This window comes from Cupriavidus sp. 30B13, assembly GCF_049059565.2.
GTDB lineage: Bacteria > Pseudomonadota > Gammaproteobacteria > Burkholderiales > Burkholderiaceae > Cupriavidus.
Genome location: NZ_CP188224.1, coordinates 3,169,746 through 3,285,088, shown reverse-complemented (window position 1 = coordinate 3,285,088; position 115,343 = coordinate 3,169,746). Strand labels below are relative to the sequence as shown.

General features: G+C 66.7%; 98 protein-coding genes and 4 pseudogenes (2 of these 102 cut by a window edge). 73 read left to right on the top strand and 29 right to left on the bottom strand.

What is annotated here, in order from left to right; genetic code table 11:
* The 6 genes from ACKI2N_RS33720 to ACKI2N_RS33695 all read left to right on the top strand — a co-directional run.
* A protein-coding gene (locus ACKI2N_RS33720; RefSeq protein WP_420998143.1) for an AAA family ATPase crosses the window boundary here: on the top strand, nucleotides 1-2,299 show its 3' portion. Its footprint begins 803 nt before the window's first position; only the last 2,299 of its 3,102 coding nucleotides appear in the window; its start codon lies beyond the left edge, outside the window; its stop codon occupies nucleotides 2,297-2,299.
* Nucleotides 2,300-2,662: 363 nt separating this feature from the next.
* Nucleotides 2,663-3,343 carry a 3-oxoacid CoA-transferase subunit A gene (locus ACKI2N_RS33715; protein WP_420998144.1) on the top strand — a complete coding sequence of 227 codons (681 nt, stop codon included), beginning with the start codon at nucleotides 2,663-2,665 and terminating at the stop codon, nucleotides 3,341-3,343.
* A 20-nt stretch (nucleotides 3,344-3,363) separates the two neighbouring features.
* Nucleotides 3,364-4,005: a 3-oxoacid CoA-transferase subunit B gene (locus tag ACKI2N_RS33710; protein ID WP_420998145.1), complete on the top strand. Its 642-nt coding sequence runs from the start codon at nucleotides 3,364-3,366 to the stop codon at nucleotides 4,003-4,005.
* Nucleotides 4,006-4,085: 80 nt separating this feature from the next.
* The gene (gene pcaF, locus ACKI2N_RS33705) at nucleotides 4,086-5,288 is read left to right on the top strand and encodes a 3-oxoadipyl-CoA thiolase (RefSeq protein ID WP_420998146.1); all 1,203 of its coding nucleotides are present in this window, start codon (nucleotides 4,086-4,088) and stop codon (nucleotides 5,286-5,288) included.
* A 230-nt stretch (nucleotides 5,289-5,518) separates the two neighbouring features.
* The gene (locus tag ACKI2N_RS33700; protein WP_420998147.1) at nucleotides 5,519-6,250 is read left to right on the top strand and encodes an SDR family NAD(P)-dependent oxidoreductase; all 732 of its coding nucleotides are present in this window, start codon (nucleotides 5,519-5,521) and stop codon (nucleotides 6,248-6,250) included.
* Between the two features lie 126 nt (nucleotides 6,251-6,376).
* Nucleotides 6,377-7,396 (top strand): Bug family tripartite tricarboxylate transporter substrate binding protein, encoded by a 1,020-nt coding sequence (locus tag ACKI2N_RS33695; RefSeq protein WP_420998148.1) that lies wholly within the window; start codon nucleotides 6,377-6,379, stop codon nucleotides 7,394-7,396.
* A gap of 216 nt (nucleotides 7,397-7,612) precedes the next feature.
* Here ACKI2N_RS33695 and ACKI2N_RS33690 read toward each other — a convergent pair whose 3' ends face one another.
* Nucleotides 7,613-7,834: a hypothetical protein gene (locus ACKI2N_RS33690; protein ID WP_420998149.1), complete on the bottom strand. Its 222-nt coding sequence runs from the start codon at nucleotides 7,832-7,834 to the stop codon at nucleotides 7,613-7,615.
* Between the two features lie 346 nt (nucleotides 7,835-8,180).
* Between ACKI2N_RS33690 and ACKI2N_RS33685 the strand changes: the two genes are divergently transcribed.
* The gene (locus ACKI2N_RS33685) at nucleotides 8,181-8,726 is read left to right on the top strand and encodes a PadR family transcriptional regulator (protein WP_420998150.1); all 546 of its coding nucleotides are present in this window, start codon (nucleotides 8,181-8,183) and stop codon (nucleotides 8,724-8,726) included.
* A 54-nt stretch (nucleotides 8,727-8,780) separates the two neighbouring features.
* Here the strand turns inward: ACKI2N_RS33685 and ACKI2N_RS33680 are convergent, their stop codons facing one another.
* Both ACKI2N_RS33680 and ACKI2N_RS33675 read right to left on the bottom strand, forming a co-directional pair.
* Nucleotides 8,781-9,776, bottom strand: a complete 996-nt coding sequence (locus ACKI2N_RS33680; RefSeq protein ID WP_420998151.1) for an NAD(P)H-dependent flavin oxidoreductase — start codon at nucleotides 9,774-9,776, stop codon at nucleotides 8,781-8,783.
* Nucleotides 9,777-9,865: 89 nt separating this feature from the next.
* On the bottom strand, nucleotides 9,866-10,240 hold the full coding sequence (locus ACKI2N_RS33675) for a nuclear transport factor 2 family protein (protein ID WP_420998157.1): 375 nt from the start codon (nucleotides 10,238-10,240) through the stop codon (nucleotides 9,866-9,868).
* A 325-nt stretch (nucleotides 10,241-10,565) separates the two neighbouring features.
* Between ACKI2N_RS33675 and ACKI2N_RS33670 the strand changes: the two genes are divergently transcribed.
* Together ACKI2N_RS33670 and galE are read left to right on the top strand one after the other, a co-directional pair.
* Nucleotides 10,566-11,603 carry a tyrosine-type recombinase/integrase gene (locus tag ACKI2N_RS33670; protein ID WP_420998152.1) on the top strand — a complete coding sequence of 346 codons (1,038 nt, stop codon included), beginning with the start codon at nucleotides 10,566-10,568 and terminating at the stop codon, nucleotides 11,601-11,603.
* 151 nt (nucleotides 11,604-11,754) lie between these two features.
* Nucleotides 11,755-12,774 carry a UDP-glucose 4-epimerase GalE gene (gene galE, locus ACKI2N_RS33665; RefSeq protein ID WP_420998153.1) on the top strand — a complete coding sequence of 340 codons (1,020 nt, stop codon included), beginning with the start codon at nucleotides 11,755-11,757 and terminating at the stop codon, nucleotides 12,772-12,774.
* 82 nt (nucleotides 12,775-12,856) lie between these two features.
* Here galE and ACKI2N_RS33660 read toward each other — a convergent pair whose 3' ends face one another.
* Nucleotides 12,857-13,159 carry an H-NS family nucleoid-associated regulatory protein gene (locus tag ACKI2N_RS33660; protein ID WP_420998158.1) on the bottom strand — a complete coding sequence of 101 codons (303 nt, stop codon included), beginning with the start codon at nucleotides 13,157-13,159 and terminating at the stop codon, nucleotides 12,857-12,859.
* 342 nt (nucleotides 13,160-13,501) lie between these two features.
* Here ACKI2N_RS33660 and ACKI2N_RS33655 point away from each other — a divergent pair, with 342 nt between their 5' ends.
* The 3 genes from ACKI2N_RS33655 (at nucleotide 13,502) to ACKI2N_RS33645 (ending at nucleotide 18,131) form a co-directional block, all read left to right on the top strand.
* Entirely contained in the window at nucleotides 13,502-14,122 is a 621-nt protein-coding gene (locus ACKI2N_RS33655) for a flavin reductase family protein (protein ID WP_420998154.1), read from the top strand.
* 163 nt (nucleotides 14,123-14,285) lie between these two features.
* Entirely contained in the window at nucleotides 14,286-16,040 is a 1,755-nt protein-coding gene (locus ACKI2N_RS33650; protein ID WP_426990910.1) for a methyl-accepting chemotaxis protein, read from the top strand.
* 144 nt (nucleotides 16,041-16,184) lie between these two features.
* Nucleotides 16,185-18,131, top strand: coding sequence for a putative bifunctional diguanylate cyclase/phosphodiesterase (locus tag ACKI2N_RS33645; RefSeq protein ID WP_420998489.1), 1,947 nt, complete (start codon nucleotides 16,185-16,187; stop codon nucleotides 18,129-18,131).
* 17 nt (nucleotides 18,132-18,148) lie between these two features.
* On the opposite strand, the gene ACKI2N_RS33640 is transcribed toward ACKI2N_RS33645, so the two are convergent.
* On the bottom strand, nucleotides 18,149-18,901 hold the full coding sequence (locus ACKI2N_RS33640; RefSeq protein ID WP_420998488.1) for a hypothetical protein: 753 nt from the start codon (nucleotides 18,899-18,901) through the stop codon (nucleotides 18,149-18,151).
* A gap of 538 nt (nucleotides 18,902-19,439) precedes the next feature.
* Here ACKI2N_RS33640 and ACKI2N_RS33635 point away from each other — a divergent pair.
* From ACKI2N_RS33635 to ACKI2N_RS33530, 22 genes are all read left to right on the top strand, one after another.
* Nucleotides 19,440-19,823, top strand: a complete 384-nt coding sequence (locus ACKI2N_RS33635; protein ID WP_420998487.1) for a response regulator — start codon at nucleotides 19,440-19,442, stop codon at nucleotides 19,821-19,823.
* 167 nt (nucleotides 19,824-19,990) lie between these two features.
* A complete protein-coding gene (locus tag ACKI2N_RS33630) occupies nucleotides 19,991-20,467 on the top strand; it encodes a chemotaxis protein CheW (RefSeq protein WP_420998486.1) in 477 nt (158 codons plus the stop codon).
* A gap of 46 nt (nucleotides 20,468-20,513) precedes the next feature.
* Complete coding sequence (locus tag ACKI2N_RS33625; RefSeq protein WP_420998485.1) at nucleotides 20,514-22,163, top strand: methyl-accepting chemotaxis protein; 1,650 nt, start codon at nucleotides 20,514-20,516, stop codon at nucleotides 22,161-22,163.
* Nucleotides 22,164-22,417: 254 nt separating this feature from the next.
* Nucleotides 22,418-24,217 carry a methyl-accepting chemotaxis protein gene (locus tag ACKI2N_RS33620; RefSeq protein ID WP_420998484.1) on the top strand — a complete coding sequence of 600 codons (1,800 nt, stop codon included), beginning with the start codon at nucleotides 22,418-22,420 and terminating at the stop codon, nucleotides 24,215-24,217.
* Between the two features lie 123 nt (nucleotides 24,218-24,340).
* Nucleotides 24,341-25,075, top strand: coding sequence for a DUF4088 family protein (locus ACKI2N_RS33615; protein ID WP_420998483.1), 735 nt, complete (start codon nucleotides 24,341-24,343; stop codon nucleotides 25,073-25,075).
* Between the two features lie 430 nt (nucleotides 25,076-25,505).
* Nucleotides 25,506-25,823 (top strand): flagellar transcriptional regulator FlhD, encoded by a 318-nt coding sequence (gene flhD, locus ACKI2N_RS33610; RefSeq protein ID WP_006162633.1) that lies wholly within the window; start codon nucleotides 25,506-25,508, stop codon nucleotides 25,821-25,823.
* Entirely contained in the window at nucleotides 25,820-26,425 is a 606-nt protein-coding gene (gene flhC / locus ACKI2N_RS33605) for a flagellar transcriptional regulator FlhC (protein ID WP_420998482.1), read from the top strand. The genes flhD and flhC overlap by 4 nt, the downstream gene beginning before the upstream one ends.
* Nucleotides 26,426-26,553: 128 nt before the next feature.
* Nucleotides 26,554-27,417, top strand: a complete 864-nt coding sequence (gene motA / locus ACKI2N_RS33600; RefSeq protein ID WP_420998481.1) for a flagellar motor stator protein MotA — start codon at nucleotides 26,554-26,556, stop codon at nucleotides 27,415-27,417.
* 18 nt (nucleotides 27,418-27,435) lie between these two features.
* A complete protein-coding gene (motB, locus tag ACKI2N_RS33595) occupies nucleotides 27,436-28,449 on the top strand; it encodes a flagellar motor protein MotB (protein WP_420998480.1) in 1,014 nt (337 codons plus the stop codon).
* Nucleotides 28,450-28,508: 59 nt separating this feature from the next.
* A complete protein-coding gene (cheA, locus tag ACKI2N_RS33590) occupies nucleotides 28,509-30,542 on the top strand; it encodes a chemotaxis protein CheA (protein ID WP_426990905.1) in 2,034 nt (677 codons plus the stop codon).
* A gap of 41 nt (nucleotides 30,543-30,583) precedes the next feature.
* Nucleotides 30,584-31,078, top strand: coding sequence for a chemotaxis protein CheW (gene cheW, locus ACKI2N_RS33585; RefSeq protein WP_020205571.1), 495 nt, complete (start codon nucleotides 30,584-30,586; stop codon nucleotides 31,076-31,078).
* Nucleotides 31,079-31,130: 52 nt separating this feature from the next.
* Nucleotides 31,131-32,033 (top strand): CheR family methyltransferase, encoded by a 903-nt coding sequence (locus tag ACKI2N_RS33580; protein ID WP_420997222.1) that lies wholly within the window; start codon nucleotides 31,131-31,133, stop codon nucleotides 32,031-32,033.
* Nucleotides 32,033-32,680, top strand: a complete 648-nt coding sequence (gene cheD, locus ACKI2N_RS33575; RefSeq protein ID WP_420997223.1) for a chemoreceptor glutamine deamidase CheD — start codon at nucleotides 32,033-32,035, stop codon at nucleotides 32,678-32,680. The genes ACKI2N_RS33580 and cheD overlap by 1 nt, the downstream gene beginning before the upstream one ends.
* 23 nt (nucleotides 32,681-32,703) lie before the next feature.
* Complete coding sequence (locus ACKI2N_RS33570) at nucleotides 32,704-33,783, top strand: protein-glutamate methylesterase/protein-glutamine glutaminase (protein WP_420997224.1); 1,080 nt, start codon at nucleotides 32,704-32,706, stop codon at nucleotides 33,781-33,783.
* A 100-nt stretch (nucleotides 33,784-33,883) separates the two neighbouring features.
* Complete coding sequence (cheY, locus tag ACKI2N_RS33565; RefSeq protein WP_420997225.1) at nucleotides 33,884-34,279, top strand: chemotaxis response regulator CheY; 396 nt, start codon at nucleotides 33,884-33,886, stop codon at nucleotides 34,277-34,279.
* Nucleotides 34,280-34,289: 10 nt separating this feature from the next.
* Nucleotides 34,290-34,925 carry a protein phosphatase CheZ gene (gene cheZ, locus ACKI2N_RS33560; protein WP_420997226.1) on the top strand — a complete coding sequence of 212 codons (636 nt, stop codon included), beginning with the start codon at nucleotides 34,290-34,292 and terminating at the stop codon, nucleotides 34,923-34,925.
* A gap of 202 nt (nucleotides 34,926-35,127) precedes the next feature.
* Nucleotides 35,128-36,270, top strand: a complete 1,143-nt coding sequence (gene flhB / locus ACKI2N_RS33555) for a flagellar biosynthesis protein FlhB (protein ID WP_420997227.1) — start codon at nucleotides 35,128-35,130, stop codon at nucleotides 36,268-36,270.
* Nucleotides 36,267-38,357 (top strand): flagellar biosynthesis protein FlhA, encoded by a 2,091-nt coding sequence (gene flhA, locus ACKI2N_RS33550; RefSeq protein ID WP_420997228.1) that lies wholly within the window; start codon nucleotides 36,267-36,269, stop codon nucleotides 38,355-38,357. The genes flhB and flhA overlap by 4 nt, the downstream gene beginning before the upstream one ends.
* A 13-nt stretch (nucleotides 38,358-38,370) precedes the next feature.
* Nucleotides 38,371-40,827 carry a flagellar biosynthesis protein FlhF gene (flhF, locus tag ACKI2N_RS33545; protein ID WP_420997229.1) on the top strand — a complete coding sequence of 819 codons (2,457 nt, stop codon included), beginning with the start codon at nucleotides 38,371-38,373 and terminating at the stop codon, nucleotides 40,825-40,827.
* A gap of 3 nt (nucleotides 40,828-40,830) precedes the next feature.
* Nucleotides 40,831-41,661, top strand: coding sequence for a MinD/ParA family ATP-binding protein (locus ACKI2N_RS33540; RefSeq protein WP_420997230.1), 831 nt, complete (start codon nucleotides 40,831-40,833; stop codon nucleotides 41,659-41,661).
* Nucleotides 41,662-41,700: 39 nt separating this feature from the next.
* Nucleotides 41,701-42,417, top strand: a complete 717-nt coding sequence (locus tag ACKI2N_RS33535) for an RNA polymerase sigma factor FliA (RefSeq protein WP_420997231.1) — start codon at nucleotides 41,701-41,703, stop codon at nucleotides 42,415-42,417.
* A complete protein-coding gene (locus ACKI2N_RS33530) occupies nucleotides 42,414-42,845 on the top strand; it encodes a flagellar protein FlhE (protein WP_420997232.1) in 432 nt (143 codons plus the stop codon). Before ACKI2N_RS33535 ends, ACKI2N_RS33530 begins: the two co-directional genes overlap by 4 nt.
* Before the next feature lie 220 nt (nucleotides 42,846-43,065).
* Here ACKI2N_RS33530 and tssE read toward each other — a convergent pair whose 3' ends face one another.
* The 8 genes and pseudogenes from tssE to tssB form a co-directional block, all read right to left on the bottom strand.
* Nucleotides 43,066-43,497, bottom strand: a complete 432-nt coding sequence (tssE, locus tag ACKI2N_RS33525) for a type VI secretion system baseplate subunit TssE (RefSeq protein ID WP_420997322.1) — start codon at nucleotides 43,495-43,497, stop codon at nucleotides 43,066-43,068.
* Entirely contained in the window at nucleotides 43,497-46,223 is a 2,727-nt protein-coding gene (tssH, locus tag ACKI2N_RS33520; RefSeq protein ID WP_420997323.1) for a type VI secretion system ATPase TssH, read from the bottom strand. Before tssH ends, tssE begins: the two co-directional genes overlap by 1 nt.
* A 104-nt stretch (nucleotides 46,224-46,327) precedes the next feature.
* Nucleotides 46,328-46,813 (bottom strand): Hcp family type VI secretion system effector, encoded by a 486-nt coding sequence (locus ACKI2N_RS33515; protein ID WP_420997234.1) that lies wholly within the window; start codon nucleotides 46,811-46,813, stop codon nucleotides 46,328-46,330.
* Between the two features lie 6 nt (nucleotides 46,814-46,819).
* Entirely contained in the window at nucleotides 46,820-48,556 is a 1,737-nt protein-coding gene (locus ACKI2N_RS33510) for an OmpA family protein (protein WP_420997235.1), read from the bottom strand.
* Between the two features lie 10 nt (nucleotides 48,557-48,566).
* Nucleotides 48,567-49,217: a DotU family type IV/VI secretion system protein gene (locus tag ACKI2N_RS33505; protein WP_420997325.1), complete on the bottom strand. Its 651-nt coding sequence runs from the start codon at nucleotides 49,215-49,217 to the stop codon at nucleotides 48,567-48,569.
* Between the two features lie 11 nt (nucleotides 49,218-49,228).
* Nucleotides 49,229-50,573 (bottom strand): annotated as a pseudogene (tssK, locus tag ACKI2N_RS33500) (type VI secretion system baseplate subunit TssK).
* 130 nt (nucleotides 50,574-50,703) lie between these two features.
* Nucleotides 50,704-52,251, bottom strand: a pseudogene (gene tssC, locus ACKI2N_RS33495) (type VI secretion system contractile sheath large subunit).
* 24 nt (nucleotides 52,252-52,275) lie between these two features.
* Nucleotides 52,276-52,791: a type VI secretion system contractile sheath small subunit gene (gene tssB, locus ACKI2N_RS33490; RefSeq protein WP_420997236.1), complete on the bottom strand. Its 516-nt coding sequence runs from the start codon at nucleotides 52,789-52,791 to the stop codon at nucleotides 52,276-52,278.
* A gap of 285 nt (nucleotides 52,792-53,076) precedes the next feature.
* Here tssB and ACKI2N_RS33485 point away from each other — a divergent pair, with 285 nt between their 5' ends.
* The 13 genes and pseudogenes from ACKI2N_RS33485 to tssJ all read left to right on the top strand — a co-directional run bounded on the left by ACKI2N_RS33485 (nucleotide 53,077) and on the right by tssJ (nucleotide 72,799).
* Complete coding sequence (locus tag ACKI2N_RS33485; protein WP_420997237.1) at nucleotides 53,077-55,728, top strand: type VI secretion system Vgr family protein; 2,652 nt, start codon at nucleotides 53,077-53,079, stop codon at nucleotides 55,726-55,728.
* Nucleotides 55,725-57,692: a phospholipase D-like domain-containing protein gene (locus ACKI2N_RS33480; RefSeq protein ID WP_420997238.1), complete on the top strand. Its 1,968-nt coding sequence runs from the start codon at nucleotides 55,725-55,727 to the stop codon at nucleotides 57,690-57,692. Before ACKI2N_RS33485 ends, ACKI2N_RS33480 begins: the two co-directional genes overlap by 4 nt.
* Nucleotides 57,693-57,695: 3 nt before the next feature.
* A complete protein-coding gene (locus tag ACKI2N_RS33475) occupies nucleotides 57,696-58,997 on the top strand; it encodes a sel1 repeat family protein (RefSeq protein WP_420997239.1) in 1,302 nt (433 codons plus the stop codon).
* Nucleotides 58,998-59,023: 26 nt separating this feature from the next.
* Nucleotides 59,024-60,325 carry a sel1 repeat family protein gene (locus tag ACKI2N_RS33470; protein ID WP_420997240.1) on the top strand — a complete coding sequence of 434 codons (1,302 nt, stop codon included), beginning with the start codon at nucleotides 59,024-59,026 and terminating at the stop codon, nucleotides 60,323-60,325.
* Between the two features lie 26 nt (nucleotides 60,326-60,351).
* A complete protein-coding gene (locus tag ACKI2N_RS33465; RefSeq protein ID WP_420997241.1) occupies nucleotides 60,352-61,653 on the top strand; it encodes a sel1 repeat family protein in 1,302 nt (433 codons plus the stop codon).
* A gap of 26 nt (nucleotides 61,654-61,679) precedes the next feature.
* Nucleotides 61,680-62,663: pseudogene (locus ACKI2N_RS33460) on the top strand (SEL1-like repeat protein); the annotation flags it as partial.
* Between the two features lie 40 nt (nucleotides 62,664-62,703).
* Nucleotides 62,704-62,955: a PAAR domain-containing protein gene (locus tag ACKI2N_RS33455; protein ID WP_420997242.1), complete on the top strand. Its 252-nt coding sequence runs from the start codon at nucleotides 62,704-62,706 to the stop codon at nucleotides 62,953-62,955.
* Nucleotides 62,956-63,024: 69 nt separating this feature from the next.
* Nucleotides 63,025-64,200: a hypothetical protein gene (locus ACKI2N_RS33450; protein WP_420997243.1), complete on the top strand. Its 1,176-nt coding sequence runs from the start codon at nucleotides 63,025-63,027 to the stop codon at nucleotides 64,198-64,200.
* Nucleotides 64,200-67,670, top strand: coding sequence for an ImcF-related family protein (locus tag ACKI2N_RS33445; protein WP_420997244.1), 3,471 nt, complete (start codon nucleotides 64,200-64,202; stop codon nucleotides 67,668-67,670). Before ACKI2N_RS33450 ends, ACKI2N_RS33445 begins: the two co-directional genes overlap by 1 nt.
* Nucleotides 67,671-67,684: 14 nt before the next feature.
* Nucleotides 67,685-69,265, top strand: coding sequence for a type VI secretion system protein TssA (gene tssA, locus ACKI2N_RS33440; RefSeq protein WP_420997245.1), 1,581 nt, complete (start codon nucleotides 67,685-67,687; stop codon nucleotides 69,263-69,265).
* 21 nt (nucleotides 69,266-69,286) lie between these two features.
* Complete coding sequence (gene tssF, locus ACKI2N_RS33435; RefSeq protein ID WP_420997246.1) at nucleotides 69,287-71,110, top strand: type VI secretion system baseplate subunit TssF; 1,824 nt, start codon at nucleotides 69,287-69,289, stop codon at nucleotides 71,108-71,110.
* A 2-nt stretch (nucleotides 71,111-71,112) separates the two neighbouring features.
* Nucleotides 71,113-72,171, top strand: coding sequence for a type VI secretion system baseplate subunit TssG (gene tssG, locus ACKI2N_RS33430; RefSeq protein WP_420997247.1), 1,059 nt, complete (start codon nucleotides 71,113-71,115; stop codon nucleotides 72,169-72,171).
* Between the two features lie 76 nt (nucleotides 72,172-72,247).
* Nucleotides 72,248-72,799, top strand: a complete 552-nt coding sequence (gene tssJ / locus ACKI2N_RS33425) for a type VI secretion system lipoprotein TssJ (RefSeq protein WP_420997248.1) — start codon at nucleotides 72,248-72,250, stop codon at nucleotides 72,797-72,799.
* Between the two features lie 207 nt (nucleotides 72,800-73,006).
* Here tssJ and ACKI2N_RS33420 read toward each other — a convergent pair whose 3' ends face one another.
* The 3 genes from ACKI2N_RS33420 to flgA all read right to left on the bottom strand — a co-directional run bounded on the left by ACKI2N_RS33420 (nucleotide 73,007) and on the right by flgA (nucleotide 74,745).
* Complete coding sequence (locus tag ACKI2N_RS33420) at nucleotides 73,007-73,465, bottom strand: flagella synthesis protein FlgN (RefSeq protein WP_420997249.1); 459 nt, start codon at nucleotides 73,463-73,465, stop codon at nucleotides 73,007-73,009.
* Between the two features lie 48 nt (nucleotides 73,466-73,513).
* Nucleotides 73,514-73,819, bottom strand: coding sequence for a flagellar biosynthesis anti-sigma factor FlgM (gene flgM / locus ACKI2N_RS33415; protein ID WP_420997250.1), 306 nt, complete (start codon nucleotides 73,817-73,819; stop codon nucleotides 73,514-73,516).
* Between the two features lie 182 nt (nucleotides 73,820-74,001).
* Entirely contained in the window at nucleotides 74,002-74,745 is a 744-nt protein-coding gene (flgA, locus tag ACKI2N_RS33410; RefSeq protein ID WP_420997251.1) for a flagellar basal body P-ring formation chaperone FlgA, read from the bottom strand.
* 220 nt (nucleotides 74,746-74,965) lie between these two features.
* Between flgA and flgB the strand changes: the two genes are divergently transcribed.
* The 19 genes and pseudogenes from flgB to ACKI2N_RS33315 all read left to right on the top strand — a co-directional run bounded on the left by flgB (nucleotide 74,966) and on the right by ACKI2N_RS33315 (nucleotide 95,105).
* Nucleotides 74,966-75,373 carry a flagellar basal body rod protein FlgB gene (gene flgB / locus ACKI2N_RS33405; RefSeq protein WP_420997252.1) on the top strand — a complete coding sequence of 136 codons (408 nt, stop codon included), beginning with the start codon at nucleotides 74,966-74,968 and terminating at the stop codon, nucleotides 75,371-75,373.
* A gap of 7 nt (nucleotides 75,374-75,380) precedes the next feature.
* Nucleotides 75,381-75,788, top strand: a complete 408-nt coding sequence (gene flgC, locus ACKI2N_RS33400; RefSeq protein WP_420997253.1) for a flagellar basal body rod protein FlgC — start codon at nucleotides 75,381-75,383, stop codon at nucleotides 75,786-75,788.
* 22 nt (nucleotides 75,789-75,810) lie between these two features.
* Nucleotides 75,811-76,476, top strand: coding sequence for a flagellar hook assembly protein FlgD (flgD, locus tag ACKI2N_RS33395; RefSeq protein ID WP_420997254.1), 666 nt, complete (start codon nucleotides 75,811-75,813; stop codon nucleotides 76,474-76,476).
* Between the two features lie 44 nt (nucleotides 76,477-76,520).
* Entirely contained in the window at nucleotides 76,521-77,786 is a 1,266-nt protein-coding gene (gene flgE / locus ACKI2N_RS33390; RefSeq protein WP_420997256.1) for a flagellar hook protein FlgE, read from the top strand.
* A gap of 53 nt (nucleotides 77,787-77,839) precedes the next feature.
* Nucleotides 77,840-78,583 (top strand): flagellar basal-body rod protein FlgF, encoded by a 744-nt coding sequence (flgF, locus tag ACKI2N_RS33385; RefSeq protein ID WP_420997257.1) that lies wholly within the window; start codon nucleotides 77,840-77,842, stop codon nucleotides 78,581-78,583.
* A gap of 53 nt (nucleotides 78,584-78,636) precedes the next feature.
* Nucleotides 78,637-79,422, top strand: coding sequence for a flagellar basal-body rod protein FlgG (flgG, locus tag ACKI2N_RS33380; RefSeq protein ID WP_420997258.1), 786 nt, complete (start codon nucleotides 78,637-78,639; stop codon nucleotides 79,420-79,422).
* Nucleotides 79,419-80,102, top strand: coding sequence for a flagellar basal body L-ring protein FlgH (flgH, locus tag ACKI2N_RS33375; RefSeq protein ID WP_420997259.1), 684 nt, complete (start codon nucleotides 79,419-79,421; stop codon nucleotides 80,100-80,102). The genes flgG and flgH overlap by 4 nt, the downstream gene beginning before the upstream one ends.
* A gap of 14 nt (nucleotides 80,103-80,116) precedes the next feature.
* Nucleotides 80,117-81,250, top strand: a complete 1,134-nt coding sequence (locus tag ACKI2N_RS33370; RefSeq protein ID WP_420997260.1) for a flagellar basal body P-ring protein FlgI — start codon at nucleotides 80,117-80,119, stop codon at nucleotides 81,248-81,250.
* Nucleotide 81,251: 1 nt separating this feature from the next.
* The gene (gene flgJ, locus ACKI2N_RS33365; protein ID WP_420997261.1) at nucleotides 81,252-82,304 is read left to right on the top strand and encodes a flagellar assembly peptidoglycan hydrolase FlgJ; all 1,053 of its coding nucleotides are present in this window, start codon (nucleotides 81,252-81,254) and stop codon (nucleotides 82,302-82,304) included.
* Nucleotides 82,305-82,522: 218 nt separating this feature from the next.
* On the top strand, nucleotides 82,523-84,442 hold the full coding sequence (gene flgK / locus ACKI2N_RS33360) for a flagellar hook-associated protein FlgK (RefSeq protein ID WP_420997262.1): 1,920 nt from the start codon (nucleotides 82,523-82,525) through the stop codon (nucleotides 84,440-84,442).
* 46 nt (nucleotides 84,443-84,488) lie between these two features.
* The gene (gene flgL, locus ACKI2N_RS33355; protein WP_420997263.1) at nucleotides 84,489-85,718 is read left to right on the top strand and encodes a flagellar hook-associated protein FlgL; all 1,230 of its coding nucleotides are present in this window, start codon (nucleotides 84,489-84,491) and stop codon (nucleotides 85,716-85,718) included.
* A gap of 376 nt (nucleotides 85,719-86,094) precedes the next feature.
* A pseudogene (locus ACKI2N_RS33350) lies at nucleotides 86,095-86,443 on the top strand (transposase); the annotation flags it as partial.
* A 340-nt stretch (nucleotides 86,444-86,783) separates the two neighbouring features.
* Nucleotides 86,784-87,533 (top strand): hypothetical protein, encoded by a 750-nt coding sequence (locus tag ACKI2N_RS33345; RefSeq protein ID WP_420997264.1) that lies wholly within the window; start codon nucleotides 86,784-86,786, stop codon nucleotides 87,531-87,533.
* Nucleotides 87,534-87,626: 93 nt separating this feature from the next.
* Nucleotides 87,627-88,961 (top strand): caspase family protein, encoded by a 1,335-nt coding sequence (locus ACKI2N_RS33340; protein WP_420997266.1) that lies wholly within the window; start codon nucleotides 87,627-87,629, stop codon nucleotides 88,959-88,961.
* A gap of 70 nt (nucleotides 88,962-89,031) precedes the next feature.
* Nucleotides 89,032-89,916, top strand: a complete 885-nt coding sequence (locus ACKI2N_RS33335; RefSeq protein ID WP_420997267.1) for a DUF4384 domain-containing protein — start codon at nucleotides 89,032-89,034, stop codon at nucleotides 89,914-89,916.
* A gap of 82 nt (nucleotides 89,917-89,998) precedes the next feature.
* Complete coding sequence (locus ACKI2N_RS33330; RefSeq protein WP_420997269.1) at nucleotides 89,999-93,007, top strand: tubulin-like doman-containing protein; 3,009 nt, start codon at nucleotides 89,999-90,001, stop codon at nucleotides 93,005-93,007.
* A gap of 88 nt (nucleotides 93,008-93,095) precedes the next feature.
* Nucleotides 93,096-93,833, top strand: a complete 738-nt coding sequence (locus ACKI2N_RS33325; RefSeq protein WP_420997270.1) for a tetratricopeptide repeat protein — start codon at nucleotides 93,096-93,098, stop codon at nucleotides 93,831-93,833.
* Nucleotides 93,830-94,573, top strand: coding sequence for a hypothetical protein (locus ACKI2N_RS33320; RefSeq protein WP_420997271.1), 744 nt, complete (start codon nucleotides 93,830-93,832; stop codon nucleotides 94,571-94,573). The genes ACKI2N_RS33325 and ACKI2N_RS33320 overlap by 4 nt, the downstream gene beginning before the upstream one ends.
* Nucleotides 94,574-94,625: 52 nt before the next feature.
* A complete protein-coding gene (locus ACKI2N_RS33315) occupies nucleotides 94,626-95,105 on the top strand; it encodes a hypothetical protein (RefSeq protein WP_420997273.1) in 480 nt (159 codons plus the stop codon).
* Nucleotides 95,106-95,621: 516 nt separating this feature from the next.
* Here ACKI2N_RS33315 and ACKI2N_RS33310 read toward each other — a convergent pair.
* Nucleotides 95,622-96,377: an SDR family oxidoreductase gene (locus tag ACKI2N_RS33310; protein WP_420997275.1), complete on the bottom strand. Its 756-nt coding sequence runs from the start codon at nucleotides 96,375-96,377 to the stop codon at nucleotides 95,622-95,624.
* 359 nt (nucleotides 96,378-96,736) lie between these two features.
* A complete protein-coding gene (locus tag ACKI2N_RS33305) occupies nucleotides 96,737-97,381 on the bottom strand; it encodes a TetR family transcriptional regulator (RefSeq protein WP_420997276.1) in 645 nt (214 codons plus the stop codon).
* 503 nt (nucleotides 97,382-97,884) lie between these two features.
* Between ACKI2N_RS33305 and ACKI2N_RS33300 the strand changes: the two genes are divergently transcribed.
* The 5 genes from ACKI2N_RS33300 (at nucleotide 97,885) to ACKI2N_RS33280 (ending at nucleotide 102,751) form a co-directional block, all read left to right on the top strand.
* A complete protein-coding gene (locus ACKI2N_RS33300; RefSeq protein WP_420997277.1) occupies nucleotides 97,885-98,544 on the top strand; it encodes an O-methyltransferase in 660 nt (219 codons plus the stop codon).
* Between the two features lie 258 nt (nucleotides 98,545-98,802).
* Nucleotides 98,803-99,489, top strand: a complete 687-nt coding sequence (locus ACKI2N_RS33295) for a heavy metal response regulator transcription factor (RefSeq protein ID WP_420997278.1) — start codon at nucleotides 98,803-98,805, stop codon at nucleotides 99,487-99,489.
* Complete coding sequence (locus tag ACKI2N_RS33290; RefSeq protein ID WP_420997280.1) at nucleotides 99,486-100,931, top strand: heavy metal sensor histidine kinase; 1,446 nt, start codon at nucleotides 99,486-99,488, stop codon at nucleotides 100,929-100,931. Before ACKI2N_RS33295 ends, ACKI2N_RS33290 begins: the two co-directional genes overlap by 4 nt.
* Nucleotides 100,932-100,968: 37 nt before the next feature.
* Nucleotides 100,969-101,904 (top strand): sterol desaturase family protein, encoded by a 936-nt coding sequence (locus tag ACKI2N_RS33285; RefSeq protein WP_420997282.1) that lies wholly within the window; start codon nucleotides 100,969-100,971, stop codon nucleotides 101,902-101,904.
* Between the two features lie 40 nt (nucleotides 101,905-101,944).
* A complete protein-coding gene (locus tag ACKI2N_RS33280; protein ID WP_420997283.1) occupies nucleotides 101,945-102,751 on the top strand; it encodes a YqcI/YcgG family protein in 807 nt (268 codons plus the stop codon).
* Between the two features lie 98 nt (nucleotides 102,752-102,849).
* Here the strand turns inward: ACKI2N_RS33280 and ACKI2N_RS33275 are convergent, their stop codons facing one another.
* The 3 genes from ACKI2N_RS33275 to ACKI2N_RS33265 are packed head-to-tail and all read right to left on the bottom strand — an operon-like array spanning nucleotide 102,850 to nucleotide 106,782.
* Entirely contained in the window at nucleotides 102,850-105,081 is a 2,232-nt protein-coding gene (locus ACKI2N_RS33275; RefSeq protein WP_420997284.1) for a xanthine dehydrogenase family protein molybdopterin-binding subunit, read from the bottom strand.
* A gap of 49 nt (nucleotides 105,082-105,130) precedes the next feature.
* A complete protein-coding gene (locus ACKI2N_RS33270) occupies nucleotides 105,131-106,114 on the bottom strand; it encodes an FAD binding domain-containing protein (protein ID WP_420997285.1) in 984 nt (327 codons plus the stop codon).
* A complete protein-coding gene (locus ACKI2N_RS33265; RefSeq protein ID WP_420997286.1) occupies nucleotides 106,114-106,782 on the bottom strand; it encodes a (2Fe-2S)-binding protein in 669 nt (222 codons plus the stop codon). Before ACKI2N_RS33265 ends, ACKI2N_RS33270 begins: the two co-directional genes overlap by 1 nt.
* Before the next feature lie 578 nt (nucleotides 106,783-107,360).
* Between ACKI2N_RS33265 and ACKI2N_RS33260 the strand changes: the two genes are divergently transcribed.
* Nucleotides 107,361-108,473: a catalase family peroxidase gene (locus tag ACKI2N_RS33260; RefSeq protein ID WP_420997287.1), complete on the top strand. Its 1,113-nt coding sequence runs from the start codon at nucleotides 107,361-107,363 to the stop codon at nucleotides 108,471-108,473.
* Nucleotides 108,470-109,015, top strand: a complete 546-nt coding sequence (locus tag ACKI2N_RS33255; RefSeq protein WP_420997289.1) for a cytochrome b — start codon at nucleotides 108,470-108,472, stop codon at nucleotides 109,013-109,015. The genes ACKI2N_RS33260 and ACKI2N_RS33255 overlap by 4 nt, the downstream gene beginning before the upstream one ends.
* Before the next feature lie 44 nt (nucleotides 109,016-109,059).
* Here the strand turns inward: ACKI2N_RS33255 and ACKI2N_RS33250 are convergent, their stop codons facing one another.
* The 8 genes from ACKI2N_RS33250 to ACKI2N_RS33215 all read right to left on the bottom strand — a co-directional run.
* Nucleotides 109,060-109,500 carry a hypothetical protein gene (locus tag ACKI2N_RS33250; protein WP_420997290.1) on the bottom strand — a complete coding sequence of 147 codons (441 nt, stop codon included), beginning with the start codon at nucleotides 109,498-109,500 and terminating at the stop codon, nucleotides 109,060-109,062.
* 56 nt (nucleotides 109,501-109,556) lie between these two features.
* Nucleotides 109,557-110,207 (bottom strand): ANTAR domain-containing response regulator, encoded by a 651-nt coding sequence (locus tag ACKI2N_RS33245; protein WP_420997291.1) that lies wholly within the window; start codon nucleotides 110,205-110,207, stop codon nucleotides 109,557-109,559.
* Between the two features lies 1 nt (nucleotide 110,208).
* On the bottom strand, nucleotides 110,209-111,363 hold the full coding sequence (locus ACKI2N_RS33240; protein ID WP_420997292.1) for a transporter substrate-binding domain-containing protein: 1,155 nt from the start codon (nucleotides 111,361-111,363) through the stop codon (nucleotides 110,209-110,211).
* A 74-nt stretch (nucleotides 111,364-111,437) separates the two neighbouring features.
* Nucleotides 111,438-112,424: an acetamidase/formamidase family protein gene (locus tag ACKI2N_RS33235; protein WP_420997294.1), complete on the bottom strand. Its 987-nt coding sequence runs from the start codon at nucleotides 112,422-112,424 to the stop codon at nucleotides 111,438-111,440.
* A 13-nt stretch (nucleotides 112,425-112,437) separates the two neighbouring features.
* Nucleotides 112,438-113,145, bottom strand: a complete 708-nt coding sequence (locus tag ACKI2N_RS33230; protein WP_420997295.1) for an ABC transporter ATP-binding protein — start codon at nucleotides 113,143-113,145, stop codon at nucleotides 112,438-112,440.
* On the bottom strand, nucleotides 113,142-113,852 hold the full coding sequence (locus tag ACKI2N_RS33225; protein ID WP_420997297.1) for an ABC transporter ATP-binding protein: 711 nt from the start codon (nucleotides 113,850-113,852) through the stop codon (nucleotides 113,142-113,144). Before ACKI2N_RS33225 ends, ACKI2N_RS33230 begins: the two co-directional genes overlap by 4 nt.
* The gene (locus tag ACKI2N_RS33220; protein ID WP_420997327.1) at nucleotides 113,849-114,976 is read right to left on the bottom strand and encodes an ABC transporter permease subunit; all 1,128 of its coding nucleotides are present in this window, start codon (nucleotides 114,974-114,976) and stop codon (nucleotides 113,849-113,851) included. The genes ACKI2N_RS33225 and ACKI2N_RS33220 overlap by 4 nt, the downstream gene beginning before the upstream one ends.
* 18 nt (nucleotides 114,977-114,994) lie before the next feature.
* Nucleotides 114,995-115,343, bottom strand: partial view of an ABC transporter permease subunit gene (locus ACKI2N_RS33215; protein ID WP_420997298.1) — the final stretch only. Its footprint extends 521 nt past the window's final position; only the last 349 of its 870 coding nucleotides appear in the window; its start codon lies off the right edge, out of view; it ends in the stop codon at nucleotides 114,995-114,997.

Here is a 115,343-nt window from a genome sequence, read left to right as displayed (position 1 = left end):
CGAGCAGCGCGAAGCCGACGCGGCCCATGCCGCGCTGACGGCGCAGCAGGCCGAGGTGGAAGCCTTGCGCCAGCGCTTGCAGGCTGCACGCCGCGCGGCGCAGGCGCAGCCGTTCGAGCAGCACCTGCGGCAGGCCGCGCAGGACCACCGCCAGGCGCAGCAGGCGCTGGCAAGCGCGGGCGAGCGGGCAAATGCCTGCGCCGCGGTTTCGGCGCGCGCGGCCGCCGCGCTTGCCGCGCAGGCCGAGCGTGCCGGCGAGCGCCAGCAGATGCAGAAACAGGTGGCCGAGCTGGAAGCCATGCTGCCGCGCGCGCAGGGCCTCGGCGCCTTGCAGGCCGAGCTGGAGCGCGCCGCCGCGGAGCAGGCCGGCGCGGCGGCGGCGCATGCGGCTGCCGCACGCGCGCAGGAGCGGGCGTCCGTGGCGATGCGGCAGGCCGAAGCCGGGCTGGCCCAGGCCGAAACCGGCGCGCGCGGGCTGGAGGCGATCCGGCTCCGGCAGGCTGAGCTGGCGCGCCAGGCCACGATGCTGGACAAATACGCCGCCGCGCTGGCGCAGGCGGCGCAGGGACGCACGCAGGCCGAAGCCGCGCAAGACGCCGCGCGGCAAGCCACCGCGCGCCAGTCGGCCGCCGCCGCGCACCTGCGCGAGACCGAGCGGGCCTGGCGCGCCGGGCAGGCGGCGCGGCTCGCGGCCGGCCTGCGTGCCGGCGAGGCATGCCCGGTGTGCGGCAGTGCCGCCCATCCGCAGCGCGCCTTGCAGTTCGACGCGCCGGTACCCGACGAGATCCTCGACCAGGCGCGCGAAGATGCACGGCTGGCGGACCAGGCCGCGCACGAAGCCGCGGCCGCGGCGCAGTCGGCGCAGTCCGCGCTGGCGCTGCGCCAGAACCAGCTGGAAGAACTGCGGGAAGAACTGCGGGAAGAACTGCGCGCGGCGGTGGCCGAGGCGGACATGCCCGGCAATGCCGTGGCGGATATCGGGGCCGCGCGCCAGGCTCTGGCCGAAGGTGGCCAGGCGTTGCACGCGCAGCAGCAGGCCGCCGAAGCGGCCGAGGCACGGCGCCAGCCGCTGGCCGCCGAACTCGAGCGCCAGCGCGCCGCGCTGGCCGCGGCCGAAGCCGGCATCCGCAGCGCCGAGGCGGTCGCGCAGGGCGCCGCGCAGCGCCACGCCAGGCTGCAAGGCGAATGGGAAGCCGCCAGCGCGCAGGTGCCGCCGGCGCACCGCGATCCCGGGCAGCTGGCACGCGCGCTGGCGCAGGCGCGCCAGGCCCTGGCCGCATCCGAGGCCGCGCTGGGGCGGGCCCAGGCCGCCGACAAGCAAGCCGGCGCGGACCTTGCCGCGGCACAAGCCGCGCAAGCCGCGGCGCAGGCAACCATGGCCGGCAGCGCGCAGCGCGAGCAGCAGGCCCAGGCGGCGTTCGACGGCGCGCTCGCGCAGGCCGGGTTTGCCACGCCGCAGGCCTATGCCGAGGCGCGCTTGCCCGAGACCGAGTCCGCGCAGCTCGAAACCCGCATCCAGCGCTTCGACCGCGACCTTGCCGCCGCCGCGGACCGCCGCGAGCGCGCCGCCGTCGCCGCGCGCGACCTCGCGGCGCCCGATCTCGACGCGCTGCGCCAGGCGCAGGCCGCCGCGGCCGGTGCCCTGGAGACACTGGTCCGCCAGCACGCCGACCTGCACCGCAGCCGCGAGAACCTGCTGCAATGCCAGCTGCGCCTGGACCGGCTCGCCGCCGACGGCGCCGACATCGAGCGCAGCTATGCCGTGCTCGGGCGCCTGGCCGAGGTGGCCAACGGCAACAACCCGCGCCGCATCACCTTCCAGCGCTTCGTGCTGGCCACGCTGCTCGACGAGGTGCTGGAAGCCGCCTCGCTGCGCCTGATGCGCATGAGCCGCAGCCGCTACGAGCTGCAGCGCGTGCGCCAGCAGGGCGACCTGCGCGCCGCCGGCGGGCTCGACCTGGAAGTGTTCGACCACAACTCGGGCGTGGCGCGTCCGGCCAATACGCTCTCGGGCGGCGAAGGCTTCCTGGCCTCGCTCTCGCTGGCGCTGGGGCTGGCCGACGTGGTGCAGTCGCGCGCGGGCGGCATTCAGCTCGATACGCTGTTCGTCGACGAAGGTTTCGGCACGCTGGACCCGGAGAGCCTGGATTTCGCCATCCATACGCTGATCGACCTGCAGCAGGCGGGCCGTCTGGTGGGCATCATTTCGCACGTGGCGGAACTGCGCGAACGCATCGACGTACGGCTGGAGATCCGGCCCGGCGCCGCCGGCAGCACGGCGGAAATGCAGCTGCCGTGAGCCCGCCCGGGGCACGCCGGAAAAGCGTAAGCTCTCCCCCGTGCCGCGCGGCACGGGCCGGTGTCCGGCTAACGCACAAGCGATTTGCCGCTGCCTTGACCGTGCCCGGACCGCAGGTATAATCTGTTCATACTGCGAATTGAAGTTCGTAATTAGAACAAACCAGAATAATAAGAAAAACCAAAGTCTGTTGGATTCGTGTCCGGCGGCACGTCCCCGCACCAGCGGCGGGACGGGCAGGCCGGATGGCTCTTCCGGCAGGACTGTCCGGAGACAGCGTTTCTCGCGCCGCCTGATGTACTCCCTCGTGGCTTGGCGGCCGGTTCCGGGTAGTTCGTCCGGGCTTTCGGAACTGGAACGCAAGTGATCAACAAGCTATTCGACTCGGTGGAAGCGGCCATGGCCGACATCCACGACGGCGCCACTATCCTGATCGGCGGGTTTGGCATGGCCGGCATGCCGGCGCAGCTCATCGACGCCCTCATCTCCCAGGGCGCGCGCGACCTCACCATCGTCAACAACAACGCCGGCAACGGCGAGACAGGCCTGGCCGCGCTGCTCAAGGCCCGGCGCGTGCGCAAGATCATCTGCTCGTTCCCGCGCCAGGCCGATTCCTACGTGTTCGATTCGCTCTACCACGCCGGCGAGATCGAGCTGGAACTGGTGCCGCAGGGCAACCTGGCCGAGCGCATCCGCGCCGCCGGCGCCGGCATCGGCGGCTTCTTCACCCGCACCGCCTACGGCACGCCGCTGGCCGAGGGCAAGGAAACCCGCATCATCGACGGCCAGGGCTATGTGTTCGAAAAGCCCATCCACGCCGACTTTGCCCTCATCAAGGCACAGCGCGCCGACCGCTGGGGCAACCTGACCTACCGCAAGACCGCGCGCAACTTCGGCCCGATCATGGCGATGGCCGCCAAGTGCCCCATCGTCCAGGTCAGCGAGATCTTCGAGCTCGGCGAGCTGGATCCGGAGCACATCGTGACCCCGGGCCTGTTCGTCAAGCGCGTCGTGCGCATCGACGCCGGCAAGACCCCCGTCTGAGCGACAAGGAGATTCACAACATGCAACGCCTGACCCGCGATCAGATGGCCGCCCGCGTGGCCAAAGACATTCCCGACGGTGCCGTGGTCAACCTCGGCATCGGCCTGCCCACCCTGGTCGGCAACCACCTGCCGGCCGACCGCGAAATCCTGCTGCACAGCGAGAACGGCCTGCTCGGCATGGGCAAGGCGCCGCCCGCCGGCGAGGAAGACGGCGACCTGATCAACGCCGGCAAGCAGCCGGTCACGATCAAGCCGGGCGGCTCGTATTTCCACCACGCCGATTCGTTCGCGATGATGCGCGGCGGCCACCTCGACTTCTGCGTGCTGGGCGCCTTCCAGGTCTCCGAGAAGGGCGACCTGGCCAACTGGCACACCGGCGCGCCGGGCGCGATTCCCGCCGTGGGCGGCGCCATGGACCTGGCCATCGGCGCCAAGCAGGTGTTCGTGATGATGGAGCACCAGACCAAGCAGGGCGAGAGCAAGATCGTGCCGCAATGCACGTATCCGCTCACCGGCATGAACTGCGTCACGCGCATCTACACCGACCTGGCCACCATCGACGTCACGCCCGAAGGGCTGGTGGCGCGCGACCTGGTCGAAGGCCTGTCCTTCGAGGAACTGCAGCGCGTGACCGGCGTGCCGCTCAGGCAAGCTGCCTGATCCCGCGGGCGCCTTGCGGGTGCCCGATCCGCTTCACGATTCCACGTACAAGCTTCACGTACAAGCAAGAGAGAGACAACATGACCGAAGCCTTTATCTGCGACGCCATCCGCACCCCCATCGGCCGCTACGGCGGCAGCCTGTCCGCGGTGCGCGCGGATGACCTGGGCGCGGTGCCGCTCAAGGCGCTGATGGCGCGCAACCCGAACCTGGACTGGTCCGCCATCGATGACGTGATCTACGGCAACGCCAACCAGGCCGGCGAAGACAACCGCAATGTGGCGCGCATGTCGCTGCTGCTGGCTGGCCTGCCGCAGAGCGTGCCGGGCGCCACCATCAACCGCCTGTGCGGCTCGGGCATGGATGCCACCGGCACCGCCGCGCGCGCCATCAAGGCCGGCGAGGCGGGCCTGATGCTGGCCGGCGGCGTGGAAAGCATGAGCCGCGCCCCGTTCGTGATGGGCAAGGCCACCAGCGCCTTCTCGCGCGACGCGCAGATCTTCGACACCACCATCGGCTGGCGCTTCATCAACCCGGCCATGCGCGCGGCCTACGGCGTGGACTCGATGCCCGAGACCGCCGAGAACGTCGCCACCGACTACAAGATCAGCCGCGAAGACCAAGACCTGATGGCGCTGCGCAGCCAGGAAAAGGCCTCGCGCGCGCAGGCCGACGGCACGCTGGCGCAGGAAATCACCGCGGTCACCATTCCGCAGAAGAAGGGCGAGGCCATCGTGGTGGAGCGCGACGAACACCCGCGCGCCACCAGCATGGAAGCGCTGGCCAAGCTGCGCGGCGTGGTGCGCGCCGACGGCACCGTGACCGCCGGCAACGCCTCGGGCGTGAACGATGGCGCCTGCGCCATCCTGCTGGCCAGCGAAGCCGCCGCGAAGCAGCACGGCCTGACCCCCAAGGCACGCATCGTCGGCATGGCTACCGCCGGCGTGGCGCCGCGCGTGATGGGCATCGGCCCGGCGCCGGCTACCCAGAAGCTGCTCAAGCAGCTCGGCATGACCATCGACCAGATCGACGTGATCGAGCTCAACGAGGCCTTCGCCGCGCAAGGCCTGGCCGTGCTGCGCGAACTGGGCGTGGCGGACAACGACGAGCGCGTCAACCCCAACGGCGGCGCGATCGCGCTGGGCCACCCGCTCGGCATGAGCGGCGCGCGCCTGGTGACCACCGCCATGTACCAGCTGCACCGCACCGGCGGCCGCTTCGCGCTGTGCACGATGTGCATCGGCGTGGGCCAGGGCATCGCCATGGTGATCGAGCGCGTCTGACGCGCCGCGGCTGGCCGCGCCCCCGCGGGCTCCGGTCCGCGGGGGCGCGCCGTCGGAAAATAGCCGCTAAAGAATAGCGTTTCGCCGCCGTTAGCCTGTCATGGATGTGCAGGCTGATTGAAGTTTCCCCCAACGCAAGAAGCAGTGCGACCGGGCCGACTGGCTCGCCGGCCCCGGCCGCATCTCTTCGAGCATGACCCGGCGCAGCCATGCGCCGGTCGGAGTAAACGATGTCCCTTCCCGTTGCCACGCTCGTCACCGGCGCAAGTTCCGGTATCGGGCGCGCCATCAGCGAGATGCTGCTGGCCGATGGCGTGACCCAGGTGGTCAATGTCGACTACGCCGCCCCCGCCTGGACGCACCCCAACATGACCTTCTTCCAGGCCGACCTGACCGACGCCGCGGCGACGCGCGCGGTGGCCGAGCAGGTGGTCTCGCGCTTCGCCGTCACGCGGCTGGTCAACAACGCCGGCGCCACGCGCCCCGGCACGGCCGATACCGCACGCGTCGAAGACCTGGACTACGTGGTGGGCCTGCACCTGCAGGCCACCATGCTGCTGACCCAGGCCTGCCTGCCCGCGATGCGCGCCGCGCACTTCGGCCGCATCGTCAACATGGCCTCGCGCGCCGCGCTGGGCAAGCCCGAGCGCGTGGTGTATTCCGCCACCAAGGCCGGCCTGATCGGCATGACCCGCACGCTGGCCATGGAGCTCGGCGGCGACGGCATCACCGTCAACGCGGTGGCGCCCGGCCCGATCGCCACGGAGCTGTTCCGCAAGAGCAACCCCGAGGGCAGCGAGCAGACCAAGCGTATCCTGGCCAGCATCGCGGTCAAGCGCATGGGCACGCCCGAAGACGTGGCGCGCGCGTCGATGTTCTTCCTCTCGCCGGAAAACGGTTTCGTGACCGGCCAGGTGCTCTACGTGTGCGGCGGCACCACGCTCGGCGTCGCCCCCGTGTAAGTCCGTGGCGTGGGCGCGGCCAACGTGCCGCGGCGTCATCACGCCGAAGCAATCCGTCAGTAGATAACTAAAAAGACGGCCCGCGCCACGAGCGCGGGCTGATAGCGATTCACCCTGGAGCAAACAATGAAAACCGATTTCCAAGCACGCACCCTGCACGCCAACACGCGCCGGCGCCTGCTGGCTGCCGGCGTGGCCCTGGCAGCGGCCTTCGCCGGCGTGGCCGGCACCGCTCATGCCCAAGGCACCTACCCGACCAAGCCGATCACCATGATCGTGCCGTTCTCGGCCGGCGGCACCACCGACATCCTGGCGCGCATCGTCGGCCTGCAACTGGGCAAGGCGCTCGGCCAGCCCGTGGTGATCGACAACCGTCCGGGCGCGGGCGGCAACATCGGCGCCGCGCTGGCGGCCAAGGCTCCGGGCGACGGCTACACGCTGTTCATGGGCACCATCGGCACCCACTCCATCAACCAGTCGCTGTACTCCCGGCTGCCGTACGACCCGGTCAAGGATTTCGCGCCGATCACGCGCGTGGCCATGGTGCCGAACCTGGTGGTGGTCAACCCCAAGGTGCCGGTCAACAACATCAAGGAACTGATCGCCTACGTCAAGGCCAACCCGGACAAGCTGTCCTACGGCTCGTCGGGCAGCGGCTCGTCGATGCACCTGTCGGGCGAGCTGTTCAACTCGATGACCGGCCTGCACATCCAGCACATCCCGTACAAGGGCAGCGCCCCCGCGGTGAATGACCTGCTGGGCAACCAGATCGGCCTGATGTTCGACAACCTGCCGTCGTCGTACCCGCACGTGAAGGCCGGCAAGCTGCGCGCCATCGCCGTGACCTCGGCCAAGCGCTCGCCGGCGCTGCCGAACGTGCCGACCGTGGCCGAAGCCGGCGTGCCCGGCTACGAAGCCACCTCGTGGTTCGCGCTGTACGCCACCGGCGGCACGCCGCAGCCCATCGTCGACCGCATCAACGCGGAAGTGGTGAAGATCCTGGCCATGCCGGACGTGCAGAAGCAGATGGCCGACCAGGGCGCGGAAGCGCATCCGGAAAAGCCGGCGCAACTGGCTGCCTTCATGAAGACCGAGGCCGTCAAGTGGGCCAAGGTGGTGAAGGCCTCGGGCGCGACCGTGGACTGATCGTTTAGTCCTTTCGCTGTCACCCGTCGGTCCGGCCGCGGTCCGGGACACCCGTCCCGGCCGCGGTTTTGTTTTTCCGGAGTGGCGCCGGCAGGCCGCGCGGCAGCGCGGCGGACGAAAAAAAGCCCACGGCATTCGCGGGCTCAATCCCGGCCCGCTTACAGGGCGGGAGGAGACAAGAAAGCGTCACGGACGCATTTCTTCAACGTCGGGCCTTCAGGAAAGGCTGTACTTGACGACCTGTTCCTCGACGCCGACAAAGCGCACCAGCTGGCGCAGGCCGTTGGCGTATTCCTTGATGTGGTGGCCTTCCGGCGTATCCGGCAGGCGGTAGTACACCGGCATCGGGGCGGCCTGCGCGGGCGGTGCCGCAGGTCCGTCGCCGTCGGCTTCCCACGGGACATCCCGGTCTTCGGCGAAATCTGCTTGTCCTTGCATGGACCACTCCTGATCGATGGATTTGCATGTCCCGCGCCGCGGCCGAACGCAGGCGCGAGCCATGAAAAAATGGCTATGTCTGCAAATGTATGGCAGCGGGACGGAAAATGCCATTTCGCTTTTTTTAACTCTGGCTCCGGCCGACGCTTCAATTTGTCATATATCGCGCAATGATTCAGTTGCGCGCGCCGCATCGAGGCGCCCCCGGGGCAGCTCCCGGCCGGCAGGCCGCGCCCTGTGCGCGGACGGCTTTGCGCTACCATAGGCGGTTGCCATCCAGGCTACCCAAGCCATGCGGCCCGCGGGATTCGCCCGCCGGACCGCCTTCACGCCACCGCCTTCTTGCATGTCCGTCCAGCACGCCCTCCTGACTTCCCTGTTGGAAAAGCCCTCGTCCGGCTATGAACTGGCACGCCGCTTCGACCGCTCGATCGGCTATTTCTGGCACGCCACGCACCAGCAGATCTACCGGGAGCTGGGCCGCATGGCGCAAAGCGGCTGGATCGCCGCGCAGGAGAGCGAAGGCGACGCGCGTAACCGCAAGAAGGTGTATTTCGTGCTGCCGGCGGGCCGCGACGAACTGGCGCGCTGGGTGCTGGAGCCCGCCACCGGGCTGGATGCGCGCGACGAGATCCTGGTCCGGCTGCGTGCCGACGCGGTCATCGGCCCGCTCGGCCTGGCGCCGGAAATGGCGCGCCTGATCGGGATGCACCGCGAGCGGCTGGAGACTTACCGCGAGATCGAGGCGCGCGACTTCGCCGCGGCCGAGCCGACGCGCGCGCAGCAATTGCAGCATGCGCTGCTCAGGCGGGGCATCCGCTATGAAGAGGACTGGGTGGCGTGGGCCGAGGATCTGCTGCCGCTGCTGGGAGAGCCGGCCAGCGCGGCCTGAGAGGGGTGGCGCGGCCCGGCGCGCAAGGCGCCGGGGCCGCGCGGGCCTGCGAGGTCAGGCCAGGTCGGCCGCGGCCGTGGCGGACGCCGCTTGCGCAGCCAGCCCGAGGCGGCGGCGCGCCAGCGCGTATTCCTCGGCGAAGCGGCGCACCAGCTCGGCCGCCGGCACCACGCGCTTGATCGCGCCCACGCCCTGGCCGGCGCCCCAGATGTCCTTCCACGCCTTGGCGCTGCCCGAGCCGAAGTTCATCTTGGACGGATCGGACTGCGGCAGGTCTTCCGGATCGAGTCCGGCATTGACGATGCTCTGGCGCAGGTAGTTGCCGTGCACGCCGGTAAACAGGTTGGAGTAGACGATGTCGGACGCGTTGCTGTCCACGATCATCTGCTTGTAGCCGGATTGCGCGTTGGCTTCCTCGGTGGCGATGAAGGCCGAGCCCACGTAGGCGAGGTCCGCGCCGGCGGCCTGCGCGGCGAGGATGCCGTCGCCGCTGGCGATGGCGCCCGACAGCAGCAGCGGGCCGTCGAACCACTCGCGGATCTCGTGCAGCAGCGCGAACGGCGACAACACGCCGGCATGGCCGCCGGCACCGGCCGCTACCGCGATCAGGCCGTCCGCGCCTTTCTCGATGGCCTTGCGCGCGAAGGCATTGTTGATGATGTCGTGCAGCACGATGCCACCGTAGGAGTGCACCGCGTCGTTGACTTCCTTGCGCGCGCCCAGCGAGGTGATGACGATGGGCACCTTGTAGCGCACGCACAGTTCCAGGTCGTGGTCCAGGCGGTCGTTGGACTTGTGCACGATCTGGTTGACCGCGAACGGCGCGGCGGGGCGGTCCGGGTGGCGGGCGTCGTGCTCGGCCAGTTCGGTGGTGATGCGGTCCAGCCAGTCGTTCAGCACCGGGCCCGGGCGCGCGTTCAGCGCGGGGAACGAGCCCACCACGCCGGCCTTGCACTGGGCAATGACGAGGTCGGGGTTGGAGATGATGAACAGCGGCGAGCACACCACCGGCAGGGAAAGGCGGTTCTGGAGGATGGCGGGGAGAGACATGGCGTTTATATGGCGCTAGGGCAAGGTTAGGTCCGGTGACCGGATCGGGAACGGGGGGCGGGAATGATGAGCGGGAATGAGGTGAGGGATCAGGCGCCCTGCAGGACGGATTTCTGGCTGGCGAGCCGCGCGCCCATGGCGGCCGCCAGCGCATCCAGGCCGCTCTTGGGGCGCACCATGACTTCGAAGTCGTCGATCTTGCCGTCGGCGTCGAAGCGGATCATGTCGATGGCCTTGACGGACTTGCCGTCCACCCGGGCGCTGAACTCCAGCACCACGCTGCGGCCGTCGTCGCCGACGAAGCAGCGGTGGTAGCGGAAATCCTGGAACACCTGGTTGACGGTCTCCAGCACCATGCGCAGCGCGACGCGGCCCGGGTAGGGCGTGTGCGCCACCGGCGAGTGGAAGACGACATCGTCGGCGACGATGCTGTCCAGCCCGGCCATCGAATGGGTGGCGATCATGCGGTGCCAGGTGGCCAGCGAAGCCTGGGCCGCTGGCGACAAGGATGCTTGGGTCAAGATGTCTTCTCCGGGTTGGCCGGGGGCAGGCAGGCCGCCCCGGCATCGTTCTTCGCATCGTTCGGTATCGCGCTTCTGCAATGTTATGCAACCAGTTGCATGAGCGATAAGCCTAAAGGTAGCAGCCCGCGCCTGCGATTGCAACTGGCTGCATGCCCGATGCGGGGCGCGCTGGCGTGGTGCGCGTTCCCATATTCCGCAGGGTTCGGTCTTTTGTGGCGACTTGTCTACAATACGGCCATTGCCGCAAACCAAAGCAGGAGCGCGAGTGAACACCAACATAAGCGCCGACGGGCCGGCCCCGGCCCTGTTCGATGCGGACCTGGCCGCCTGGCGCGCCCAGCCCGAGCGCGCTTTCGACGGCTGGCTGGCGCGCCACGGTTTTCGCCATGGCACCGCGGTGGTCTACCGCGCGATGTGGGGCAAGCTGCTGCGCTGGTCCGGCGAGCGCGGCGTGGCGCCGCTGGCGTGGTCGGCCGAGCAGATCGGCGCGTTCCTCGACGAGCAGGACCTGCACAAGCACCATCGCTACCGTTATGCGCGCCTGATCGAGCGCGTGTTCCATCATCTGTCGCAATTGCAGGACGGCCTGCACAATCCGGCCAGCCAGGCGGTCCGCGCGCATCTCGCCGAGGGCGAGAACGATCCGACCGCTTTCCTGCTGCCCGCCGAGCGCGACATCCTCGTCGCCCGCGTGCTGGAAGCGCCGCCGCCATCCGCGCAGGATGGCAAGGACGCCGGCGCGCCATCGCCGACCCAGTGGAAACGCGCGCGCGACACCGCACTGGTGGCGGTGCTGCTGGGTGCCGGCCTCAAGGTGGGCGAAGCCCGCAATCTGCGCACCGAGAGCATCGCCGCGGATGCCTCGGCCCTGCGCCTGGTGCGCGCCGACAACGGCCGTGCCTACGAGGCGCCGGTCTTTGCCTTCGCCCGCGCCGCGCTGCTGGCGTGGCTGGAAACCCGCGCGGCCTCCGACACGCTTGGCGGGCTGGTCTTTCCCGCCACCCCGGGCGGGCGCCCGTTGCATGCGGCCTCGCTGTACCGCCGGGTCGAAATCCTGCTCGACGAAGCCGGCGTGCTGGCGGGGCGCAGCGAGCGCGCTTCGCCGCAGACGCTGCGCAATACTTGCTGCGCGCTGCACTTCGAAGCCGGCGCGAGCCCGGCCGAGGTGGCGCTGCGCCTGGGCATGCGCGATCTGGAGTCCGGCTGGCGCCTGCGGGCCGCTTTCGAAGCGTGGCTGGCCCGCTCGGGCCAGCTGCCGCCGCAAAATAACGCCGCCGTCACGGGCGCGGCGGACGCGGCCTGATATGCTTGTGCGCCATTTCCCCGCTATCGGCGCGGCCTGCCGCAATGGGCACAGGCCGGAGACGGCCGCCTGCGGGCCGCTTGCGGTGCGCAGCGCCGGGGCCGTTGCGGTGCCCGTTTCGCCTCTTTCCTCAACTTACCGATGAATCGCCATGTCTGAAACTCTGCTGCTCACGGGAGCCACCGGTTATATCGCCTCGCACACCTGGGTGGCCCTGCTCGAAGCCGGCTATCGCGTGATCGGCCTGGATAATCTCTGCAATAGCAACCGCGTGGTGGTGGAGCGGCTGGCGCAGATAACCGGGCAGCGCCCGGATTTTGTCGAAGGCGACGTGCGCGACCGGGCCTTGCTGGACCGCCTGTTCGCCGAGCACCGCATCACCGGGGCGATTCATTTCGCCGCGCTCAAGGCGGTGGGCGAATCGGTCGCCAAGCCGCTCGATTATTACGGCAATAATCTCGGCGGCCTGCTCACGCTGTGCTCGGCAATGAACGCGGCCGGCGTGAAGCAACTGGTGTTCAGTTCGTCGGCCACGGTTTATGGCAATCCGCATACCGTGCCCATCCTCGAGGACTTTCCGCTGTCGGCCACCAACCCCTACGGCCAGACCAAGCTGATGGGCGAGCAGATCCTGCGCGACCTGGAGCATTCGGACCCGTCGTGGCGCATTGCCTACCTGCGTTATTTCAATCCGGTGGGCGCGCACGAAAGCGGCCTGATCGGCGAGGACCCGGGCGGCGTGCCCAATAACCTGATGCCCTACGTGGCGCAGGTCGCCGGCGGCCGGCGCGAGAAACTGATGGTGTACGGCGGCGACTATCCGACCGTGGACGGCACCGGCGTGCGCGACTATATCCACGTGTGCGACCTGGCCAACGGCCACCTCGATGCGCTGGTTTACCTGCGCGACAAGCAGCAGTGCCTGACCGTGAATCTCGGCACCGGCCGCGGCTACAGCGTGCTGGAAGTGGTGGCGGCTTACCAGCGCGCCAGCGGCAGGCCGGTGCCGTACGAGATCGTGGCGCGCCGCCCCGGCGACATCGCCTCGTGCTATGCCGATCCGGCGCTGGCGCAGTCGCTGATCGGCTGGCGGGCAAAGCACGACATCGACCGCATGTGCGAGGATTCCTGGCGCTGGCAGTCCATGAACCCGCTCGGCTTCGGCGGCTGAGCCGCCGGGCCTGCGGCAGGCCGGAACGAGAAACGGCCGGGCGCTGGCCCGGCCGTTTTCACGCCTGCGGCGAAAACCCGGTTCAGATCAGGAAGTCGTCGATGCTCTTGCCGGAGGCCAGGGCCTGGGTCAGCCAGCCCGGACGCTTGCCGCGGCCGGTCCAGGTATTGCCCGCGCTGTCGCGGTAGCGCACCGGCACCTTGCGGGTGGCCTTCTTGCTGGCCGCCGGCTTGGTGCCGAAGCCGAGGTCGTCGGCGGTGAGGCCATATTGCTCGATTTTCTCGCGAATATCGGCAATGACGGTCGCCTGTTCGCGTGCCTTGATTTCCTCGGCCTGCTTCTGGAGTTCGCTGATTTTCTGAACAATTTCCTGATAAGTCGCCATTACGAGCCTCGATTTACTGGGTGAGCGGGTGAGAGTGGGACGATTATAACGGCACGCGGCGATCCTGCATATGCCCATGCCGGCGGAAAAGAGAATTCTGATAAATCGGGCCCGGCGCCAAATTAATGAACTTCCGCGGCAATCGCAGGTCCACCCCGGCGCGGCATTTTCCACACCCGCGCGAGGGGCCACGAAAATGAGACACCGCTCATTTGCACGCTTTGTCGCGATGGTGCGGGGGAAATACCCCTCCAGGGTATTGGTCATCGCCGTCGGGTGCGTTTGCTGCAACAATGGCGGCCTGCTCGCCATTCCACCCGTATTCCTTGCCACTACGCTGCCATGCCATCCGATCTCATTAACACTGCGGCGGCCGCCGCCGGTATCCCCGCCGGGGTCATTCCCGTGGAACTGGCCAAGGCCTATCGCCTGCTCAATCACGGGCCGGTGACGCTGGTCACCAGCGCGCACGGCGGCCGGCGCAATGTCATGGCCGCCTCCTGGGCCATGCCGCTGGATTTCAAGCCGGCCAAGGTGGTGGTCGTCATCGATGCCAGCACGCTCACGCGCGAACTGGTGGAGGCGTCCGGCGAGTTCGCGCTGAACATCCCGGCCCGCTCCCAGGCCTCCGCCACGCTCGCGGTCGGCTCGCGCTCCGGGCGCGAGACCGACAAATTCGCCGCCGCGGGTTTGTCCACGTTCCCGGCGCGGGAAATCGGCGCGCCGCTGCTGGCGGGATGCCTGGGCTGGCTGGAATGCCGGGTGATTCCCGAGCCGCAGAATGCCGCGCGCCATGACCTGTTTATCGCCGAAGTGGTGGCCGCGTGGGCCGATTCCGCCGCGTTTTCGGCCGGCCGCTGGCATTTTCCCGACAGCGAGCGCCGCTCGATGCACTATCTGGCCGGCGGCGCGTTTTTTGCCACCGGCGAGGCGTTCGAGGTCGAAACGGAAGGGGACGCATAAGCCACCACATAAGCGGCCGCATAAGCCGCGTGGCGGTCACCGCACCTTCTCAAGGATTCTCGGGCGCTCGCCGTTATTTGCCATGAGCGGGCCGCAGGGGTGTCGGTCCGCCGGGCCGGGGCCGGAGGAGGTTCCGCGCGTTTCTTACCGTATCAGGTGCTTTATGTCGTTCCATAACAATATCCAGATCAAGACCTTGCTGCGTGGAGCGATGGCCTTGTTGTCCGCCTTGCTCGTGCTGGTCGGCGCGGCCGGACTGCACGGCATATCGCGCAGCAACGAAGCGCTCCAGGAGACTTATGGCAACCAGCTCGCCTCGGCCCAGGCGCTGAGCGAGACCATGCTCGGCACCACCCGCATGCGCCTGGCGCTGGACCGTGGCGTGATGCCCGGCGGCGGCACCGACGGCAAGGCGGTGGTGGCCCGCTCGACGACCTTCGTCGACAGCGCGGAGGCGGCATGGAAGCGCTACGCGGCGCTGCCGCAGAGCGCCGAGGAAAAGGCCCTGGCCGACGAAGTGGACCGCAAGCGCCGCGATTTCATGGACAAGGGCATCAAGCCGCTGCAGAAGGCGCTGCTGGAGAACGACGCCGAACAGGCGCTGACCCTCGCCAAGAACGGCCTGCCCGACCTGCAGCGCAGCCTGGCGACCGCCTACGAGGCCCTGCAGGGCTACCAGTTCCGCGCCGGCGAGGAAAACTTCAGTGCCGCGCAGGCCGGCTACCAGCGCGTGCGCATGCTGTCGTTTGCGCTGATCGTGCTCGGCCTGCTGGTGGCGGCGTTCTCCACGCTGGCCCTGCACCGGGCCATCGTGCGGCCGGTGGAAGAGGCCCTGGCGGTGTTCGAGCGCATCGCCGCCGGCGACCTGACCTCGCGCATCGTCAACGTGTCGCGCAATGAGATCGGGCGCATGATGCAGGCGCTCGGCGCCATGCAGGACAGCCTGTCGAACATCGTCGCGCAGGTGCGCGGCGGCACCGATTCCATCGCCTCGGCCACCGCGCAGATCGCCACCGGCAACCTCGACTTGTCCCAGCGCACCGAAGAGCAGGCATCCTCGCTCGAGCAGACCGCCGCCAGCATGGAAGAGCTGACCACGGTGGTGCGCCAGAACGCCGACAACGCACGCCAGGCCGGCAAGCTGGCCGGCGACGCCTCGCAGATCGCCCTCAAGGGCGGCGACGTGGTGGGCCGCGTGGTCGATACCATGAACGAGATCAACGGTTCGTCGCGCAAGGTGGTGGAGATCATCGGCGTGATCGAAGGCATTGCCTTCCAGACCAATATCCTGGCGCTCAACGCGGCGGTGGAAGCCGCGCGCGCCGGCGAGCAGGGCCGCGGCTTCGCGGTGGTGGCCGGCGAGGTGCGCAGCCTGGCCCAGCGCTCGGCCGCCGCCGCCAAGGAAATCGAGGCGCTCATCAGCGAGTCCGGCCAGCGCGTGGAAAGCGGCACGCGGCTGGTGGCGGAGGCCGGCCAGACCATGGGCGAGATCGTCGGTGCGGTCAAGCGCGTGACCGACATCATGAACGAGATCGGCGCGGCCACCCAGGAGCAGACCAGCGGCATCGAGCAGGTCAACCAGGCGGTCACGCAGATGGACCAGGCCACGCAGCAGAACGCCGCGCTGGTGGAGGAAGCCGCCGCCGCGGCGGGCGCGCTGGAAGAACAGGCGCAGAAGCTTAACGGCGTGGTGTCGGTGTTCCGGCTCGCCGGCGGCCACGCGGGCGCCGGCGCGGACGGTCTCGCCAAGGCGCCGGCGGCCGCGCCCCGACGTGTCGCCAGGCCCGCCGCCGCGGCACCGGTGCGCAAGCCCGCCGCGCCCGCGCGGCCGCGCAAGCCGGCTGCGGCCGTGGCGCCGGCGCTGCGCGCGCCGGTGCTCGCGGCCGGCGCCGGCGGCGACGACTGGAGCGCCTTCTGACCCATGCCGGCGCGCCCGCAGCCGTTTTCCTTTTCGGGGAAGCCTGCGTGATGCGATGATGCGGGTCTCGCGCCCGCATCGACCGCATCGACCGCATCGTCGCGCCATCATCGCTCTCAATTTTTGCGCAGCTTCCTTATTGACATGAGTGCTAGCCTTCTGCTGCTCGCTGCTCTCTTTGGCCTCGCGGTCGGGTTGGGCATACGCGCAGCCAAGCCGGACCGGGAGCTGGCACGCGGCCCCGCCAGGTCGCTGCAATGGGCGTTCCTGCTGCTTTCGCCGGCCTCGGTCGGCCTGCCGCTGTGGGTCGTGGTGGGCTCGGGCAGCCTGCGGCTCTCGCGCGGGGTGCTACAGACCACGGCCGCCCTGGCCGTGACCGCCGCGGTGGCGCTGGCCATTCCCTGGCTGCGCCGCAAGGCGCCGGTGCTGCGCGGCGGCGTGCTGCTGGCCACGCTGGCCGGCGCCGGCGTGGTGGTGGCCGCGGGCGCCCGCCTGAGCACGCTGTGCGGCGACGGTTCGCGCCTGTCGGCGCTGTGCGCCGAGCCGGCCGGCTTCGTGCAGCCGGCGTGGCTGGCCGCGGGCGCGCTGGTGGCGCTGCCGCTGGGCTTTTTCTGGCTGCGCCGCGCCAACCCGCACGGCTGGCACCTCGCCACCGCCTCCGGCTACGGCGGCGCCGACGCCGGCGGGCTGGACGAACTGCCGGACGAGCTGCCGGCCGGCCCGGCCGCCGGCACCCAGCCGGTGCGCCGGCGCGGCCGCATTCCCGGCCGCCTGACGGTGCGTACCGGCGCGCGCGGCCAGGGCACGGTCGGCGAGTACAGCGTGAGCACCGACCTGCCCGACCGCGGCGCCTTCGCGCGCTGGCTCGACCAGTCGATCGCGCAGGCGCGGCTGGCCGAGACCGGCTGCGCCGTGCTGCTGGTGCATATCGCCGACTTCCGCGAGGTCGACGAAGTCTTCGAGGTGCGGGCCGACGACATCCTGGCCCAGGACGCCGGCGCGCTGGCCCAGGCCGCGCTGGAGCCGCACGATTTCCTCGCCCGCCTGGCGCGCGACGAGTTCGCCGTTGGCGTGCCCGAGCTGGTGCAGCAAGGCCGCGCCAACGAGCTGGGCTCGCGCCTGCTGGGCTCGCTGGCGGAGTTCGTGGCCGCGCGCGGGCTGCAGATGCAGATCGGGGTGAACATCGGCATCGCCATCTACCCACGCGATGCCCAGACCTCCGAAGCGCTGATGCAGGCCGCGCGCGTGAGCCTGACCGAGGCGCGCGAAAGCGGCTCCAACCAGGTCCGCGTGTTCAATTCCGCGGCCGGCGAGCGCGCGCGGCGCATGCGCGTGATCCGGCGCGACCTCTGGCTGGCCATCCAGGACGACGGCCTCTCGCTGCAGTTCCAGCCCAAGTTCGACGTGCGCCAGCGCACCGTGGTGGGCGCCGAGGCGCTGTGCCGCTGGCGCCATCCCACGCTGGGCGCGGTCAATCCGGCCGAGTTCATCACCGTGGCGGAGCAGTCCGGGCAGATCGACAAGCTCGACGACTGGGTCATCGCCACGGTCTGCCGGCAGATCCGCCAGTGGCAGGACGCCGGCATCCCGACCGTGCCGGTGGCCATCAACGTCTCCGGGCTGCGTTTTGCCAGCCGCGATTTCCCGCAGTACCTGCTCGAGCAGATCCACCAGCACGACATCCCGCCGTCGGCGGTCACGCTGGAGATCACCGAGACCGCGGCGATGAAGGACATCGCGCAGTCGCTCGAGACCCTGGTCGAGCTGCAGGCGCTCGGCATCCACGTGGCGCTCGACGATTTCGGCAGCGGCTACTCCAGCCTCGGCTACCTCAAGCGGCTGCGCGTGGGCACCCTGAAGATCGACCGCACCCTGATCGGCGGGCTCGACGTCGACGCGCAAGGGCGTGCCATCGTCGGCTCGATGGTGGCGCTGGCGCACGAGCTGCGCATGCGCGTGGTGGCCGAAGGGGTGGAGTCGAACTCGCAGCTGGACATCCTCGCCGCCATGGGCTGCGACGAAGTACAGGGCTACCTGTTGTCGCTGCCGCTCGACGCCGGCGCCTTCGCGGAACTGATGTCGGCCGCCTGAACGCCCGGCCGGCGCCTTCAGCGCCGCGGCGTGAACGGCTCCGGCAGCGCACCGCCCGGCGGGAACAGGGCCAGCAGGCGGGTGAAGTGCCCGCTCTCGGGCGCCAGCAGGGCAAAGCGGGTCTCGCAATGGTGCCCCGTCACCGCGCCCAGGCGCCGCAGCTGCTGGCTGCACGCCACCAGCGACGGCAGTCCGCGCGGCAGGTAGATGCTGGCCAGCAGCGCTTCCGGCTCGATGCGCGTGCGCCCGTGGAAGCGCACCAGCTGCATCAGCAGCTCATCGGCCATGCAGGACTCCCCGGCGGTATCCAGGTGCAGCGCGAGGCCGACGGCGTCGCGGCTTGCCACCGCGTGCACGTCCTGCCACGACAGCGGCATGGGGCCGTCTTCCAGCACCGGCGCGAACAGCACCGAAGCCAGCAGCTGCAGGGTCCGCGGCAGCGCCTCGGCGGCGGTGGGCACGACCGGCCCGCAGCCGGCCGCCGCCGCCACGGTGCCGTCCACCAGCACCGTGAGCACCAGCCGCTCCGGATGGCGCAGCGAGCGCAGGCGCTGCGCCTGCGTGGCGCCGATCTGCCGCTCGACGATGACGATCTGCGCGTCGGCTGGCTGCCGCGGGCGCCGCGACAGCCACTGCAGCCGGCCGCCGAAATCCGGCAGCAGCGTCAGCAAGGCATCGGGCGCGCCCTGGACGAACACCGTGAGCCTGTCGGGGCGGCGCGCTGGCGGCACCTCGCGCTGGTTCCACGGCGGGCCTGGCAAATTCGACATGATGACGTTCCGATGAGGTCGCGGCCCGCTTCCCGGGCGGCGCGGACCTTGTGCCATCGCGCGGCAAGCGCGGGGCGCATCCTGCTGCGGGCGACGTAGTATGCCGACCCGCCGCGGCCTGCTGCACCCCATGCAGGTAGGGTAAGCGGATTTCCGGCGATCGGTTATCCGCGGCGCTCGCCGGGACATCGCCGGCGCATCGCCGGGACATCGCCGGGGCGGCGGGCGGTCCGCCGCGGGAGTCCGGGGCGCGCAGCGGATAGCGGCGCCGCGTCACATTCGCGCGCAACCGTGCGCCGGCATCCGCATTCGGCCTACGGATTTCGCCGCCGCTGCCGATATGCCCCGCAGGGGCGCTCTTTGCACCGGCCGTGCCGGTTCGCGCGCGGGCGCCAGTCTCTGCCTCGTCGCCGGCGCATGCCACAACGCGCAGGGCGTCCGCCGGGCTTATGCCGCCCGGGGCAAGAACGAACACCGGTCCACCAGGCCAGACAGCCGCGTCTCGTGGACTCACCATCGTGCTGTCAACGGAGCCGCCATGTCTTTGCCTCATATTCTAGTCGTCGACGATTCCCCCTCCTTGCGCCGCATGATCGGCGCCTGCCTGCGCACGGGCGGCTATGCCGTGTCCGAAGCGGCCGATGGCAGCGAGGCCCTGGCCATGGCGCAGCAGGCATCGTTCGGCATGCTGGTGACCGACCAGGTCATGCCCGGCACCGACGGCCTGACCCTGATCCGCACGCTGCGCGCCACCGGCGCCTACGCCGCCATCCCCATGCTGATGCTGACCACCGAGGCCGACGGCCAGGTGCGCGAGCAGGCGCGCGTGGCCGGCGCCTCGGGCTTCCTGGCCAAGCCGTTCGACCCGGATCAGTTGATGGAGGCCGTGGGCGCGCTGCTGGACCCTACCAAAGTAGGGTAAATGCATTGTCATTGTTACCCTTCAGTCATCTCGCCCGCTGCCGTTAAGTAGGGAACGACATTCGTGCCCCGGCGGCCCCGGGTCTCGGCCGGCTGCCCGCCCGCGGGCTGGCCGGCCCGGGCTTTGGTCGCGCCCCGAGGCCGGAACTGGCAAGGGGGAGCCGATAAATGAAAAACGGGATCAAGACAGAAGGGACGGGCGAGGAATTCCTCGCCTTCAGGCTGGGCGGCGAGGAATACGGCATCGACATCCTCAAGGTGCAGGAGATCCGCGGCTACGAGAACGTCACGCAGATCGCCAACGCGCCCGAGTACCTGAAGGGCGTGATCAACCTGCGCGGCATCATCGTGCCCATCATCGACCTGCGCATCAAGTTCCGCCAGGCCAAGATCGCCTATGACCAGTACACGGTCGTGATCATCGTCGAACTGCACGAGCAGACCACCGGCATCGTGGTCGACGGCGTCTCCGACGTGCTGACGCTGGGTGCCGGGCAGATCCGCCAGGCCCCCCAGCTTTCCGGCGAAACGGAATACATCCGCGGCATCGGCTCGGTCGAAGACCGCATGCTGATCCTGGTCGATATCGAGAAACTGCTGGACACGGAAGAGCTCGCGGCACTCGAAGCTGCCGTTGCCGCCTGAGGCGGCGACCTTCCGCGCAAGCCCGATCCACGCAGTTTTCCCAGCCATGCGAAATAACCAGCCTGTTACCAACCGGGAGTTCAAGCTCTCTCCGGACGATTACCTCATCTCGCGGACCGACCTGAAGGGCCGCATCACGTTCGCCAACCGCGCCTTCATCGAGGCCAGCGGTTTCCCGGCCGAAGAACTGCTCGGCGCCGCGCACAACCTGGTGCGCCATCCGGACATGCCGCCCGAGGCCTTCGCCGACCTGTGGCAGACCATCCAGGCCGGCCGCTCCTGGGTCGGCATGGTCAAGAACCGCCGCAAGAACGGCGACTTCTACTGGGTCAGCGCCACGGTGACGCCCACCGTGGTCGACGGCCAGCTGGTGGGCTACACCTCGGTGCGCGCCATGCCGCAGCGCGAACAGGTCGAGGCGGCCGAGGCCGCCTATGCGCGCCTGCGCCAGGACCAGGGCCGGCGCCTGGCGGTGCGTGACGGCGCGGTGGTGCGCCGCGGCCTGCCCGGCCTGTTCGGCCGGCTGCGCAAGGTGACGCTCCGGCGCCGCATCGTGCTGTCGCAGGCGGTGGGCCTAGTGTGGTTCCTGGCCGCGCTGGCGGCGTTCGAGCTGCTGGCCGGCGACGGTGGCGGCGCGGGCGCGCTGCGGCCGTGGCTGTGGGGCGGCTTCGCGCTGGCGGTGGCGTCGTCGTTCGTGGCCGGCTCGCTGTTGCTGGCGCGGGTGAACCGGCCCGTGCGCGACATGCTGGACTTCGCCCTGCGCATGGGCGCCGGCGACCTCACCACCCACCTGGACTACCGCGCCTCCGACGAAATGGGCGGGCTGGCGGGCGCCATGCGCACCATGCAGCGCAGCCTGCTGTCGGTGGTCGGCGAGATCCAGGAGGGCATGTCCAGCATTTCCTCCGCCACGCGCCAGGTGGCCGCGGGCAACAGCGACCTGTCGCAGCGCACCGAGCAGCAGGCGGCCTCGCTGGAGGAAACCGCCTCCAGCATGGAAGAGCTGACCAGCACCGTGCGCCAGAACGCGGACAACGCGCGCCAGGCCACCGGCCTGGCCGCCAATGCCTCGGAGACCGCCGTGAAGGGCGGCGAAGCGGTGGGCCGCGTGGTGCAGACCATGGACGAGATCACCGAGGCTTCGAAGAAGATCGTCGACATCATCAGCGTGATCGAAGGCATTGCCTTCCAGACCAACATCCTGGCGCTCAACGCGGCGGTGGAAGCCGCGCGCGCCGGCGAACAGGGCCGCGGCTTCGCGGTGGTGGCCGGCGAAGTGCGCGGCCTGGCGCAGCGCAGCGCCAATGCCGCCAAGGAAATCAAGGGCCTGATCGGCGACTCGGTGGCGCGCGTGGAAAACGGCTCGGCGCTGGTGGACCAGGCCGGCAAGACCATGAACGAGATCGTGCAGGCGGTCGAGCGCGTGACCGGCATCATGAGCGAGATCAGCGCGGCTTCGGCCGAGCAGAGCTCGGGCATCGAGCAGGTCAACCAAGCCGTGGCGCAGATGGACGAGGTGACGCAGCAGAACGCGGCGCTGGTGGAGCAGGCGGCGGCCGCGGCCGGCTCGCTGGAGGACCAGGCCAAGCGCCTGCGCGACGCGGTGGCCACGTTCCGCGTCAGCCTGCGCCCCGAGGCGCGGCCCGTGCGCGCGAGCCGCGCGGCCCAGGGCGGGCCGCTGCCGAGGGCGGCCTGACAAGGGCGGGAAGCATACCCGGCGGGCAGGCCATTCGCTGCAAGCCGGCAAGCAGTGCAAGGAAGTACCCGGCAGGACACGGACGGCAAGGGCGGCAGCCCGGCTGCCGGCCGTCCTCCGGCTGAAGTGGTCAGTCTGAAAACATTGGTTCTGGAAAACAAGAAATAGCGCCGCCGTTCCGCGGTGGCCGGCACCCGCCGGCCAGGACAGGCTGGCATCTGGTCAAGTCATTCAGAAAAAAGAGGTAGTCTGCAATGCAATGGTTCAATCAGCTGCGCGTCACGACCAAGCTGGTCGCTGGCTTTCTGGTCGTGTCGCTCATCGGCGCGGTGATAGGGTTGCTCGGCGTCGTCAACATGGGCCGCATGGCCGACTGGACCGGCAAGATCTACCACGATGACCTGCAGTCGCTCAAGGGCGTGCAGGGCGCCAACATCGACCTGCTCTATTCCAGCCGCGCGCAGATCGCGCTGCTGTCCGCGTCGACCATGGGCGAGCGCGCCGCCGAGAAGGAACAGATCGAGAAAGCGCTGGCCGCTCTCGACGAGCGCATGAAGGCGGCGCGCGTCGCCTTCACGCAGCCCGAGGGCGAGGCCCTGCTCAAGCAGTTCGACACCCTGCTGCCGGCCTACCGCCAGCGCATCGGCGCCTATGTGACGCTGGTGGGCAAGCAGCCGCTCGATACCTCGCAGTTCGAGAGCCAGGTGTTCAGCGAAAGCGCCGACCTGATCAAGGACAGCCGCGCGCTCGAAGACGTGATGACCAAGATGGTCAAGCGCCGCGACGAGCGCGCGCTGGCCAACATGGAAGAAGCGCGCGGCGTCTACGAGGCTTCGCGCCTGTGGATGCTGGGCATGGTGCTCGGCGCGCTGGCCCTGTCGGTGGCGCTGGGCGCCTTCCTGGCCCGCACGCTGTCGCGCCAGCTCGGCGGCGAGCCCGGTTATGCCGCGGCCATCGCGGCGCGCATCGCCGGCGGCGACTTCTCCGGCGAGGTCAAGCTGCGCCGCGGCGACAAGGCCAGCCTGCTGCACGCCATGAAGCAGATGCAGGAGCAGCTGTCGGCCACGCTGCGCGATTTCAAGGATTCGGCCGAATCGATCGCCTCGGCCTCGCGCCAGATCGCCGCGGGCAACAGCGACCTGTCGCAGCGCACCGAGCAGCAGGCGGCCTCGCTGGAGGAAACCGCCTCCAGCATGGAAGAGCTGACCAGCACCGTGCGCCAGAACGCGGACAACGCGCGCCAGGCCAGCGGCCTCGCCGCCAACGCGTCGGAGACCGCCGTGAAGGGCGGCGAAGTGGTCGGCCGGGTGGTGGAAACGATGGACGAGATCAACGATGCTTCGAAGAAGATCGTCGACATTATCGGCGTGATCGAAGGCATTGCGTTCCAGACCAACATCCTGGCGCTGAACGCCGCGGTGGAAGCGGCGCGTGCCGGCGAGCAGGGCCGCGGCTTCGCGGTGGTGGCCGGCGAGGTGCGCAGCCTGGCGCAGCGCAGCGCCAACGCCGCCAAGGAAATCAAGGGCCTGATCGGCGACTCGGTGGCGCGCGTGGAGAATGGCTCGGCGCTGGTTGGCCAGGCCGGCAAGACCATGGGCGAGATCGTGCAGGCGGTCAAGCGCGTGACCGACATCATGGGCGAGATCAGCGCGGCTTCGGCCGAGCAGAGCTCGGGCATCGAGCAGGTCAACAAGGCCGTCACGCAGATGGACGAGGTCACGCAGCAGAATGCCGCGCTGGTCGAGGAAGCCGCCGCCGCGGCCGGTTCGCTCGAAGACCAGGCCTCGCGCCTGCAGGCTTCGGTGGCCAGCTTCCGCCTGGCCGACGCGCAAGCCACCGCCGGCTCCCGCGTGGAAACGCCGCGCGGCAAGGCGCCGGCGGTCCTGCGGCGCGTCGAGCCGAGGGCCGTGGCGCCGGTTGCCGTCGAGGACCATGCCGCCGGCGAGGCCGCGCCGGCCGACAAGCCCGCGCAGGAAGCCCCGGCAGCCCCGGCGCGTGCCGCCCGTCCCGCCGCGCTGGCCGCATCGGACAACGGCGACTGGAGCGCTTTCTGAGGCGAAACCATCGAGGCCGGACCTTTGCGGCGATGACCCCAAGGCCCGGCCCGCGCGGCAACGGCGCAGCCTGAGGCCGCCCGCCGGCGCCGCTGCCCGGCGCCACCGTCAGCACTGGACCCCATGACCACGGAAATCTCCCTCGCGCTGCCTGCAGAGGCCGCCACCAAGCTACGCGCGGAGTTCGACCACTTCGTCAAGCTCTCGACCGGGCTGGACAGCGAATTCACGCCGCCGGACTTCGACGATTTCCTGCGCGCGCGCCTGCTTCACCACGACGGCCCGCTGACCGAGCGCGCCGTCACGCGCCTGCTCTCCGGCGGCGAATACGCCTGGGCCAAGCGCGTCTTCAACAAGCAGCTGCCCAACGCCATGGCCACGCTCATGCGCGATGCGCAGCGCTTCGGCTATGGGCTGGCCGTGCGCTACGAATGGACGCCCCAGGAGCGCCTGTCGCACGCCCGCGAGTGGTCGCGGCAGATCCTGGAGGATGCCGGCGCCGACCTCGCCTTCACCGAGCCGCTGGCCTCGCAGCTGGCCGGCTGCGCGGTGGATATCCGGACGCTGGAGGAACAGATGCAGACGCCGGCCTGGCGCGTGGCCGAGAGCCTGCGCAGCCGCGTCTACGACGTCATGTACCGGGTGCAGACCGAGCGCGGCGCAGGCGCGGCGCGCGCGCGCCTGGGCGAGCTGCGGGCGCTGCTGGCGCTGGCCATGGACTACGGCACCGTGAATGCCGACGAGGTCGCGCGCGTCATGGAGCAGGTGGAGCAGACCTGCCCGCACCTGTTCCGCGAGGAGCCCGACGACCTGTTCGCGCGGGTGGCGGCATGGCTGCGCAAGGCCCTACTGCAGTGAGCGCCGGCAGGTCAATAGAGGAATATGACTACGGGGTGCCCGATGCTGTTTTTCCCTGGCGTTTTCGGGTAACGCATGATGCATTTTGGAGGCTTTCTTCTGTTACAAATCAGTAACAGATTTGATGCAAATCACATGACAATTTGGTGACTTGTTACAAACTTCGCGGCCCATGTATGTTTCGTGCGACATTTGTTTAACCCAACGTTAGAGGGGATTGGCAGTCCGGTCCAATTGCCGATATAACTCTCATAGTCTTACTTACACTCTGTAACACTTGTAACGGTTGAGATAAGTCTGACCAAGCGCAGTTCCTTAGTCGTACGCAGTACCCGTCGCACACGCACACAAACGATCTGGTCGCCTTCAGCCTTGCGCTGCGGGTAAGCGCCGGACAAGCGGTCGAAGGGTTTTTGGTAGCGGGGAAAAATTGGAAAGCAGTGAAGTTCTCCAGGAGATCAGGGAGGTCAATCTCGCCTATCTGCTGCTCGCGCAACGCCTGGTGCGCGAAAACCATCTGGAAGCCATGTTCCGGCTTGGCGTCAGCAAGGAAATTGCCGACATTCTCGCCAAGCTGACACCGGCCCAGCTCGTCAAGTTGGCAGCGTCCAACATGGTCTTGTGCCGTTTCCGGTTCGACGACCATGCGCTGCTGTCGACGCTCACCCATACGGCCAAGAGCCACGATATGCAGCAGATCCACGCTGCGATCCTGCTCGCACGGCAGCCCGTGGAGTCGCTCAATTGACCGCGCTCCTGCAGGCCCAGCCAGCCCGGAGTTTTACGGCCACTCCCGTTCCCAACCGCAAGAGCGTGCTGCAGGACGCCAACCAGACCCAGCTCGCCATCGAGCTGATCGGCCTGGGTGCCCGTCTTCAGGTGCTCGAAGCCGAGACCACGCTCTCGCGTGACCGGCTGATCCGCCTCTACAAGGAGCTGCGGGGCGCGTCGCCGCCCAAGGGCATGCTCCCGTTCTCGACCGACTGGTTCACCACCTGGTTGCCGAACATCCATTCCTCGCTGTTCTTCTCGGCCTATCAGTTCATGGTCCAGCAGGGCGAGACGGCCGGCATCCGCGCGGTGGTGGCGAGTTATCGCCTCTATCTCGAGCACGTATCGCTGCTCGGCAGCGAAATTGTCTTAAGTTTCACCCGTGCTTGGACGTTAGTACGGTTTTTCGAGAGCAACATGCTGCAGCTTTCCAGCTGCACCTGCTGCGGCGGCCAGTTCGTGACACACGCATACGAGCCGCATGCGAACTTCGTGTGCAGCCTGTGCCGACCACCGTCGCGCGCCGGCAAGGCGAAGAAGCTCTCGAAGGACGTCGCGCCCGTGCAAGCCGTCGCCTGACCCCGAGTCCGGGGCCCGACGACAGGTTGCATGGCCGGTGAGCCCAGCCGGGGCGGGCGCTGTCGCGCCTGCCCGGGCCGGGCGAGCCTTGTGCGTGCCTGGCGTGTTTTACTGACGGGGAATCGATCGTGCTAGTTGTAATTGGCTATGTTGTCGTGATGGCGGCGGTGCTTGGTGGATACGCCATGACCGGTGGCCATATGGGCGCGCTTTACCAACCGGCAGAGCTGGTCATCATCGCCGGCGCCGCAATCGGCGCCTTCATCAGCTCCAACAGCGGCAAGGCCATCAAGGCCACCGTGCGCGCGCTGCCCACGCTGTTCCGCAGCAGCAAGTACAGCAAGGCGCTGTACATGGAAGTCATGGCGCTGCTGTACGTGCTGCTGTCCAAGGCCCGCCGCGAAGGCATCCTGTTCCTCGAGAAGGAAATCGCGGACCCGGCGGCCAGCAGCGTGTTCAGCCAGTACCCGCGCATCCTCGCCGACCCGGCGATGATGGAGTTCCTCACGGACTACCTGCGCATGATGGTCAACGGCAACATGAATGCCTTCGAGATCGAGGCCCTGATGGACCACGAGATCGAGACCTACCGCCACGAGGCCGAAGTCCCGGCCCATGCGCTGGCGCGCGTCGGCGACGGCCTGCCGGCATTCGGCATCGTGGCCGCCGTGATGGGCGTGGTGCACGCGCTGGCTTCGGCGGACCTGCCGCCGGCGGAGCTCGGCGCGCTGATCGCGCACGCCATGGTCGGTACCTTCCTCGGCATCCTGCTGGCCTACGGCTTCGTCTCGCCGCTGGCCGCGCGCGTCGAGCACCAGGTGGCCGAGTCCATCAAGATGTACGAGTGCATCAAGGTCACGCTGCTGGCCTCGCTCAACGGCTACGCACCGCTGGTGGCCGTCGAGTTCGGCCGCAAGGTGCTGTACTCCAGCGAACGCCCGTCCTTCCTCGAGCTGGACGACCACGTCCGCGAGGTCAAGAGCATCACCTAAGCGGCAGGAGGCAGAGCGATGAGCAGCGCCCATGACATGCGCCCGATTGTCGTCCGCAAGCCACGCGGACAGAGCAAGCCGCACGGCAACCACAGCTGGAAGATTGCCTACGCCGACTTCATGACGGCGATGATGGCCCTGTTCCTGGTGCTATGGCTGCTGCGCGCGTCGACGCCGAAGGACCTGGTGCAGCTGGCCGAGTATTTCCGCACGCCGCTGAAGGTGGCGGTCGCGGGCGGCAACAAGAGCAGCCTGTCTTCGAGCGTGATTCCCGGCGGGGGCCAGGATGTCACGCGGCAGGACGCCGAAGTGCGCAAGAGCGCCGACGACGCCGTGCAGAAGGCCCGCGAGCGCCAGGAAGGCGAGCGCCTGCGCGCGCTCAAGAACCGGCTCGAGCAGATCATCGAGAACAACCCGGTGCTGCGCCAGTTCCGCCCGCAGCTGTTGCTGGACATCACCAGCGAGGGCCTGCGCATCCAGATCCTGGATACGCAGAACCGCCCGATGTTCCGCACCGGCAGCGCCGCGGTGGAGCCGTACATGCGCACCATCCTGCGCGAGATCGGCCCGGTGCTCAACGAGATGCCCAACAAGGTCAGCCTGTCGGGCCATACCGACGCGGCCAATTATTCCAACGGCGAGCGCACGTACAGCAACTGGGAGCTGTCGTCGGACCGGGCCAACGCCTCGCGGCGCGAGCTGATCGCCGGCGGCATGAACGAAGGCAAGGTGCTGCGCGTGATCGGCCTGGCCGCGACCATGCCGCTCGACAAGAAAGACGAGCTGGCGCCCGTGAACCGCCGCATCAGCATCGTGGTGCTGAACCAGCGCGCGCAGGCCCGCATCGAGGCAGAGAACGCCAGCGCCGCCGAGGTGTCGGTGGCAGCCAAGGCGGGCGAGGCAGGCCAGGAAGTACAGGCGGGACTGGCCGCCGCCTCCGCGCCCGCCGCGGCACCGGCAGCACCGGCAGCAACGAGCAGTCCCGCCGCGCCCCCGGCCCAGGCTCCAGCCAGCAGGAGCCGTGTCCAATGAAGTCCGCCTGCCATGCCGGCGGCGGCCTTCGCAGCCTATTTCAGTGAGCCAGGACGGTTATGTCTGTCGATATCGATATCACACAGTTCTATCAGACCTTCTTCGAGGAAGCGGAGGAGCTCCTCGTGGAAATGGAGCAACTGCTGCTCGGGCTGGATCTCGAATCCCCCGACGCGGAAGAGCTCAATGCCATCTTTCGCGCGGCCCACTCGATCAAGGGTGGCGCGGCCACCTTCGGCTTCGCGGCCCTGACCGAAACCACGCACCTGCTGGAGAACCTCCTCGACCGCACGCGGCGGCGGGAGCTGACGTTGTCCCGCACCATCATCGACACTTTTCTGGAAACCAAGGACGTGTTGCAAGATCAGCTCAACGCTTACCGTAACGGTACCGAACCCGATCCGGAAACGCTGGCGCGTATCTGCGCCGTCCTGCAACAACTGGCGCTCGAGACCGCCGGCGGCGGCGCGCCCGCGCCCGCCGCGGCTCCCGCGCCGGCCCCGGTGGCAGCGGCGCCCGCGCCGGCCGCGGCCGGCGGCAGCGGCCTCAAGGTGACGCTGGTCAACGTCTCGGCGGCCGACCAGGCACTGCTGCGCGACGAGCTCGGCAACCTCGGCGAGATCACCGGCCAGAAGGAAGAGGGCGGCAACCTCACCGTGTGGCTGTCGAGCCAGTGCAGCGCCGACGACATCATCGCGGTGTGCTGCTTCATTGTCGACGGCGACCAGATCGTGGTGGAAGCGGCCGACGCGCCGGCCGCCCCGGCGGCCGCCGAAGCGGCCCAGCCCGTGGCCGCCGCGCCGGCGCCGGCGCCGGCGCCGGCTCCGGTGGCCGCCGCCCCGGCCGCGGCGCCCGCCCCGGCCAAGGAAAAGGCCAAGGCCGCGCCGGCCGCCGCCGCGCATGCGCAGGAGTCCGGCTCGATCCGCGTGCCCACCGAGAAGGTGGACCAGATCATCAACCTGGTCGGCGAGCTGGTCATCACGCAGTCGATGCTGGCGCAGACCGCCTCGGCGCTCGACCCGGTGCTGTTCGACCGCCTGTTCTCCGGCATGGGCCAGCTCGAGCGCAATGCGCGCGACCTGCAGGAAGCGGTGATGTCGATCCGCATGATGCCGATGGACTACGTGTTCTCGCGCTTCCCGCGCCTGGTGCGCGACCTTGCCGGCAAGCTCGGCAAGCAGATCGACCTGGTCACCTTCGGCAAGGCCACCGAGCTCGACAAGAGCCTGATCGAACGCATCATCGACCCGCTCACCCACCTGGTGCGCAACAGCCTGGACCACGGCATCGAGACGCCGGACAAGCGCGTCGCCGCCGGCAAGGACGCGACCGGCCAGCTGATCCTGTCCGCGCAGCACCACGGCGGCAACATCGTGATCGAGGTCAGCGACGACGGCGGCGGCCTGCGCCGCGACAAGATCCTCGCCAAGGCCATCCAGAACGGCCTGCCGGTGTCCGAGAACATCAGCGACGAGGAAGTCTGGCAGCTGATCTTCGCGCCGGGCTTCTCCACCGCCGAAGCCGTGACCGACCTGTCCGGCCGCGGCGTGGGCATGGACGTGGTCAAGCGGAACATCCAGGAAATGGGCGGCCACGTCGAGGTCACCTCGCGTCCGGGCCAGGGCACCACCACCCGCATCGTGCTGCCGCTGACGCTGGCCATCCTCGACGGCATGTCGGTCAAGGTCGGCGCGGAAACCTTCATCCTGCCGCTGAACTGCGTGATGGAGTCGCTGCAGCCCAAGCCGGAAGACGTGCACACCGCGGCCAACAACGACCGCGTGATGCACGTGCGCGGCGAATACCTGCCGCTGCTGGAGCTGCACCGCGTGTTCAACGTGGACGAAGCCGTGCAGGAACCCACGCAGGGCATCGCCGTGATCCTGCAGGCCGAAGGCAAGCGCTTCGCGCTGCTGGTGGACCAGCTCATCGGCCAGCACCAGGTGGTGCTGAAGAACCTCGAAACCAACTACCGCAAGGTGCCCTGCATCTCCGCCGCCACCATCCTGGGCGACGGCAGCGTGGCACTGATCGTGGACGTCGGCGCGCTGCAGCGCACCGGCGTGCGCCGGCAAGACCCGGTACTCGCATAACGTCGCAAGACGTCGCTTAACGCTCAGGAGAACAATACATCATGGCCGGCATCGGACACATCGATACCCCCGGAAGCGAAGCCGCGGGGCAGGAGTTCCTGGTTTTCACGCTGGGGAGCGAGGAATACGGCATCGACATCCTCAAGGTGCAGGAGATCCGCGGCTACGACGCGGTGACGCGCCTGGCGAACGCGCCCGACTTCATCAAGGGCGTGACCAATCTGCGCGGCGTGATCGTGCCGATCGTCGACCTGCGCCTGAAGTTCCGCCTCGGCAACGTGCGCTATGACCACCAGACCGTGGTCATCATCCTGAACATCGCCGGGCGCGTGGTCGGCATCGTGGTGGACGGCGTGTCCGACGTGCTGACCCTGACCGGCGATGCCATCAAGCCGGCGCCTGAGTTCGGCGTGTCGGTCTCCAACGAGCATCTCACCGGCCTGGGCACCGTGGACGGCCGCATGCTGATCCTGATCGATATCGAGAAACTCATGACCAGCGCCGAGATGGAACTGGTCGAGGCCGAGCTGGCCTGAGCCCGCTCGCCGCCGACGTACCGAGCATCCAGCATCCAGTAGCAGGCAACAGATGACGCAGCCCCGCCCCACCGCCTTCGCCGCCGGCCAGCCGCCGGCGCTGCCCGCTTCGCCGCGGCGCGACGAGCCGCGGGACTTCCTGCTGACCGAACGCGACTTCGAGAAGATCCGCGCGATGATCCATCGCCGCGCGGGCATCTCGCTGGGCAGCCACAAGCGCGAGATGGTGTACAGCCGCCTGGCGCGGCGCCTGCGCACGCTGCAGCTCACCGACTTCGGCACCTACCTGGCCATGCTCGAGGCGGATGACCGCAGCGACGAGTGGGAGTTCTTCACCAATTCGCTGACCACCAACCTGACATCGTTCTTCCGCGAGGCGCACCACTTTCCCTTGCTGGCCGAACATGCCAAGAAGATCGGGCGGCCCTATTCGGTGTGGTGCTCGGCCGCGTCCACCGGCGAGGAGCCGTACTCCATCGCCATCACGCTGGCCGAGGCGCTGGGCGACCGCGCCGGCACCGTGCTGGCCACCGACATCGATACCCAGGTGCTGGCCAAGGCCCGCGCCGGCGTCTACACCGCCGAGCAGGTCAGCAAGCTCTCGGCGGAGCGGCTCAAGCGCTTTTTCCTCAAGGGCACCGGCCAGCGCGCCGGCGCGGTCAAGGTCAAGCCGGACCTGGCGGGCACCATCGACTTCCAGCCGCTGAACCTGCTGGCGCCGGACTGGGGCATCCGCGAGAAGTTCGACGCGATCTTCTGCCGCAACGTGATGATCTACTTCGACAAGCCCACCCAGGGCCGCATCCTGGAGCGCTTCGTGCCGCTGCTCAAGCCGCACGGGCTGCTGTTCGCCGGGCACTCGGAGAATTTTTCCTACGTCACGCGCGCGTTCCAGCTGCGCGGGCAGACCGTCTACGAACTGGCGCCGCCGTCGGCGCGGCTGGGAGGTTCGTGATGCGCACGCCCCACCTGCCCGAGGCGATCGCCACCCGCACCTATTTCGACCGCGAGTTCGGCAAGCAGGCCATCAAGCTGCTGCCCAACGAGTACTACGTGACCCGCGAGGACGTGGTGCTGACCACCGTGCTGGGCTCGTGCGTGGCGGCCTGCATCCGCGACGAGACCGCCGGCGTGGGCGGCATGAACCATTTCATGCTGCCCGACGACGACGGCGCCGGCGCGGACCGGCTGCTGTCGGCGTCGATGCGCTACGGCAGCTACGCGCTCGAAGTGCTGATCAACGAACTGCTGAAGATGGGCGCGCGCCGCGAGCGGCTCGAGGCCAAGGTCTTCGGCGGCGGCGCGGTGCTGGCCAACATGACCACGCTCAATATCGGCGACCGCAACGCCGAGTTCGTGCTCAAGTACCTCAAGACCGAGGAGATCCGCGTGGCCGCGCAGGACCTGCGTGGCCCGCACGCGCGCCGCGTGAGCTATTTCCCGCTGACCGGGCTGGCGCTGGTGCGCCGCCTCACGCGCCAGGACGACCAGGTCGTGGTCGAGCGCAACGAACGCGCGCTGGCCCGCGCCATTGCCACCGCACCCGCCACCGGCGGCGCCGAGCTGTTTCCCCGGCGTTCGCCGTCGGCAGCCGCTTCCTGAACCGACAAGGATTTTTTCAAGACATGAGTGCGGCCAAGATCAAGGTATTGTGCGTGGACGATTCCGCGCTGATACGCAGCCTGATGACCGAGATCATCAATAGCCAGCCCGACATGGAGGTGGTGGGCACCGCCCCCGATCCGCTGGTGGCGCGCGATCTGATCAAGCGCCTGAACCCGGACGTGCTCACGCTCGACGTCGAAATGCCGCGCATGGACGGCCTGGACTTTCTCGAGCGCCTGATGCGCCTGCGCCCGATGCCGGTGCTGATGGTGTCCTCGCTGACCGAGCGCGGCTCGGAAATCACCATGCGCGCGCTGGAGCTGGGCGCGGTGGATTTCGTCACCAAGCCCAAGCTCGGCATCCGCGACGGCCTGATCGAGTACACCGACACCATCGCCGACAAGATCCGCGCCGCCGCGCGGGCGCGCCTGCGCACGGCGTCGGCCGCGCCGGCCGGCGACGCCGCCGCGCCGGCCGCGCCGATCCTGCGCAGCCCGCTGCTGTCCACGGAAAAGCTGATCATCGTCGGGGCATCCACCGGCGGCACCGAGGCCATCAAGGAATTCCTGATGCCGATGCCGCCCGACTGCCCGGCGGTGATGATCGTGCAGCATATGCCGGCCGGCTTCACGCGCTCGTTCGCGCAGCGCCTGGACGGCCTGTGCCGCATCACGGTCAAGGAAGCGGAGCACGGCGAGCGCGTGCTGCCGGGCTACGCCTATATCGCGCCGGGAGACTCGCACATGCGCCTGGCGCGCAGCGGGGCCAACTACGTGGCCCACCTGTCGCAGGAGCCGGCGGTCAACCGCCACCGGCCGTCGGTGGAGGTGCTGTTCGACTCCGCCGCGCAGCACGCCGGCAAGAACGCCATCGGCGTGATGCTCACGGGCATGGGCCGCGACGGCGCGCAGGGCATGCTGCGCATGCGCGAGGCCGGCGCCTACAACCTGGCGCAGGACGAGAACACCTGCATCGTATTCGGCATGCCGAAGGAGGCGATAGCCGCCGGCGGTGTGCATGAGGTGGTACCGCTGCACGCGATGAGCCAGCGCGTGATGGCGCGCCTGGCGACCTTCGGCGCACGCGCGCAGCGGGTCTGACCGGGCACTGGCGCCGGCCCGGCTGCCCGCAAGCGGCCCGGCAGGCGCAGGTATTGAAACAACCGAAGCAACTTTCCACAACTGTATTGGAGCCGTTAGAGTGGACAAGAACATGAAGATCCTGGTGGTCGATGACTTCCCCACCATGCGCCGCATCATCCGCAACCTGCTCAAGGAGCTGGGTTTTTCCAACGTCGAGGAAGCCGAAGACGGCGCCGCCGGCCTGGAGAAGGTCAAGGACGGCAGCTTCCAGTTCGTCGTGTCCGACTGGAACATGCCGAACATGGACGGCCTGAGCATGCTGCAGGCAATCCGCGCCGAAGCCGCGCTGGCCAAGCTGCCGGTGCTGATGGTGACCGCCGAAGCGAAGAAGGAAAACATCATCGCCGCCGCGCAGGCCGGCGCCAACGGCTACGTGGTCAAGCCCTTCACGGCCGCCACGCTCGACGAGAAGATCACCAAGATCTTCGAGAAACTGGCCAAGGAAGGGGCATAAGGTGAGCGACATGTCGACGACTCCGACTCTCAGCAACGAATCTGCCGAGCAGCTTTTCCAGCGCATTGGCGCCCTGACACGGATGCTGCGCGACAATATGCGCGAATTGGGGCTCGACAAGGAAATCGAGCGTGCCGCGCAGGCCATCCCCGACGCTCGCGACCGTCTCAGCTACATTGCATCGATGACCGAGCAGGCTGCCGAGCGCACGCTCAACGCCGTGGAACTGGCGCAGCCGCTGCAGGCCGGCATGGAAAAGCAGGCCGAAGCGCTGGACAAGCGCTGGGAAGCCTGGTTCGACAAGCCGGTCGAACTGGCCGACGCGCGCGAGCTGGTGCTCGACACGCGCGCCTTCCTGACGGACGTGCCGCAGCAGGCGCGCGCCACCGGCAGCCACCTGCTGGAAATCATGATGGCCCAGGACTTCCAGGACCTGACCGGCCAGGTCATCAAGAAGATGATGGACATGATCCGTTCGCTGGAGCAGGAACTGCTGCAGGTGCTGATCGACAACGTGCCGGCGGACCGCCGCGTGGAGGCCCCCGCCACGCTGATGAACGGCCCGCAGGTCAACCCGGAAGGCAAGCCCGACGTGGTCTCCGACCAGTCGCAGGTGGACGACCTGCTCGCCAGCCTGGGCTTCTGAGCCTTGCCCGCGGCGCGGTGCCGTGCGCGGCACCGCGTGCGCCGTGGCGCGCCGCGCGGCCCGCGGCGCGCCTTCGCCGGGCGCCCGCCATCGCGCAAACAGCGCCAGAATCCCCGCCCTATTCCCTCTAATGCCCGCCGCTTCGCGCTCCGATAATCGTTGCTGACGAAGGGCCAGCATGCCGCTTCGTAACGGAGCGGCCATGTCCGAAGAAAGCGATCTCGAGAAAACCGAACCAGCCTCACCCCGGCGCCTGGAAAAGGCGCGCGAGGAAGGGCAGGTCGTACGCTCGCGCGAGCTGGCCACCCTGATCATGCTGATGAGCGGCGTGGCCGGCCTGTGGGCGCTTGGCGGCACGCTCGGCAGCAAGCTCAACGCGGTGATGCACGCCAGCCTGGCCTTCGAGCCGGCCACCGCGTTCGACACCTCGCGCATGATGTCGCGCTTCGCCATGAACGTCTGGGAAGGCCTGCTGGCCTTCCTGCCGCTGCTGCTGCTGTTCGGCGCGGCCGCCCTGGCCGGCCCCATGCTGCTGGGCGGCTGGCTGTTCTCCACGCAATCCCTCGCACCCGACTTCTCCCGCCTGTCTCCGCTCAAGGGGCTGGGCCGCCTGTTTTCCTCGCAATCGCTGGTGGAGCTGGCCAAGGCCGTCGCCAAGGCCCTGCTGGTGGGCAGCGTGGCGGGCTGGGTGCTGTGGCACCGCCTGGGCGAAGCGGTGGCGCTGATGAACGCGCCGCTGCACGAGGCGCTGCTGCACATGCTGGAGTTCGTGCTCCACTGCTGCGGCCTGGTGGCCGCCTCGCTGGTGCTGGTGGCGGCGCTCGACGTGCCCTGGCAGTACTGGACCTTCTTCAAGAAGCTGCGCATGACGAAGGAAGAGCTCAAGCAGGAGCACAAGGACAGCGAGGGCGACCCGCACATCAAGAACCGCATCCGCCAGCAGCAGCGCGCCATGGCCCGCCGCCGCATGATGTCCGAGGTGCCCAAGGCCGACGTGGTGGTCACCAACCCAACCCACTTCGCCGTGGCGCTGCGCTACGAGGAAGGCCGCATGGGCGCGCCGCGCGTGGTGGCCAAGGGCAGCGAGGAAGTGGCCGCGCGCATCCGCGAGATCGCCGCCGAACACAACGTGCCGCTGCTGTCCGCGCCGCCGCTGGCGCGCGCGCTGCACCGCCACGTCGAGCTGGGCCACGAAATCCCGGCCGGGCTCTACACCGCCGTGGCCGAAGTGCTGGCCTGGGTCTATCAACTGAAGCACTGGCACTACACCAACGGCCCGCATCCGCAGGCCCCCGAGAAGCTGCTGGTGCCTGACGAACTCGCCGTACCGGAAAGCCAAGCATGAACGCATTGACCTCGCTGTTCAACCTGTCCGGTGCGCGCGCCGGCGGCGGCCAGATGAAGGCGCTGGCAGGGCCGCTGCTGATCATCATGATCCTGGGCATGATGATCCTGCCCCTGCCGCCCTTCGTGCTGGACCTGCTGTTTACCTTCAACATCGCGCTGTCGATCATGGTGCTGCTGGTCGGCATGTACACGCAGAAGGCGCTCGATTTCGCCGCCTTCCCGGCCGTGCTGCTGTTCTCCACGCTGCTGCGCCTGTCGCTCAACGTGGCCTCCACGCGCGTGGTGCTGCTCGAAGGCCATACCGGCCCGGACGCCGCCGGCAAGGTGATCGAAGCGTTCGGCCACTTCCTGGTGGGCGGCAACTTCGCGGTGGGCATCGTGGTGTTCGCCATCCTGGTGGTGATCAACTTCATGGTGATCACCAAGGGTGCCGGGCGCATCGCCGAGGTGGGCGCGCGCTTCATGCTCGACGCCATGCCGGGCAAGCAGATGGCGATCGACGCCGACCTCAACGCCGGCCTCATCAACGAAGAAGGCGCCAAGAAGCGCCGCGCCGAAGTGGCGCAGGAATCGGACTTCTACGGCGCCATGGACGGCGCCAGCAAGTTCGTGCGCGGCGACGCCATCGCCGGCCTGCTGATCATGTTCATCAACATCGGCGCCGGCATGGTGGTGGGCATGCTCCAGCACGACCTGGACTTCTCCACCGCGGTGCGCAACTACACGCTGCTGACCATCGGCGACGGCCTGGTGGCGCAGATCCCCGCGCTGGTGATCTCCACCGCCGCGGGCGTGATCGTCTCGCGCGTGGCCAACGAGCAGGACGTGGGCCAGCAGCTCACCGGCCAGCTCTTCTCCAACCCGCGCGTGCTGTACCTGACCGGCGGCATCATCGGCATGATGGGCATCATCCCCGGCATGCCGCACTTCGCCTTCCTGGCGTTCGCCGGCGCGCTGGTGTGGTTCGGCCGCTATGTGTCGCGCCGCGACGTGGCCGCGGCGCAGGAAAAGAAGCGCGAAGACCGCGTGCCCGCCGCCACGCCGGAATCGACCGAGGCCAGCTGGGACGACGTCTCGCTGGTCGACCCGCTCGGCATGGAAGTGGGCTACCGCCTGATCCCGCTGGTGGACCGCGCGCAGAACGGCGAGCTGCTCGGGCGCATCAAGAGCATCCGCAAGAAGGTGGCGCAGGAGATCGGCTTCCTGGTGCCGGTGGTGCATATCCGCGACAACCTCGAGCTCAAGCCCAACGCCTACCGCATCTCGCTCAAGGGCGTGGAGATCGGCCGCGGCGAGGCCTCGCCGGGCCAGTGGATGGCCATCAACCCGGGCCAGGTCTCCGGCGCGCTGCCCGGCGCGCCCACGCACGACCCCGCCTTCGGCCTGCCGGCGGTATGGATCGAGGCCGGACTCAAGGAACAGGCGCAGACCTTCGGCTACACGGTGGTGGACGCCAGCACGGTAGTGGCGACTCACCTCAACCACCTGATCCACCTGCACGCGGCCGAGCTGCTCGGCCGCCAGGAAGTGCAGGCGCTGCTCGACCGCATCTCGAAGGAATCGCCCAAGCTCACCGAGGACCTGGTGCCCAAGGTCATCACGCTCACGGCGCTGCAGAAGATCCTGCAGAACCTGCTTGACGAAAGCGTGCCGATCCGCGACATGCGCACCGTGCTGGACGTGGTGGCCGAGCACGCGCCCAAGGTCAGCGACCCGAACGAGCTCACCGCGCTGGTGCGCGTGGCGCTGGGCCGCGCCATCACCCAGCAGTGGTTCCCCAACGGCGCCGACCTGCAGGTGATCGGCCTCGACGCGGGGCTGGAGCGCGTGCTGTCGCAAGCGCTCACCAACGGCGGCGGCATCGAGCCCGGCCTGGCCGACGCGCTGCTGCAGCAGACCCAGGCCGCGGTCTCGCGCCAGGAACACCTCGGCCTGGATCCGGTGCTGCTGGTGCCGCATCCGCTGCGCCCGCTGCTGGCGCGCTTCCTGCGCCGGACCATGCCGCAGCTCAAGGTGCTCTCGCATGCCGAGGTGCCGGACAACCGAAACATCAGGATCACCGCCATGATCGGCGGCGCAGCGTGAGGGATGACGCAAGATGAGCGTAGCTAAATTCGTGGCGGCCAATGGCCGCGAAGCCCTGCGCCAGGTGCGCGAGGCGATGGGCCCCGACGCCGTGGTGCTGTCCAACCGCACCGTCGAGGGCGGCGTGGAGATCGTCGCCATGCGCGACACCGATCTCGGCGCCATTTCCAGCAGCGCACCCGTCTTCACGCCGCCGCCGGCCACCGTGCCGGTCGAGGGCGCGCTGGGCGACCTGCGCGGCGAGCTGCAGAGCATGCGCGCCATGATGGAGCGGCAGCTGGCGGGTGTAGGCACTCACAGCCTGCCCGCCACCGGCGGCGACCCGCTGCGCGATTCGCTGTTTACCTGGCTGGTCACCGCGGGCTTTTCCGGCCAGCTCGCGCGCACGCTGCTGGGCCACCTGCCGCTCGGCCACGACCGTCCCGCCGCCATGACCTGGATCCGCCAGGAGCTGGCGCGCAAGGTGCCGGTGCTGGGCGACGAAGACGCGCTGTTCGCGCAAGGCGGCGTGCTGGCGCTGGTCGGCCCCACCGGCGTGGGCAAGACCACCACCACCGCCAAGCTGGCCGCGCGCTTCGTGCTCAAGCACGGCCCGGAACGGCTCGCGCTGCTGACCACCGACACCTTCCGGATCGGCGCGCACGAGCAGCTGCGCATCTACGGCGACATCCTCGGCGTGCCGGTGCACGCGGTCAAGGACGCTTCCGACCTGCGCTTCGCGCTGGCGGCGCTGAGCGAGAAGCACCTGGTGATCATCGATACCGTGGGCATGAGCCAGCGCGACCGCAACCTGTCCGAGCAGATCGCCATGCTGGGCGGCGTGCAGGCGCCGGTGCAGCGCATCCTGCTGCTCAACGGCGCCAGCCACGGCGACACGCTCAACGAAGTGGTGCACGCCTACCGCCACGACAATTCGCCGGACGGCGGCATCGACGGCTGCATCGTCAGCAAGCTCGACGAAGCCACCCACCTGGGCTCCGTGCTGGACGTGGTGATCCGCCACCGCCTGCCGGTCTACTACGCTTCCACCGGCCAGCGCGTGCCCGAGCACCTGGAGCTGGCCAGCGGCACGGCCCTGGTCGAACGCGCCTTCCAGACCCCGCGCCGCGGCTCCGTGTTCGCCGAGGCGGAGGCCGCGCGCCGCGCCATGCCCGCGCGCGCCGAAGGTGCTGCCGCCGGCGGCGCCGACGGCATGCTGCGCTCGCTGACCGACAGCGCCAACGCCGTGAGCGACTGCGTCGACCAGCTCGACGGCGGCAACTACGGCTTCGACCTGGTGCGCGCGCTCTGGCAGCAGCGCGCGGACAGCGCGCCGTCGGCGCGCCTGATGGCGCAGCACGTGCGCGAGTCCGTGTGCCGCGACCTGGTGCGCCAGTGCGACCGCTTCGTGCTGGCGCTGAGCGCCGTGGTGGCCGCGCCCGCGGCCGGCCGCCGCGCCGCGCGCCCGTGGCTGCACACGCTGTGGCTGGCCGACCGCGACGGCCTGCCGCTGGCCGCCGCCGTGGCGCCGGGCGGGCGCACCGCCCCGGTCTCGCAGGCCACGCAAGGCGGATGGGAAACCGACGCGGTCAACCTGGCCGCCACCATCGCCGCCACCCGCACCGTCGTCAACGTGCTCGACACCATGCCGGCACCGGCCATGCTGGCGCGCTGGCAGACCGCGGGCGAGCGCTGGCTCACCGCCACCCGCAGGACCACGCGCGTGGTCAGCGGCGGGGCCGCGCTGAAGGTCGACGCGCTGGCCGACACGCTCACGTTCCACGCCTTCGAGGAAATGGAATACCGCGGCCGCGCCGCCGTGCAATGGGTCGCGCAAGCGCCGGTGCGCGTGCTGGAAAGCCAGGCGCGCGGCACCCGTGCCGCCGAGGGCGGCATCGAAGCCGGCCTGCTGGTCTCGCGCGTGGTCGACCTCGACAACGGTCAGACCCTGGCCGTGCAGTACCTGCTGTGCGACCCCGCGCTGCTCGCCGAAGGCGCGCAACTGGCGCGCTGGGCACGCTGGGCCGAAGACGGCGAGGCGCAGCTGCGCACGCTCGGCCACGCGCTCGATCACCTGAGCCAGGGCGAGCGCCAGGACGGCGCCGGCGATGCCGCCCAGGCCGAAAGCCAGGCCTGCGCCCGCCTGCTCGCCTTGCAGATGGCCATCTCGGCGCTGCGCCTGGAGCAGGCCGGCGACAGCGAAGCCGCCGCCTTTCTCGCACGCCTGTCCGCGCGCGCCCCGGCCCGCCAGACCCCGAACGCGGCGGTGCTGGTCGAGGGCATGGGCCGCCTGCTGGCGCTGCTGGACGTGCTGGAGAACTATCCCGCGCGCAATGGCCGCGCGGCGCCCGCCGGCATGCCTGCCGCGGTGCCGGCCGCAGCGCCCGTCGCTGCGCGCGACGTCGTCCCCGTCCTGCCCGCCACCGGCGCGGAATCCTTCGTCGACAGCGGCCGCATGTTCAAGGCGCTGGCGCAGGTGCAAGGGGAGTAAGACGTGAATTCTCTCGCCCTGGACCAGGCCGAAAGCTTGCGGCGCATGCTGGCGCCGCGCGTGACGCGCCGCATCGCGGTGGTCGCGAGCGATCCCGGCGCCGGCGCCACCACGGTGGCGCTCGGCCTGGCCAACGCACTCGCCATGCAGGGCGAGCGCGTCCTGCTGATCGACGAAGACCGCGCCGGCGCGCGCGCCACGCGGCTGGCCGGCGCGGCGCCCGCGGCCACGCTGGACGCCGTGCTGGGCGGCACCGCCACGCTCGAGGCGGCGCTGGGCCAGCGTCCCGCCGGCGCCATCGGCGTGCTGCCCGCCAGCGCGCAGGCCAGCGGCGACCTGCAACTGCTCAACGGCTACCGCACCGTGCTCAACGACGCCCGCGGCGATGCCGAGGGCGCCTTGTCGCAGATGGCCGGCGCGGCCCACAACCTGATCGTGGTGCTGCGCGCGGAGCCAGCCTCGATCAAGGCGGCCTATGCCTGCATCAAGCAGTTGAACCATCTCTATGCCTGCCGCCGCTTCCACCTGGTGGTCAACGCCGCCGCCAGCGACGCCGCCGCCAGCGCCGTGCTCGGCAACCTCGCGCGCACCGCCAGCCAGTATCTCGGCGTGGAGGCCAGCCCCGCGGGCAGCCTGCCGCTCGACCCGCTGGTCGCGCGCAGCGCCGCGCTGGGCCGCTGCGTGGTGGAAGCCTTCGCCGCCGCGCCGGCCACGGCCGCCTTGCGCCGCCTGGCCACCGGCGTCGCCGCCTGGCCGTTGCCCGCAGCCACGGCCGAAAACCGCTCAACCCCTCCGGCCACGCCCCTGGCGCCGCCGGCCACGGCCCTGGCCTGAACGCCGGGCCCGCACGTCAGGACTCACGAGAATTCCACCATGTACACGATTCAGGGAAAGCTCGAACAGACGGATACGGTGACCGCGCATGCGTCGCTAGTGCGTCGCATCGCCTTGCAACTTGCCGCCAAGCTGCCCGCCAGCGTGCAGCTCGACGACCTTATCCAGGCCGGCATGATCGGCCTGCTCGACGCCGCCAAGCGATACGAAGACACCCACGGCGCACGCTTCGAGACCTATGCCAGCCAGCGCATCCGCGGCGCCATGCTCGATGAAGTCCGCGCCAACGACTGGCAGTCGCGCAGCCTGCGCCAGTTCACGCGGCGCATCGAGCGCACCGTGCGCGGCCTCGAGCAGACCCTCGGCCGCGCGCCGCTGGACTCCGAGGTGGCACAGGAACTGGAGCTGCCGCTGGAGGAATACCAGACCCTGCTCAACGAGGTGTACGGCTGCCAACTGCTGCACTACGAAGACTTCGAGCGCTCCGGCGAAGAAGACTTCCTGGACCGCCACCTGAGCGTCAGCGACGACGGCAACCCGCTCACCGTGCTGATGGAAAGCGGCATGCGCGAAGCGCTGATCCGCGCCATCGAGCGCCTGCCCGAGCGCGAGAAGCTGGTGCTGTCGCTGTGCTACGACCAGGAACTCAACCTGCGCGAGATCGGCGCCGTGCTCGACGTCACCGAATCGCGCGTGTGCCAGATCCGCAGCCAGGCCATCACGCGCCTGCGCTCGCAACTGCGCGGCCTGCTATGACGCGCCGGTCCAACCGTATTGCCGCGGCGGCGCTCGCCGCCTGCTGCAGCCACGGCTGGGCCACCCCGGCCGGACAGACCCTGCACTCGTGGTCGGCTTCGGTCAGCGGCCCCGCCTTGCATGGCAAGGGCCTGCGCACCGTCTCCGCACCCATCACGCCGACCGGCTACCTGCCGCAGGCGGAGGGCGCCATCACCACCGTGCGGTGGCGCTACACCTTCAACCGCACGCCGCCGCACGACCTGCAGGCCTACCTGTGCAATGCGCAGCGATGCGTGCTGTTGCCGGGCGCGGAGGGGCGGACCGACGCGTTCGGCGGGGACGATGCTGCCAACGGTTTCGTCTTTGCGTTCCAGGTGCCGGGCAGGGGCGCGCTGACGCCGGTCCTGCAGGGACAGTCGGGGCAGGTGGTGGTGGGATACCGGTAGGCATCAGCGGTTCCTTCTCTTCAAGGCGCTGGATGGAGACGGAGGCTTGGCCGCCAGGCGCCAACCGCGTAACGCGGGGGGGCATTGGCGGGCGCGCCGTGCGGCCGGGCGAAATCGACCTGCGCCGGGTGCCGGCCATCCCCTACCGCAACGGCGTGAACGAGGAATGTGGGGTTTTCGCGGCGGTGGTCAACCAACCGGCCAGAGGCGCCTTGCAAGGTCATCCGCGGTCCCGGTCGGCCTTCAGCAGTTTGAGCCGCGTCTGTCCATCGAGGGTGAAGTGCGTGCCGAAGCGCACCAACCCGGCCTGATGCAGGTGGCAACTCATGGTGAAGCTGAGCAGCATGCCGGGCTCGGTCTCTTCGATGGTGAGGTCGATCGCCTTAAGCCTCGGCTCGTAACGCAGCAGCGTGGTTTCGATCTCGCGCTTGAGCGTATGCGCCGAGGCGGGCAGGTGCCGGTAGATGCGGGACAGATCGCCAAGGCCATAGTCCGGCAGATGGGCCAGCCCGCCGCGGCGGCTGTTGAGGATGCGCTGGATGTTGTCCTGCACCGAGAGGAAGGTTTGCGTGGCCGCGTCGAATTCGCCGATCGCGGCCCCGTTCGCAAAATGTCCCGTCACCGCCTCGAAGAGCCCCGGCCCGCCGCGCATCACGCGCTCGCCTGCGCGCCCACGCAGGTTTCCTCGAAGCTCAGCCCGATGCCGTCCGCCTCGGAGAACGATAGCTGGATTGACTTCGGCACCTGCCGGTCGGCCATGCGCACCAGTAGCTCGCGCGATAGTACCGGCAGAATCTGCTGGTCAAGCAGGCTGTCGATATTGCGCGCTCCGGAATCGGGCAGCAGGCAGGCCCGCACCAGCTCGGCGACCAGCGCATCATCGCAGTGCAGCGGCATGCCAAAGCGATTTGCGATCCGCTGAGCGACCCTGGCAAGCTTCATCCGCACAATCGCGGTCATGGCCTCGGCCGACAGCGGGCGGTACACGATGGTCTGGAAGCGTGCCAGCAGCGCCGGCTGGAAATGGTCGATCAGCAGCGGACGAATCGCTTCCATCAGCGTGCCGGCCGGAAGCTCGGCACAGGCCTCCCTCGCCGCGTCGGTTGCCGCCAGGATCTGCTCGCTGCCGAGATTCGAGGTCATCAGGATCACCGTGTTGCGGAAGTCGATCACCCGGCCTTCGCCATCGCGCATGAAGCCGCGGTCGAACACCTGATAGAACAGGTTCAGCACGTCGCGGTGGGCCTTCTCGACTTCATCCAGCAGGACAATGCTGTAGGGGCGCTGGCGGACCGCTTCGGTCAACACGCCGCCTTCGCCATAGCCGACATAACCGGGCGGCGATCCCTTTAGCTGCGAGACCGTGTGCGCTTCCTGGTATTCGGACATGTTGATGGTGATGAGCGAACGTTCGCCGCCGAACATCTGGTCAGCCAGCGCCCGGGCGGTTTCGGTCTTGCCGACGCCAGATGGCCCGACCAGCAGGAACACGCCTAGCGGCGCGTCTTCCGATTTCAGACCGGCCTTGGCGGCGCGCAGGCTCTTGCCCAGCGCGGCCAGCGCGTCGTCCTGGCCGACGACGACCTGGCTCAGACGCGTTTCCAGCTCCAGCAAGGTGGCGATTTCGCTCGACAGCAGGCTATCGACCGGCACTCCGGTCCAGTCGGCGATCACCTGGGCAATGGTCGTTTCGTCGACTTCCGCGTGGAGCAAGGCGGTGCGGCCGTGCCTGGCCAATGCCTGCTGGGCAGCCTGGATCGATGGCGCCAGATCCAGGCGGGCCGACTCGTCAGTGGCCGCCTGCCACTGCGCGCGCAGCGCGATCAAGGTCTCGGCGGCACGCTTCTGCTCGGCGAAGACGTGCGCGAACGCGTTCAACTCGCCGGCGAGCGCGGCGAGTCGCGCATCGATGGCCGCCAGCCGTTCGCCGGCCTCGGTGCCGGTGGCGGCCTGGTCCTCCAGCAGGGCGGAGCGTTCGACCTCGAGCGCCCCGCGCTTCGCTTCGCAGGCGGAAATGGCGATCGGAGTGGCCTCCAGGCTCATGCGCACGCGGGCGGCGGCAGTATCGAGCAAGTCGACGGCCTTGTCCGGCAGCTGGCGCCCGCTCAGGTAGCGGCGCGACAGCCGGACAGCGGCACCCACGGCCGCATCGGTGATATGCACGCCGTGGTGATGCGCATATCGCTCCTTCAGGCCCCGCAGCATCAGGCACGCGTTCTCATCGTCGGGCTCGTCGACCTTGACCATCTGGAAGCGGCGCTCCAGTGCGGCGTCGCGCTCGAAGTACTGCTTGTATTCGGACCACGTCGTGGCCGCGATGGTACGCAACTCGCCGCGCGCCAGCGCCGGCTTGAGCAGGTTGGCCGCGTCGGCGCCCCCAGGGGTATTGCCGGCACCGATCAGGGTGTGGGCCTCGTCGATGAAAAGCAGAATCGGAGTCGGCGACTGCTGCACGGCCTCGATGACGTTCTTGAGACGCTGCTCGAACTCGCCCTTGACCCCGGCACCGGCCTGCAGCAGACCCAGGTCCAGTGCCAGCACGCTGACATCGCGGATGACGGCGGGCACATCCCCTTCGGCGATCTTTAGCGCGAGCCCTTCGACGAGCGCGGTCTTGCCTACACCGGGCTCGCCGACCAGAATCGGATTGTTCTTGCGGCGTCGCGCCAGAATGTCGACCATCTGACGGATTTCGACATCGCGGCCAAACACCGGGTCGATCTTGCCGTCGCGTGCCTTCCGGGTGATGTCGGTGGTGAAGCGGTCCAGCGCCAACGTGTCGGCCTGGCCGGGCATCGCCCTGCCCGGGGCTGGCGAGCTGGGCGCTGCCGCCAGCCCCGGCGTCGGCGCGTCAGGCGCCTGCCCGTCCGCTCCAGGGCCAATGGGCGAGGCCGCCTCGACCGAGATCTTGTCCAGCTCGCGCATCAGCCGTTCGATCTGCACGGCCGACACGGACAGGAGCGGCCAGGCATCGGGCGCACGCAGCAGGTGCGGCGAGTCGGCCAGCGCCGCAAGCAGATGTGCCGAGCGGATGGGCCGAGCCTCGCCGGGGCCCGCCGCTTCGAGCGAGGCGCGCATCCAGGCAGCTTCCAGCCACTGGCCGACGCGCTGCGAGAGGCCTGGCTTGCCGCGCAGGTCGTGCGGCAGCCGGTCGATGGCGGCCAGCAGCGCGTTCCAGATGCCGTCGACATCCAGTTCATAACGCCGCAGGATCGCCAGCAGGTCGCCGTCGCCCAGCTCCAGCAGCTTGATCAGCCAGTGCTCGACCTCGATGTCCCGGTGGGCGCGTGTTTCACAGAGACTGGCTGCCTCGGCGAGGGCTTGGGCGCAGTGGTCGTTCAGGCGGCGCAGGAACGGGGAAGGATCGCGGGCGGTCATGGCGTGGGAAGAAGAACGCAGGAAGGGGAAAATGGGGCGCGCGGACCACGACATGTCGTCCATGCAAGACGGCCAGCCGGCGCCAGGCGCCGGCTGCGCGCGTGTTACGAGCGCTCGTTCCAGCTGTCGGCGTGGATGATGTTGCCATCCTTGTACGACCAGGTGATTTTCTCGTAGCGCAACTCGATGTCTTCGAGGTGGTTGTGTTTTTCGTAAGCCGGGTTCTTGATGTCCAGCATCTTGGGCGTCACGCCAACCACCTTCACGTTTTCGAGCTTGGTGTTGAAGTATTCCTTTTCCTTGCCGGCGTCGTCGATCTTGTACCACTTGATCTCGATCGACTTCAGGGTCTGGCCGCTGGTGACCGCTTTGTACAGATAGGGGGTCGATGCGTCAGTTTCCTTGGTGAACAAGATCGGCTTGTGCACGCGCGTGCCGGTCAGCTTGCCGGTGTTGGAGTCGGTCGGGATATTGACAGCGTGGTCAAAGGCGACGACTTCGACGCTGCCCTCGCGGCCGGCCACGGTGACCGAACCCTTGACATCGGCACCGCCATCGTCCTTGATCCACATGTACGCGGGAATTGCCATTTCTTCTTACTCCTTCTGCTGGAATGAACAGGCCGACTGGCCCGGGGGTGTCCGATTGCCGTGACGGTCATCGCGGCAATCGGGGACAAGCGTGATCTCGACGCGGCGGTTCGCGGCACGCCCCGCTTCGGTGTCGTCGGTGGCCTTGGGCCGAGTGTCCCCGTAGCCCTGGATCGCAAAGTGCGTGAGTGGCAGGCCGGCGGCATCGGCCAGCCAGTCGCGCACCGACGCGGCACGTGCCTCGGAGAGTTTGAGGTTGCCGTGCGGGTTGCCGGTGGTGTCGGTATGTCCGGCCACCAGCACGCGCTTGTCCGGATGCCCCTTGATCATCTCGAGCGCGCCGATCAACACCCGGTTCGAACCGGGGTTCAGGACGGCGCTGCCGCTCTTGAAGAGGGACAGGCTGTCGAGCGCGATGGTCGAGGGCGGCGGCGCGGGGGGCTGATACGCGGCGATCAGCGCGTTGAGCGGGGTGAGCAACGGCGTGCCGCGATAGAAGCCCAGGCCCAGGCGCGGTGGCACGCCAGCGCGGGCATACCGCTCAAGCTCGTCGCGGTCGCGCTTGATGGCTTGCAGCGCGTCGACCCGGGCGGCGTCGTGCTCGGGGCTGATGGCGCCATAGCGCGCCATATCGTCGATGACGCGCGCCACCAGCGCCCGGTTCTGCCAGGCCGAGGCCGCGCAGGCGGCGCAGAATGCCAGCGCCAGCCAGGCAAAGGCATGCCCCAGGGCACGCGGCAAGGTTCGTCGCACTGGCTGCAGGGCGATGCCCTGGATCAGAGGCTCCGGCAACGGGTAAGCCGCACGCCGGCCATCCCGGCTGTGCCGGGCGAGTTGGCTCAGGGCTGTCGCCTGCTCGGTGAAACGGGCCAGTAGCGAGTTTGCAGCGGGGATTCCGGCGACGGTAGTCACGCCGAATGCTGCGACGCGCACCGGGCGCCCATGCCGGGATCCATCGCGCTGACTCTCGACGAAGGCGGGCAGCAGCGCGCCAGCGGCCCACCGTGCCAGGGTGTCAAGACGCGTGGCGCGATGCATGCGGGCCTCGCGGTCCAGCGGAACTGCGGCTTGCGCATACTGCAGGGCGTGCGCGGCGACGCTGGTCGCCAGGGTCTCGCCCGACACCATCTCCGCGCCAGACATCCCAAACCAGGGACAGTCGTCCGGTGCACCGTCCGCCTCTTCGGCATACACGGCGACACAGACCGGCAACGCGTAGCCGACCGCGCGGCTGGCCTCTCCGATGGCCGCGCGCCAGCGCCTGAGCCCTGCGTTCAGCATACCCGCATTGTCGGCCTGGTCGGCGCCAATCAGACAGGCGACGGCATCCGGACCCTGCTCCTCGCGCCATCGCTTGAGGGCATCCGCCACATGAGCCAGCCGGGTCGGATCGTCGACACGCACCCAGATCGCGGTGTCGGTGATCCGAACCATCGTATCGCCGAAGGCCTGTGCCGGGGCGCCGGCGGCATCTCCCACGGTCAGCACCAGCGGCGTATTGCGCCGGATGTCGCCGGGCAGCGCATCCAGCGATGCCCTGACAGCCTGCAGCACCGGCGCCGCCGCGCGCCGGCGTGCATGCAGCCGCCGGGTGACCACGATGATCGCGAGCAGCGCCAGGATGATCGTGAAGGCGGCGAGCAGCAGATTCCACCTCGACGCCCAAGGCGAGCTGAATGCCAGCCAGGCGAGCGCGAGTGCCGCGATCCAGGCAAACAACGTGCGGTAGGGGTAGCCGGTCACGACACCCCTTTCAGCTCGCGAGCCGGGTGATCGCCGCGGCGAGCCACCGATCGAGCGCAATATAGACCAGACCCGCGCCAACGCAGGCGGTGACCACCCAGGCAAGCGGGGACAGTTGGCGCCATCGAGGCGTCTTGCCGACGGTCACCAGCACCGGGCCGGAAGCGTTTCGCCAGCCGGCGCGATCCAGGCGCTCATCGATGGCGCGCATGAGGGCGGTGCGGGCGCTGGCGCCCTCCAGGGCATATCGGCCCCGAAAGCCCAGCCCGAGGACGGCGTGGAACACGGCGAGCAGCGGCAGCACCGGCTGCGGATCGGCCAGGCGCCGCTTGATGCGGGCAATCAGCATCTCCCCGGCATTGTGGCTCTGGAACTGCGCTACCTGCATTGGCTCACGCTCCCAGGCGTCGCGGTCGGCGCCCTGCAGCCGACCCAGCGCTACCTCGTCCAGCAGGGCGCACTGGGCATAGGCGGCGTCTTCTATCACGTCGACCGGCTGGCCGCTCGCCGCGAATTCCTCGCGCAGGCGGGCTACTTGTTCGACGCACTTTGCCCGGAACGTCTCGAAGCCAATGGTCGGTCTGGCGGAGCCGGCGAGTTCCGTGACGGTCAGCGCTGTGTCGCGCAGTGCGAGCGGGAGCATCATGGCGGGGGTACGCATGGTGGAGGGACTCATGCCGGCAATACCGCGAAGAGTTCGAGCGACACGTCCGGCAACGAAGCCGGCACGTAGAATTGGCAGGCCCGTGCGTCCAGCATGCGCTTGAACGCCGGGTGGGCGCTGTCGAGCGCAAAGTACTGGTTCTCGACGCGCACCGGAATGGCGGCGGGCAGGCGCGACATCGTGCGCAGCGGAATGCCGGGCAGCGCGGAGTTGACGATCTGTTCCACCTCGTCCGGTGCCCCGGCCTTGCATAGGCGCGGCAGTTGTTCAAGCAGCGCGTGGGCCGGCAGTCCAGCCTGCACGGACAGGTAGTACTCGGCCCCTTCGACCAGCCGTTCGTCAAGGATCTTGCCCACCCAGACCGTGGGCCGGGCACGTTCGAGCACCACCGGCACCACGCGCGATGGGATCACCGTGTCAAGCAGGGCGCGGATCTGCGACTCCAGTTCCGCGAATACCGGTTCGGGGGCGAGATGGTCATAAGCCGGGATGGCCTGGAGGGTCTCGGTGGTGGAGAAGGTCAGTAGTGCCCCGGCCAGCCGGGCCAGGATGCCGTAAAGCCGTTCGGGATGCTGCTGCGGGGCCGCATGCAGGCGCGCCAGATCCGGCCAGGTGCTGTTCACGCTGTGCAGCAGCCAGAAGGGCCACATCGGCAACCGCGTAGTCGGCGATCTGGTCGGAGCGTTCGCGCCGCCGCACGGCCAGACTCGCGCTCTTGGCGCTCAGGATTTCCGATAGCCGGCCCATTCGCTCGGTGAGCCGGTCGCTGGCCGACAGGAATAGGCAGGGCGGCACAAAGGCCGGATCGAGTTCGAAGCGCCCTTGAGGGGTGCGCACCAGCCGCGCAATCGGGCAGGTGACGTAGTCGCCGATTGCCTCGAAGTCAAAGAGGAGCGCGAGCGCATGCCGCTCGACGCTGATCTCTTCCTTGCCTTCCCCGTGCAGGTCGGCGACTTCCCGGTATTCCCGGATGAAGCGGCGCGGGCGCGCGGGGCGGTCGCCGGCTTCCACGCAATTACCGCCTTGCGCGTCGACAAGGGCCAGGCCGACCAGCACGACCACCGCGTCGACGGTGGCCGGCACATCGCCAAGATCGCGTGCCGAGGGCGTCAGGTCTGCGAGATCGGTATCGATGACGGTGCCATCCGGCAGCCGCAGGGCCAGGGCGCTCACCGCCAGCCGATGGATCGACAGGGCCTGCTGGTCGAGCCCGACGCGCACGACGCCCCAAGGATCGGGGCAGACAAGGCGTGCGACGTACTCGTCGGCATAGCGGTCCCACAGTGCCTGTTGCTGGAAATGCTGCGGGGTCATGAAAATCCCCTGCGCCCACAGCGGTCTTGTTATCTTCATCGTGCTCGGCTGGTATGCGGAAGGACTCTCCGCATGGGTGATGCCGCACGGTGGCCATGCGCCAGCGTGCGGCGGGACTCAAGTCACTCAGCGATATATCGAGATCGCCGTCGGAACTGGCTGCGGTCGCTCAGTTCTTCGCCTTGGGCATCTGCGACACCAGCGACAAATTGATGTCCATCCCTTCGATCTGGAAGTGCGGCACGATGAAGAGCTTGACGCGGAAGAAGCCCGGGTTGTCCTCGATGTCCTCGACCATCACCTTGGCTTCTCGCAGCGGGTGCGAAGCCTGCAACTCGTCGCCCGGATCGGTCATCTCGGTCACGAGTGTCTTGACCCAGGTATTGAGCTCCAGCTCCAGCAGGCGGCGGTCCTTGGTGGTACCGATGTTCTCGCGCTGAATGAGCTTCAGATAGTGGGCGATCCGCGACAGCAGGAAGATGTACGGCAGGCGCGCATTGACGCGGCTGTTGGCGGTCGCCTCCTTGGTGTCGTAGAGCGCCGGCTTCTGGGCTGAATGGGCGGAGAAGAAGCACGCGAAGTCGTGGTTCTTGTAGTACGACAGCGGGATGAAGCCCAGGTTGGCGAACTCGAACTCGCGGGTTTCAGGGATCAGTACTTCGGTCGGGATCTTGGCCTGGTTGCCAGTGCCCAGATCGTAGAGGTGAATCGGCAGGTCTTCGACCAGGCCGCCCGCCTGCGGGCCGCGGATCTGCACGCACCAGCCGTTCTTGATGAAGCTCTGCACCATGTTCGCGGCAAAGGCGAACGAGGCATTGGCCCAAAGGTAGCGGGTATGGTCCGGGCCTTTGACGGCTTCCGTGTAGTTGAAGGCACGTACCGGCACGGTTTCCGGACCATAGGGCAGGCGAGCCAGGAAATTCGGCAGAGTCAGGCCGATATAGCGCGCGTCGTCGGACTCGCGGAAGCTCTTCCACTTCAGGTATTCGGCGCGATCGAAGTAGTTGCCGATGTCGCGGATGCTGGCTACCTCTTCCATCGATTCCTTGCCGAAGAACGCCGGCGAGACGGAGCCGATGAACGGCATGTGCGCCGCGGCCTAGACCTTGGAGATATTGCGCAACAGGGCGATGTCCTGGGGGCTGCGGTCGAACGCGTAGTTCGAGATGATCGAGCCGATCGGCTCGCCGCCCGGCGTGTCGTATTCCTGGATGTAGGTGTGCAGGTACAGGCCGCTCTGGATGACCTCGGGCGTATCCTCGAAGTCCTGGCGCAGCGCATCCTTCGAAACATCCAGCACTTCGATCTTGACGTTCTTGCGGAAGTCCGTGCGATCGACCAGGAACTTGAGGCCGCGCCAAGCCGATTCGATCTGCTGGAACGTTTCGTTGTGCATGATCGCGTCCAACTGGCGGCTGATCTGCTGATCCAGGTGCTCGATATGGAAATCGAGCAGGCTCTTGTCAAGGCGATCCACCTGCTGCGACGAGTCCTGGATCATCTTCAGGAAGACGTTCATCGCCTGGGCGACGCGCTCATCCAGCGACGATTCCGAGAGCGCATCGGCGCTCTGGAACGATTCCACAGGGCGCGTGGTCTTGACCGGCGTCAGGTTGATTTTCTCGCACAGGGATTCGTAGACGCTCTTGCCGGGCGCATCCAGGACGACGGTGTCGGTTTCGCTATGGGCGTGGGCGGCGGTTTCATGCTTGGCCATGGGGCTGTTCCTCAAGGAAGGCTGTTACTGGGCGGACGGGGAGGCCGGGGCAGCGTGGCCGATGTTCTGCAGATCGGCACGCAGGCGCTCGGACAGGGCCGGGTCCTTGAGAATTTTCTCGAGTTCGCGGCGAAACATCGCGTTGTCGAGCAGGTTCGATTTCAGGTCGCGCAGCAGATTGCGTGCCGCCATCAGGGCGCGCAGTTCGGGCACCTTGCCGGCCACCACTTCCGGCTTGAAATCGTCCATCGACTTGAAATCGAGATCGACCGGCAGCTCCGAGCCATCGCTGGCAAGGGTGTTGTCGACCGCGATCCTGGCCTTCGGGTTGAAGTCGGCGAGGACCGAGTTGAAGTTGTTCTTGTTGACCGAGACCTTCTCGCGTTCGGCCAGCGCTCGCGCGTCCTGACCGTTGCTGTAGTCGCCCATCACCAGTAGCTTGAGCGGCAGTTCCACCTTCTTCTGCGCGCCGCCGGTATGCAGGTCCAGCTTGATATTGACACGTGCCTTGGGCACTTCGTTCTGGAAACTCTCAGCCATTTTTTAATCCTTTCTAATTCTGACTTTAACGGTTTTTAATGCTGATTAAACAACAATGGATGCGGCGCTTGTTTTTAATTGATATCACGTAATTCAGCGAAATAAAATCAGAGGAATCTGAATTGGATTGATTTTTTGTCGAAGATCGTGAATCAATGTGAATGCGGAGAAAAAGGGTTCTCTCCATAAGAAAAAGCGTTTATCGTGCGCCGCAAGGCGCTGTGTGTCGGGCGATGCATGGCCTGTGCAAAAAGGTTCGATCACGCTGACAACGGAGCGCAAGCAATGGCGGATCTTGGTAAGGAACTGAGGACTTACGGTGACGCTCTGCTCAAGGGACTGACCAGGCGGCAGGCATACTTTCTCGAGGTGCCCGGCACGGCCAGCGCTGCCGCGCTGTCGGTGGTGTCCTTCGAAGCGGTGGAGCGGATGGGCGAGCCTTATGCCGTCACCATCCAGCTGACGCACCCGCTCGAGCTTGACCGGGCCGGCTATCTCGGCAAAGACGCAACCTTCGTGATCGATCCCGCCGACGGCAGCGAGCCGCGCAAGTTTGCCGGCTGCGTCACGCGCTTCTCCAAGACCCGCCAGACCCGGGATTTCCGCGGCTACGAAATCGTGGTCGAGCCGCTGGTCGCGCGGCTGCGGCTCATGCGGGCCAGCCGCATCTACCAGCAGCAGACCGCACCGCAGATCATCGAGGCCATCCTGCGCCGCCACGACCTCAAGGGTCACCAGTTCGTCTTCAAGACGCGCCGCAAATACCCGGCGCACGCCTTCCGCATGCAGTACCAGATGTCGGATTGGGACTATATCCGGCTGCTGATGGAGCAGGAGGGCTTGTACTGCTATTTCACCCATGGCGAATTCGGCGAGATGATCGTGTTCGGCGACGACATCGACCACTATCTCTACCAGCCTGAACTGCGGGTGCCCTATCGCGAGACGGCGGGGCTGGAATCGGGCCAGGAAACGGTGTTCTCGCTCAAGACCTGCGCCAGGAACATCCCCGAATCGTTCCGGGTCGCGGACTTCAACCCCGACAAGGCATGGGAGCGCCCCACCGGCGAGGCCAACGTCGCGCGCGGCGAGAAGACCACCTACGGCCAGTCCTATGTCTATGGCACGCATCACCTGGACTTCGGGGACGGCAAGTGGGAGGCGCAATTGCGCCACGAAGCGGAGTTGGCCGGACAACTGGTCTACGCGGGCGAGAGCAATGTGCTGGCGCTATGTCCGGCGCGCATCCTGCGCATGGACTACGCGCTGCCAGATGCGCCTGACGGCCAGGTGATCACCGAGGTCATCCACACCGGCGCGCGCGATGCCGCCTACCGCAACACCTACCAGGCCATTCCCTCGGACCGGCGCTTCCGGCTGCCGATGGACGAAGCCAACTGGCCGCGCATGGCCGGCACGCTCAGCGCCCGCATCACCTCGCCGGGCCAGTACAAGTACGCCTACCTGACCCAGGACGGCCATTACGTCGTCCGCTTCGATTTCGACTTCGACACGTGGCCCAACGGCGGGGAAAGCGTGCCGCTGCGCCTGGCCAAGCCGTTCGCCGGAGCGCGGCAGACGGGCTTTCACTTCCCGCTCATCGACGGCACCTATGTGGACGTGGCGTTCCGCGACGGCAACCCGAACAAGCCGTACATCGCCAGCGCGCAGCACAACAGCCAGCATGCGGACCTGATTACCAGCCAGGACCGCTGGCTGTCGCGCAACGTGATCCGCACGCAGAGCAACAACAAGCTGCGGTTTGAAGACTGGGAGGGTCAGGAGGGGATCAAGCTCGCCACCGAATATGGCAAGACCCAGCTCAACCTGGGGTATCTCGTTGACCATCAGAAGAAAAAGCGGGGGGAGGGCTTTGAGTTGCGCACCTCGGGCTGGGGAGCGATCCGGGGCGGCAAGGGACTGTTCCTTTCCGCAGACGACCAGCCGGGAGCGAATGGGCAACAGTTGGACATGCAGGACGCCCAGCGGCTACTCGAACAAGCCCAACTGCAAAGCGAAGCGTTGGCTGAAGCGGCGAAGGCTGCTCAGGCGCTGGTGGCCGATTGCGAACGCCAGAAGGCACTACTGCATGACACCCTGCAGCAATTGAAGGCGGCGGGCTTGCTCGCCAGCGCGCCGGCCGGCATGGCGCTTGTATCGGGCGCAGACCTGCAACTGAGTGCCAACAATCATCTGATCGCGACGGCCGGCGGCAATGCCGACATCAGTGTGCTCCGGCAACTGGCAGTCGCTGCCGGCAACGGTCTATCGCTGTTTGTACAGAAACTTGGCATGAAGCTGTTCGCCGCTAAAGGCAAGGTCGAAATCCAGGCGCAGAGCGATGAGATGGACCTGACGGCACTTAAGGACCTCAAGATTATCAGCGTCGATGGCAAGCTGATTCTGTCGGCAGAAAAGGAGGTCTGGATTGGCGCGGGCGGTTCCTACATCCGGATCAGGCCCGAAGGCATCGAGAATGGCACGCCCGGCGACATCCTGGAGAAATGCGCGTTCTGGGACAAGCCGGGGCCGGCCTCGATGCGCATGACATCCCGGCTCGAAAGCAGTCTGCCCAAGCAGTTCCTGATGCTGAATGCGGCGGCTTCGCCAGCAGCCAGGAATGTCCTGCCAGCCGGGATGCCGTACAAGCTCTTTGCGGACGGGGCCTTGATCAAGCAAGGCGTGACAGACGGCAAGGGCCAGATTCCAGTCGATCATCAGGTGACTACCCAAGCCTATCAACTCGAACTGGCGAACGGAGCATCGTACAACCTGCCGGTCGCGGAAGAATATCGCGGCGACGCAGCCAATGGCGAACTGGCGAACCTGGGTTTCCTTTTTCACGAGGTGGCACCGGTCGATGGCGGTGCCGCAGTCGATCGAGCCGCGCACCGACGGGTCTATCGGGAATTTCTTGATCTGGGATCGGACGCATGACCCAACCATCGATTACCGTACCCATCGCCCTCTCGTGTACGCGAAGTGCCACGATTACCTTGCCGTGGTTCGTGCAGCACGCGGAATACGCTCCCGCAAAGTGCACCTTCACGCCGCTGGTGAATGGCGAAGAAGCTTTTCGCGATGTCTACAACGCGATTCAGGGGGCCCAGCAAAGCGTCGACATCATCTGCTGGGGTTTCCAGCCGTCGATGTTTTTCAGGCGAGGCACCGACGGCCAGGGAACCAAATGTATTGGCGAGTTGCTTGAAGACGCAGGCAAGCGCGGTGTGAAAGTGCGCGTGCTCTGCTGGGGCGGGGCGGTGCTCGGCATGCCAGAAATCAACAACATCTTCGGCCCCGAGCCCAACATGCCAAATCGGCCAACGGCTCACATCAAGACAAGGCCGGATGCTCGCAAGGAGCCGGAGGAATTCAATCGCTACTGGTATTGGTGTGTCTCCCAGAAGGATCCGAGAAAGCTGACGTTCCGCAACGTGATCATGGACCCATGGGTCATCGCGGCGCACATCCCGTCGGTCTGGAAGCTGGCGGCCTTTGAGAATGTCGAGTTCATGACGCGGGACTTTCCGTTGCTGGACCGGCTTGAGATTACCTTCCGGACCAGCCTCTTTGGTACGGACAAGCAGCGCGACGCCGGCAACAAGGCTACCGGAGGATTATCCATGGGCCTTGCCGCACCGACGCATCACCAGAAAATGGTACTGGTCGACTATGAAGTCTCGGGCAAAGCGGTGGGGTACGTGATGGGCCACAACATGCTGGACGCGTACTGGGATGCCGACACCCATGGCGCGACCCGGATGCGAGGCGACCTCGGGCGCAACGGTGCCACACCTCGGCAGGACATCTCGAGCCGGGTGACGGGCCCCATTCTGCAATACCTGAACCACAACTTTTGCGAAGCCTGGGACCAGGAAACCGATGCGGGTCTCGGCAAGGCGCGCAAGAAGACTGCGGCGAACCTGAAGATTCTGCCAGCGCTGGGCGAGAAGGCGATAGCTCAGGTCCTGCGGACGCAGTCGCAGAAAGGCAAGCAGGACATCGAGGCGATGTATCTGCAAGCGGTGAACAACACGACGAAGTTTGTCTATATCGAGAACCAGTATTTCCGGTTTCCGCCATTGGCCGACAAGATCAAGGCGGCAGCCAAGGCGCAACTCCGCTGGGGGCGCGATCCCGGTGAGCATGGCCCGCTTCACCTGTTCGTGGTGACGAATTCCAGCGACGAAGGCATGGGAGACGGTACGGTCAACACATACCGGATGCTTGAAGCGCTTGGGCGTGCCGACACCATCCCGGGCGTGGCGAAACTGGAGCGGGAGCAGGTCCGGCAAGCCGATCTGGAGAGGCAATACAAGGAAGCGGCCCGGCAGCAAGAGCAGGCCAATGCAGCCATCCGCGGTGCCTACGCGATCCAGGAGTACGTCGACTCGGAGGCCGTCCGGCAAAAGCTGACCGAGGCAAAGCAGCGGCTCGAACAAGCCCGGCGCAGACAAGCGGAACTGAAGGCACAGATGAAGGAACCGCCCAAGGTCATCGTGCCAACGGAGATTCCCGGCCTGAAGGTGCACGTCTGCACACTGGTAGCGCCCGATTCGCCGCCGGGCAAGTGGCAGGATGTGTATATCCATTCCAAACTGATGATCGTTGACGATGTGTTTACCACGCTGGGTTCGGCCAATATCAACACGCGCAGCATGGAGGCGGACAGCGAACTGAATATCTGCCATGAGAACGCGGCGGTGACGCAACCGTTGCGGCAGCGACTGTGGAAGATCCATACGAAGGGAAAGGGAATGCAGGATGACCCGGCGGAAGCATTCAGGCAGTGGGAACGTATCATCGACCAGAATGCAGTCAATCAGGGAAAGGGGTTGGCCCCAGAGGCCTCGTTGATCCAGTTCCGTCGTGACGATCCGAAACGGACCAACAAGGACTGAGCGATGCGCACCGCACTAGCCGTTTTGCTGGCAGCCCTTACTTTTGCCGCTTGCTCCAAGGAAAATTCCATGCCAACCGTTCCCGACTTGGCTGCCATCCGCGCCAATCTGGTTTTCTCCTGTATCCACGAGGTGGATCATCTACCGCCGTTCCACCCCGAGGCCGACGAACTGTTCAAGTACGCACGCTATCTGCAGAAACGCCCGGGTCCCAAGGACTTCGATGAGGTAGCGCGTTACTACCGGATCGCGGCCGCGCATGGGCACTACAAAGCGAACAGTAACCTGCAGCAACTGGTGTCAGAGGGCCTGGCGTCATCACCCGATCCGGAGAAGGAGAGTATCGACCTGGCCAGCCAGTTGATTGACGCTGGCGTGCCGTCCGGCTACTACGACATCGGCTACTACCTGAATCTGGGCTATGGCCTGAGGCAGGACAAGGAGATGGCACTGCGCTATTTCCGCAAGGCCGCCGACCTGGGTAATGCGGATGCTCAGTTTCATGTAGGCAATCTGCTTGCTCCGTTGGACAAGGCCCCTGAGATTGCCAGGCAGATGCGCCAATGTGCGGCGGATCAAGGACATGGAAAGGCGGCCCATATCTTGGGTATTGATCTAAAGACCGATGGGCTCTATTCCGAGGCGATTCTGGTGATCCAGAAGGGAGTTGCGGCTGGCAATACACTCTCTGCCCTCGCTTTGGAAGAGGGTTTCAAAGGACCACTACCATCGGATGGATTGAATTACCTCGCGTTGCCAAATGATCCCGAGCGCTCACGGCGATATGGGCTGATCGGCAAATTTATTGACGGAAATGATGGCCGCAACCCCAAGGTGCCCGACATCGATCAGATCGTGCCACTGCCCCCGGCCAAACTGCCCCCCTGGGACGGCACCTTCCAGTGGCAAAAGGAACAGGACACCTCGGCGGCGCCGCCGAAGCCCTCGGATGAACTCGTCAACCGCCTGAGCCAATCCAAGCATCTCGATCCGGCCACTGGCCTGCCGTTGACGGTCTCGGCTAAGTCCGCTCAGGCAAGTCCTTCGCCGGCCGATGTAACGCTATTGCCGCTGGGCACCAAAGCGAACTCGGGCGAGCGCTGCCCACAAGACGGCGTGTGGTGCGTGCCCGAAGCCGTCGGCAAGATCGCCGGTGTCAGGCAGCGCTTCGCGAAGGGGGATATCTTGCCTCCGCTGACGGGCCCCGATCCGAGGGTCTTCGCATGGATGGATGACCTGCTGGGGGTGCGCCAACGAGCCGTCGCGGTGACGTGGGAACTGGTGGCCTACAGCGATCGGATATGACACGACGCGGCAGCGGACCTCGACCCATGCGCATCGCACTTGCCATATTACTGGTAGCCCTTGCAGCCACCGCCTGCTCCAAAGAGAAAGCCATGCCAACCGTTCCGGATCTGGAAGCCGTCCGCGCCAATCTGGCCTTCATCTGCGCCCAAGAAGCGGACCATCTACCACCGCTCGACCCCCAGGCCGACGAACTGTTCAAGTACGCGCGCTATCTGCATAGACGCCCGGGCCCCAAGGATTTCGATGAGGTGGCACGCTACTACCGGATCGCGGCCGCGCATGGGCACTACAAGGCCAACAGCAACCTGCAGCAACTGGTGTCGGAAGGCCTGGCGTCATCACCCGATCCGGAGAAGGAGAGTATCGACCTGGCCAGCCAGTTGATTGACGCTGGCGTGCCGTCCGGCTACTACGACATCGGCTACTACCTGAATCTGGGCTATGGCCTGAGGCAGGACAAGGCGATGGCACTGCGCTATTTCCGCAAGGCCGCCGACCTGGGCAATGCGGATGCGCAGTTCTACGTTGGGGACCTGCTTACCCCGTCGGACAAGGCCCCTGATATTGGCAAGAAGATGTGGCGATGCGCGACCGACCAGGGGCACGGCAAGGCGGCTGGCAGTTTGGGTTCTTATTTGAGCGTTGAGAAGGCTTTTCCCGAAGCGGTGGCGGCATTCCAGAAGGGGGTGACGGCGGGTAACTCGATGTCAGCATCTTTTCTCGAGAATGGCTTCAAGGGGCCGCCACCATCGAATGGACTTTATTACCTTGCGCTTCCCAACGACCCGGAGCGTTCCAGGCGTTATGAGCTAATCGGCAAGTTCATCGACAGGAACGACGGCCGCAACCCCAAGGTGCCCGACATCGATCAGATCGTGCCACTGCCCCCGGCCAAACTGCCCCCCTGGGACGGCACCTTCCAGTGGCAAAAGGAACAGGACACCTCGGCGGCGCCGCCGAAGCCCTCGGATGAACTCGTCAACCGCCTGAGCCAATCCAAGCATCTCGATCCGGCCACTGGCCTGCCGTTGACGGTCTCGGCTAAGTCCGCTCAGGCAAGTCCTTCGCCGGCCGATGTAACGCTATTGCCGCTGGGCACCAAAGCGAACTCGGGCGAGCGCTGCCCACAAGACGGCGTGTGGTGCGTGCCCGAAGCCGTTGGCAAGATCGCCGGTGTCAGGCAGCGCTTCGCGAAGGGGGATATCTTGCCTCCGCTGACGGGCCCCGATCCGAGGGTCTTCGCATGGATGGATGACCTGCTGGGGGTGCGCCAACGAGCCGTCGCGGTGACGTGGGAACTGGTGGCCTACAGCGATCGGATATGACACGACGCGGCAGCGGACCTCGACCCATGCGCATCGCACTTGCCATATTACTGGTAGCCCTTGCAGCCACCGCCTGCTCCAAAGAGAAAGCCATGCCAACCGTTCCGGATCTGGAAGCCGTCCGCGCCAATCTGGCCTTCATCTGCGTCCAAGAAGCGGACCATCTACCACCGCTCGACCCCCAGGCCGACGAACTGTTCAAGTACGCGCGCTATCTGCATAGACGCCCGGGCCCCAAGGATTTCGATGAGGTGGCACGCTACTACCGGATCGCGGCCGCGCATGGGCACTACAAGGCCAACAGCAACCTGCAGCAACTGGTGTCGGAAGGCCTGGCGTCATCACCCGATCCGGAGAAGGAGAGTATCGACCTGGCCAGCCAGTTGATTGACGCTGGCGTGCCGTCCGGCTACTACGACATCGGCTACTACCTGAATCTGGGCTATGGCCTGAGGCAGGACAAGGAGGTGGCACTGCGCTATTTCCGCAAGGCCGCCGACCTGGGTAATGCGGATGCTCAGTTTCATGTAGGCAATCTGCTTGCTCCGTCGGACAAGGCCCCTGAGATTGCCCGGCAGATGCGCCAATGTGCAGCAGACCAGGGGCACGGCGAGGCGGCAGGTACGTTAGGTATCGATCTGAAGACAGACAAGAAATACTCAGATGCACTGACGACGTTTCAGCAAGGGGTGAAATCGGGCGACACAATGTCAGCGTCCTTTCTCGAGAATGGCTTCAAGGGGCCGCCACCATCGAATGGACTTTATTACCTTGCGCTTCCCAACGACCCGGAGCGTTCCAGGCGTTATGAGCTAGTCGGCAAGTTCATCGACAGGAACGACGGCCGCAACCCCAAGGTGCCCGACATCGATCAGATCGTGCCACTGCCCCCGGCCAAACTGCCCCCCTGGGACGGCACCTTCCAGTGGCAAAAGGAACAGGACGCCTGGGCGGCGCCGCCGAAGCCCTCGGATGAACTCGTCAACCGCCTGAGCCAATCCAAGCATCTCGATCCGGCCACTGGCCTGCCGTTGACGGTCTCGGCAAAGTCCGCTCAGGCAAGTCCTTCGCCGGCCGATGTAACGCTATTGCCGCTGGGCACCAAAGCGAGCTCGGGCGAGCGCTGCCCACAAGACGGCGTGTGGTGCGTGCCCGAAGCCGTTGGCAAGATCGCCGGTGCCAGGCAGCGCTTCGCGAAGGGGGATATCCTGCCTCCGCTGACGGGCCCCGATCCGCGGGTCTTCGCGTGGGTGGACGACCTGTTGGGGAAGCGCCAACGAGCCGTCGCGGTGACGTGGGAACTGGTGGCCTACAGGGATCGGGTATGACACGACGCAGCAGCGGACCCCGACCCATGCGCATCGCACTTGCCGTATTGCTGGTAGCCCTTGCAGCCACCGCCTGCTCCAAGGGAAAAGCCATGTCGACCGTTCCGGATCTGGAAGCCGTTCGTGCCAACTTGGCCTTCACCTGCGTCCAAGAAGCGGACCATCTACCACCGCTCGACCCCGAGGCCGACGAACTGTTCAAGTACGCACGCTACCTGCAGAAGCGCCCGGGTCCCAAGGATTTCGATGAGGTGGCGCGTTACTACCGGATCGCGGCCGCGCATGGGCACTACAAGGCCAACAGCAACCTGCAGCAACTGGTGTCGGAAGGCCTGGCGTCATCACCCGATCCGGAGAAGGAGAGTATCGACCTGGCCAGCCAGTTGATTGAGGCTGGCGTGCCGTCCGGCTACTACGACATCGGCTACTACCTGAACCTGGGTTACGGGCTGAAGCAGGACAAGGCGATGGCACTGCGCTATTTCCGCAAGGCCGCCGACCTGGGTAATGCGGATGCTCAGTTTTTCGTGGGCGATCTCTTGGAACCATGGGACAAGGCCCCCGACATTGCTATGCAAATGTACCAATGCGCGGCCAATCAGGGCCATGGCAAGGCGGCCGGCATACTAGGTGTTAGCTTGAAGGGAAATCACCTCTATGCTGAGGCCGTCGCAGCGTTCCAGAAGGGCGTCATGGCGGGGGACACAACGTCGGCGTCTTTTCTGGAAGATGCTTTCAAGGGACCACCGCCATCAGAGGAACTCAATTATATGGCGCTCTCGAATGACCTCGAGCGCTCGCGGCGCTACAAGCAGATCTGGAAATTCCTTAACAGCAACGAAGGCCGGAACCCAAAGGTCTCCGACATCGATCAGATCGTGCCACTGCCCCCGGCCAAACTGCCCTCCTGGGACGGCACCTTCCAGTGGCAAAAGGAACAGGACGTCTCGCCGCCGCCGCCGAAGCCCTCGGATGAACTCGTCAACCGCCTGAGCCAGGCCAAACACCTCACGGCGCCGGCCCAAGTTCGACCATTCTGAGGAGAAAACATTGGCAGATTTCGTGCGCCTGGGTGATGAGACGGATCATGGCGGCAAGGTCATCAGCGCCTCGGCAACGATGCGCTACGAGGGGCGCGCGGTGGCCCGGAAGGGTGACCAGGTATCGTGCCCCAAGCATCCCGATGTGCGTCCCAACCTGATCATCGACGGTGACGACGCCACGAAGGATGACGGCGTGCCCATTGCCCGCCATGGCTATCGCGCCATGTGTGGCTGCAAGCTGATTTCGAGCCTCCGGTGAGCGTGTCCGATGCCCATTGAGTTACCGGATCTGTCCCCTGAGGTGGGACCGCCCACGCCGCCGAACCCCATGCTCTGGCTGGCGCTGCTGGTGGTCTGTCTCGCAGTTGGCGTCGGCTGGACCTTGCTTACCTGGCCGAAGGGCCAGCCGACAGGCACCCCGTGGTTCTGGATGAGGCTGCTGGGGTATCCCATCCTGGCATGGGGCGCCCTGTTCGGTTTGCGTCTGCACTTCCATGACGAGGACTGCAATGATCTGGCGGCCAAGGAGGCAGTCCGGCAGGCAGACCGCGAGGAAGCCGTTGCGTTCGGCACCGAGCCGCTGGCGGTGATCGGCGCCGCGTACCTGTGTGCGATGGCATCGGACGGCGTATCCGGGCGGATTGCCAACCGGGAATCCGCCCTGCAGGCACGCGCGCCGGCACCGCGTTCGCCGGCGATTCGTCATACACGGTTGGTATTGGCTGAAAACGGCGACAGCGGCGACCGTTACCGGCAGGCGTTCCACGCGTTGCTGACTGCAATCGCGGTGCCATTGCGCACCTTGCCGCCCAGGATGCCGGTCGACGTGCGGCTGCAGTTGCCAAAGGAGATCGATTCCGAGCCGCTTCTTGCGATGTGGCGCACGTGCTGGCATGGCTGCGGCTTGCGTCCGGCCGAGGTGACATTGATGCCTGTTGGGGAAGGCCTGATGCTGCTGGATGCCTGGCTGGACGAATACGGCGGTCCTGCCCTGGAGAAATTCAGCCTATTCGTCGCAGTCCAGTTGCACGATATACCGCCGGAAGGCAGTGGTGAGGTCGCCGTGGCTCTGCTGCTCGGCTGGGCGCCGTTGGCGCAGCGGCGAGACCTGGCACCCGTCGCCATGCTGCATCGCCCGGTAGCCTGCGACGCCGATGGGCTCGGCGGCGCTATCGAGGCCGCCATCCTGTGTGGACAGGCAGCGCCCGAGGATCTTCACCACCTGTGGCAATCCGGCTTGTCGAAGGCGGACAAGGTGGCACTACTCAGTAGCGCATCGGAGGCCGCCCTGGGCGCTGCCCGGGCGGATGGGTTGCCTGGGGTACATGATATTGACGCCGCGCTTGGCAACCCGGGCGTCGCGTCGGCCTGGATCGCCGCCGCGCTGGCCATAGAGCAGGCGCAGCAGAGCAACGCGCCGCAATTGATCGCTTGCCGCGAAGGTGCATTGCGGCTGGCGGTGGTGCGCCCCGTGGCGCCCCAGAGCGAATCGGAAGCGACTTGATGGAAAATCGAAAGAGTTGGGGATACCGGATCGCGGTCGTCGCCATCACCGCAGCCGTAGCCGCCACGCTGTATTTCATGGGCGGAGGCAGTGAGGCTGCCATCAGGCACGCAGAAATCGCGGGGCTGGCCGGCACAGCCGCACTCCTGCTGCGTGGTCCCAATACGGCAGCGTGGAGCGCCGTGGCTAGGAATTCAAGGGGGCGCAAGCGGCATCAGCGCGATCCCGCTGCGCGCTTGGGCAAGACCGCGCCATCCGGCGTGAATCTGGCGGCGTTGCAGCACGCGAACCTTAAGTTCGCTATGCGGGACCGTCATTGTCGCCACCTGCCCTGCCTGCTGGTGATGGGCGATCCTGCCGCCATAGGCCGGCTCCGGCCCGAACTGACCGAAGCGGGCTGGCTGCGCACATCCGACGCGTTGCTGCTGCATAGCGTACCGGGGCAGGATGGCATGCCGGACACGGCTTGGCTCAAGCGGATCTACAAGCTGCGCCGGCGCCGGCCGATCGATGCCGTGGTCCTCGTGACCGACGGCGAGGCCCAATTGCCATCCCAGAACCGTGGCCACCACCCCTATGGCCTCCACCTGGTCCGCATCGCCGAGGTGTTGCACTGGTCCGCGCCGGTCTACCTGCTCGATGTCGCGCTGACGGATGTGATCACCGACCGCGATACACCGGTGATCGGATGCGAGTTGCCGCAGCAAGCAGATGCTGCGGCCATCGGCAAGGCACTGCAGTCTTTGCGCGACCAACTATCAGATCGCAGCGTCGAGCAACTGATTCAGAACGGGCGCGACAGCTATATGGGGGCGTTGTCTCAGCGGCTCGACACGCGAGGCCCGGCGCTGGCTGGCTGGATTGCCGGACTGCGTGGCCACCAACGACAGCGCATCCCGCTCAGCGGCATCGTGTTCGCCCCATATCCGGGCTCTGCTGCCGATGCGGACGACGAGCCTGGTGCCGACTTGCTCCTCTGGCAGTACCTGGGCGAGGCCGCCCGCCGGCAACCGGGCCACCGGATCGGCTGGCATCCGGCTACGGTGTTCTCCATCCTCGTGCTGACGGCCATCGGCCTGTGGAGTGCCGGCATGCTGATGTCTGGCGCGCTGAACGCGCGGGATCTGCGCGCCGCCCGGCAGGCCATCCACCACATCCAATCGGCCCCGGATCCGGCTACCCGCCTGCGCGTCCTCGTGACGTTGCAGCAGCAGATCGAGCGTTACGAATACCGCACCCGGCATCACGCGCCGCTCGCGGCCCGCTTCGGGTTGAACCGCGACCGTGAGGTGCTGGCCGCGCTGTGGAAGCCCTACGCGCAGGCCAGCCGCCGATTGCTGGCGACGCCGGTCCAGCAGGACCTCGAGGCGGCGCTGGTGGACCTCGCGCAGATGCGCACCGACGCGCTGGATGAGCAGACCAGCCGCTGGGCGCTGGGCGGCCACGAAGGACTCAAGACCTACCTGATGCTGGCCACCCCCGAGCGTGCCGAGCCGGCCTTCCTGGCCCCGCAACTGGTACGACACTGGTCCACCGATGCCCGCATCACGCCGGGCGAGCGGCAGGACCTCGCCGAACGCCTGCTCAGGTTCTATGCGCAGCACCTCAAGGCGAACCCGGACTGGCGCATCGAACCCCGCCCGGAGCTGGTGGCCGGCGCTCGCCAGACGCTGCTAGCGGTGATCGGGGAGCGCAACGCCGAGGACACCATCTACCAGGGCATCCTCAACGCCTTCGCGAACAACGGCGGCAACAAGTATCCGGACGCCACCCTGGTCTCGCTGACGGCCGGCGCCGATCCCCGCGGGCTGGTGCGCACCACCGCGATCGTGCCCGGCATCTTCACGCGCCAGGCCTACGAGGGCTATGTCGCTCCCGCGATCGAGGCCGCCGCCAGGCGCAGCGAGGTCGCCAGCGACTGGGTGCTGACCGGCGGCAAGGCCCAGGCATCGCCGACGGAAGGCCGCTCCGCCGAGGTCCTGCAGGCTGCGCTGGGCGAGCGGTACTTTGCCGATTATGCAGACCGCTGGCAGGGCTTCATGAACAGCCTGCAATGGGAGCCCGCCCCCACGCTGCCGGCCGCCATCGATCAGCTCAAGCTGATGGCCGATGCGCGCCAGTCGCCGGTGATCGCGCTGATGAAGTCGCTCGAGTACCAGGGCGGCGCCGGCGCGCACAGGGATTCGCTGTCGGACACGCTGGTGGCCAAGGCCCAGGATTTGCTGGGCAAGAAGGCGGCGGGACCCGAGGCGATCAAGCCGGACGCGGCGGGGCCGCTGGGCGCCGCCTTCGGGCCGGTGCTGCGGCTGGTGGGACAAGGCCAGGCCGCCAATGCCGGCAGCAGCAGCGACCTGAGCCTGCAACGTTTCCTCGACCGCGCGACGGCGCTGCGCCTGCGCTTGCAGCAGGTCAGCAACAGCGCCGATGCCGACGCGCAGGCCCGGCAGATGGCGCAGGCGCTCTTTCAGGGCAAGGGTTCGGAGCTGGCCGACACCCAGGCCTATGCGCAACTGATCGCCGCGAGCCTGGGCAACCAGTGGGCGGGCATGGGCGAGACATTGTTCGTGCGCCCGATCGCGCAGGCCACGCAGACCGTGCTGCAACCCGCGCAGGCGAGCCTGAACGACGCCTGGCGGCAGGGCATTGCCATGGCGTGGGGCAAATCGTTCGCCGGGCGCTATCCGTTCGCCGACAGCGCCAACGATGCCTCCTTGCCGGAGCTGGCGCGCTTCCTGCGACCGCAGACCGGCGTGATCGGGGCGTTCCTCGGCATGCAGTTGGCCGGCGTGCTGGAACTGCAGGGCGATCAATGGGTGCCAGCGGCTACCGGCGGCCAGACGCTGGCCTTCGATCCGGCCTTCCTCAAGGCGGTCAATGCCCTGCAGCGCATCGCCACCCGCCTGCTGGCGCAAGGCGAGCCGCAGTACCGGTTCGAGTTCAAGCCAATCCCGACACCGGGCCTGACCGACACGCTGCTGACCGTCGATGGCCAGAAGCTGCACTACTACAACCAGCGCGAGACCTGGCAGGCGATGAACTGGCCGGCCAACAATCTGCAGGATCTGGGCACGCGGCTGCAATGGCAGACCGAGAAGGCTGGCACCAACAAGAGCTATGAGTTCGGCGGCCGCTTTGGCTTCGTGCGGATGCTGGAGCGCGCGCACGTCGAGCCGATGGACAGCGCGACCTACGAGTTGACCTGGCAGAGCACGCCGGACACGAAGGAACCGACAATCAGCGAGCCTGAGCCGACCACTGCTGACGCCGACAGCCTGGCGACGCGCCCTGCGAAGCAGCCACCGCAAACAGAGATGGCCTACCCGATCCGCTACCAGATGCGTACCGAAGTCGGCCAGGGGCCGCTGGAGATGCTGGCACTGCGGGGCTTTGTGCTGCCGTCGCGCATCTTCGTGGGCCGAGAACCGCAGGTGGTGCCGCGTGCCGCCTCGGCCCCGCGCGGTTCGCGCTAATTGTGAAGGAAACCATGTTCAGCAACCTCCTCAACGCACTGTTTGGCGCCCGCGCGCCCGCGGCGCTTGCCCGCTCGGCCCAGGCCCGCTGGGAGCCATGGCTGCAACCAATTCGCCCCGATGCCCCGGTTGGCGACGATCCCGGCTACGACGACGGCTTCCTCGCTATCAAGGAGGAAGTCGCCAAGCTGTCCGATATCGACGACGCGCTGATCGTGGAATCCGCAGGCGAATTGCTCAAGCATGTCGCCAAGGATGTGCGCCTGGCGGTCTACTATGCTTACGGATGTATGCGGCGCGAAGGTGCGGAAGGGGTAGCCTGTGGCTTCGAACTGCTGTCGGCGCTGATCGACCGTTTTGGCGCCCAGATGCTGCCCGCCCGCGCCGAGAGCCGCAAGGCCGCGCTCGAATGGCTGGCTGGCGCCACGTTCACCGACCGCCTCGACCGGGTGCAGGGTCTGACCGGCTTGCCCCTCGAGCGGACCCTCTCCGCGCTTGCCCTGATCCTGGAGCGCACCGCGCAGTGGCCGGAGCCCGCGCGCCCGGCTCTCGACGGGCTTTTCCGCCGTTTCGAGGGGCGCGTCGAGTCGCCATTGGCCACCGAGAGTACCGGCATCGGCGAACCATCAAGGCCATCCCCCGCCTCGTCGACTTTCCCGCCCGCCGCCGGCGAGGTGGCTTCCACGCGCGAGCTGCTCGACCGGGCGCGCCAGATGGCGCTCTTCCTGCGCGAGCAGCCCCAGGGCTATCTGGCAGCCTACCGGCTGATGCGCTGCGTGCGCTGGGATACGCTGACCGACGTGCCGCCGCATGAGGCGAGCGGCAAGACCCGCCTGGTGGCGCCGCGCGCCGAACTGCGCGCCCAGCTCAGGCGCCTGCTGCTGCAAAAGCAGTGGCCGGAGCTGCTCGACCGCGTCGAACAGGCTTTCGCCGAAGGCGCGAACCACTTCTGGCTGGACTTGCAGTACTACGCCTTCACCGCCCAGGACCAGGCGGGGGGCGAGTATGCCCGCGTGCGCGACCTGCTGGCGACCGATTGCGCGCTGATGCTCGAGCGCCTGCCCGGCCTCGATCGACTGGCCTTTACGGATGGCACGCCGTTCGCGGACGACACCACGCTGGAGTGGATCGCACGCCATGCCACCGTGCGCGATGTGGAGCGCGGCGAAGCGGTGGCGCCGGTATCGGTCGCATCCGCCAGCACCGACTGGGCGGAGACGGAAGCCCAGGCGGCCGACCTCGCCGCCCAGCAGAGCCTGGATGCCGCCTTCGCCTGGCTGCAGGGCCTGCCGGTGCCCGATGGCGAACGGGATCGCTTCGTCCGGCAACTGGTCATGGCGCGCGTGGCCGAACGGGCTGGCCGGCCGGACACAGCCTTGCACCTGCTGTCCGCTCTCGATCTGGCTGCCCAGCGCTTCCGACTGTCCGCCTGGGAGCCGTCGCTCGCGTTCGAAGCCAAGCAGCAACTGCTGCGGCTGCTCAAAGCCCGCCTGACCCGCAAGGACGCGGACAAGTCCACGCTGGCCCAGCGCATCGACACGCTGGTGGGCGACCTGACCGCCATCGACCCGGCCCGCGCGGTGACCCTCGCCTAGCTGTCGCACCAATTCTATTTCATGAACCATCCCACCCAAGACAACGAGATCCTGCGCTACTACGAGGCGGAGATGCGCTACCTGCGCGAGGCCGGGAAGGAGTTCGCCCAGGCGTTTCCGGATCGCGCACGCATGCTCAATATCGACCGCATCGGCGAGCGCGATCCCCACGTTGAACGGCTGTTCGAGGGCTTCGCCTTCCTGATGGGGCGGCTGCGCCATAAGCTCGACGACGAATTGCCGGAGCTGACCGAAGGACTGGTCAGCATGCTCTGGCCGCATTACCTGCGCATGATTCCCTCGCTGTCGATCCTCGAGCTGACCCCGACCGCCGGCGCGCTGCAACGCCACGAGACGTTGCCGGCCGGACTGGAAGTCACGTCGGACCCGATTGAGCTGAGTACCCAGGCCGCCAACGGCGGCGACAGCGTCGAGTGCATCTATCGGACCACGCAGCCGGTCGATTTGTACCCGCTTCGGCTCACTGAAGCCAGTGCTCACGCGCGCGAGGATGGCCGCTCGGTGATCCGGCTGCGGCTCGCACTCCAGATGCAGGGGCGCCGCGAGCACCTGGCGGTGCCGCGCCTGCGGCTCTACCTCCATGCCGACCGGCCACTGGCCCTGGCGCTCTATGCCGCGCTCACCGCCGAGCCGCTGGCCGTGCAGGTACGGGTCCCGGGCTACCCGGCCGACCGGCCCGGTGCACCCCAGCCGATGGCGGGCTTGCGCCTGGAGGCGGCGGGATTCGCGGCCGAGGAGCGCCTGTGGCCCAAGCCCGACAATGCTTTCGGCGGCTACCAGTTGCTGCTGGAATACTTCACTTTCCCCGAGAAATTCATGTTCGTGGACTTGGTGGGGCTGGATATGGACGCCATCCCGCAAGGTGCGGAGCATTTTGACGTGGAGGTGGTACTCCACAAGCCGTTTCCGGACGACATGCGCTTTTCGGCCGAGAACGTGCGGCTTTTCTGCACGCCCATCATCAACCTGTTCGCGCTCGAAGCCAACCCGATCTCCGTCACCCACTTCGAGACCGAGTACCGGGTGCGGGCGATGGAGCAGCACGGGCAGCATGTCGAGGCGTATTCCGTCGACACGGTACGCGGGTTCGAAGCCGGTAGCGGCCGGCGCTTCGAGTACGCGCCGTTTGCGGCGTTCCGCCACCGGGGCGGCATGCTGCGCCACGAGATGCCGGAGCGCTACTTCCACACCCGCATGCGTCGCGGTCCCTCGGGCAGGTTCGACACCTGGGTCGTCCTTGGCGGCCATGCTTGGGAACAGCAGCAAACCTTGCCGCAGGAAACCCTGTCGCTATCGGTGACAGGCACCAACGGGATGCTGCCGCGCAAGGGCTTGCGCGAGGCCGGGATCACCCGCATGCGCGGCGGCTTTACCAATATCGGCACGGTGCGCAACCTGACCGCGCCGACCCTGCCGGTATATCCCCCGACCGGCGACCGCTTTCACTGGCGGGTGCTGTCCCACCTGGCACCGAACTACCTGTCGCTGCTGGATGCCGAGGTCTTGCGCGGCAGCCTGGCGCTATACGACTGGACGGACGGGGAACTGAACCGCCGGCGCATCGATGCCATTTCCGACGTGCGGCATCGCCCGCTCCAGAAGCTCGTCAAGGGTGGTCTGCTGCGTGGCGTGGAGATCGTGGTGACCCTGGACAGCACCCGCTTTGCCGGTGCGGGCGACGTGGAACTGTTCGGCGAGATGCTCAACCGGTTTCTGTCGCTGTACGCGACCGTGAACTTGTATACCCGGCTGGTGGTCGTATCGCAGCCCACGGGCAAGCGCCTGGCCTGGCCCGACAGCAAAGGGGAGGGGCCCCCATTTTGAGCATGCCAGACCAGATCGTGACGTCCTTCCCGGCCGGCGACTTGCTGCCGGCGCTGCTCGCCAATGCGCCACGAATGAATGTCTTCCGGCTCTGCGAGCTGATCGAGCTGTCCGCGCCGCGGCACCCGCCGCTGGGCACGACCGATTCCCCGGCCAACGAGCCGGTGCGCTTCCGCTCGCATGGGCGGCTGGGCTTTCCGGGGCGGGAAATCCAGTCGGTCGAGCACGACAGCGACCACCCTGGCCGGCCGCCCGTGGTCCGCACGACCTTCCTTGGCTTCTATGGCGTCGATGCGCGCATGCCGTCCTACTTCGTGGACGAGATTGCGCAGCGTCGTGACGGAGCCGAGCCGCTCGCAGCCTTTCTCGATCTGTTCCACCACCGGATTGTCACGCAGTTCTACCGCGTCGCGCGCAAGTATCGCTATCCGGCGGGTTTCCGTCCGGGCGGGCGGGACGAGGTGTCGCGCTATCTGTTGAGCCTGCTCGGGCTGGGTTTCGGCGAGAGGGACGCCGGCCAGGACCGGATCGAGGACACCGTCGGCACGCAGAAACTGCTGTCGATGCTGGGGCTGGCCAGCCAGCGCACGCGCACGGCCGAAGGCCTGGCCGGCGTGCTGCAGCACGCCGTGCCGGACGCCCGGATTACGGTCGAGGAGTTCTACCCCGTGTGGGTGCGCCTCGACGCCGACGAACGGATGCCGCTCGAGGAGAACTGCGTGCTGGGACGCGGCTTCTACGATCGCGCGAACACCGTGCGCGTGGCGATCACGCCGCAGACACGGGAATCGGTGCTGGAGCTGATGCCGGGCAGGCGCATGCATGGAGAGGTGATGGCGCTGCTGCGCTTTTATCTCGGCTACGCAGCGCATGCTTGCCTGGAGATGCTGGTCAGGCCTGCGCTGATGCCGGCACCAGCCCTGAATTCGGACCGGGTGAGCCTGGGTTACACCACGCAATTGCAGTGCACTGCGGCAACGGAAGCCAACGACGCCGGCGGCGCCATGACGCGCATGACGCGCGTGCGACTTGGAACATGGAACGGAACCGGCGCGGCGTAGCAGGCGGCAAAGCTGCGCCGGTCGTGCGCCAGACGGATGCAACACAAGAACCTGACACACCAAGAGGATCAAGACGATGAGGCGACAGCTTCAAAATGGAGCCGGACTGCTGGTTGCCGCCCTTATGGCCGGCTGCGGCGTTGCGCAAGGGATAAAGGACAGCACGGTGGAGGCCGCGAAGTGGGCCTTCACGACGCAGGTCAAGACCATGAACCTCGACCTTACGAGCCGGTCGGCGCTAAATACGAACGGCGCCGGACAATCGTTGTCGACGGTGGTGAGGATTTACCAACTGAAGACGCCGCAGGCCTTCGAGCAACTGAGCTACGCGCAACTGCAGGCCGACGATCTCGAGTCGCTCAAGCCCGATCTGCTGGCAACCAGGGACGTCATCGTGCGCCCGGATGCGAGCGTGAGCCTGAGTGAGCCGATGCACGCCGATGCCGAGTATGTCGGCGTGGCGGCGCTTTTTCGCGGGCCGGACAAGGAGGCGGTGTGGAAGCTGGTCGTGCCGAAAAAACAGTGGAAGAAGTCCGATCCGGTGAAGATCGAGCTGCGGGGCAGCACGCTGCAGTTGGCGGGCGTCGATGGCCGCGCATCGAGAACGGCGATGTCGTCCGGCGTTTGACGAGGGCGTAGCCGGCGGCCGGCCCGCAAATTTCTCGGCAGATGACCGTGGGAGCTTCCGCCGGGCGGCTTTTTCGCTACGCCGGCCGGCTCGCCGGAGATCCGGAATCCGGCGTGGCCACCGCGCTTGCCCGCGCTTTGCGAAACAAAACACGGCCCGCCTTCCCCGCAGAAAGGCGGAACCGCTTCCCCCTTGGCACCCCCAGCCTCAGCCCGCCGCCAGGCTCACACCCTGCGGGCCCTGCTGGGTGCGCCCGTCCTTGCCATACAGCGTCCCCGTGTCGCCCCGCTGGCGCAACGTCTGAATCGCTTCCTGCGTGAACTCCAGGTGCGCGTCCACCACGGCCGCGTTGAGCGTGTTGGCGTCGCGCGCCATGCGCGCGGTGAAAAGCAGGTTGCGCCAGGCCGTCTCGATGGCGGGAGACAGGTCGCGCCCGGTGATCTGGCCGCCGGCGCCGAGCCGGATCCCCATCGCTCCCATCTGCGCCTCGCGCGTGCGCGTCTGCGTCTGCAACAGGCCGGCCAGCTCGACCTTGCGCTCCAGCAGGCCGACCAGCGCCTGGTAGTCGCCCGCCTTGATCATGGCGCGCTCTTCGCCCAGCACGGCGGCGAATTCCTTGGACAGCTCGGTTTCCCGGGCGAGGTTCTGGATCAGGGACTGGCTCATGGCTTGCCTATGTTACGTGGGTTGGCTTGGCCGCCGCGGTGTGATGCCTCAGGCGCCGCCGTTGAGTTCGCGCAGCGACGCCAGCAGACCGTCTGCGATCTTGCTGGGGTCGATCTTGATGCGTCCTTCGGCGATCGCCTGGCGGATTTCATCCACCTTGGCGGTATCGATATCGTCGTCGTGGTCCTCTACCAGGCGCGCGCCGATCTCGCGCACCTGCGCGGCCAGGGGGCTGACGTGCACGCCGGCGGTTTCCGGGGCTGCGGCGGGTCCGGTGGTGGCGCCCGCCACGCTGCGCACGGCGCCGTCGGTGGCGTCGGCCGGCCTCGAGGAGGTGGTCTGATTGATCTTCACGGTGATTCCTTGCTGGGTTCCTCTGGCTTATCGGACGGCGGCGGCAGAACTTTAGGGCCGCCCCGGCCCGATTCGGGCCGTCCGGGTGCAGGCCTGGGATGCCGGCTGCACATGCGCCGCCGGGGCCGCCAGGCGGCGCGCCATTGTCTCATGAGACGGCGGCGCTACCCCGGCGTGCCTGCCTATTGTTGCAGCACCACCGTGTCGCCGTTGCGTACCAGCGCGTTGACCACCTGGCCGTTCTTGAGCCGTACCTGCACGTTGTTGCCGGCGGCCGCGTCGGCCATCACCTTGCCCTCGCTGCTGAGCTGGAAGGAATCGCCTTCCACCACCACCGTCACATTCTGGCCCTGCCGCACGGCAATGGCCTTCTTCAACAGGTCCATGCGCATCGGCGAGCCCGCGGCGATGCGGTTGGCGACCACCGCGCCCGCCACCTGGGCGGGATCGGTCACCACCGCGCGCGGCAGGTTGGACAGGTCGCCCTGGCGCACTTCCAGGTCGGTCGGGTCCAGCGGCTCGCCCGGCGCGAGGTTGCGGGCCGCTACGTAATAGTCGGCCACCACCGAGACGCGCGCCTGGACATAGCGGGTCCATGGCCGCTCGCCGCCGCAGCGCACGCCGACCGAGATGCGGCCCCAGGGCGAGGCGCCCGGCGGCAGGAACGGCTCGGGCAGGGGGCAGTCCGGGGCGCGCCCGCCCGACGGCGGCACCAGCTGGATGCTGGCCTTGCCGGGCAGGCCGGCGGTCTGGCGCTCGAGGAACTGTTCCACGGCGGCGCGCACCGGATCTTCGGCAAACGGCGCGGGAGGCGCGGCCCGGACGCTGCCGGACAGGGCGCCGCCGGCGGCCAGCACGCAGGGCAGGGCGCGCGCCAGGGCGCGCCTGAGGGCGCGCAGGAAGGCGGCGCGGAAACGAGGATTCATGTGTGCATCCAGCAAGGATCGGACCGGCGGCGCGCCCGGGGCGCGCGGGCCGTGCCGCGAAAACAGGACCCATTGTAGGCAGCCGCGCCTTGCGGCTCGTGTCGAAATACGCAGGTTTTTTTGCCCTATTCGCGCGATTGGGATGACAGGCCCGAACCTAAGATGGCACACCTGAAGAAGGTCGACCTTCGTCGCTCTCTCCCTCCAGCGAGACACAGACATGATTGACAGACTCGATGCGGCATTGCGCTTCCAGCAAGAAGCGCTGAGCTTGCGGACCCAGCGGCAGTCGGTGATTGCCTCCAATATCGCGCATGCCGACACGCCCGGCTACAAGGCGCGCGATTTCGATTTCTCCAGCACGCTGGCGCAGACCGTCGAGCGCGGCAAGCGTGCCGAGGGCGTGTCGCTGTCCACCACCTCGGTGCGGCACTTGCCGGGCCAGGCGCCGGTGGCGGACGACATGGACCTCCAGTACCGCATCCCGATGCAGTCGAGCATCGACGGCAATACCGTCGAAATGGACACCGAGCGCGTGGCGTTCGCCGACAACGCGGTGCATTTCGAGTCCGGCCTCACGGTGATGAGCGCCAAGATCAAGACCATGCTGTCGGCCATCCAGCAGTGAGCACGCCATGCCAGCAATGAATATCTTCGATGTCGCCGGCTCCGCCATGGCTGCGCAGTCGCAGCGCATGAACGTGACCGCTTCCAACCTGGCCAACGCGGACAGCGCGGTCACACCCAACGGCCAGCCATACCGCGCCAAGCAGGTCATCTTCGGCCTGGCTCCCACCCCGGGGCAGAGCGAGGTGGGCGGCGTGCAGGTCGAGGGCGTGATGGAAGACCCGTCGCCGCCGCGCATGGTGCACAACCCGACGCATCCGCTGGCCAATGCCGACGGCTACGTCACGATGCCCAACGTCAACCCGGTGGAGGAGATGGTCAACATGATCTCGGCCTCGCGTTCCTACCAGGCCAACGTCGAAGTGCTCAACACCGCCAAGACCATGATGCTCAAGACGCTGACCATCGGTCAGTGACGCCCAGAAAACAGGACCCGCAATGACTAGCACCTCCTCCGTCGACACCAGCAGCCAGGGCATCAACAATGCCCTGCAAGGCAGCAGCGCCAGCGCCGCCGACCTGCAGAACAACTTCCTGACCATGCTGGTCACCCAGATGAACAATCAGGATCCGCTCAACCCGATGGACAACTCGCAGCTCACCTCGCAGCTCGCGCAGATCAGCCAGGTGAGCGGCATGCAGACCATGAACAACACGCTGCAGGCGCTGCTGTCCCAGGTCGCGGCCAGCCGCGCCATGGATTCGGCGTCGCTGATCGGGCATACGGTGATGGTGCCGGGCAACACCACCACGGTGGCCGGCGGCGTGCCGACGCAGATCGGCGTGGACCTGCCGTCCACGGCCGACGCGGTCACGGTCAACGTGCTCGACAAGGACGGCAACATCGTGCGCACCATCGACATGAAGGGCCAGGTCGCGGGCGTGCACGACATCACCTGGGACGGCAAGAACGATGCCGGCGTGCCGGTGGCGGACGGCGACTACACCTTCAAGGTCGCGGCCACCGCCGACGGCAAGGACGTCTCGCCGGTCGCGCTGGTCTACGGCAAGGTGAACAGCATCAGCGGTGACTCCACCGGCGTGCTGGTGGATATCGGCAACGGCCGCACGGCGTCCGTCGACGACGTACGCCGCATTCTTTGATTTATCTGCGATTCGTCAGCTAACCAGTTTATTAGGGGAACATCATGGGTTTCGGTCAAGGGGTAAGCGGCATCAACGCCGCAGCATCCAATCTGGACGTCATCGGCAACAACATCGCCAACGCCAATACCGTCGGCTACAAGCAATCGACCGCGCAGTTCGCCGACGTGTACGCCGGCACCAAGATCGGCCTGGGCGTGTCGGTGAACTCGGTGGTGCAGTCGTTCAACCAGGGCAATATCGAATCGAGCGGCAGCCCGCTCGACGTGGCGATCACCAACGGTGACGGCTTCTTCCGCATGACCGACTCCACGGGGTCGGTGTTCTACTCGCGCAATGGCCAGTTCCAGCGCCAGCCGGACGGCAGCATCACCAACGCGCAAGGCCTGGCACTGACCGGCTACCCGGTCGGCACGACCGGCGGCGGCGCCGTGCAGCCGCAGCCGCTGGTGATCCCGAACACCACCATGGCCGCCCGCGCGACCAGCGCGCTGGCCATGTCGTTCAACCTGGACTCCGGCAGCAAGGTGCCCGCCACGCCGTTCTCCAGCACCGGCCCGCTGCCGGGACCGCCCCCGGTTCCGGCTGCGCTGCCGACCAGCGACATGTTCAACTACAGCACCGGCGTGACGGTCTATGATTCGCTGGGCAACGCCCGCCAGCTGACCGCGTACTTCTCCACCGGCACCCCGGGCGCCGGCACGCTGCCCGCGCCGAATGCCGGCGGCACCGACTGGACCATGAACCTGACCGACGCGGCGGGCAACGTCGTCAGCACGACCACGCTGCAGTTCGGCCCGAACGGCAACCTGGTGGTGCCGGCAGCCGGCGCCACCACCAACATCGCGCTGCCCGCCGCCAACGGCGCGGCCGCGATGAGCATCGCCATGAACCTGACCGGCACCACGCAGTTCGCCGGCGACAACGACACCAAGCCGCCGGTGCAGGACGGCTATGCCGCCGGCAGCCTGCTGGGCTTCGCGGTGCAGCCGGACGGCACCATCCTGGGCAGCTACTCGAACCAGAAGACCCAGGCCCTGGGCCAGGTCGTGCTGGCGAACTTCGCCAACGCGCAGGGCCTCAAGCCGGAAGGCAACAACGTGTGGTCGGAGACCGGCTCGTCGGGCCCGGCGGTGGTCGCCGCGGCCGGCGGCGCCTCGGGCACGCTCAAGTCCAACGCGGTGGAAGCTTCCAACGTGGACCTGTCGGGCCAGCTCGTGAACCTGATCGTGGCGCAGCGCAACTACCAGGCCAACGCGCAGACCATCAAGGCGCAGGACACGGTCATGCAGACCCTGGTCAACCTGTAACCGAGCAGCACAGCATGCCGCCGGCCCGGGAGGGCCGGCGCTGAGGAAACGCCATGGACCGCATGATCTATACCGCCCTGTCGGGGGCCAAGCAGACGCTCGACCAGCAGGCCGCGGTATCCAACAACCTGGCCAACGCCTCGACGCCGGGTTTCCGCGCGCAGGTCAACATGTTCCGCGCGGTGCCGGTGGTGAGCAACGCCTCGCCGACGCGCGCGTTCACGCTGGCCTCCACGCCGGGCGCCGACATGAAGGCCGGCCCGCTGACCTACACCGAGCGTGCGCTGGACGTGGCGTTGCAGGGCAATGGCTGGCTGGCCGTGCAGGCGCCGGACGGCAGCGAGGCCTACACCCGCGCGGGCTCGCTGCAGGTCTCGCCCGACGGCCAGCTGCAGACCAGCACCGGCCTGCCGGTGCTGGGCGACGGCGGCCCGATCGCGGTGCCGCCTTCGGCCGAGGTCACCATCGGCAGCGACGGCACCATCACCGTGCGCGGTCCCGGCGACACCGCCCAGGGCCTGGCGCAGATCGGCAGGCTGCGCCTGGTGAACCCGCCGCCGGACTCGATCGCCCGCGGCGACGACGGCCTGTTCCGCCTGCGCCCCGGCGCGCAGCCGCTGCAGCAGGACGGCAACGTGCGCGTGCTGACCGGCGCGCTGGAGGGCAGCAACGTCAACCCGGTGGAAGCCATGGTCGACATGATCGCCAACGCGCGCCGCTTCGAGATGCAGATGAAGATGATCCAGGGCGCGGACACCAACGACCAGCGCGCCAACCAGCTGCTCTCGACCAACTGATTTTCTTGAATTGACGTGCCGCCGCGCCAAGCGGCGGCCATGTGAGGACAAACATGATCCGCTCTCTCTGGATTGCCAAGACCGGCCTCGATGCGCAGCAGACGCAGATGGACGTGATCTCGAACAACCTGGCCAACGTGTCGACCAACGGCTTCAAGCGCAGCCGCGCGGTGTTCGAGGAACTGATGTACCAGACCGTGCGCCAGCCGGGCGCGCTGTCGTCGGACCAGACCAACCTGCCCTCGGGCATGCAGCTGGGCACCGGCGTGCGCCCCGTGGCCACCGAGCGCATCCACACCCAGGGCAATCCGCAGCAGACCGGCAACAGCAAGGACGTGGCCATCATCGGGCAGGGCTTCCTGCAGGTCACGATGCCAGACGGCACCACCGCCTACACGCGCGACGGCTCGTTCCAGACCGACCAGAACGGCCAGCTGGTGACGTCCAGCGGTTTCGTGATCCAGCCCGCCATCACGCTGCCGCCCAACTACACCTCGCTGACCGTGGGGCGCGACGGCACCGTCTCGGTCACGCAGCCGGGCTCGAGCGCCAACGTGCAGGTCGGCCAGCTCCAGCTGGCGACCTTCCCCAACCCGGCCGGCCTCGAAAGCCTGGGCGAGAACCTGTACGTGCAGACCGATGCCTCGGGCGCGCCCAATGCCACCGTGCCCGGGCTGAACGGCGCCGGCACGCTGCAGCAGAACTACGTGGAGTCGTCCAACGTGAACGTGGTCGAGGAGCTGGTCAGCATGATCCAGACCCAGCGCGCCTACGAGATCAACAGCAAGGCGGTGCAGACCTCCGACCAGATGCTGCAGCGCCTTACCCAGCTCGGATGAACATGATGGCCTCGCTGATCCGCCTGGGCGCGCTCGCCCTGTGTTGCCTCGCGACCGGCTGCGCGATGGTGCCGCGCGAGCCGCTGGTCCAGCTTCCCACCACCGCGCGCGCGGAGCCGCGCTCGGTGGGGCCGTCGAGCGGATCGATCTTCCAGGGCTCGTACGCGGGCAATCCGCTGTTCGAGGATCGCCGGCCGCGCAACGTGGGCGACATCCTCACCATCGTGATCAGCGAGAACGTCAACGCCAGCAAGAACTCCGGCACCAACGCCACGCGCACTTCCAACAGCGCGCTGACGTTCGATGCCGTGCCGAAGGCGCTCGGCGGCTTGTTCAGCAGCAGCCAGAACGCCAGCATGAGCGGCGCCAACGGCCTGAAGGCCAGCGGCGGCGCCAGCGCCGCCAACACCTTCAACGGCACCATCACGGTGACCGTGCTGGAAGTGCTGCCCAACGGTAACCTGGTGGTGTCCGGCGAGAAGCAGATGGCCATCAACCAGGGCGCGGAATTCATCCGCTTCTCCGGCGTGGTCAACCCGCGCACGATCACCGGCGACAACGCGGTGCCGTCCACCCAGGTGGCCGACGCGCGCATCGAGTACACCGCCAAGGGTTATATCGACGAAACGCAGAACATGGGCTGGCTGCAGCGTTTCTTCCTCAATGTCTCACCGTACTGATGGCTGACCGCATCATGTTCCCGTCTTCGCTCCCCGTCTTGCGCCGCCGCTTCGTCCGCGCTCTTTTCCTCGCGCTGACGCTCGGCCTGCTGGCAGGCGCGGCACAGGCGGAACGGCTCAAGAATCTCGCCACCTTCCAGGGCGTGCGGGACAACCCGCTGGTGGGCTACGGCCTGGTGGTCGGCCTGGACAACACCGGCGACCAGACCACGCAGACGCCGTTTACCACGCAGAGCCTGACCAACATGCTCTCGCAGCTCGGCATCACGCTGCCGGCCGGCAAGAACATGCAGCTCAAGAACGTGGCGGCGGTGATGGTGACGGCCACGCTGCCGCCGTTCGCGCAGCCCGGCACCCAGCTCGACGTGGTGGTGTCGTCGATGGGCAATGCCAAGAGCCTGCGCGGCGGCACGCTGCTGATGACGCCGCTCAAGGGCGCCGACGGCCAGGTCTACGCCATCGCCCAGGGCAACATGCTGGTGGGCGGCGCGGGCGCGTCGGCCAACGGCAGCCGGGTGCAGGTCAACCAGCTTGCCGTGGGCCGCATCGCCAACGGCGGCATCGTCGAGCGCGCGGTGCCGGCCTTCCAGCCCGAAGGCGGCCTGCTCAACCTGGAGTTGCGCGAAACCGACTACGGCACCGCCGAGCGCGTGGTCGAGGCCATCAACCGCAACATGGGCGGCGGCGTGGCCAGCGCGCTGGACGGCCGCGTGGTGCAGGTGCGCACGCCGCAGGCGCCTTCGGCGCGGGTGGGCTTCATGGCCCGCATCGAGAACATCGAAGTCACGCGCGCCAAGGCCGCGGCCAAGGTCATCCTCAACGCGCGCACCGGTTCGATCGTGATGAACCAGGCCGTCACGGTGGACGACTGCGCCGTCGCCCACGGCAACCTCTCCGTGGTGATCAACACCCAGCCGGTGATCAGCCAGCCGGCCCCGTTCAGCGGCGGCCAGACCGTGGTGGCGCCGGTATCGCAGATCGACCTGAAGCAGCAGGGCGGTTCGCTGCAGATGGTGAAGGCGGGCGCTTCGCTGGCCGCGGTGGTCAAGGGCCTCAACGCGCTCGGCGCCACGCCTGCCGACCTGCAGACCATCCTGGAAGCCATGCGCGCCGCCGGCGCCCTGCGCGCCGACCTCGAGATCATCTGACATGTCCGCCAGCCGCATGGCCGCGCAGGCCGAACTCTCGCAACGCTTCGCCCTGGACACCCAGGGCTTCGAAGGACTCAAGCAGAGCGCCCGCACCGGCGCCACCCCGGAAACGCTGCGCACCGCGGCGCGCCAGTTCGAGGCGGTGTTTACGCAGATGGTGCTCAAGAGCATGCGCGACGCCACGCCGCAGGACGGCCTGTTCGACAACGAGCAGACCAAGCTCTACATGTCGATGATGGACCAGCAGCTTTCGCAGCAGATGTCCACGCGCGGCATCGGCCTGGCCGACGTGATGGTGCGCCAGCTCGCGCGCGCCAGCGGCGCCGCCGTGCCGCCCGAGCTGGCCGGCACCGCCGGCGCCGCGGCCGCAAGGCAGGCGGCGATGCAGGCCGGCATGGACGACGCCGCGCCCGGCCTGTCCGGCGCGCTCGACATGCGCAACGGCGACGGCAGCGGCGACGGAAACGCGCCGCGCCTGGGCAGCGTGGTGCCCGGCCCGAACTGGAACCCCACCGCCGGCCTGCGCCAGTACCAGGGCCAGGCGCAGGACGCCGACGCCTGGCAGGGCAACGGCGTGGCGCTGCCGGAAGACACGCCGGCCCACATCAGCGCCTTCGTCTCGCGCATGGCGGGGCCCGCCATGTCGGCCTCGCGCGCCACCGGCGTGCCGGCCAAGCTGATCCTCGGCCAGGCCGCGCTCGAATCCGGCTGGGGCCGCCGCGAGATCGCCCACCCCGACGGCAGCACCACGTTCAACGTGTTCGGCGTCAAGGCCGGCGCCAGCTGGAAGGGACCGGTGGCGGAAATCACCACCACCGAATACGTCGACGGCCAGCCGCAGAAGGTGCGCGCGCGTTTCCGCGCCTACGGCTCCTACGACGAGGCGTTCGCCGACTACGGCCGCCTGCTGAGCAACAACCCGCGCTATGCCGAAGTGCTGGCGGCGGGCAACGCGGACGACGCCGCGCGCGGCCTGCAGCGGGCCGGCTACGCCACCGACCCGGCCTACGGGGAAAAACTCGTGCGGATCATGCGCAAGGTGCCGGTCTGAGGCGTGGCGCCGGGCGCGGCCCGGGCCAGTCCTCCGCCGCGCCGCCACGAAAATCCGCCGCCCGGCCCTAAAGTCTTTTTGTACTTCTGCCGTTACCTACACCATTCACCGCCGTAGATCCAGGCAGCGGCGAACCGGCATCGACAGGCCCCCGGGGCGGCACGGTGCGCGGATCGTCCCGTCGGGCGCGCGGCAGCCACCAGACGCGGAGCTAGAGCATGTCTCTCTTCAACATCGGACTTTCCGGCCTGAACACGGCGCAGAACGCGCTGACCACGGTTGGCCACAACCTCAGCAACGCCGCTACCCCCGGCTACACGCGCCAGAACACCATCATCGCCTCGGCCGGCGGCCAGTACACCAGCGCCGGCTTCTTCGGCCAGGGCTCGAACACCACCTCGGTGGTGCGCGTCTATGACGATTTCCTGACCAACCAGCTGCGCGGCGCGCTCAGCTCGAGCGCGCAGCTCTCCACCTATTCGGACCAGATCAGCCAGATCGACAACCTGCTGGCCGACCAGAAGGGTGGCCTGGCGCCGCTGATGCAGAACTTCTTCGCCGCCGTGCAGGGCGTGTCCGACACGCCGGCCGATCCCGCCGCGCGCCAGAACATGCTCAACGCCGGCCAGTCGCTGGTGGGCCAGATGCGCGCCGCGAACTCGTACTTCCAGCAGCTGCGCGACGGTGTCAACACCCAGGTGCAGAGCCAGGTGACGCAGATCAACGCCTACTCGCAGCAGATCGCCAAGCTCAACACCCAGATCACGCAGGCCACCGCCGCCGGCTCCGGCCAGCCGCCCAACGACCTGCTCGACCAGCGCGACCAGCTGGTGGTGCAGCTGACCCAGATCGTCGGCGTCAAGGTGGTGCCGCAGGATGGCGTCTTCAACGTGTACATCGGCAACGGCCAGCCGCTGGTGATGGGCTCCACCTCGTACGACCTCAAGGCCGTGCAGTCGGCGGACGATCCTTCCCGCACCACCATCGCGTTCACCCAGTCCAACGGCAACGTCTACCAGATGGACGAGAGCTCGCTCAAGGGCGGCTCGCTCGGTGGCCTGCTGCAGTTCCGCAGCGAGACCCTGGACCCGGCGCAGAACGCCATCGGCCGCCTGTCGGTGACCCTGGCGCAGACCTTCAACGACCAGCACAAGCTGGGCGTGGACCTGACCGGCCAGATCGGCGGCGACCTGTTCAAGCTGGGTTCGCCCGCGGTCATCGCCCGCAGCACGAACACCGGCACCTCGGGCGTCACGGCGACCATCAGCGATACCTCGCAGCTCACCACCAGCGACTACACGCTGCGCTTCGACGGCACCAACTACAACCTGGTGCGTGCCTCCGACAACAAGGTCGTGGCCACCCAGGCGGGCGCCACCGCCACCTATCCGCTGACGCTGTCGGCCGACGGCGTGGACGTGCGCATCCCGGCCGCCACCTCGATGGGCACCAACGACTCGTTCCAGATCCAGCCGACCCGCAACGCGGCCGCCGCCATGGACATGGCCATCACCGATCCGGCCAAGATCGCCGCCGGGGGGCCGCTGCGCACCAGCAACGGCACCACCAACACCGGCACCGGCACCGTCAAGGTCGGCAACGTCGCCCAGGGTTTCGCCCTGCCGGCCAGCACCATCACGGCTACCTACAACGGCACCGGCTACGTCTTCACCGACGCCGCCGGCAACCCGGTCACGCCGACCACCGGCCCGACGCCCAACGGCACCGCCACCGAGTTCTCGTTCAACGGCATCACCGTCAGCTTCGACGGCGCGCCCAAGGCCGGCGACACCTTCACGCTGGCGCCCAACCTCAGCGGCGTGTCCGACAACGGCAACGCGCTGGCACTGGCCAAGCTGCAGAGCACCAAGACCATCGGCGGCGTGTCGAGCTACAACGACGCCTTCGCCCAGCTCGTCAACGACGTCGGCAGCCGCGCCAAGTCGGTACAGATCGCCTCGACCTCGCAGGACAGCGTGACGACCCAGGTCGCCACCGCGCAGCAGAGCGTGTCCGGCGTGAACATGGATGAGGAAACGGTCTCGATGCTGCGCTTCCAGCAGCTCTACCAGGCCAACGCCAAGGTCATCCAGACCGCCACCAACCTGTTCGATACCATCATCGGTATCGCCCGCTGACCGCCCGCCGCCCGCCCCGACGACCCGGATACAGAAAGGAACAGACATGCGCATCGCAAGCTCCACGCTCTACCAGCTCGGCCTGGCCTCGATGAACAGCCAGCAGGGCGCCCTGATGCATGTGCAGCAGCAGCTCGGCACCGGCAACCGCATCCTCACGCCGTCGGACGATCCCGTCGGCTCCACGCGCGCGCTGATCGTCTCGCAGTCCAACGCGATCAACAACCAGTACGCCACCTCGCGCAAGCAGGCCAACACCAACCTGTCGATGGAGCTGAACTCCCTCAACAGCGTGACGACGGTCATCCAGAACATCCAGACGCTGGTGGTGCAGGCCGGCAACGGCACCATGAGCGACGCCGACCGCGCCTCCATGGCGTCGTCGCTGCAAGATGCGTACAACCAGCTGCTGGGCCTGGCCAACGCCGACGACGGCAACGGCCAGTTCCTGTTCGCCGGCTACCAGTCGGCCACGCCGCCGTTCTCCAAGAACGGCAGCGGCGCCGTGCAGTACGGCGGCGACACCGGCCAGCAACTGCTGCAGGTCGACGTGGCGCGCCAGATGCCGACCAACGACAACGGCTACTCGATCTTCATGAGCGTGCAGAACACCGCGACCTACGTGGCGTCCGCACCGGCCGGCAACACCGGCACGGCCACGTTCAGCGCGGTCTCGGTCACCGACCCGACCAACCCGGACTACGGCAAGAACCTGTCGATCAACTTCGCCACCGACACCGTCACCGGCAAGATGCAGTACCAGCTGATGGACAACAGCAGCACGCCGCCCGCGCCCATCGGCACCCCGATCGACTACACCGACGGCGCCGGCATCCAGATCGGCGGCCTGTCCCTGTCGGTCACGGGTGCGCCCAAGGACGGCGACGTGGTCAACCTGCAGCCCGCGCAGCAGGCCGGCACTGACATCTTCGCCAACCTGCAGGCCGCCATCACCGCGCTCAACAAGCCCATCGTCAGCGATGCCGATCGCGCCGCGCTGAGCAACGTGCTGGCCACCACCAACCGCAAGATGGCGAACTCGCTCGACAACGTCAGCACGGTGCAGTCCTCGGTGGGCTCGCGCATGCAGGAACTCGACGCGCTCGACACCATCGGCTCCAACCGCACGCTGAACTACAAGCAGACGCTGTCGGGCCTGCAGGACCTGGACTACTACTCGGCCATCACCGAGTACTACCAGCGCCAGACCGCGCTGCAGGCGGCGCAGCAGTCGTTCATGCAGATTCAGGGGATGAATCTGTTCAAGTATATGTAAGTGGGGTGGGGCGGAGAAATTGGGGAATCGCTGGAGACGCAGGCAAGCCTGGCTTCCCGATTTTTTCGCTCTGGTAGTTTCCGGCCTTTTTATCCTTTCCGCGTCCCGCCTGCCGACCCCAAGCGCGGCTCCGCGCTTGTTCCGCGCATCAAAACCTGCTTGAGCAGGTCGTGTGACTTTCCCTAAGGGTTGTCTCGACTCCTTATGGCGGAGAGCCACACAGAACAACGATCTTCGAATCTCCTTAATCGGCGAAATTTCTCCCTTTCAATTCCAGCTTTCAACTGCTTTAGGCGAGCTTTTTAAGCCGGGCACTGAAGTTCCATACACCTTACTCCCAACCCGATGGACCTTTGCGTGGCAGTCGGAGATCGAGTATGGCGAGGGGATGCCGCGGATCAAACGCAAGGTCGGCGAACCTCTTGCAGCGCCTTTGGAGTCGGAGCGAGTACGCTCGCGACATCAGTCGCTACATCATTTCGTGTCGAAGTCGGAATAGTCAGATGCAGCGCTGTCTGAGCAGATGCGGCGCTGAGTATGGCCACGCATGAATTTGACGAATGGCCTGTATTGAATCATAGACGACACGAATCTTCCCGAGAGGGTAAGCATTCGTTGGGGTGGCGAGCCAATACTGCGGCCAGTTTGGCAAGCGGCACAACTGCCAAGTGGCCATGAATCTGTCGGTAACTGCTGAAGAAGCCAGCTTATCGGCAGGGCGCCAGTTCAATTGAGAAAGTCATCGCCGCAGGCGCGACAAGTGTGCCTGATGGCGTCGCCGCGCGCTCCTTGCCGGGGATCCGGATGACGCCTACCTTGTCGGGCGTGCATCAACCCGTCCAAAGTGGGGTGAAATTCGCGGAAAAAATGCCGACTGAAGGATCAGGGTGGTGATTGAAGCTGTTCCATAAGCATACTCAGCACCAGGATAGCTAAGGCATCAACCCTACCAAATTTCCATGGATTACGGAGGGACGTTTCTGCTATTCTCGGCCGGCAATACACCTTTCTAACGAATACCGGGGATACCGGGATTCTTCATAAAAAGAAACGACAAATATCATCATGGTTATTCGTAGTCGATGCTTTAAGACGGTTGTTGTTACTTCGCTTCTTTTCCCTCTCACGTCCACTTTCAGCTACGCTCAGGAATCTGCCAATGCGGACCTGGATTCTTGCGTCACGCAAGAACAGGCTATCCTGACGGCTAAAGGTGCCGGCATGGGCCTTGTCGCCGGCCTTGGAGCGGCGCTGTTTGGCAAGAACAAGGAAGACAGCATTAAGAAGGCTGCCATTGGCGCGGCGGTAGGCGGTGCCGTAGGCGCGGTCGCTGGTTTTGCCACTGCGTACTACACGGCAATCGATACGTGTTTCAAGAAGAATCCGAGCTGGATTCCTGAATCGAAGATCGAGCGCACCAAGCAGTACGATCAAGTCAAGAAAGAAATTAAGTACAACCCCAAGCGTGACGGCGAGAAGGCCATGGCGGTGAAGGTCGAGATGCCCGCCATCGCCAAGGCAGGCGACAAGATCGACATGGCCACCCGATTCATCGCGATGACGCCGAACGGCTCCGACGCCCACGTCAAAGTGGAGCGCAAACTGTTCGCCATCGACGATGGCAAGGAATCGATCGTGCCGTTCCCAGGCCAGACGAAGGAGGACCGTACCGTCGAGCCGGGCGAGAACGTGGACATGTCACGGCTGCCGATTCCGTCGGAAGCCAAGAGCGGAAGCCAGTACCGCTACGAGTTCGCGGTGAGCATGGCGGACAGGCCCCCATCGGTCATCACTCAGACCGTCACTATTCAATAAATCCGAATGGTAGGCTGGGCTGCCCTCCAACAGCTCAGCGCGGCGCGCGAGCGTCGGTGTATTCCTGTACCGAAAATTATGCGCACGACATCATTGCATCGCACCCTTGTCTTGCTGGGCGCGATATTGCTGGGCGGCTGTGCCGCCAGCCAGCTTCATGGCTTTCAGAACGCCTACCAGGGCTATAGCGTGCCCGAACCCCTCGTGGCGACGGTCCGCTACGAGCTAAAGCGAAATGGGCTGCAGGACGCGCAGGTCACGCGTGACAACGCGGGCCGAATCCGGCTCGTGGGCAGTTACCAGAACGAGGACGAGGTCGACCGCGCATTTTTCATCGTCCAGTCAGTTGTCGGTATCAAGTCGACATCGCCGTTCTATCCGGAGAATGTCAAGGAGAAGCGCTGGGAAATCCAGGCAGGACAAGCCTTGGCCGCGCATGCCCGGGCGGTACGCAATCGTCCTACACCGCCGGCCAAGCGCGCGTTAATTATTGGTATCAACACTTTCCGTGATAAGCGCCTGCAGCCGATCCTGGGTGAGGACGACGCCCGCCGCGTGAAGCTGGAAGCCGAGAAAGCCAACTATCGTGTCACCGCCCTGCTAGGGCCGCAAGCTACCAAGGCCAATATCGAGGCCGCCTTGCAACGCTTCAAAGACGAGGTTGGCCCGAACGACACGGTACTGATCTATGTATCCAGTCACGGCAGCATGCCCATACCATCGCCGCGCCGGCAGGATGCCCGCAAAATGTCGATCATTGCCTATGACACCGGGAACCTCAACGCCAAAGGCCGTGACTATGTGATCAGTGTGTTTGACACGGCGGTTCCCGATACAAAGTTGCAGGAAGTTGCTCAGATGCCCAGCAGGCAGACCCGCCTGATCATCGACACCTGCTACAGCGGCGAGATCCTGAAGGATATTCCCGGCGATTCGGCGCGCTACATCCTCCAAGCCAACGGCGGTGTTCCAGAACGTGCCGGGATTTCCATGTCTGCGTGGACGGGCGAGGCATATGAGTCCAAGGGTATCCATTTTTCTGCCGACGCCGGATCCGGCAAGCAGGAGCGACGCCAGGATATCCGTGCCAAACAGGCCACGCCAATGGATTTGAGCCGGTACACGATCATCACTGCCACGAGCGATGGTGAAGTGTCCTGGGGACCCTCCGCGGGTGGGAGCTTCCCGAGCCCCCTGGATCCTGGCAAGCGCCTGCAGGGTTCCTTCTTTACGCAGGCGTTCTTCGAATATCTGACCAAATTCGACGGGCACATTGAGCCGGCATTCGAGGCGGCACGCGTCTTTACCGTGCAGAAGGTGGCAAGCATTCCGCCCGCGCCGGACTATAAAGGCCCGGTCCCGATGAGACAGGTCCCACGGCTCAATCCGCCACTGCCGGCGGGCGACCCAAGCAGCATCTACGAATAGTGAGTGGCCGCTCCATCCGGAGCGGTCTGCGCTTGTCCATCAATGCATTTCTGGATATCAAGGATTGACCATGCGACTTCAATACGCTGCCCTGCCGCTGCTGCTTGCGGCCTGTGGTGCTACCTGCGCGCAGGAAAGCTATAGCGCAAAATCCCTGTTCTTCGGCGAGGACAATGACGTCGTGGCAGTATCCACGACCAAGCCGGTCAACGCGGCGGCCGCTGCCCCTGCCTCTACCCAGAAGGCAGCCCCGGTCAAGTTGGTCAGCAAGAAAGCAGCCAACAGGAACATCGGTGCCAGCTATTTCATCCGCCTTAAAAATCCGGACGGCAGCACCGGCGACGTCCTGGCAAGCCGCAAGTTCAAGAGTGGGGAGCGCTTCCAACTGGGCGTCAAGGTGAACAAGCCGGCTTACATCTTCGTGTTTAATGAAGATGCCAACGGTAAGGTCACGCAGATCTATCCGCAACCGGGTCACAACAACTTCATCAATGCCATGGGTGTGGTGTTCCTTCCAGGCCAGGGCGCCTTCGAGTTCGACCGTGAGCCCGGTACCGAACATCTGCTGGTGTATGTGTCGCAGCAGCCAGTGCCGTCCAATATGCCGGATCGCATCCGTTCGATGCAGCCGGATGTTGTGACGACGACCTATACCGCATCCGCCGGCACCCCGGCGGGACAGTGCAGCGCTCCAGCGGCCACACCCGTCGGGGACGCCGCGCCGCAGCAGCCCGAAGCCACCAGCGAACGGGCACTGTATGCGGCGAAGGCCATCACTTTCATCGATGATGCTACCTGCGCCAAGCCGGATACAAGCGCTCTCTATGCATCCAAGGCCATCGTGTTCAGCGACGACGCTGATGCGGGTGGCCTGCAAGCTGCGTCCTATGTCGTAAAGAAGGCCACCACTCCCGATGCCAGCCTGTTCCTGAAGATCAAGCTGGTACACGAATAACCCAATACCCACGACCCAATGACGTCTGGGAGCGGCCGCCACAGGTACGCTTCCCCGCGTTGCACCCGAGCGAAAGGATTCCATGAGCAATAACCATTTGATCGTCGGCCTCGGCGGGACCGGTGGCAAGATCATCCGTCATCTGCGCAGGACGATTGAGCGCAGCAAGGACGCCCAAGGCAACAGTCCTTCCGAGGCGCGTTTTGAATACCTATATGTGGACACGTCAGACGACGAGATCAACAAGAGGGAAGAATGGAAAGTCCTGGGCAAGGAGATCGAACTCGATCGCAGCCAATACCTGATCAACACGGCCAGTAATGTGCGCCCGGTGCTCAGCGACCCTGATTCGTTCCCGGGGCTGAAGGACTGGATCGAGCCGCGCGATGTGTTCGACTTTGTTAATGCCACCACGGCCGGCGCCGCACAGCGCCGCAAGCTGGGCCGCGTGGTATTCGCGCAAAATGCGCCCCGCTTCGTCAAGGCTGTAGAAGATCGCCTGCAGGTACTGGAGTCCGCACCAGGCAGCAAGAAAGGCGCGGTGGTCCATATCGTGTGCGGTCTGGCTGGCGGCACAGGCAGTGGATCGGTGGTGGATGCCGTCGCGCAGATCCGTCACAAGTGCGCTGACCACGATCTCTATCGCGTCATCGTTTATGCAGTGCTACCGGAGAAGCACTCTCGTCGCGTGAAGGATGTGGCCGGCGTGTCGACCTATTATGCAAATGGCTATGCTGCGCTGACCGAACTCAATGCGCTGGCCGTGGGCAAGTACAAGCCAGTCAACCTGCTGGATGGATCCCGACTGCAACACGACATCTACTTCAACGGCTGCTACCTTATCAATAACATCAACGAGCACAACGTGCAGTTCGATGTTGACACGGAAGTGCCGCGCCTTGTAGCCGAGTTCATCTTCCAGAAGACGATGAACAAGGAGTGGGAAGGTCTGGGCCGCGCCGAGAAAGGCGAGAACGACATCAAGAACTTCGAAAGCGACGAAAACGCTGGCAAGGCACGAGCCAAACTGTTCATGTCGTTCGGCATTAAACGTGTGGTGGTGCCCGAGCAGGAAATCAAGGAATTCCTCGCATACGGTTTTGCCGAGCAGGCCACGCGCCAACTGATGTATAACAACTTCCGCCAGGGCGAAGGTTATGCCGATGAAGCCGTGCAGAAGGACTGGGGCTCGGAGTCACGCAAGCCAGACGTGCTTCAATCATTCTTGCTAACCGACGCCCATCTGATGCTCGACGTCGGCATCCTGGAAGACGACGCAAAGAACAGCACGTGGAAGCCTCCGCGCGAGTACTGGAAGCAGATTATCAGCCTGCAGGTGCCGGAAATTCGCGCCGACAAGAACATCGAAGAGACCAACTGGTTGCCGGTCCTGAACACCCGTCTCTCGAAGGTATTCGACGAGACATATCGCACCATGGGCGGGGTTCGGAAGTTCTTCGAAATCAAGGGCAATGCCCGACTCGAAATGGCGCGCCATATCAGCCGTCACATCGAGGGGGATTTGTTCGCGCGCTGGAAGGCGGGCAATGCATCCCTGTTCCAGTTGCGCCAGTTCATGGACGCACTGATTGCCATGCTGGACGAGCGCCTGGCATTGCTGTCGGCGCGAGTGGCCAAGCTGCCCAGTGAACTGGAGGCCCTCCAGGCGCGCTACAAGGAGTTGGAGGCCAAGTTCAACAATGTTGGCATCTTTGCCAAGGCGTTGACCGACAAGCGCGGCGGCCTGTTTGCCGATATAGGCGCATTGCTGCAGGACCAGTACACGCTGAACACGAACCAGCAGGGCCTGAAGTTCGCTTGCGGCCTGATTCCGTTCGTAAAGGATCAGCTTGTTTCGCTACGCGGAACCATTGATGGCCTGCACCAGAACCTTGTGATTGCTACCGACAAGGTGTCAAAGGAACGTGCCAGTCGCCTGAAGGCCGCGGATGCGGCCTACCAGAAGCGCATTTTCGACGAGACCGCCATCGCAAACGTGATGAAGGCGCTGGTTGTCGATGAGGCCGCTCAGATGGCGCGCACGCAACGCGTGCGCCAGTCCATTATCGACCTGGCCGGTACCGAGGTGGACAGCTTTGACATCCTGCTGCAGAGCACATCGTTGGGCAGCATTATTTCTACGCTGTCCCAGGAGTCGGCGCGAATCGTTGAATTGGCCCATGCCGAGATTGCGCGGCAGATGCCGCCGGTGCTGCACGTAAATATCGTGGAGCGTCTCCAGAAGCGTTATGACGCCAACGATTCCGGTCTCAAGGAGTTTGTCTCGCAATTGTATGAGGAAGCGGGCACGACGCTCGTCTACAACAAGACCGAAGTCGACCGTGTGGTGTCCAACAATGTGGGCGGCAGTCAAGGACGCACGCAGACCATTGGCGTGTTCTTGCCCGAATGCGAGGGCCAGAAGGAGTTCCGTAGCAAGCTGGCCGGGCTGTTTGAATCGCAGAAGGACCCGGCGTCCGATACGAAAGTGACCGTAGGCAGTCTGTCGAACCAGATCGTGATAATCAAGGTGTCGTCGCTTATGCCGGCGCGCTTTGTCGAATCCCTGACCGAGTTCAAGCGCCACTACGACGGTCTGCTGACCGATGCCCGCGAAGCCGTGCTACTGCACGGCGAAGGCAATGGCGCCAAGCTGCCCCCGTTGTTTGCGCGTTCGGCGGCTGAGATCCGGGCCGACTCACGCCGCAAGCCGTACATTCTGTTGGCTCACCTGCTTGGCATGATCAAAGAACGCCAGAACAGGACCACCGGGCTGATGGAGTGGGTGTTCTCGTATATTGCCGGGGATCTACCCAAGGTGTATGTGCTGCAGGGCAAGACCTGGCACGACGTGCTGGAAGCCGAGCAACCAGTGGACGCGCAGGCCGCAATCGAGAAGGAGGTGGCCAAGCGTCTCGAGGCCGAATACAAGCACATCGACAAGAAAAACGAACTGCGCGACGCATACCGGCAGATGGTCAAGACGCGTTACCTGGAAGTCGATCAGGACGAGCAGGACCCACAACTGGTTGCACTTGGCGGAATGCGAGAACCCATGTTCGAGATTGCCGGCCTGCCGTTGGCCGATTAAAAGCCTGGCGCTGCTGGTCGGCCTTCGATGCTCAATGTTGGCCCGACCAATGTTCATTCGTGTGACACAAATTCAAGAGTAGAAGGTTATGGCGAAATACAAATGCCCGACGCTGGGTGACTGCGAGCGGGCCAATGCGGGCGAGGTCTTTGAACGGTCCCCGGGTGACGATCTGCACTGTCCTGGCTGCAACACGCTACTGGACCAAGTGCAAGCCCCCATCGGCGGCAAGCGCGGCGGCATGAACAAGGTGGTCATCGCAGGCGCTATAGTGGCCGTGGTGGCGTTTGCTGGCGGTAGCTACTACTTCGTGGGACATCATAAGACGGAACACCCCGAGGCGTCGTCGGAGACCATGGCGGCACCTGTGGCGGTCGCGGAATCGCCGCCGGCGTCTTCACCTGCTGCGACGGCCGGGGGTATTGCTCCGGACGAAGCGGAAACGGCGGCGTTGCGTGCCAAGGGTGAACGCGACCTGAAGACCGGCAATGCGGATGGTGCCGACAAGGCCAGCAACAAGGCGGCCGTCAATGAAATGCTCAAGCTTGCGATTGCGAAGATGAGCCAGGGTAAGCTGGAGGAGGCCGAAAAAAGCCTCATGTCCGCCCGCGATCTCGATCCCCGGCAGGCACTGGTGCCCTACAACCTGGCCGTGTTGCGCTTGAAGCAAGGCCGCACCGACGACGCGCTGAAGGAATTTGAAGCGAGCTTTATGGCCGGATTTTCCTACTTCGACAAGATGGACCAGGATCCCGACCTCGATAGCCTGCGCAAGGATCCGCGTTTCATCAAACTCGTAGAACAGTACCGCAGGCAAACGACATGAGACAGGCGAACATCGCTCGCACACTGCGTGGCGGCAAGCATGGGAGGAAGGGCATTGCCTTGCATATCGCCCCCGCGATGCTTGCCGCCGGCTTGCTGATGGCCTGCAGCGAGCCTGACGGCAACCGCATTCTCGGACGCTGGCGAGCCGAGCGGTTCGTCGCCCAGGGCATTAGCATGCCAATGGGGCCCGAGTTCGAAGTCACACCTAATGCGGTACGGAGCCCAGGTGGCGATGTCGATGTTCCGATCTCCGCCATTACGGCCAAGGGCAACGACGTTACACTCGAAGGACCCATGAGCCTGGGACTGGAGTTTCATTTCGAGAATGCCAATCGCATCTCGCTGGACCTGCCATTTGTTGGAAAGGTGTATTACCGTCGTGTTGCCCAGGCGGCCCAGGTCGCCGGCGCGCCCGCCAACCCTGGTGTTTCAGCCCAGCGTCAGTCCGTTCCCCTTGCAGGCGATCCTTTGCCTTCCAGGCTGCCCGTAGCGCCGACTGTCGCCTTCGCCCCAAAGGCGCCGGCGTCAGCCGCCGCTGCCCAGACACCCGATGGCATGGATGACTATCGTCGTGCCGTTGTCGCCATGCGTCAAGGCGATCCGGATGGCGCGGTCCGGAGCCTTCACGCAAGCTTCCAGCACGGCTTCCGTCAGTTTGATCTGATTGACGGTTCCGGCGAACTGGGCGCCCTGAAGAGCGATCCGCGGTATCAGGCGCTGATCGCACGCTACCGGTAGTGCACCCTAATCCTGATAACTCGCGTGATTCTCTTTCCTCTGCCAATTCTCCGTGAACAAAATTGCCGCGCTTCTGTTGATCTGCCTTTGCCCGTCTGCCATCGCCGCACCTGTCGCGCTCCGTCCCATGGAAGGAGCGCGACAGGTGCTTGCAGAACCAGTCACCAATTTCACCGGCTCATGCGGCGGCGCGGTGGTCCGTGTGATGGGCGTTACTTCGACATACGGCGATCGGTTCGGCATCGACCTGGACGCGGCGGTGATCATTGTTCGGCAGGCGGGCAAGGAGATGGCGCTGCGTAACTCACTGTCGGACCATAACTCCATTGCGTGTGTTCCGACCAGTAAGGGCGATCGACTGTTAGTTGGTAGTGCCTGCGCGGGCAGCGCTTGCCCGGACAGCTATTCCTATTTCGTCATCGATCCCAAGGAAACCGCAGTGTTGGTCCCGAAAAAGGCTGGCGATGCTTGTGACGAACGGTGCGCAGAGAAAGTGCTGGGAGTCAAGGTGCCGGAAAGTTTTCGGAGGTAGATTTGGCGCCAATCCAGAGTAACCCTCCGTATTGAGACGTCGTTTCGAAAATATCCTCGCGTCGTTGCGCGGCCTTGCCGTACTAGTTGTACTGTCTGCGGCCGCACCAGGACCGCTTCGCTTCATTCTGAAACAACGTCCTGAAGCGCGGCTCGGACGCGGCTGCCTCCTCGAAAAGCCGCTCCAACTCTACGTTTCCGGCTGGCAGGCCAAGAATTTCGCAAGCTTTGCAGGACTCTCTTCCGGTACGAGACCGTTGTGGCTAGTCGATAAGGCTGGGCAAGACAGGTGGGATAGGTGTCAGACATCCCCATGCATCCGAGACCATTGAGGAAGTGTGTGTTTGATCCATCCGAGGCATATGCAATACCCTTGATATACATTGATCTGCCATGATCGCGCTTTGCGTTGCAGAGCCCGCCTGAGCCCGAAACGGGAAAGGCCGCGTTGCGCGGAAAGCCAGGGCGGCAACGCAGCACCGGCACTACGCGGACATGCAACGCCGGCAGTGGATCGTCATGCCGGATTCATGGTGGCAAAGATGGCGTCGTATGTGCCATCTCTTTCGGCCCAGCGCCGGGCGTGATCGCGCTCCAGCAACAGCTCCCCACGGGGGTGATCGCCATGCTCCAGCATTTTCATCACCTGTGCGATGTAGTCGCCGATCGGCATGGCGCAAGGATCGGCAGCCTGCTGGGCGCCGGTCAGTTCCGTTTGCACGTAGGGCGGAGAAAGCTCCAGGACTTCCACCGGGATTTCGCGAAGCTGATGGCGCAACGAGGTAAGCCAGGAATGCAGGAAGGCCTTGCTCGCGCAATAGGTCGGGAAACTGGCGAGGGGCAGGAATGCGAGGGCCGAGCCGGTCGCAAGGATCGTCGCGTTCCGCTGGTGTTTCAACAGCGGCAGGAAAGCCGCTGTCGCGCGCAACACGCCCAAGATGTTGGTTTCGATGATCGCCTCGGCGTCGGAGCCGTCCCAGCGATCCGCGGTGACATCCTCAGGCCGTGAGATGCCGGCATTGGCGACGAGCACGTTGAGCCCGGGGAATCCGGCGCGAACGTCGTCCGCGAGGCGGGCCAGCGACGCCGGGTCGCCGAGATCCAGCGGCAGGCCGACGATACCGGGGCGGCTTGCCGCGATTTCGTCGAGCATGGCCTGACGTCGCCCGGTGACGATGACGCGGTTGCCGCGGTCATGGAATGCTTCGGCGAGCGCGCGGCCGATGCCGCTGGTGCCGCCGGTAATCAGAATGGTGTTTCCTGTCGTCTTCATGGTTGTGCCTTTCCACCAAGTGGTTCAAGGAAAAGGCTACGACTGCCCGATATCTCCGGCTGTGAGTCCCGCGAAGAGAACGCCAATGGTCGAACCTCGAGCGTATCCGCGAGCGCAGCTTGGAGCCTAGAGAAGAGAGGGTGAGGCATTGCCGCAGCGCTTATGCTCCGAGTTCCCTCTGCTGAGGCCCGCTCTCGGTATTGGGCGCGTTGGATGACGATAACGCCTGCGGCAAAGCCATGAAGATGGTTGCAATGCAAACTCTAGTCTAGCGGCTCCCAATCGTCAATCTGCCAGGCCGGAGCGGCTCTTTACCGGAAGGTCGATTCTTCGGGCGCGCCCGATGATTATTGACAGGCTCATCGCGGAGGCGAATGACCTTGGATGCTGTTTAGATAGGCGCAGAACATGTCGGCCATCGCGTCGGCATAGGCCTTGATTTCCACCTTGGTCCGCCGGGTCTGGGAAAAGCTGTTGCCCACGGTGCTGAGCGTCGTGAAAATGAGATCGCCCGCCAGTTCGCGGGATGCGGCGGACGCGTGCGGCAAGGCTTCCATCATGAAGGCATCGATCATCTGATCGCCTTCGGCACGGGCCCGGCGGGCCTCCGGGCTGTCGCGATAGAGCGGAGCCGCGTCATTGAGCGCGCCGCGGACCTCGGCTTCTTCGCACTCGGAGCGAAGGAAGGCATGCACGAGGGTACGCAGGCGCTCCAGGTGCGGTGTGTTGGCATCTTCGAGGATGTTTCGCAGCATCCGGGTCGTCTGCATCCACTCATCGGCCTGAAGACGGAACAGGATCGATGCCTTGTTGGGGAAATACTGATAGATCGACCCGACGCTGACGCCGGCTTTCTCGGCGACGCGCGCTGTGGTGAACCGGGTGGCGCCTTCTCCGGCCAGAACCTGAGCGGCGGCTTCCAGGATGGCTGCGACCAGTTCGGTCGAGCGCGCCTGTTGGGGTCGCTTGCGCGAGGTGATCTGCGGACGGCGGCGGGTGGTCATGGTGGTGTGGCGATGCAAGGCTCAGTGCGCGGAAATCCGATCGGTATGCCGCATCCTTCAATGCGATGGATTGTTCGCATATTAGCGCTGCGCGGGTCATCTGCTCAACCCTCGGTTGATGGCCCGCGCGGCCGTTGCGGCCGCCGGCGCAAGCACACACCGGCGATCCCCTGATACCTCCTCCTGGGGGACGCCTTCTCCAGGCGCGCCCGATTGGATGCTCCCCGGGCATTGCAACGATGCTCCGTTTTTCCCGACGAAAAACCTGACGCCTCGACATCCCCGCGGTCTCCGTGGGCTCGATTGGATCCGCTCGACTTCAGTGTTTCCAAGGGAGTCCCGGCAGTTTTCGGCTCGGCGCGGGAAGGGGAAAACGCGAACCCGAATGCGAATTTCTAACGCGAGGAATTCGTCATATTATTTCATCAACGTGAGGGATTAATCGCATTCTGGCACCTCACTGCAAGACCCCGCCTCTCACCAACCTTGGACCGGACGACTCCATGACCTCAACACTGACCGATGCACCGCTGGCGCCCTTGCTGGATCGCCTGTTCGAGCAAGCCGACCGCGCCGCCAGCCCGGCAATGGCCGGCATGCCGCGCGAGGAACGCGAACGCCTGATGCGCAGCAAGACCGAATACCTCGACTTCTATCGCCGCGCCAGGGACTTGTGGCTGCCGGTTTCGCGCGAGACCGGCGTGCTGCTGTATCAACTGGCACGCAGCACGAATGCGCGCAACATCGTCGAGTTCGGCACCTCGTTCGGACTCTCGACCCTGTACCTGGCGGCCGCGCTGCGCGACAACGGTGGTGGTCACCTGATCGGCAGCGAGTTCGAGCCGTCGAAGGTCGCCAAAGCTCGCCAGCATCTTGTCGAGGGCGGAGTGGACGACCTGGTCGAAATCCGCGAAGGCGACGCCCTGAACACGCTGGCATCCGGCCTTTCCGAGTCGATCGACCTGCTCCTGCTCGATGGTGCCAAGTCGATCTATTGCGAAGTTCTCGATCTGGTCGAGAGCCGCCTGCGGCCCGGCGCGCTGATCGTTGCCGACAACGCCGACTACAGCCCGGAATACCTGGCGCGTGTGCGCTCCCCGGCAAACGGCTACCTGTCCGTGCCGTTCGGCGAGGACGTGGAACTGTCGATCCGGCTGGGCTGAATCGACATTTAGACAGGAGTGCCCTTAAAGGCAATCGCCGAAGTGCGTCGCAGCAAGGCGTGCAAGCTGACAAAATTGCCAGGCTGGCGACAGCATCGCGCCTGGCGCGCTGCCTATCATCGAGGCATGTGACCGTTTAGCCGCTGGCGGGCCCGGGTGCGCGCGCCACATCTTTCAAACTTCCGCCGCCGATTCCCGTCACAAGCTTGTAGGCCGCGAGTTGTAGGCCGCGAGCAGGCGCGGGAAACGGGAGCCGGCATGAAAGTCCTCATCGTCGAAGACGAACAGAAAGTCGTGAACTATCTGCGCACCGGCCTGACGGAGCAGGGCTGGGTGGTCGATCACGCCCATGACGGCAATGCCGGCGCCGATCTTGCGCTGGAGCGCGACTATGACGTCATCGTGCTCGATGTGATGCTGCCGGGCCTGGACGGGTTCGGCGTGCTGCAGGCCATCCGGCGGTGCAAGCAGACGCCGGTCATCATGCTGACCGCGCGCGAGCGCGTCGACGACCGCGTGCATGGCTTGCGCCAGGGCGCGGACGACTATCTCACCAAGCCGTTCTCGTTCATGGAGCTGGTCGAGCGCATGCGCGCGCTGATGCGGCGCAGCCGGCCGCACGATACGGCGTCGGTGTCGGTCGACGATCTCACCGTGGACCTGATCGCCCGCAAGGCTACCCGCAACGGCGTGCGGCTGGACCTGACCGCGAAGGAGTTCATGCTGCTGTCGGCGCTGGCGCAGCGCCACGGCGAGATCGTCTCGAAGACCTTGATTACCGAAGCCGTCTGGGACATGAACTTCGAGGCCAACATGAATGTGGTGGAGTCGGTCGTCAAGCGGCTGCGCGCCAAGCTGGACGGGCCGTTCGAGAACAAGCTGCTGCATACCGTGCGCGGCATGGGGTACGTGCTGGAGAGCCGCCACGAGGGCGCGCCGTCATGAACCGCTCGCTTTCGGTCCGGCTCGCGGTGTGGTTTGCCGTCGTCTCGCTGGCGGCGTATGCGCTGGTGGCGCTGGGCCTGTACCTGGCCTTGCGCGCGCAATTGACCGCCAACCTGAAGGAAACGCTGGCCACGCGGTCGGACCTCGCCGCCACCATCGTCCGCCACGTCGAGACCGCCGCCAAATGGCAGGTGGTGCGCGCGCGGCTGGCCGATGTCGCGTCGCCGAACGGCAGCGCCTTGCTTCACGTGGCCAGCGCCGACCCGCGCTTTGCCTTCGGCGATGCCATCCTCGGCGGCGACGGCTTGCCGCCCGGCGCCGGCAGCGGCTGGATCCAGCCCGCGGGCCACGCCTATCCGATGCTGTTCGCGGTGTCGCAGGTACCGGCGCTGGGCGAGCGCCCGGCGGTGGCGCTGACGGTGGCGGTCGACGGCTCCGCCGCCATCAGGACGCTGCAGCGGCTGCGCGTGACGCTGGCGGTGCTGTCGGTGGTGGTGATGCTGACCATGCTCTTGCTCAGCTTCAGCGTGGCGAGGATGGGGCTGCGTCCGCTGTTTCGCCTGTCGGAGGAAGCCGGCCGCCTCAGCACGCACGACAGGTCGAAGCGGCTCGGCACGGATGCGCTGCCGCGCGAGCTGCGCCATCTGGCCGAGGCGTTCAACGGCGCGCTCGCGCGGCTGGACCGCTCCTACGAGCGGCTCGAGTGTTTCAATGCCGACGTGGCCCATGAGTTGCGGACGCCGATCGGCATCGTCGTCGGGCAGACCGAGGTGGCGCTCACGCGCGACCGCTCGGCGGCGGAGCTGCGCTCCACCCTGCAATCGAACCTGGAGGAAATCGGCCGCCTCAAGCACATCGTCAACGACATGCTGTTCCTGTCCCGCGTGGATCGCGGCGAATACGCCACCGGCTGCGTCGAGGCCTCGCTTGGCCGGGAGACGCAGCAATTGCTGAGCTATCTCGATACCTTGTTCGAGGATGCGGGCATCGCCAGCACGGTCAGCGGCGATGCGCGCGCGGAAATCAACGTCGCGCTGTTCCAGCGGGCGCTGTCGAACCTCCTGGCGAACGCCATCGAGCACAGCAGCCCCGGCGCCACCGTTGCCATCTCGATCGCGCAAACGCCGGGCTTCGCGACGGTGGCGGTGGCCAATCCGGGCGCGGCCATCGAGGCGGAGAAGCTGGCCCGGCTGTTCGACCGCTTCGTGCGCGGCGCGCCGTCGCGGGAAACCAGCCGCGAAAACCACGGCCTCGGCCTTGCCATCGTGAAGGCGGTGGCGGAGATGCATGGCGGCAGCGTCGCCGCCCGCAGCGCCGGCGGCGTCAACACGTTTTCATTTTCCTTGCCGCTCAGGCAGTCGCCCGGCCGCCCCGCGGCAAACCGGCGCGATCCCGCAGTTCCCGCCATGTTTGCGCGCCGCCGGGCGCCGCCGCTGGCTTGACCGCCGCCCGCGGCGCACCGGCGCGAGGAGTTTCACCATGATCAGTCTCACCGCCTTGATGGCCGGCTCGACCGGCGCCGGCGCGATGGCGCCGCTGCTCGATGCGGTCGGGTGGCGGCAATGGGGACCGTACGCCAGGCCGTGGGCCGTGTTTGCCGGTTTCGGCATGTTCCAGGTCTTTCTCAGCTATCTCGTCTGCACGCCGCTGGAGACGCTGCGGCCGCTCGTGCGCTGGCAGCAGCGCCAGCCGATGGCCGCCGATATCACCTACACCTTCGTGGTGCGTCTCGTCATCTTCCCGCTGGTCGCGTTCTTCGAGTACGACGCGGCGAGAGGCCTGCTGGACGGATTCTTCAGCGCGCACGGCATCGCGGACTGGTCGGCACTCGGCTGGCTTTCGGCCGCCACCGGTGCGCCGGTGCTCGGCTTCGTCGCAGGGCTGGTCGTGCTGGATTTCTCGGACTACTGGCGGCATCGCCTGTCCCACCGGTTCGCGTGGTGGTACGGCATCCACTCGCTGCACCACGCCGAACTGCAGATGACGTTCTGGTCGGACGACCGCTCGCACGTGCTGGAAGACGTCATCACCTATGCGTGGCTGATCGCCGTGGCGCTGGCGCTGGGCATGCCATCGCATCAGTTTCCGTTCGTGATACTCGCTTTCCGGCTGGTCGGCAGCGTGGCGCATGCCAATACGCGCTTCGGCTATGGCTGGCTCGGCGAGCGGCTGCTGATCTCGCCGCAGTTCCACCGCGCCCATCACTGCCCCGAGATCGCGGGTTTCCGGAGCTGCAATTTCGGCACGGTCTTTCCGGTGTGGGACATGCTGTTCGGCACCGCCGATTTTTCTCACCGCGCGGTCCACACCGGCGATCCGGGCGCGGATTCGCTGCTTGCCTCGGGCAACTGGTGGCAACAGCAGGCCAGCGGCTTCAGGCGCATGGTGAAGCTCGCGCGACGGCACCGCGCCTGACGCTCCCGGCCACCCCGATGTGCTGGAAATGGAGTCCTGCATGGATGCATCGAAACCCGATCCCGGTCCCGATCCCGGCCACGTCCCATCCAGCCCGGACCCCGGCGCGCCGCCGCAGGCGGCCGTGCCCGCCGAATGGACGCGCCGCATCCTCGCCGGCGCGACGCTGGGTCTCGCCGTGCCGCCGGCGTGGCTGGCGCGCGCTTATGAACGTTACCGGGCCACGCTGGAGGCAGCCGATTATCCCTGCTTCTTCGGGCAAGCCGCGGAGCGCAACCGGGAAATGTTCTATGCGTTCTGCGCGCGCTCGCCGGACCTGCTGCTCGACAGCATGCGGCAGTTCATCGCGCTGGGAGGGGACGAGAAATACCGGCGCTTCAGCCTGGCCGTGTTCGTCGAGCCCGACGCCGAGCTGCTCGCGCACGAGGACTATGTGCGCCGCTTCTGGGACCTGCTCCGATACCTGAACGAGCATGACGGCACGCCGATGGTGCCGGCCGATCCCGACGATCCGTTCTGGGAGTTCTCGTTCGGCGGGCGCCAGATGTTCGTCGTCGGCACCAGCCCGACCTACCGGCAGCGGCGCAGCCGCGTGCTCGCCGACGGCATGGTCCTGCTGTTCCAGCCGCGCGGGCTGTTCGTCGACCCGGCCACGCAGCAGCCGATCAGCGCCGCGGTCAGGCGCCGCATACACGCCCGCATGCTTGCCTATGACGGCATGCCCGTGCACCCGGACATCGGCTTCTATGGCGACCCCGACAACCGCGAATGGAAACAGTACGTGCTGCCCGACGACAACGCGCCGGAAACCGGGCGTTGCCCCTTCCGGGCGAAACCACGGCGATAGCAGCCCCGGCATTCCCCTTTGGCCCGCATCAGGTCTTGGCGTCAAGCGGCTCCGGCTACGCAGGATATGCAGGATATGCAGGATACGCAGGCCAGCGCCTACGCGGCCGTCCTGCCCGGAGCGTCCATCAGCTTCTCCATCGTGATGGGCAACTCGCGTATGCGCTTGCCGGTGGCGTGATGGACGGCATTGGCGACGGCCGCGGCGAAACCCGTGATGCCGATCTCCCCGATGCCGCGCGCGCCGAACTCGTTGAACTCCAGATCCGGGTGGTCGAGCAGGATCACGTCGATCTGCGGCTGGTCCGCATGTACCGGCATCACATACTCGGCGCAGTTGTTGTTGCCCGGCATGCCGTTGCGCTCGTCGTACTCCGTGGCCTCGAACAGGGCCATGCCCACGCCCATCACGATGGCGCCTTCCACCTGGTTGCGCGCGGTCAGCGGATTGATGACGCGGCCCACGTCGATGGCGCTGACCACGCGCGCCACGCGCAGGTGGGAAATGTCGGGGGTCCAGCGGACTTCGACGAAATGTGCGCCGAAGGACATGAACGACAGCTTGTCCGTCGGCGCGCCGCCGGTCCGGGCATGTCCTTCGGCACTGGCGAAGCGCTGCGCATTCAGTATGGCCGCGTAGTCCACCGAGCGCTTGCCGTCGGTCAGGCGGCCGTTCTGCATGGAGAGCGTTTCGGGCCTGGCGCCGGCGAATGCCGCGCCGTCTTGCGTGGCGAACGTGCGCAACTGCGCAATGGCGGTGCGCGTGGCCTCGGCAATGGCCGGCAGGACGCTCGCCGTGGCCCACGATCCGCCCGACACCGGCGCGGCCGGAAACGACGAGTCGCCCAGCTTCACTTCGATCCTGTCGAGCGGCAGGCCGGTCAGGTCGCCGACGGTCTGGGCGGCGATCGTATAGGTGCCGGTGCCGATGTCCTGGATGGCGCAGATCACGGCAGCGGTGCCGTCGCTCCTGAGTTGTACCCGGGCCTCCGCCGGCGTGCGCCAGGCATCCCAGTTGCATACCGCCACGCCGTAGCCGGCAATCTCGTCGCCCACCACCATCGAGCCGACCCGGGGGTCGCGCCTGGCCCAGCCGAACTTCTGGCTTCCTTGCTCGATGGCTTCGCGCAGGTGATTGCTGGACCAGGGCAGGTTCATGCTTTCGTCGCGCGCGGAGATATTGGCGAGCCGGAACTGCACGGGATCGGCGCGGCAGGCCAGCGCGAGCTCGTCGACGGCGGACTCCAGCGCGAACAGGCCGGGCGCCGCGCCCGGCGCGCGCATCGAGGTCGGCGCGCCGCGGTGCACCTCGATGGTGTGGTGGCTCACCAGCACATTCGGGCACGAATACAGGCTCGCGGTCATGCCGCCGCAGTTTTCCACGTACTGGTCGATGAAGGACGTGGTGTTGATCGACTCGTGGCGTATCGACGTGATCTTGCCGTCCGCGCCCGCGGACAGGCGGATCCGCTGCTTCGTTTCCGGCCGCTGCCCGGTGGTGGTGAACATCTGCGCGCGCGGCACGACCAGCTTCACCGGCCGCCCGGTCATCTTCGCTGCCGCGCAGGCCGCCACCGAATGCGGCCACAGGAACAGCTTGCAGCCGAAGCCCGAGCCGATGAAGGGCGCCTCCACGGTGACGCGCTCGGGCGTGAGCCCGAATATCTGCGCCAGCGTATTGCGATGCACGACGACGCCCTGGGACGCCTCGTACAGATGCAGGTCGCCGTCTTCCCACCACGCGACCGAGGCGTGCATCTCCATCGGGGTGTGGGTCTCGACGGGCGTGTGGTACACGGCATCGACCTTGGCCGCGGCGGCGTCGAACGCGGGCGCGGGCGTGCCGCGCGCGTGGCCGCGGCCGCCATCGCGCAGGCTCCCCGCCGCGAGTCCCTGGTCGAGATTGGCCACCGCCTTGCCGGCGGCGTACGTGACCTTGACCCGGTAGGCGGCTTCGCGCGCATGCTCGAACGTATCCGCGACGACCAGCGCCACGAACTGCCCGGCGTAGTGCACGTCGGCGTCCTCGAACGGCAGGCGGTGCTCGTCGGTGATGGCCGCCGTCAGGATGGTGGCCGGCGAGATCGGACTCTTCGGCGCACGGTACAGGTGCAGGAAGCGGTCGTGATGGAGGATATCGACCACCCCGGGTACGCGCCGCGCCTGGGCGGTGTCGATGCCGGTCACGCGGCCGCTGGCGATGGTGCTGAACACCCCGTAGGCGTGCAACATGCCGGGCAGATTCCGGTCCGCGGCATAGAGCGCGGCGCCGGTGACCTTGAGTTTCCCATCGATGCGGCGCGCCGGTGCGCCGATGGCATTCTTGTTCACGCGGGGCTCCCGTGTCGGATGTGAAACTGAGGATATGGAGATGCCGGGATCAGGCCACCAGCCGCGACAGATTGCGCGCCACGGCTTGCTGGCCGAGCAGGATCTTGAAGCCGTTCTGGCCGTACGATTGCGCGCCCGCCATCGAGGCCGCCGCCGCGTCGCGGATCAGCGCCGCCGAGAGCGGCTTGCCGCGCAGCATCGCCTCCGCATCCCGCGCGCGCCATGGCTTGGTGCTCACGCCGCCGAGTGCGATGCGGATGTCGCGGATATCGTTGCCGTCCCGCGCCACGATGACCGCGCTCGAGGCCAGCGCGAACTGATAGGAACCGCGGTCGCGCAGCTTCAGATACGCGGAGCGGCTGCCCGGCATCGGCGCATCGAGCGTGATGTGGGTGATCATCTCGTCCGTCGCCAGCGCATGCTCTTTCCAGGGCGTGTCGCCTGGCAGCAGATGGAAATCGGCGAACGGAATGTCGCGCACTCCCCTGGCGCCCTGCGCATGGATGGTGGCGCCGATCGCAATCATCGCCACGCACATGTCGGAGGGATGCGCCGCGATGCAGTCCTTGCTGCCGCCCAGCACGGCGTGCACGTTCCGGTTGAGCCCGTCGATCGCCGCGCAGCCCGAACCCGGCACGCGCTTGTTGCACGGGGAAATGCCGTCGCGGAAGTAGCCGCAGCGCACGCGCTGCATCACGTTGCCGGCGGTCGTGGCCTTGTTGCGCAGTTGGGTGCTGGCGCCCGAAAGCAGTGCCTGCGACAACGCCGGGTAGTGCTGCTGGATGTGCGCGTGCCGGGCCAGGTCGGTGTTGCTGACCATCGCGCCGATCCGCACGCGCCCGTCGCTCTGCACGTCGATCTGGTCGAGCTTGAGCTTGTGTATGTCGACCAGGTGCGCCGGCTGCATGACGTCGAGCTTCATCAGGTCCAGCAGCGTCGTGCCGCCGGCCAGGAATACCGTGTCCGGGCTGCGCGCATGCAGCGCGATGGCCTGCCCCACATCGGCGGCGCGCGAGAATTCGAAGGTACGCATCAGAGAGTCCTCGTCTTGCCGCGGGCGTCCTGGATCGCCGCCACGATGTTCTTGTAGGCGCCGCAGCGGCAGATGTTCCCGCTCATGGCTTCCCGCACCGCGGCTTCGTCGGGCGCAATCCGCTTGTCCTGGAGGATGCCGACCGCGCTCATCACCTGGCCGGCGGTGCAATAGCCGCACTGGTAGGCGTCGTGGTCCCAGAAGGCCTGCTGGACCGGATGCAGATTGCCCGCGCGCGACAGTCCTTCGATGGTGGTGATCTCGTCGCCGTCGTGCATCACCGCGAGCGACAGGCATGCATTGACCGCGACGCCGTTGACATGCAGCGTGCAGGCGCCGCACTGGCCATGGTCGCAGCCCTTCTTGGTGCCGGTCAGGTGCAACTGGTCGCGCAGCATGTCGAGCAGGATGGCGTTGGATGCCACCGTGACCTTGTAGACCGTGCCGTTGACCTTGAGCGTGACCGGATAGCCGCCGCCGGACTGCGTCGGCGCCGAGGCGGTTTCCGCGGCGGACGCGGCGGGTGCCCACATGCTGCCCGCGGCGCCCATCGATGCGCCGGCGCTGACGGATTGGAGGAAGCGCCGCCGCGACATGCCGGCGGCATGTCCGCAACCTTCGCCGCCGAAGCCGGCGCAGGCGATGTCCTGCTTCGCTGGATCTTCCATGGTGTTCCTTTTCCTGAGGGCGCGCGACGGGCGTTTCCGTGGGCAACCGGCGGCAGCGGGCTTGTCGATCCGTCCGCACATTGCGGGTCTGAATGTATGGACATGCCGCGATAGTGAAGCAGCACTTCGGCATCGCCATCGGGAAACCGGGGGTTGTTTGTGCATTTACTGTATTCGCGGCATTCACTTTTTCAAGCCCTTTCTGGCACCCCGCGGCGCAAAGGCGCCGCGCACGGTTTCTTGCGGCATCGAGCCCCGAAAACAGGTTGGGGCGTCCAGCCCCCGGTTTGCGGCATGGACCGCACCGGCGTTTCCGCTGCGGCGGCACGCAAGGTCGATGTGTTCACGGGCGGTGCGCGCAATAGCGCGCAGGCGCAGGGCGGCCACGCATGTGCGCTTTCCTGCGCTGCTGCGGCCTGTGCCGCCTGTCGTGTATTCTCTGCCCACAGTGCGTTTCCGAAATCTCCGGTCGACGCTGAAATACGCTGCCATGGCGATTCGCGAGAATCCCGTCACAGGCCGCGCGACAAACCGACCCTCGGTCCTGAAAATACTGCCCTGCATCGAAGGAGTAGTTCATGGCGGACAACGTTGGAAGTTCTTCTGGCCAGCCACCGAAACTGAGCGCCGCCGCGGCGGCGGTGCGGTATGGCCTCATCGGGGCGGCGGCGCTCTGCCTGGCGGGGGCCTTCGCTTATGCCGGAGGCTGGTTCTCGCCGCAACGGCTCACGCAGAAGCAGATCATCGCGGGCTTCGACGCGACGAACGGCAAGCACGTGGGTTTTCGCCGCAATCACGCCAAAGGCCTGTGCGCCACGGGGTGGTTCGACAGCAACGGGTCGGCGACGCCGCTTTCGAAGGCGGCCCTGCTGGCACCCGGGCGGGTTCCCGTGGTCGGGCGCATCGCGTTCGCGGGCGGCATCCCGTTCGTTGCCGACGCGCCCGGCCTGATCCGCAGCCTCGCGCTGCAGTTCAGGCCCGACGGCGCGCAGGAGTGGCGCACGGCGATGATCGACCTTCCCGTCTTTCCGTTCGATACGGTGCAGTCGTTCTACGACCAGATGATCGCGGGAGTGCCGGACCCGAAGACCGGCAAGCCCGATCCCGGCAAGATGAAGGCGTTTGCCGCGTCCCATCCGGATTTCGTCGCCGCCGTCGGGATCATGGGCGCGCGCCCGATTTCCTCGGGCTTCTCGAATGACACCTACCACGGACTCGATACGTTCCTGTTCGTGAACAAGGACGGCGTGTCCACGCCGGTGCGGTGGTCCGCGGTGCCGGTCCAGCCGTTCGCGCCGGCGGCCAAGGAGAACGCCGCCGACCCGAACTACCTGTTCGACGGACTGATCGCCGAGGTGGCGCAGCATCCCGTGCAATGGAAAATGGTGGCGACCATCGGCCAGCCGGGCGACCCGGAGCGGCCCGACAAGGTATGGCCCGCCGACCGCCGGCAGATCGACATGGGTACCGTGACGCTCGACAAGGTGATCAGCGAGGACGACGGCCCCTGCACCGACATCAATTTCGATCCCACCGTCTTGCCCGCCGGCATCACCACGTCCGGCGACGCGATTCCGAGTGCCCGCTCCGCGGCCTATTCGCGCTCCTTCACGCTGCGCGAAAACGAGCGCGGCGAGAAGCCGTCCAGCGCGGTGACGCAGCGGGAAGTCAACGCAGGAGGAAAACAATGAGCGCCGCCACCCATGGCTTTTCCGTGCCGTCACGGCTTCTCCACTGGCTGATGGCGCTGCTCATCCTGGCCATGCTGTTCATCGGCGTGGGGATGGTCGCCACCGTCTCGTCCCGCTACGAACTGCTGGTGTCGATCCACAAGCCGCTTGGCGTGGCCATTCTCGTGCTGGCCGCCATACGGCTGGTGAACCGCATGATCAACCCGCCGCCGCCGCTGCCGGCCACGCTGCCGCCGGTCCAGCGCCTGGCCGCGGGCGCCTCGCACGTGCTGCTGTATGTCCTGATGTTCGCGATGCCGCTGATCGGATGGGGCATGCTGTCGGCGGCCGGGTACCCCATCGTCTTGTACGGGCAGGCGCAACTGCCGTCCATCCTGCCGCACAACGCCTATCTGTATGCGGCGCTCAGGCAGGCGCATACGGTATGCGCGTTCCTGCTGTTCGCCCTCGTCGTGCTGCACTTCGCCGCGGCGCTGTACCACGGCCTCATCCGGCGGGACGGCGTGCTGCAAGCCATGACTTCGGGCAGGCCCGGGCGATAGGCTGCGGGGTCCGGCGCTCCGGCGCCGCCCGCAGCCGCGCTGCGCTACTGGCAGTTGCGCACGATCTCGTCCCGGAGCAGGCGGTAGATCCGGGAGCCATAGGCGTGATGCCGGTTGTCGACGCCGAACCGGGCCCGGTGCCTTACCTGGAAGGCATCGTGCCACGGGCTGCCGGCGAACACCCAGCCGTCGAGGCCGGTGTTCGCGAACTGGTCGTGGGTGATGTCGATGACCAGTCCGTTCGCCGTCAGCCACGCATGCGACTGCATGAAGCCGAGGCCGGGGTGGCCGAAGGCGGAGACATGGTCGCTGCGCACGCCATAGGCGTCGAACAGCAGGCTGCCAAGGAGCTGGCATGCGACGCCGCACGAGCCATGCGGAAAGCGCGACATGGCATGGCCGCGGTCCTCGGCGCTGGCGCTCCGGATGACTTTCCGGCAGGCGCTGGCCAGTGCTTTCAGTTCGGTAAGGCTGATTCCGTTCAATTCCTGCCCTGATGTGGTGCGTCGGCTATCCGCGGGGCCGGGAACGGACCATCCGCTCAACCGGTGTCGTTGCTATCGGCGGATCTGGCGCCGCGCTTTAGCTGGAGCACCTCGCCGGCCTGGATCACGGAGCGGCAGATGTCGTCGATGGTCACGCGCTTGGCCATGGCCTGGGCGCGCAGCATGTCGTAGGCCTCGCTCTCGCTGAGCTGGTGCATGAGCATCAGGATGGTCTTTGCCTCGCTCAGCTGCCGGCTGTCGAGCAGCTTGTGCTCCAGGCTGGCGATGCGTTGCGTGTACTGCCGGACCTGCCTGGCGTGCTGCAACGCCATGACCACCGCCGACAGCAGGCCGGAGGCCCGTATCGGCGTGGTGATGATGCCGTCGGCGCCCATCTTGATGGCCTGGTCGATGAAGGTGGGGTTCTCGAAGGCCACCACCGTGATCAGCGGCGGCGCGTCGGGGCCGAGCCATTCGTCCTTGGGCGCGCGCTCTTCCGGGCGCAGCGCGCGGAACACCAGGTCCGCCTTGTCCGGCAGCGCGTCGGACGGCGGCCAGATGGCTTCCACCAGGAAGCCGATGCGCCGCAGGTGGCTGGTCAGCGTCTGGCCGTCGTCGTCCTCCGGATGGAACACCACCACGCGCAGGTTGCGGTTCAGGATCGAACCGGTCAGGCTGCGTTGTCCGTTGTCGCCGCGAGAGGCCATGTCAGTACTCCCGCGTGCTGAGCTTGGTGACCCAGTCGCCGAGCGTCTGCCGGGTCATGTACGGGTCGGGCGGCACCGCGAACTTGGATTCCCGCAGGATGGTGAACTGGCCGTCGGCATTGGCGCGCCCGACGCGCGGGTAGAGCGCCATGTGGTGGTTGACCGGATCGATCCGCACGCGTCCCTGCGGCGCCGGGTATTCCGCGCCGAGCAGGTGCGGCATGATGGCGCCGATTTCGTCGGAGCCGGCCAGCGCGAACGCCTGCGCGAACATATGCATCTGGTAGTACGCCGACTCCCAGTTCATGTCCACCGGCTGCTGCGGCCCGAAGCGGGCCTGGTGGCGGCGCAGCGCGGCATGGTTCTCGGGGCTGTCGATGCTCTGGAAGTAGGGCGCGGCGGTGAAATGCCCGGCCGCCACGCCAGGCTCCATGGCGAGGATCTCGGTCTCGGACGTGTTGAGGCTGCCGATCGGCATCCGGGCCGGGTCGAAGCCCGCCGCCGCGCAGGCCTCGTACAGGTACGGCACGGTCCTGCCGATCACCGTGCAGAAGATCCAGTCCGGCGCCTTCCTGCCGATGTCGGCGACCACCTCGGCGAACTGGTCGCGGCGCGCTTCGAGGTCGAGATAGCGCTCGCCCAGTATCGCGCCCTCCGGGTGCTGCAGCAGCAGCTCCTGCATGGTGCGGTTGCATTCGTACGGATAGACGTAGCGCGAGCCGACCATGTATACGCGCGCGCCGAACGTCTGCGTCATGAAGTCGGCCAGCTGCACGCCGTTCTGGTTCGGCGACGCGCCGCTGTAGATGATGTTGTCGGAATACTCGAAGCCTTCGTATTGCTGCGAGTAGACCAGCAGGCGGTTGTATTTCTCCACCACCGGCAGCATCGCCTTGCGGCTGGTGGAGGTATAGCCGCCGAAGATGACGTTGACGCCGTCCTTCAGGATCAGCCGCTCCGCCAGCTCGCGGAAGGCGGCCGGGCTGGAGCCCGGGTCGTAGTGGATGGCGACGAGTTCGCGGCCGCCGATGCCGCCGCGCTCGTTGATTTCCTCGAGGGCCAGGACGGCGCCGCGCCACTGGGACATTTCCAGCAGCGCGGTGGTGCCCGTCTGGGAACAGAGGAGGCCGACCTTGATGGGATCAGATGAAGCCATGTCGATGCGCGCTCGGCGTGAGAATTGGATGGTGGGGCGAAATGCGCTGCCGGAGGTGCCCGCCCGCGGCATGCCTACTTCAGGTAATGCTTGGCGATCATCGCGCCGACGGTGTACTTGGGGTCCACGAAATTCCCGAGCCGGACCTTGCCTACCTGGCTGAGCATCATATAAGCATCCCATTTGTCGAAGCCGAACTCCGCCGCCATCCACAGCACCAGTTCGCGGTACGCGATGCGGGTGGCGTCCTCCAGCGGCCGCGCGCTGCCGATGGTCATCAGCGCATCGCGGTTTTCCAGCCGCGGCCAGGCGATCTGCCAGTGCTTGATGAGGTCGACGCGCACGGTCGTCGTGCTCGCGTATTCGACCGCCGTGCCGCACACCTCGCCGTCGCCCTGGCAGGCATGCGCGTCGCCGATGAAGAGCCGGCCGCCCGGCGAGCGCACCGGAAGATAGGTGATGCTGCCCGGCCCCATGTCGGGCACGTCCATGTTGCCGCCGTGCGAATCGGGCGTGAGCGAGTTGATCGAGTCGATCTCCGGCGACAGGCTCAGCGTGCCGATATGCGGGCGGTACGGCAGCGTGTGCCGCCGGCTCCAGTAGACGTTGTCCTCGTCGATCCTGATCTTGCGCACGATCTCTGGCAGCGGCTCGTTGAGCAGCGCCGTGCAGTCCGTGCCCGTGAGCCCGCCGAAACTGGGAATCATGCAGCAGAAGCCGTGCGGGTCGTCCCCGCGCGGCACCATCTTCTCGATGTGCACTGCGACGACATCGCCTTTCTCGGCACCCTTGATCATGATCGGGCCATTCTGCGGGTTCAGGTACGGCACGGTCAGCAGCTCGGAAGGCTTGTCCGCCTCCGACGTGATCTTGCCCTCGAATGCATCCCGGGTCTCCACCACCACGCGGTCTCCCGGCTTGACGTGCAATACCGGCAGCGAGTAAGGCCCGATGGTGTAATGATAGGTCTTCTGCAACGCCTCCGTGAGGTGATGCACGACCGGCTCGCGGTCGGCGCCCACGCCGCGCCGCATCATGATCGAATCGTTGAGCCATTCCATGTTCCCGTCTCCGTCAGAGCGCCAGATGCTGGCGAATCAGTGCTTCGTCCGCGAGTTGCCCGCGGGTCAATGTGTCGACGATGCGCCCCTTGTCCATCACGCAGCAGCGCGTCGCCATGCTTTCCACCATGCCCATGTCCTGCTCGACGAGCAGCACGCCCACGCCGGTCTCCCGCGCGATCTTCAGCAGCGTTTCGCCGATCAGGCCGACGATGGACGGCTGGATGCCTTCGGAGGGCTCGTCGAGCAGCAGGATCTTCGGCGCGCCGATCAGCGCCCGCGCGATCGCCAGTTGCTGCTGCTCGCCGCCGCTCATGGTGCCAGCCTTGTGCTGCAGCTTCGCCTTCAGCACGGGGAAGTAGCCGGTCACCTTGTCGCGCATTGCCGCGGCGCGGCCGCGGTTGGCCTGCGCCCCGGCCTGGAGGTTTTCCGCCACCGTCAGCGCGCCGAATATCTCGCGCCCCTGCGGCACGTAGCCGATGCCCTGTCGCGCGCGCGCGTAGGGCTTGTCGTGCCCGACCTCGCGGCCATCCAGCCGGATGCTGCCCGCGGCCAGCGGCACCAGCCCGATCAGCGTGCGCAGCAGCGTGGTCTTGCCGACGCCGTTGCGCCCGATCAGGGCGAGGATCTCGCCTTCGCGTATCCGCAGCGACACGCCGTTGAGGACCCGGCCGCCGCCGTAGCCGCTCTCGGCGGCGTCGATATCCAGCAGCGCGCTCATTGCTTTCTCCCCAGGTAGATCTCGGCGACGTCGTCGCGCCCGAGGATCTCGTCGATCGGGCCGTCCGCGAACAGGCGCCCGCCATGCAGCACGCTCACGCGCGAGGCGATCTGCCTGACGAACGTCATGTCGTGCTCGACGACCATGATGGTCAGCCCCGCCTCCCGCAGCCGGATGATCAGCTCGCCGGTGGCATGAGTCTCCTCCACCGACATGCCTGCCACCGGCTCGTCCAGGAACAGCAGCTTCGGGCCGAGCGAGACCGCCATCGCGATCTCCAGCCATTGCTTCTTCCCGTGCGAGAGGTTGCACGCGGGCACCGCTTCCTCCTGCTCCAGCGTGAACCGCCGCAGCAGGTCTGCCAGGCTGTGCGGGCGGCTGTCCTTTGCCAGGTGCAGGCCAAGCTGCAGATGCTGGCGCACCGTGAGTTCCGGGAACACGCCCGGGATCTGGAACTTGATGCTCATGCCCATGCGGATGCGTTCGTGGGGCAGCACGCGGCTCAGGTCGCGCCCGAGAAAATGCACGCTGCCCCCTGACGGCAAGTACTCGCCGGTGATGAGCTTGAAGAAGGTGCTCTTGCCGGCCCCGTTGGGGCCGATGACGCAGCGGATCTCGCCGGCGTCGATCTGGAAGTCGATGCCGTCGATCACGTGGGCGCCGCCGAAGCGCTTGGCCAGCGCGCGGGTCTCGAGTAGCCTGGTCACGATTTTGCTCCCGTCGTATTGGCTGCCGCCGTCCTGTTTCCCGCCGTCTTGTTTCCATCGCCGGCTTCGAACGCCGTGCGCGGTCCGTGCGGCGGCGCCGGCTGCCGGCGCGGCGCGAGCCGTTGCAGGCCGCCCAGCACGCACGGCAGCAGTCCCTGCGGCGCGAGCAGCACCACGAACAGCAGGATGGCGCCGAGGATGATGAGCGCGTACTGGCTGCCGTAGACCGCCAGGAACTGGGAGAGCCAGACCAGCAGCGCGGTGCCCAGGATGACGCCGCCGATGCTCTTGCGGCCCGAGGTCGCCACCCAGATCACCGGCAGCGCGGCCGAGGTGAGGCCCATGCTCGAAGGCGTGATATAGGAGCCCCAGATCGCATACAGCACGCCGGACAGGCCCCCCAGCGCGCAGCCGAACACGAAGATCGCGAGCTGGTGCCGGCGGATGTCGATGCCGAGCATTTCGGCGCGCTGCGGATTCTCGCGGATGGCGGCCAGCGCCAGGCCGAAGGTGCCGTCGAGCAGCCGGCGGGTGGCCCACCAGACCAGCGCGAGCAACGCCAGCACCAGGTAATAGAAGCTGGCGTTTTCGAGCGGCAGCGCGCCGCCCGGCCACGGTATGGTGAGCTGCGGCAGCCCCACCATGCCGTTGTAGCCGTTCAGCCGCGCCGCGCCGATGGCCCACCGCGGGCCGGCGGTCTGCGCCATGAAGGTCTCGAGCACCAGCGTGAGCGACAGCGTCACGATGCCGATGAACACCCCTTTGATGCGGCCGTAGAAGATCATGTAGCCGATCAGCGCGGCCACCGCGATGCTGACCAGCAGCCCCGCCAGCAGGCTGCCCCACGAGGTGATCCAGCTCTCGCCGAAATTGAGCGCGACGACGCCGTACGTGTAGCCGGACAGCCCGAAGAAGGCGGTCTGGCCGAACGAGAGGATGCCGCCGTGGCCCCACATCGCCGCCAGGCCGACCGCGCAGAAGGTCCACAGCAGGCAATAGGCCAGGTTGCCGCTGGTGTTGCCGTCCACGAGCAGCGGCAGGCCGGACGCGATCAGCCACGGCAGCAGCCGGAGGGCGCGGGAGGCCGAGGCGGCGCCCGGCGCCCGCGGGGAAACGGAGTGCAGTTGTTTCACGGCGGGCTCCTAGCGCGAGCGGACAAGCAGGCTGCCCAGCCCCTGCGGCATCAGGCGAATCACGACGATGACCGTCACCAGCAGGCCGATCTGGCCGAACAGCTGGCCATACGAGGCGGCGAGCCCGGTCTGGATGATGGCGAGGATCCCGGCGGCGGGCGTGGTGCCGGCAATCACGTTGGCGCCGCCGACCACCACCGAGACGAACGCCTGCACGATGAAATTACTGCCCATGGTCGGCACCAGCGTCATGGTCGGCGCGTACAGCGCGCCGGTGAGGCCGGCAAGGCCGGCGCCCAGCGCGAAGGTCAGCGTGTAGAGCCGGTCCGTGCGCAGGCCCAGGCATTGCGCCATCCTG

Coding starts and splice junctions, on each gene's coding strand:
- ACKI2N_RS33505 (WP_420997325.1), bottom strand. CDS start 49,217: ATGCGTACCCCCGCCATGATGCTCCCGCTCGCACTGCGCGACACAGCG.
- ACKI2N_RS33450 (WP_420997243.1), top strand. CDS start 63,025: ATGCTCTGGCTGGCGCTGCTGGTGGTCTGTCTCGCAGTTGGCGTCGGC.
- ACKI2N_RS33330 (WP_420997269.1), top strand. CDS start 89,999: ATGAGCAATAACCATTTGATCGTCGGCCTCGGCGGGACCGGTGGCAAG.
- cheA (WP_426990905.1), top strand. CDS start 28,509: ATGTCTGTCGATATCGATATCACACAGTTCTATCAGACCTTCTTCGAG.
- ACKI2N_RS33640 (WP_420998488.1), bottom strand. CDS start 18,901: ATGTCGAATTTGCCAGGCCCGCCGTGGAACCAGCGCGAGGTGCCGCCA.
- ACKI2N_RS33420 (WP_420997249.1), bottom strand. CDS start 73,465: ATGAGCCAGTCCCTGATCCAGAACCTCGCCCGGGAAACCGAGCTGTCC.
- ACKI2N_RS33470 (WP_420997240.1), top strand. CDS start 59,024: ATGCGCATCGCACTTGCCATATTACTGGTAGCCCTTGCAGCCACCGCC.
- cheZ (WP_420997226.1), top strand. CDS start 34,290: ATGTCGACGACTCCGACTCTCAGCAACGAATCTGCCGAGCAGCTTTTC.
- ACKI2N_RS33620 (WP_420998484.1), top strand. CDS start 22,418: ATGCAATGGTTCAATCAGCTGCGCGTCACGACCAAGCTGGTCGCTGGC.
- flgC (WP_420997253.1), top strand. CDS start 75,381: ATGCCAGCAATGAATATCTTCGATGTCGCCGGCTCCGCCATGGCTGCG.
- ACKI2N_RS33300 (WP_420997277.1), top strand. CDS start 97,885: ATGACCTCAACACTGACCGATGCACCGCTGGCGCCCTTGCTGGATCGC.
- ACKI2N_RS33660 (WP_420998158.1), bottom strand. CDS start 13,159: ATGGCGACTTATCAGGAAATTGTTCAGAAAATCAGCGAACTCCAGAAG.
- ACKI2N_RS33530 (WP_420997232.1), top strand. CDS start 42,414: ATGACGCGCCGGTCCAACCGTATTGCCGCGGCGGCGCTCGCCGCCTGC.
- ACKI2N_RS33480 (WP_420997238.1), top strand. CDS start 55,725: ATGACCCAACCATCGATTACCGTACCCATCGCCCTCTCGTGTACGCGA.
- ACKI2N_RS33630 (WP_420998486.1), top strand. CDS start 19,991: ATGAAAAACGGGATCAAGACAGAAGGGACGGGCGAGGAATTCCTCGCC.
- ACKI2N_RS33635 (WP_420998487.1), top strand. CDS start 19,440: ATGTCTTTGCCTCATATTCTAGTCGTCGACGATTCCCCCTCCTTGCGC.
- tssH (WP_420997323.1), bottom strand. CDS start 46,223: ATGACCGCCCGCGATCCTTCCCCGTTCCTGCGCCGCCTGAACGACCAC.
- ACKI2N_RS33535 (WP_420997231.1), top strand. CDS start 41,701: ATGTACACGATTCAGGGAAAGCTCGAACAGACGGATACGGTGACCGCG.
- ACKI2N_RS33290 (WP_420997280.1), top strand. CDS start 99,486: ATGAACCGCTCGCTTTCGGTCCGGCTCGCGGTGTGGTTTGCCGTCGTC.
- cheW (WP_020205571.1), top strand. CDS start 30,584: ATGGCCGGCATCGGACACATCGATACCCCCGGAAGCGAAGCCGCGGGG.
- ACKI2N_RS33295 (WP_420997278.1), top strand. CDS start 98,803: ATGAAAGTCCTCATCGTCGAAGACGAACAGAAAGTCGTGAACTATCTG.
- ACKI2N_RS33675 (WP_420998157.1), bottom strand. CDS start 10,240: ATGATCGCCACCCATTCGATGGCCGGGCTGGACAGCATCGTCGCCGAC.
- ACKI2N_RS33465 (WP_420997241.1), top strand. CDS start 60,352: ATGCGCATCGCACTTGCCATATTACTGGTAGCCCTTGCAGCCACCGCC.
- ACKI2N_RS33690 (WP_420998149.1), bottom strand. CDS start 7,834: ATGCAAGGACAAGCAGATTTCGCCGAAGACCGGGATGTCCCGTGGGAA.
- ACKI2N_RS33615 (WP_420998483.1), top strand. CDS start 24,341: ATGACCACGGAAATCTCCCTCGCGCTGCCTGCAGAGGCCGCCACCAAG.
- flgH (WP_420997259.1), top strand. CDS start 79,419: ATGAACATGATGGCCTCGCTGATCCGCCTGGGCGCGCTCGCCCTGTGT.
- flhB (WP_420997227.1), top strand. CDS start 35,128: ATGTCCGAAGAAAGCGATCTCGAGAAAACCGAACCAGCCTCACCCCGG.
- ACKI2N_RS33260 (WP_420997287.1), top strand. CDS start 107,361: ATGGCGGACAACGTTGGAAGTTCTTCTGGCCAGCCACCGAAACTGAGC.
- ACKI2N_RS33310 (WP_420997275.1), bottom strand. CDS start 96,377: ATGAAGACGACAGGAAACACCATTCTGATTACCGGCGGCACCAGCGGC.
- ACKI2N_RS33270 (WP_420997285.1), bottom strand. CDS start 106,114: ATGCGTACCTTCGAATTCTCGCGCGCCGCCGATGTGGGGCAGGCCATC.
- ACKI2N_RS33625 (WP_420998485.1), top strand. CDS start 20,514: ATGCGAAATAACCAGCCTGTTACCAACCGGGAGTTCAAGCTCTCTCCG.
- ACKI2N_RS33700 (WP_420998147.1), top strand. CDS start 5,519: ATGTCCCTTCCCGTTGCCACGCTCGTCACCGGCGCAAGTTCCGGTATC.
- flhF (WP_420997229.1), top strand. CDS start 38,371: ATGAGCGTAGCTAAATTCGTGGCGGCCAATGGCCGCGAAGCCCTGCGC.
- ACKI2N_RS33645 (WP_420998489.1), top strand. CDS start 16,185: ATGAGTGCTAGCCTTCTGCTGCTCGCTGCTCTCTTTGGCCTCGCGGTC.
- flgF (WP_420997257.1), top strand. CDS start 77,840: ATGGACCGCATGATCTATACCGCCCTGTCGGGGGCCAAGCAGACGCTC.
- ACKI2N_RS33695 (WP_420998148.1), top strand. CDS start 6,377: ATGAAAACCGATTTCCAAGCACGCACCCTGCACGCCAACACGCGCCGG.
- pcaF (WP_420998146.1), top strand. CDS start 4,086: ATGACCGAAGCCTTTATCTGCGACGCCATCCGCACCCCCATCGGCCGC.
- ACKI2N_RS33485 (WP_420997237.1), top strand. CDS start 53,077: ATGGCGGATCTTGGTAAGGAACTGAGGACTTACGGTGACGCTCTGCTC.
- ACKI2N_RS33650 (WP_426990910.1), top strand. CDS start 14,286: ATGTCGTTCCATAACAATATCCAGATCAAGACCTTGCTGCGTGGAGCG.
- ACKI2N_RS33570 (WP_420997224.1), top strand. CDS start 32,704: ATGAGTGCGGCCAAGATCAAGGTATTGTGCGTGGACGATTCCGCGCTG.
- ACKI2N_RS33345 (WP_420997264.1), top strand. CDS start 86,784: ATGGTTATTCGTAGTCGATGCTTTAAGACGGTTGTTGTTACTTCGCTT.
- ACKI2N_RS33710 (WP_420998145.1), top strand. CDS start 3,364: ATGCAACGCCTGACCCGCGATCAGATGGCCGCCCGCGTGGCCAAAGAC.
- motB (WP_420998480.1), top strand. CDS start 27,436: ATGAGCAGCGCCCATGACATGCGCCCGATTGTCGTCCGCAAGCCACGC.
- ACKI2N_RS33235 (WP_420997294.1), bottom strand. CDS start 112,424: ATGGAATGGCTCAACGATTCGATCATGATGCGGCGCGGCGTGGGCGCC.
- ACKI2N_RS33580 (WP_420997222.1), top strand. CDS start 31,131: ATGACGCAGCCCCGCCCCACCGCCTTCGCCGCCGGCCAGCCGCCGGCG.
- tssJ (WP_420997248.1), top strand. CDS start 72,248: ATGAGGCGACAGCTTCAAAATGGAGCCGGACTGCTGGTTGCCGCCCTT.
- ACKI2N_RS33305 (WP_420997276.1), bottom strand. CDS start 97,381: ATGACCACCCGCCGCCGTCCGCAGATCACCTCGCGCAAGCGACCCCAA.
- ACKI2N_RS33240 (WP_420997292.1), bottom strand. CDS start 111,363: ATGGCTTCATCTGATCCCATCAAGGTCGGCCTCCTCTGTTCCCAGACG.
- flgK (WP_420997262.1), top strand. CDS start 82,523: ATGTCTCTCTTCAACATCGGACTTTCCGGCCTGAACACGGCGCAGAAC.
- flgG (WP_420997258.1), top strand. CDS start 78,637: ATGATCCGCTCTCTCTGGATTGCCAAGACCGGCCTCGATGCGCAGCAG.
- tssG (WP_420997247.1), top strand. CDS start 71,113: ATGCCAGACCAGATCGTGACGTCCTTCCCGGCCGGCGACTTGCTGCCG.
- ACKI2N_RS33445 (WP_420997244.1), top strand. CDS start 64,200: ATGGAAAATCGAAAGAGTTGGGGATACCGGATCGCGGTCGTCGCCATC.
- cheD (WP_420997223.1), top strand. CDS start 32,033: ATGCGCACGCCCCACCTGCCCGAGGCGATCGCCACCCGCACCTATTTC.
- flgA (WP_420997251.1), bottom strand. CDS start 74,745: ATGAATCCTCGTTTCCGCGCCGCCTTCCTGCGCGCCCTCAGGCGCGCC.
- flhA (WP_420997228.1), top strand. CDS start 36,267: ATGAACGCATTGACCTCGCTGTTCAACCTGTCCGGTGCGCGCGCCGGC.
- ACKI2N_RS33655 (WP_420998154.1), top strand. CDS start 13,502: ATGCCATCCGATCTCATTAACACTGCGGCGGCCGCCGCCGGTATCCCC.
- ACKI2N_RS33680 (WP_420998151.1), bottom strand. CDS start 9,776: ATGTCTCTCCCCGCCATCCTCCAGAACCGCCTTTCCCTGCCGGTGGTG.
- ACKI2N_RS33230 (WP_420997295.1), bottom strand. CDS start 113,145: ATGAGCGCGCTGCTGGATATCGACGCCGCCGAGAGCGGCTACGGCGGC.
- flgL (WP_420997263.1), top strand. CDS start 84,489: ATGCGCATCGCAAGCTCCACGCTCTACCAGCTCGGCCTGGCCTCGATG.
- ACKI2N_RS33280 (WP_420997283.1), top strand. CDS start 101,945: ATGGATGCATCGAAACCCGATCCCGGTCCCGATCCCGGCCACGTCCCA.
- ACKI2N_RS33325 (WP_420997270.1), top strand. CDS start 93,096: ATGGCGAAATACAAATGCCCGACGCTGGGTGACTGCGAGCGGGCCAAT.
- ACKI2N_RS33475 (WP_420997239.1), top strand. CDS start 57,696: ATGCGCACCGCACTAGCCGTTTTGCTGGCAGCCCTTACTTTTGCCGCT.
- flgD (WP_420997254.1), top strand. CDS start 75,811: ATGACTAGCACCTCCTCCGTCGACACCAGCAGCCAGGGCATCAACAAT.
- ACKI2N_RS33370 (WP_420997260.1), top strand. CDS start 80,117: ATGTTCCCGTCTTCGCTCCCCGTCTTGCGCCGCCGCTTCGTCCGCGCT.
- ACKI2N_RS33515 (WP_420997234.1), bottom strand. CDS start 46,813: ATGGCAATTCCCGCGTACATGTGGATCAAGGACGATGGCGGTGCCGAT.
- tssF (WP_420997246.1), top strand. CDS start 69,287: ATGAACCATCCCACCCAAGACAACGAGATCCTGCGCTACTACGAGGCG.
- ACKI2N_RS33255 (WP_420997289.1), top strand. CDS start 108,470: ATGAGCGCCGCCACCCATGGCTTTTCCGTGCCGTCACGGCTTCTCCAC.
- tssB (WP_420997236.1), bottom strand. CDS start 52,791: ATGGCTGAGAGTTTCCAGAACGAAGTGCCCAAGGCACGTGTCAATATC.
- ACKI2N_RS33335 (WP_420997267.1), top strand. CDS start 89,032: ATGCGACTTCAATACGCTGCCCTGCCGCTGCTGCTTGCGGCCTGTGGT.
- tssA (WP_420997245.1), top strand. CDS start 67,685: ATGTTCAGCAACCTCCTCAACGCACTGTTTGGCGCCCGCGCGCCCGCG.
- flgJ (WP_420997261.1), top strand. CDS start 81,252: ATGTCCGCCAGCCGCATGGCCGCGCAGGCCGAACTCTCGCAACGCTTC.
- ACKI2N_RS33265 (WP_420997286.1), bottom strand. CDS start 106,782: ATGGAAGATCCAGCGAAGCAGGACATCGCCTGCGCCGGCTTCGGCGGC.
- flgE (WP_420997256.1), top strand. CDS start 76,521: ATGGGTTTCGGTCAAGGGGTAAGCGGCATCAACGCCGCAGCATCCAAT.
- ACKI2N_RS33245 (WP_420997291.1), bottom strand. CDS start 110,207: ATGGCCTCTCGCGGCGACAACGGACAACGCAGCCTGACCGGTTCGATC.
- ACKI2N_RS33685 (WP_420998150.1), top strand. CDS start 8,181: ATGTCCGTCCAGCACGCCCTCCTGACTTCCCTGTTGGAAAAGCCCTCG.
- tssE (WP_420997322.1), bottom strand. CDS start 43,497: ATGCGCGGCGGGCCGGGGCTCTTCGAGGCGGTGACGGGACATTTTGCG.
- galE (WP_420998153.1), top strand. CDS start 11,755: ATGTCTGAAACTCTGCTGCTCACGGGAGCCACCGGTTATATCGCCTCG.
- ACKI2N_RS33320 (WP_420997271.1), top strand. CDS start 93,830: ATGAGACAGGCGAACATCGCTCGCACACTGCGTGGCGGCAAGCATGGG.
- flgB (WP_420997252.1), top strand. CDS start 74,966: ATGATTGACAGACTCGATGCGGCATTGCGCTTCCAGCAAGAAGCGCTG.
- ACKI2N_RS33285 (WP_420997282.1), top strand. CDS start 100,969: ATGATCAGTCTCACCGCCTTGATGGCCGGCTCGACCGGCGCCGGCGCG.